The 106,474-nt window shown below is 40.8% G+C and carries 101 protein-coding genes and 1 tRNA gene; 66 read left to right on the top strand and 36 right to left on the bottom strand.

The features are described from left to right. Window positions 1-132: 132 nt before the first annotated feature. From RM553_RS12885 to RM553_RS12835, 11 genes are all read right to left on the bottom strand, one after another. Window positions 133-843: a M48 family metallopeptidase gene (locus tag RM553_RS12885; RefSeq protein ID WP_311535349.1), complete on the bottom strand. Its 711-nt coding sequence runs from the start codon at window positions 841-843 to the stop codon at window positions 133-135. 60 nt (window positions 844-903) lie between these two features. Then, complete coding sequence (locus RM553_RS12880) at window positions 904-1,314, bottom strand: hypothetical protein (RefSeq protein WP_311535348.1); 411 nt, start codon at window positions 1,312-1,314, stop codon at window positions 904-906. 1 nt (window position 1,315) lies between these two features. Continuing rightward, entirely contained in the window at window positions 1,316-4,597 is a 3,282-nt protein-coding gene (locus RM553_RS12875; protein WP_311535347.1) for a type I restriction endonuclease subunit R, read from the bottom strand. A 146-nt stretch (window positions 4,598-4,743) separates the two neighbouring features. Next, a complete protein-coding gene (locus tag RM553_RS12870) occupies window positions 4,744-6,483 on the bottom strand; it encodes an RNA/DNA-binding domain-containing protein (RefSeq protein WP_311535346.1) in 1,740 nt (579 codons plus the stop codon). A 19-nt stretch (window positions 6,484-6,502) separates the two neighbouring features. Further along, complete coding sequence (locus RM553_RS12865) at window positions 6,503-7,666, bottom strand: restriction endonuclease subunit S (protein WP_311535345.1); 1,164 nt, start codon at window positions 7,664-7,666, stop codon at window positions 6,503-6,505. Window position 7,667: 1 nt separating this feature from the next. Continuing rightward, entirely contained in the window at window positions 7,668-9,296 is a 1,629-nt protein-coding gene (locus RM553_RS12860; RefSeq protein WP_311535344.1) for a type I restriction-modification system subunit M, read from the bottom strand. Then, a complete protein-coding gene (locus tag RM553_RS12855) occupies window positions 9,214-9,438 on the bottom strand; it encodes a DUF2188 domain-containing protein (RefSeq protein WP_311535343.1) in 225 nt (74 codons plus the stop codon). Before RM553_RS12855 ends, RM553_RS12860 begins: the two co-directional genes overlap by 83 nt. Window positions 9,439-9,645: 207 nt before the next feature. Next, window positions 9,646-10,221 carry a restriction endonuclease subunit S gene (locus RM553_RS12850; RefSeq protein ID WP_311535342.1) on the bottom strand — a complete coding sequence of 192 codons (576 nt, stop codon included), beginning with the start codon at window positions 10,219-10,221 and terminating at the stop codon, window positions 9,646-9,648. A gap of 210 nt (window positions 10,222-10,431) precedes the next feature. Further along, window positions 10,432-11,004, bottom strand: a complete 573-nt coding sequence (locus tag RM553_RS12845) for a hypothetical protein (RefSeq protein WP_311535341.1) — start codon at window positions 11,002-11,004, stop codon at window positions 10,432-10,434. A gap of 1,114 nt (window positions 11,005-12,118) precedes the next feature. Next, window positions 12,119-12,727, bottom strand: coding sequence for a hypothetical protein (locus RM553_RS12840; protein WP_311535340.1), 609 nt, complete (start codon window positions 12,725-12,727; stop codon window positions 12,119-12,121). A gap of 152 nt (window positions 12,728-12,879) precedes the next feature. Further along, window positions 12,880-13,266, bottom strand: a complete 387-nt coding sequence (locus RM553_RS12835) for a helix-turn-helix domain-containing protein (RefSeq protein WP_311535339.1) — start codon at window positions 13,264-13,266, stop codon at window positions 12,880-12,882. A 153-nt stretch (window positions 13,267-13,419) separates the two neighbouring features. On the opposite strand from RM553_RS12835, the gene RM553_RS12830 reads away from it, so the two are divergent. From RM553_RS12830 to RM553_RS12740, 19 genes are all read left to right on the top strand, one after another. Then, window positions 13,420-13,710, top strand: coding sequence for a hypothetical protein (locus RM553_RS12830; RefSeq protein WP_311535338.1), 291 nt, complete (start codon window positions 13,420-13,422; stop codon window positions 13,708-13,710). Then, window positions 13,710-13,898 (top strand): hypothetical protein, encoded by a 189-nt coding sequence (locus RM553_RS12825; protein ID WP_311535337.1) that lies wholly within the window; start codon window positions 13,710-13,712, stop codon window positions 13,896-13,898. Before RM553_RS12830 ends, RM553_RS12825 begins: the two co-directional genes overlap by 1 nt. 9 nt (window positions 13,899-13,907) lie before the next feature. Next, on the top strand, window positions 13,908-14,114 hold the full coding sequence (locus RM553_RS12820) for a hypothetical protein (RefSeq protein WP_311535336.1): 207 nt from the start codon (window positions 13,908-13,910) through the stop codon (window positions 14,112-14,114). Continuing rightward, the gene (locus tag RM553_RS12815) at window positions 14,111-14,314 is read left to right on the top strand and encodes a hypothetical protein (protein WP_311535335.1); all 204 of its coding nucleotides are present in this window, start codon (window positions 14,111-14,113) and stop codon (window positions 14,312-14,314) included. Before RM553_RS12820 ends, RM553_RS12815 begins: the two co-directional genes overlap by 4 nt. A gap of 78 nt (window positions 14,315-14,392) precedes the next feature. Beyond that, window positions 14,393-14,698, top strand: a complete 306-nt coding sequence (locus tag RM553_RS12810; protein ID WP_311535334.1) for a hypothetical protein — start codon at window positions 14,393-14,395, stop codon at window positions 14,696-14,698. A 9-nt stretch (window positions 14,699-14,707) separates the two neighbouring features. Further along, window positions 14,708-15,034, top strand: a complete 327-nt coding sequence (locus RM553_RS12805) for a hypothetical protein (protein WP_311535333.1) — start codon at window positions 14,708-14,710, stop codon at window positions 15,032-15,034. Beyond that, on the top strand, window positions 15,034-15,222 hold the full coding sequence (locus RM553_RS12800) for a hypothetical protein (protein ID WP_311535332.1): 189 nt from the start codon (window positions 15,034-15,036) through the stop codon (window positions 15,220-15,222). Before RM553_RS12805 ends, RM553_RS12800 begins: the two co-directional genes overlap by 1 nt. A gap of 8 nt (window positions 15,223-15,230) precedes the next feature. Further along, window positions 15,231-15,620 (top strand): hypothetical protein, encoded by a 390-nt coding sequence (locus tag RM553_RS12795; RefSeq protein WP_311535331.1) that lies wholly within the window; start codon window positions 15,231-15,233, stop codon window positions 15,618-15,620. 88 nt (window positions 15,621-15,708) lie between these two features. Further along, entirely contained in the window at window positions 15,709-17,457 is a 1,749-nt protein-coding gene (locus RM553_RS12790) for a hypothetical protein (protein WP_311535330.1), read from the top strand. Continuing rightward, window positions 17,447-17,752, top strand: a complete 306-nt coding sequence (locus RM553_RS12785) for a hypothetical protein (protein ID WP_311535329.1) — start codon at window positions 17,447-17,449, stop codon at window positions 17,750-17,752. Before RM553_RS12790 ends, RM553_RS12785 begins: the two co-directional genes overlap by 11 nt. Then, complete coding sequence (locus RM553_RS12780; protein ID WP_311535328.1) at window positions 17,749-18,123, top strand: hypothetical protein; 375 nt, start codon at window positions 17,749-17,751, stop codon at window positions 18,121-18,123. Before RM553_RS12785 ends, RM553_RS12780 begins: the two co-directional genes overlap by 4 nt. Window positions 18,124-18,140: 17 nt before the next feature. Beyond that, window positions 18,141-18,557 (top strand): hypothetical protein, encoded by a 417-nt coding sequence (locus tag RM553_RS12775; RefSeq protein ID WP_311535327.1) that lies wholly within the window; start codon window positions 18,141-18,143, stop codon window positions 18,555-18,557. A gap of 32 nt (window positions 18,558-18,589) precedes the next feature. Then, complete coding sequence (locus RM553_RS12770; RefSeq protein ID WP_311535326.1) at window positions 18,590-18,862, top strand: hypothetical protein; 273 nt, start codon at window positions 18,590-18,592, stop codon at window positions 18,860-18,862. After that, a complete protein-coding gene (locus RM553_RS12765; protein WP_311535325.1) occupies window positions 18,843-19,124 on the top strand; it encodes a hypothetical protein in 282 nt (93 codons plus the stop codon). Before RM553_RS12770 ends, RM553_RS12765 begins: the two co-directional genes overlap by 20 nt. 45 nt (window positions 19,125-19,169) lie before the next feature. After that, window positions 19,170-20,159, top strand: coding sequence for a phosphoadenosine phosphosulfate reductase domain-containing protein (locus tag RM553_RS12760; protein ID WP_311535324.1), 990 nt, complete (start codon window positions 19,170-19,172; stop codon window positions 20,157-20,159). 28 nt (window positions 20,160-20,187) lie between these two features. Then, the gene (locus RM553_RS12755; protein WP_311535323.1) at window positions 20,188-20,439 is read left to right on the top strand and encodes a hypothetical protein; all 252 of its coding nucleotides are present in this window, start codon (window positions 20,188-20,190) and stop codon (window positions 20,437-20,439) included. A gap of 48 nt (window positions 20,440-20,487) precedes the next feature. Then, window positions 20,488-20,661 (top strand): hypothetical protein, encoded by a 174-nt coding sequence (locus tag RM553_RS12750; RefSeq protein WP_311535322.1) that lies wholly within the window; start codon window positions 20,488-20,490, stop codon window positions 20,659-20,661. Window positions 20,662-20,699: 38 nt separating this feature from the next. Next, window positions 20,700-21,071 (top strand): hypothetical protein, encoded by a 372-nt coding sequence (locus tag RM553_RS12745; protein ID WP_311535321.1) that lies wholly within the window; start codon window positions 20,700-20,702, stop codon window positions 21,069-21,071. A gap of 49 nt (window positions 21,072-21,120) precedes the next feature. Next, window positions 21,121-21,852, top strand: a complete 732-nt coding sequence (locus tag RM553_RS12740; protein WP_311535320.1) for a DNA adenine methylase — start codon at window positions 21,121-21,123, stop codon at window positions 21,850-21,852. Between the two features lie 107 nt (window positions 21,853-21,959). Here RM553_RS12740 and RM553_RS12735 read toward each other — a convergent pair whose 3' ends face one another. Beyond that, window positions 21,960-22,238 carry a type II toxin-antitoxin system YafQ family toxin gene (locus RM553_RS12735; protein ID WP_311535319.1) on the bottom strand — a complete coding sequence of 93 codons (279 nt, stop codon included), beginning with the start codon at window positions 22,236-22,238 and terminating at the stop codon, window positions 21,960-21,962. Next, window positions 22,235-22,492 (bottom strand): type II toxin-antitoxin system RelB/DinJ family antitoxin, encoded by a 258-nt coding sequence (locus RM553_RS12730; RefSeq protein WP_311535318.1) that lies wholly within the window; start codon window positions 22,490-22,492, stop codon window positions 22,235-22,237. The genes RM553_RS12735 and RM553_RS12730 overlap by 4 nt, the downstream gene beginning before the upstream one ends. Window positions 22,493-22,841: 349 nt before the next feature. On the opposite strand from RM553_RS12730, the gene RM553_RS12725 reads away from it, so the two are divergent. From RM553_RS12725 to RM553_RS12640, 18 genes are all read left to right on the top strand, one after another. Continuing rightward, window positions 22,842-24,674 carry a hypothetical protein gene (locus RM553_RS12725; protein WP_311535317.1) on the top strand — a complete coding sequence of 611 codons (1,833 nt, stop codon included), beginning with the start codon at window positions 22,842-22,844 and terminating at the stop codon, window positions 24,672-24,674. Beyond that, window positions 24,674-25,345: a hypothetical protein gene (locus RM553_RS12720; protein WP_311535316.1), complete on the top strand. Its 672-nt coding sequence runs from the start codon at window positions 24,674-24,676 to the stop codon at window positions 25,343-25,345. Before RM553_RS12725 ends, RM553_RS12720 begins: the two co-directional genes overlap by 1 nt. Before the next feature lie 62 nt (window positions 25,346-25,407). Continuing rightward, the gene (locus RM553_RS12715) at window positions 25,408-25,881 is read left to right on the top strand and encodes a hypothetical protein (RefSeq protein ID WP_311535315.1); all 474 of its coding nucleotides are present in this window, start codon (window positions 25,408-25,410) and stop codon (window positions 25,879-25,881) included. A 68-nt stretch (window positions 25,882-25,949) separates the two neighbouring features. Next, window positions 25,950-26,549: a hypothetical protein gene (locus RM553_RS12710; protein WP_311535314.1), complete on the top strand. Its 600-nt coding sequence runs from the start codon at window positions 25,950-25,952 to the stop codon at window positions 26,547-26,549. Window positions 26,550-26,638: 89 nt separating this feature from the next. Further along, entirely contained in the window at window positions 26,639-26,995 is a 357-nt protein-coding gene (locus RM553_RS12705) for a hypothetical protein (RefSeq protein ID WP_311535313.1), read from the top strand. After that, the gene (locus RM553_RS12700; RefSeq protein WP_311535312.1) at window positions 26,992-27,264 is read left to right on the top strand and encodes a hypothetical protein; all 273 of its coding nucleotides are present in this window, start codon (window positions 26,992-26,994) and stop codon (window positions 27,262-27,264) included. Before RM553_RS12705 ends, RM553_RS12700 begins: the two co-directional genes overlap by 4 nt. Before the next feature lie 8 nt (window positions 27,265-27,272). Beyond that, window positions 27,273-28,118: a hypothetical protein gene (locus tag RM553_RS12695; RefSeq protein ID WP_311535311.1), complete on the top strand. Its 846-nt coding sequence runs from the start codon at window positions 27,273-27,275 to the stop codon at window positions 28,116-28,118. Next, on the top strand, window positions 28,090-28,275 hold the full coding sequence (locus RM553_RS12690; protein ID WP_311535310.1) for a hypothetical protein: 186 nt from the start codon (window positions 28,090-28,092) through the stop codon (window positions 28,273-28,275). The genes RM553_RS12695 and RM553_RS12690 overlap by 29 nt, the downstream gene beginning before the upstream one ends. 30 nt (window positions 28,276-28,305) lie before the next feature. Further along, a complete protein-coding gene (locus tag RM553_RS12685; protein ID WP_311535309.1) occupies window positions 28,306-28,803 on the top strand; it encodes a hypothetical protein in 498 nt (165 codons plus the stop codon). Between the two features lie 3 nt (window positions 28,804-28,806). After that, a complete protein-coding gene (locus tag RM553_RS12680) occupies window positions 28,807-29,166 on the top strand; it encodes a hypothetical protein (RefSeq protein WP_311535308.1) in 360 nt (119 codons plus the stop codon). Then, a complete protein-coding gene (locus RM553_RS12675) occupies window positions 29,166-29,699 on the top strand; it encodes a transglycosylase SLT domain-containing protein (RefSeq protein ID WP_311535307.1) in 534 nt (177 codons plus the stop codon). The genes RM553_RS12680 and RM553_RS12675 overlap by 1 nt, the downstream gene beginning before the upstream one ends. 87 nt (window positions 29,700-29,786) lie before the next feature. After that, window positions 29,787-33,122 (top strand): LamG-like jellyroll fold domain-containing protein, encoded by a 3,336-nt coding sequence (locus RM553_RS12670; RefSeq protein ID WP_311535306.1) that lies wholly within the window; start codon window positions 29,787-29,789, stop codon window positions 33,120-33,122. 53 nt (window positions 33,123-33,175) lie between these two features. After that, window positions 33,176-33,445 (top strand): hypothetical protein, encoded by a 270-nt coding sequence (locus RM553_RS12665; RefSeq protein WP_311535305.1) that lies wholly within the window; start codon window positions 33,176-33,178, stop codon window positions 33,443-33,445. Between the two features lie 133 nt (window positions 33,446-33,578). Further along, the gene (locus RM553_RS12660) at window positions 33,579-34,073 is read left to right on the top strand and encodes a hypothetical protein (protein ID WP_311535304.1); all 495 of its coding nucleotides are present in this window, start codon (window positions 33,579-33,581) and stop codon (window positions 34,071-34,073) included. Between the two features lie 22 nt (window positions 34,074-34,095). Continuing rightward, window positions 34,096-34,383 (top strand): hypothetical protein, encoded by a 288-nt coding sequence (locus RM553_RS12655; RefSeq protein ID WP_311535303.1) that lies wholly within the window; start codon window positions 34,096-34,098, stop codon window positions 34,381-34,383. Window positions 34,384-34,509: 126 nt separating this feature from the next. Beyond that, on the top strand, window positions 34,510-35,118 hold the full coding sequence (locus RM553_RS12650; protein ID WP_311535302.1) for a hypothetical protein: 609 nt from the start codon (window positions 34,510-34,512) through the stop codon (window positions 35,116-35,118). After that, entirely contained in the window at window positions 35,118-35,582 is a 465-nt protein-coding gene (locus tag RM553_RS12645; protein WP_311535301.1) for a hypothetical protein, read from the top strand. Before RM553_RS12650 ends, RM553_RS12645 begins: the two co-directional genes overlap by 1 nt. 3 nt (window positions 35,583-35,585) lie before the next feature. Continuing rightward, window positions 35,586-39,098 carry a zincin-like metallopeptidase domain-containing protein gene (locus RM553_RS12640; RefSeq protein ID WP_311535300.1) on the top strand — a complete coding sequence of 1,171 codons (3,513 nt, stop codon included), beginning with the start codon at window positions 35,586-35,588 and terminating at the stop codon, window positions 39,096-39,098. Here the strand turns inward: RM553_RS12640 and RM553_RS12635 are convergent. The 3 genes from RM553_RS12635 to RM553_RS12625 form a co-directional block, all read right to left on the bottom strand. Continuing rightward, window positions 39,082-39,267: a hypothetical protein gene (locus RM553_RS12635; protein WP_311535299.1), complete on the bottom strand. Its 186-nt coding sequence runs from the start codon at window positions 39,265-39,267 to the stop codon at window positions 39,082-39,084. The genes RM553_RS12640 and RM553_RS12635 overlap by 17 nt on opposite strands. A gap of 75 nt (window positions 39,268-39,342) precedes the next feature. Continuing rightward, window positions 39,343-40,638 (bottom strand): tyrosine-type recombinase/integrase, encoded by a 1,296-nt coding sequence (locus tag RM553_RS12630; protein WP_311535298.1) that lies wholly within the window; start codon window positions 40,636-40,638, stop codon window positions 39,343-39,345. 67 nt (window positions 40,639-40,705) lie between these two features. Next, window positions 40,706-40,781, bottom strand: a tRNA-Phe gene (locus RM553_RS12625). A 104-nt stretch (window positions 40,782-40,885) separates the two neighbouring features. Between RM553_RS12625 and RM553_RS12620 the strand changes: the two genes are divergently transcribed. From RM553_RS12620 to RM553_RS12590, 7 genes are all read left to right on the top strand, one after another. After that, complete coding sequence (locus tag RM553_RS12620; RefSeq protein WP_311535297.1) at window positions 40,886-41,617, top strand: type III pantothenate kinase; 732 nt, start codon at window positions 40,886-40,888, stop codon at window positions 41,615-41,617. Next, a complete protein-coding gene (bamG, locus tag RM553_RS12615; protein WP_311535296.1) occupies window positions 41,614-42,852 on the top strand; it encodes a BamG family beta-barrel-assembly machinery protein in 1,239 nt (412 codons plus the stop codon). The genes RM553_RS12620 and bamG overlap by 4 nt, the downstream gene beginning before the upstream one ends. A gap of 19 nt (window positions 42,853-42,871) precedes the next feature. Continuing rightward, complete coding sequence (locus tag RM553_RS12610) at window positions 42,872-44,248, top strand: tetratricopeptide repeat protein (protein WP_311535295.1); 1,377 nt, start codon at window positions 42,872-42,874, stop codon at window positions 44,246-44,248. A 1-nt stretch (window position 44,249) separates the two neighbouring features. Next, on the top strand, window positions 44,250-44,825 hold the full coding sequence (lptC, locus tag RM553_RS12605; RefSeq protein ID WP_311535294.1) for an LPS export ABC transporter periplasmic protein LptC: 576 nt from the start codon (window positions 44,250-44,252) through the stop codon (window positions 44,823-44,825). Continuing rightward, on the top strand, window positions 44,818-45,012 hold the full coding sequence (locus tag RM553_RS12600) for a hypothetical protein (protein ID WP_311535293.1): 195 nt from the start codon (window positions 44,818-44,820) through the stop codon (window positions 45,010-45,012). The genes lptC and RM553_RS12600 overlap by 8 nt, the downstream gene beginning before the upstream one ends. 5 nt (window positions 45,013-45,017) lie before the next feature. Then, window positions 45,018-46,307, top strand: a complete 1,290-nt coding sequence (locus RM553_RS12595) for a hemolysin family protein (protein WP_311535292.1) — start codon at window positions 45,018-45,020, stop codon at window positions 46,305-46,307. A gap of 94 nt (window positions 46,308-46,401) precedes the next feature. Beyond that, on the top strand, window positions 46,402-48,522 hold the full coding sequence (locus RM553_RS12590; RefSeq protein WP_311535291.1) for a peptidylprolyl isomerase: 2,121 nt from the start codon (window positions 46,402-46,404) through the stop codon (window positions 48,520-48,522). A gap of 292 nt (window positions 48,523-48,814) precedes the next feature. Here RM553_RS12590 and RM553_RS12585 read toward each other — a convergent pair whose 3' ends face one another. Together RM553_RS12585 and RM553_RS12580 are read right to left on the bottom strand one after the other, a co-directional pair. Then, window positions 48,815-49,729, bottom strand: a complete 915-nt coding sequence (locus RM553_RS12585) for a GYDIA family GHMP kinase (protein ID WP_311535290.1) — start codon at window positions 49,727-49,729, stop codon at window positions 48,815-48,817. After that, window positions 49,726-51,045 (bottom strand): hydroxymethylglutaryl-CoA reductase, degradative, encoded by a 1,320-nt coding sequence (locus RM553_RS12580; protein WP_311535289.1) that lies wholly within the window; start codon window positions 51,043-51,045, stop codon window positions 49,726-49,728. The genes RM553_RS12585 and RM553_RS12580 overlap by 4 nt, the downstream gene beginning before the upstream one ends. A gap of 190 nt (window positions 51,046-51,235) precedes the next feature. Here RM553_RS12580 and RM553_RS12575 point away from each other — a divergent pair, with 190 nt between their 5' ends. The 4 genes from RM553_RS12575 (at window position 51,236) to RM553_RS12560 (ending at window position 57,767) form a co-directional block, all read left to right on the top strand. Next, entirely contained in the window at window positions 51,236-53,449 is a 2,214-nt protein-coding gene (locus tag RM553_RS12575) for a S9 family peptidase (RefSeq protein ID WP_311535288.1), read from the top strand. 13 nt (window positions 53,450-53,462) lie between these two features. Continuing rightward, window positions 53,463-55,397, top strand: a complete 1,935-nt coding sequence (locus tag RM553_RS12570; protein ID WP_311535287.1) for a peptide MFS transporter — start codon at window positions 53,463-53,465, stop codon at window positions 55,395-55,397. Beyond that, entirely contained in the window at window positions 55,375-57,156 is a 1,782-nt protein-coding gene (locus tag RM553_RS12565) for a peptide MFS transporter (RefSeq protein ID WP_432271464.1), read from the top strand. The genes RM553_RS12570 and RM553_RS12565 overlap by 23 nt, the downstream gene beginning before the upstream one ends. Before the next feature lie 68 nt (window positions 57,157-57,224). Then, window positions 57,225-57,767: a thioredoxin family protein gene (locus RM553_RS12560; RefSeq protein ID WP_311535285.1), complete on the top strand. Its 543-nt coding sequence runs from the start codon at window positions 57,225-57,227 to the stop codon at window positions 57,765-57,767. Window positions 57,768-57,788: 21 nt separating this feature from the next. Here RM553_RS12560 and RM553_RS12555 read toward each other — a convergent pair whose 3' ends face one another. The 5 genes from RM553_RS12555 to surE all read right to left on the bottom strand — a co-directional run bounded on the left by RM553_RS12555 (window position 57,789) and on the right by surE (window position 62,663). Continuing rightward, complete coding sequence (locus tag RM553_RS12555; protein WP_311535284.1) at window positions 57,789-59,798, bottom strand: ComEC/Rec2 family competence protein; 2,010 nt, start codon at window positions 59,796-59,798, stop codon at window positions 57,789-57,791. Window positions 59,799-59,880: 82 nt separating this feature from the next. Continuing rightward, a complete protein-coding gene (locus tag RM553_RS12550) occupies window positions 59,881-60,489 on the bottom strand; it encodes a C40 family peptidase (RefSeq protein WP_311535283.1) in 609 nt (202 codons plus the stop codon). Further along, entirely contained in the window at window positions 60,461-61,585 is a 1,125-nt protein-coding gene (lpxB, locus tag RM553_RS12545) for a lipid-A-disaccharide synthase (RefSeq protein ID WP_311535282.1), read from the bottom strand. The genes RM553_RS12550 and lpxB overlap by 29 nt, the downstream gene beginning before the upstream one ends. 18 nt (window positions 61,586-61,603) lie before the next feature. After that, entirely contained in the window at window positions 61,604-61,888 is a 285-nt protein-coding gene (locus RM553_RS12540) for a hypothetical protein (protein ID WP_311535281.1), read from the bottom strand. Then, a complete protein-coding gene (surE, locus tag RM553_RS12535; RefSeq protein ID WP_311535280.1) occupies window positions 61,881-62,663 on the bottom strand; it encodes a 5'/3'-nucleotidase SurE in 783 nt (260 codons plus the stop codon). The genes RM553_RS12540 and surE overlap by 8 nt, the downstream gene beginning before the upstream one ends. 145 nt (window positions 62,664-62,808) lie before the next feature. On the opposite strand from surE, the gene RM553_RS12530 reads away from it, so the two are divergent. Then, entirely contained in the window at window positions 62,809-64,950 is a 2,142-nt protein-coding gene (locus RM553_RS12530) for a carboxy terminal-processing peptidase (protein WP_311535279.1), read from the top strand. Window positions 64,951-65,429: 479 nt separating this feature from the next. Here the strand turns inward: RM553_RS12530 and rodA are convergent, their stop codons facing one another. Genes rodA through purH form a run of 6 tightly spaced genes read right to left on the bottom strand, consistent with a single transcriptional unit; the run spans window position 65,430 to window position 72,479 of the window. Next, a complete protein-coding gene (gene rodA / locus RM553_RS12525) occupies window positions 65,430-66,677 on the bottom strand; it encodes a rod shape-determining protein RodA (protein ID WP_311535351.1) in 1,248 nt (415 codons plus the stop codon). Further along, entirely contained in the window at window positions 66,652-68,541 is a 1,890-nt protein-coding gene (gene mrdA / locus RM553_RS12520) for a penicillin-binding protein 2 (RefSeq protein ID WP_311535278.1), read from the bottom strand. Before mrdA ends, rodA begins: the two co-directional genes overlap by 26 nt. Then, window positions 68,538-69,044, bottom strand: coding sequence for a rod shape-determining protein MreD (locus tag RM553_RS12515; RefSeq protein ID WP_311535277.1), 507 nt, complete (start codon window positions 69,042-69,044; stop codon window positions 68,538-68,540). The genes mrdA and RM553_RS12515 overlap by 4 nt, the downstream gene beginning before the upstream one ends. After that, window positions 69,037-69,864 carry a rod shape-determining protein MreC gene (gene mreC / locus RM553_RS12510; protein ID WP_311535276.1) on the bottom strand — a complete coding sequence of 276 codons (828 nt, stop codon included), beginning with the start codon at window positions 69,862-69,864 and terminating at the stop codon, window positions 69,037-69,039. The genes RM553_RS12515 and mreC overlap by 8 nt, the downstream gene beginning before the upstream one ends. A gap of 14 nt (window positions 69,865-69,878) precedes the next feature. Then, complete coding sequence (locus tag RM553_RS12505; RefSeq protein WP_311535275.1) at window positions 69,879-70,907, bottom strand: rod shape-determining protein; 1,029 nt, start codon at window positions 70,905-70,907, stop codon at window positions 69,879-69,881. A gap of 39 nt (window positions 70,908-70,946) precedes the next feature. Further along, on the bottom strand, window positions 70,947-72,479 hold the full coding sequence (purH, locus tag RM553_RS12500; protein ID WP_311535274.1) for a bifunctional phosphoribosylaminoimidazolecarboxamide formyltransferase/IMP cyclohydrolase: 1,533 nt from the start codon (window positions 72,477-72,479) through the stop codon (window positions 70,947-70,949). Between the two features lie 145 nt (window positions 72,480-72,624). Between purH and RM553_RS12495 the strand changes: the two genes are divergently transcribed. Continuing rightward, window positions 72,625-73,878 carry an ABC transporter permease gene (locus RM553_RS12495; RefSeq protein ID WP_311535273.1) on the top strand — a complete coding sequence of 418 codons (1,254 nt, stop codon included), beginning with the start codon at window positions 72,625-72,627 and terminating at the stop codon, window positions 73,876-73,878. A gap of 372 nt (window positions 73,879-74,250) precedes the next feature. Here the strand turns inward: RM553_RS12495 and RM553_RS12490 are convergent, their stop codons facing one another. Next, window positions 74,251-74,718, bottom strand: coding sequence for a GAF domain-containing protein (locus tag RM553_RS12490; RefSeq protein ID WP_311535272.1), 468 nt, complete (start codon window positions 74,716-74,718; stop codon window positions 74,251-74,253). 89 nt (window positions 74,719-74,807) lie between these two features. Here RM553_RS12490 and xrtF point away from each other — a divergent pair, with 89 nt between their 5' ends. The 11 genes from xrtF to RM553_RS12435 all read left to right on the top strand — a co-directional run bounded on the left by xrtF (window position 74,808) and on the right by RM553_RS12435 (window position 88,857). After that, window positions 74,808-75,353, top strand: a complete 546-nt coding sequence (gene xrtF, locus RM553_RS12485; RefSeq protein ID WP_311535271.1) for an exosortase family protein XrtF — start codon at window positions 74,808-74,810, stop codon at window positions 75,351-75,353. Continuing rightward, entirely contained in the window at window positions 75,350-75,817 is a 468-nt protein-coding gene (locus tag RM553_RS12480; protein WP_311535270.1) for an exosortase F system-associated membrane protein, read from the top strand. Before xrtF ends, RM553_RS12480 begins: the two co-directional genes overlap by 4 nt. 83 nt (window positions 75,818-75,900) lie before the next feature. Then, the gene (locus RM553_RS12475) at window positions 75,901-76,302 is read left to right on the top strand and encodes an HYC_CC_PP family protein (RefSeq protein ID WP_311535269.1); all 402 of its coding nucleotides are present in this window, start codon (window positions 75,901-75,903) and stop codon (window positions 76,300-76,302) included. Window positions 76,303-76,452: 150 nt separating this feature from the next. Then, window positions 76,453-80,157 (top strand): efflux RND transporter permease subunit, encoded by a 3,705-nt coding sequence (locus RM553_RS12470; RefSeq protein ID WP_432271462.1) that lies wholly within the window; start codon window positions 76,453-76,455, stop codon window positions 80,155-80,157. Between the two features lie 3 nt (window positions 80,158-80,160). Next, window positions 80,161-80,676 (top strand): four helix bundle protein, encoded by a 516-nt coding sequence (locus tag RM553_RS12465; protein ID WP_311535268.1) that lies wholly within the window; start codon window positions 80,161-80,163, stop codon window positions 80,674-80,676. Continuing rightward, complete coding sequence (locus tag RM553_RS12460) at window positions 80,666-82,063, top strand: TolC family protein (RefSeq protein WP_311535267.1); 1,398 nt, start codon at window positions 80,666-80,668, stop codon at window positions 82,061-82,063. Before RM553_RS12465 ends, RM553_RS12460 begins: the two co-directional genes overlap by 11 nt. 57 nt (window positions 82,064-82,120) lie before the next feature. Continuing rightward, a complete protein-coding gene (locus tag RM553_RS12455; RefSeq protein ID WP_311535266.1) occupies window positions 82,121-83,860 on the top strand; it encodes an efflux RND transporter periplasmic adaptor subunit in 1,740 nt (579 codons plus the stop codon). A 71-nt stretch (window positions 83,861-83,931) separates the two neighbouring features. After that, window positions 83,932-84,504: a DUF3347 domain-containing protein gene (locus RM553_RS12450; protein WP_311535265.1), complete on the top strand. Its 573-nt coding sequence runs from the start codon at window positions 83,932-83,934 to the stop codon at window positions 84,502-84,504. A 60-nt stretch (window positions 84,505-84,564) separates the two neighbouring features. After that, entirely contained in the window at window positions 84,565-85,131 is a 567-nt protein-coding gene (locus RM553_RS12445) for a helix-turn-helix domain-containing protein (protein WP_311535264.1), read from the top strand. A gap of 96 nt (window positions 85,132-85,227) precedes the next feature. Then, on the top strand, window positions 85,228-85,548 hold the full coding sequence (locus tag RM553_RS12440) for a four-helix bundle copper-binding protein (RefSeq protein WP_311535263.1): 321 nt from the start codon (window positions 85,228-85,230) through the stop codon (window positions 85,546-85,548). A 219-nt stretch (window positions 85,549-85,767) separates the two neighbouring features. Then, complete coding sequence (locus tag RM553_RS12435) at window positions 85,768-88,857, top strand: heavy metal translocating P-type ATPase (protein WP_311535262.1); 3,090 nt, start codon at window positions 85,768-85,770, stop codon at window positions 88,855-88,857. 74 nt (window positions 88,858-88,931) lie between these two features. On the opposite strand, the gene RM553_RS12430 is transcribed toward RM553_RS12435, so the two are convergent. The 4 genes from RM553_RS12430 to lysS all read right to left on the bottom strand — a co-directional run bounded on the left by RM553_RS12430 (window position 88,932) and on the right by lysS (window position 95,058). Beyond that, window positions 88,932-89,327 carry a DUF4890 domain-containing protein gene (locus RM553_RS12430; RefSeq protein WP_311535261.1) on the bottom strand — a complete coding sequence of 132 codons (396 nt, stop codon included), beginning with the start codon at window positions 89,325-89,327 and terminating at the stop codon, window positions 88,932-88,934. Window positions 89,328-89,484: 157 nt separating this feature from the next. Next, window positions 89,485-90,456, bottom strand: a complete 972-nt coding sequence (locus RM553_RS12425) for an EF-hand domain-containing protein (protein WP_311535260.1) — start codon at window positions 90,454-90,456, stop codon at window positions 89,485-89,487. A 266-nt stretch (window positions 90,457-90,722) separates the two neighbouring features. Beyond that, window positions 90,723-93,224 carry a zinc-dependent metalloprotease gene (locus RM553_RS12420; protein ID WP_311535259.1) on the bottom strand — a complete coding sequence of 834 codons (2,502 nt, stop codon included), beginning with the start codon at window positions 93,222-93,224 and terminating at the stop codon, window positions 90,723-90,725. A gap of 133 nt (window positions 93,225-93,357) precedes the next feature. Further along, the gene (gene lysS / locus RM553_RS12415; protein ID WP_311535258.1) at window positions 93,358-95,058 is read right to left on the bottom strand and encodes a lysine--tRNA ligase; all 1,701 of its coding nucleotides are present in this window, start codon (window positions 95,056-95,058) and stop codon (window positions 93,358-93,360) included. Window positions 95,059-95,190: 132 nt separating this feature from the next. Between lysS and RM553_RS12410 the strand changes: the two genes are divergently transcribed. After that, window positions 95,191-95,349, top strand: a complete 159-nt coding sequence (locus RM553_RS12410) for a YqaE/Pmp3 family membrane protein (RefSeq protein ID WP_311535257.1) — start codon at window positions 95,191-95,193, stop codon at window positions 95,347-95,349. 2 nt (window positions 95,350-95,351) lie between these two features. Beyond that, a complete protein-coding gene (gene lipB / locus RM553_RS12405) occupies window positions 95,352-96,056 on the top strand; it encodes a lipoyl(octanoyl) transferase LipB (protein WP_311535256.1) in 705 nt (234 codons plus the stop codon). Here lipB and RM553_RS12400 read toward each other — a convergent pair. Both RM553_RS12400 and rnhB read right to left on the bottom strand, forming a co-directional pair. Then, window positions 96,053-98,494 (bottom strand): DUF3352 domain-containing protein, encoded by a 2,442-nt coding sequence (locus RM553_RS12400; protein ID WP_311535255.1) that lies wholly within the window; start codon window positions 98,492-98,494, stop codon window positions 96,053-96,055. The two genes, lipB and RM553_RS12400, sit on opposite strands and share 4 nt — an antisense overlap. A 25-nt stretch (window positions 98,495-98,519) precedes the next feature. Continuing rightward, on the bottom strand, window positions 98,520-99,116 hold the full coding sequence (gene rnhB / locus RM553_RS12395; RefSeq protein ID WP_311535254.1) for a ribonuclease HII: 597 nt from the start codon (window positions 99,114-99,116) through the stop codon (window positions 98,520-98,522). A 240-nt stretch (window positions 99,117-99,356) separates the two neighbouring features. Between rnhB and RM553_RS12390 the strand changes: the two genes are divergently transcribed. From RM553_RS12390 to RM553_RS12380, 3 genes are all read left to right on the top strand, one after another. Beyond that, a complete protein-coding gene (locus RM553_RS12390; protein ID WP_311535253.1) occupies window positions 99,357-102,332 on the top strand; it encodes a SusC/RagA family TonB-linked outer membrane protein in 2,976 nt (991 codons plus the stop codon). Between the two features lie 5 nt (window positions 102,333-102,337). Then, complete coding sequence (locus RM553_RS12385) at window positions 102,338-103,705, top strand: RagB/SusD family nutrient uptake outer membrane protein (RefSeq protein ID WP_311535252.1); 1,368 nt, start codon at window positions 102,338-102,340, stop codon at window positions 103,703-103,705. Between the two features lie 109 nt (window positions 103,706-103,814). After that, complete coding sequence (locus RM553_RS12380) at window positions 103,815-105,746, top strand: putative porin (protein WP_311535251.1); 1,932 nt, start codon at window positions 103,815-103,817, stop codon at window positions 105,744-105,746. Window positions 105,747-106,474 lie beyond the last annotated feature (728 nt).

Here is a 106,474-nt window from a genome sequence, read left to right as displayed (position 1 = left end):
AAATATCTTAAGAATTATCCTATCTCTTTTCCCAACCTGTTGATTTTCCATTTCCACAATTTTTATTATTATCCTAAAATATTGCCACCAGTAGTATGGGGGTTCTGAATATCTTTGTCCGTATCAATTATTTTAAACCATCAACCTCTCCAACCTATCCTTAGTTTCCCGCCAATTGGGATACAATTTCCCCAACAACTCATAAAAGGCTGAACTATGGTTAAGATGAGCCAGGTGACACATTTCATGTATGATAACGTACTCTATACACACCTTTGGTGCTTTGATTAGCTCCAGGTTCAGATGGATAGTTCCATTGCGGTCACAACTTCCCCAGCGTTTCTCCATCCAACGGTACTTTAAACCTGGCTCTCCCTTATAAAGATTGCTGGACAGTTGAATGTTATCATCAAATAACTTTTTAAAGTGAATATCAGCTTTAGATTTGTACCAGGCCCTCAGTAAACGTTTTATCTTAGGTTTATCTCCTTTCTCCTTAACAATAACTACAAGCCAACCACTATTCAATTTAACCGATTCCTTATTACCTTCAATAACTTTTAAACGATACTGCTTGCCCAAATACAGATGGGTTTCCCCGCTTACATATTTTCTTGGTGGTGTTATTGGGTGAAAGGACAAGAAGAAATCTTGTTGTCTTATAATCCAGGCTGCTTTGGACCGTACCTTTTCTTTAACTTCTAATTGGTCGGTATGGGTAGGGGCAATCACCTGTACGCTTTCATCGGGGTGTACCTTTATCCCTAAAGTTTTTCGATTAGAATAACTTAGTTCGTAGTCAATGGTTGACTTACCGTATTGTATTCTATCTTTCACCATCATAGTTCTCGAAAAATTCATCACCATTATCTATATAATAACTTAGTTTACCATTTTTGGTTTTTACCTCTTCATGCCACATTTGAGCAACAATGTCATAACTATACCAATAGTCCATTCCTGCTTTCCAGCTTTTCCAAATTTTATCATCGATTCTATTCCTTTTATACCAAAATATTCTTCGGCACACAGGTTAAAGTAATCAATAAGAGTTTTCTTTTGGTCAGCAGTAAGGTCTGATTTATTAGCTACCGCTTGATTATCCTTAGAAGCTTTAACTATATCATAGATTTTATTATTAAGAAGGTCATATCGCTGATTAAATCCTTCAAACAAATCTTTAAGCATTTTATCACTTTCTCGTTTACGTGTTAATTTTGAAAAATGATAGGTGATGAAAAGCCCTACCACACCTATAAAAAAAGCTTGATTATTTCTTACTATATCAAGAGTTTCACTAACAATTTCTTTCATATTATTTGTACTTCAAAATAGCCACCTTAATATTCTCTTCAACCAGGTTATCAATATTATCCCAATTTGTATCCATATTGTATTTCTGAAGTAATTCATATACCCCATCCCCCAGGGCAATATTTATTTTACCCACCACATCATCATCCTTGTGCCATTCTACCATCTTTTTATCGTTGATGAAAATATTTTCTTTAACCGTCTTGTCTGTTGCTAGGCTTACTTCTATATGAAAGTCCTCAGAGGCATTCTTCCCATTATCAAAAATGGATTTGCTAAAGTTGTAAAAGGCCATAGCTGCATCATTTCCTGCTATAGCTTCGGGGGCATCATCTGAACGGCCATTGAAGAACTTATCTTCATAGTCTTTAGTCCGTTTTAAAAATTCAGCTTCAGTGATTCGCTTTTGATAATATTCTGTAATTGTGTCCTTGATTAACTCTGCCAGCTTTTTGTAATATACAGGGTCTTCCTGCATCTTAACATTAATAGCCTTAATAGTTCTACTGGCAATATGGTCAGCCTGGGCTGCTTTACCCGTTATTTTTTCAATCTCGGCCTGGCGTTCATCCTTATCAAAAATATTAACCAGCTCGGTAACTTTTAAAATATCACCTTCAGTAGATATGTGTTTATTAATGAGCTTCTGAATCTGAGGCTCGAATTCTCGATAGGATAGCTCATCATTATACCTACGCTTTACATCTACCCGTAGCTTAAGGAAAAAGTTTGCATCGGCCTTATACTTTTTAATCTTTGATTCATCTGTTTTTGTTACAAAGTCATAAGAGGAAAGTGCCATTTTTAATATCCTGGAAAAGTTACTAAGTCTTTCATAGAACTTGTTACGAATATCTTCGGGTTGAAGCAATTCCTCATAGGCAGTAGCTTCAACATTTTTATCCTTTAGACTTCGGAAGATGTCCCATAAATCTGAGTGGGCCTGGGGTAACTTCTTTATCTCATCACTAATCTTGGTTAAAGTACCTTCTAAATCCTCCTCATTGAAATCAGATAATCCAGAATAGGCTGTTAATGCATTATCCAGGTTCTCTAAGTTCCCATAATAATCAATGATATACCCATAATCTTTACCTGGGAAGACTCTATTGACTCTGGCTACAGCTTGAAGTAAAGTATGCTCTTTAAGTGACCTACACAGATATAAAACCGTGTTGTTGGGTGCATCAAATCCCGTGAGTAATTTCATTACCACAATAAGGATTTCAGGGTGTTCCCTTTTTTTGAATTGGTTAATTACACTCTTTTCGAATGTATCTAAATCCCCAAACTTATCAATCATAGCATCAAAGTACTTGTCTTCACGTTCCTTATCATCATTGGTATTGTGGAACCCATCCTCCACGCCTTCCCGCTGGTCGGTTCTGGTAACAATCACTTCACTGCTTACCTTGCCGATGTCATCCAGGTATTCTTTATAAAGTAAAGCCGACTTAACCGATGGAGCTACTAATTGTGCTTTAGGTTTGTACTTATCTGAGTTAGTTTGAAAGAATTCAGTATAATGCTCACTTATATCCCAGGCTCTGGCATATATCACCTGGTCTGCTTTATTTAGTTGATTTATCGAATTAAACTTCCGCTTCAGAGATGCTTTACCATAATCACTCAAAGGTTCAGATACCTTCTCAAAGTATCGGTTAATGGGGTCTTCATTCAATTTGATGAGGTTGTGTCTTCCTTCATAAAGCAATGGGACAACGGCACCATCATCAACAGCATCTTTAACAGTGTAAGGCTTGCCTATATAGCCCCCAAACTTGTTTGCGGTACTCTTTTCCTTCTTCATTAGTGGAGTGCCCGTAAAAGCCAGGAAACAAGCGTTAGGGAAGATGCGTTGGATACTTACATTAAAGGTCCCGTACTGAGTTCTATGGCCCTCATCTATTAAGATGAAGATATTAGAAGATTCAAAGGGCTTTCTACTTAGTTTAACCGCAGCCTCAAATTTGTTAATGATAGTGGTAATGATTGCATCATCATTTTCGTGAATAAGCTCAGTAAGATGGGTACCCGTTTTGGCTTGGTTTACCTCCTTTTGACACTTTTTAAAAGTTTTAGTGATTTGGTCATCTAAATCAATACGGTCCGTTACTAATAATATCTTAGGATTGGTGACATTTTTACTTGATGCTATTAATTGCGCTAACATCACCATCGTTAGTGATTTACCAGAACCTTGGGTATGCCAAATAACCCCACCACGTCTTTTACCCGTGTTATCGAAACCAGTAATTCTTTTTAGAGTTTGTTTCACCGCAAAAAATTGCTGATAACGAGCTATCTTCTTTACACCGTCATCATACAAGGTGTAATTTCTAATAAGGTCTAAAAACCGCTCTGGACGGTAAATACTGTAAAGCAGTTCATCCTGTTTGGTTACGGAACGGGGTTCAGATTCCACGGAATCAAAATATCGCCTCATTTTCCGAAACTTATCAGTTTCCGTCTTTTCGAACTTGAGCTTTTCTGAAAATAGAATATCCCTTTGTTCTATAGAGAGTGGTTGGTTCTTTAATTTTTTTAAGGTATCCCAGTATTTATTCTCGGCTTCCCTCGAAGGTAATTGTTCCTTCCATTTAGCCCAGAACTCCTTACTGGTTCCTGTGGTGGCATAACTTCCATCGTTAACCGCAAGGCTCATCAATAAATTGGAATATACATATAACGACCGTATACCCGTTTTACTGTAGTTTCTAATGTGCTGTTCAACCCCCAATTCTGTAGGTAATTTGGTGCTGTTTACCGATGGGCTTTTACACTCAATTATCCCCATAGGAATCCCGTTTATAAAGAGTACGATATCAGGACTGTAATGGTCTGTTCTCGCCTCACGAACTACAGAATATTCTTCGGTAACGTGGTAACTATTATTCTCAGGAGTTTCCCAATCAATGTAATGTAGGGTATGGCTTTTTTTATCACCATCAATACTTTGCTCAAATGCTTTCCCCAGGGTAATCAAATCATAATAGGCCGCATTAGCAATAAGAAACCCATCCTGAATCGGTAAGTCCTTCAAAGCTAAGATTGCCGAACTAATATTAGAATCTGAAAACTGGTATTCCTGACCTTTACGCTGAATAGTATTAATCTTATTTAGACGGTCCTTCAACACATCTTCAAATAAGACGTGTGAGGTTTTACCACCTCGCCACTTCATAGCCTCTTTAGGTGGGACATAGGTATAACCGAGGTTAATCAACATCTGTAACGCTGGGATTTGAGATATGTAGTCTTCTAAAAATGATGGTATTTTCATAACTTTTGGCCCTTTTTAAATTAATTGGCGGTCGCTGTTTATCAACATTATACTGGACTTTTCAACATAATTCATTTTGAAAATTGTGAATAACTGGCCCCTTTTTGGCCCATTTCTGGGCCTTTTCTGGCCCTTAGAGTAATCTGCTATTCTAATTTCCCTTCATCTCTAAGTTTTTTGAGACCAATTTTTAAAGCCTCATTAACCATATCCATACTCTTTTTGTAGTTTTCACCTACCACATAATAAGTCCCTTTTCCTGAACCCCTCTTAGATAGTTCTTTCTTTTTCACCAATTTACCTACGACATTTCTCACTTGTTTTCTTGTCATTCGACCTTGAAACAAGTCAACAAAATCACTCATTTTAGCTTCATCAAATTTGTTTAGATGCTGAAGAATAATGTAAAATGCTTGATTTTGGTCCCAATCAGTTTTACTGTATTTACCTTTTTCATCTGCGAACTCATAAAATTCTTTGGATAGAACGTAGTAAGTCCCACTTGTTTTTCCTCTTTTTTCAATCAAATCTCTAGCTAATAATTTTGAAAGAACGGATTTATCATAAGCAAAAATTCTGTTATTTTTTCTTATTTGATTCAAATGAATAACCTCATGAACACTTAATTTTTCATCGTTCTTTAAGTCTGACTGAACAGATTCAATGAACACGGCAAAAGCCTGGTCTTCGATAGTGGCAGAAAGATTTAACTCAACTTGAAAGTCATCTGAATTATCATAATTAGGTGCACTTTTACCCTCCTTTAAAGTTTGGTAATAAATTTTATCTACTCCCTGTCCTGAACGCTCCACGATACCTGTTTTTTGCAATATATCGGTTAAAAGTCTATTTCTCGGAGTACTCGATATGCCAATCAAATTATGTATTGAGACTCCCAAAGGAAAGCCGCCAGGACTAATAATATCCAACCTGGTGTTTGACTGCTTTATAACAATTTCACTGGAAATACGATAATTTCTATGTGCTACAGCATTATTAATTGCCTCTCGAATTACCTCCTGATTAAAATAAGGTATATCAAATATGAACGGTCCTTCTTGAATGGGTATAGAGCCATTCCGTAGATTAATAGCTTCCCACAACCTCTCGGTTTCCAAGAAAAATGGACCGCTAAATTCATATCGATTATCAAATACAATGTTATCAGAATTTCTCCTGTATTCTAATCTGATTGATGCTTGAGGAATAATTCTTCTTATAATTTCCTTCTTCCCTAAAAGAATCAAAGCCGCATATGTGACTTTTGAACCTGAAATCAAATCAAGGTCAGTAAGAACTTGTTCTTTTGATTGAGTAAGGAATTGGGCATTATTTTGTTTTTTAGAATATGCCTGCTTAAGTTCCTCGACAGCCTGGTCATCAATATCATCGATTGTAACTTTAGAACATATTTTTTGAGAAAAATCAGGTTCCTGTTCCTGGATGATTTTCAGATACATTTGGTCCGACATCGGCTTCAATTCTTCTCCCACTCGCATCAAAGGCACATCTTCAAACTTATATAGCTTTCCTATTGGCCTTGATGGAACTGAAATAATCAAAACTCTTTTCCCCTGTTCGTCATACTGCTCATCAATGTCGACCCGAATCCCAGTGTCACGATAAATATTACTTTCTAAAACACCAACTGTACCCAGATTTTGCTGCGTACCAACAACTTCATGCGGACTGCTTTCTTTAATTCCAAAAACTAAAAAACCACCTTCCTCATTAGCTAGAGCGGTAACATATCCTAAAATACATCTTCTCCTCTTCGAAACTTCAGGCTTATTTCCTCCATTATAAGATATATTACCTCCATTAGCTTGTTTGAATTCTACACGGTCTTCAGATTCTTTAAGTTTGATTAATTCTGATATAGTCATAAAAGTCTACTTTTAATTTTTAATGGGATACCCGTTTTTTCCCAGTTAATAACTGCTGCATCAAACCTTTTTTCTGAGCCTTCAACGATTTCAGATGTTCTATCTGTAGGTTAAATTCTTTATCCGCTTCGGTAAAAACAGAAGCGATGGCCTTCTGTTCTTCAAATGGAGGATACCATAATTTTAGAGATGAAAATTCCTTATAACTAATCTGTTTTCCATCACGGATTCCATATATAATAGAGTTGAGTCGATTAATGAAATTACCTGATTTCAGATATTCTAAATAGAACTTCTTGGCAATAGGTAATTTCTCCTTTAACACGGTGTAAGCGGGGCTAACCAGGCCAGTATATGAGGAATATTCAATACCACCTTGGAAGGACCTTAAACTAATAACAAAGTCTCCAGCATCTACCTTTTTATAGCTTTTAAGGGAACTCTTGTCGTATTTAATATCAATACCTACTTCACTACGTGGAATTACACCTTTGTCTTGGGTAGCCGAAAGAACCTCGAACTCACCATTATGATTTTTGTTACTATTATTCTCAAATAATTTACCCGCTTTCAGCTCTTTCCACTCCCCATCAAACCCAGGCAATCTTTTCTTTCCCGTAAGCAGTTCCTGCATCAATCCCTTTTTGCGCAGCTCTAATTGCTCAATAAGTTGCTGGGTCTTTTCGATTGATTGGTCCCAAGTGGATAAAATAGCGGATATTTTCTTTTGTTCTGATATTGGTGGTAACGGGATTTTCATCTTTGAAATCATTTCCATCCTTACCGAATCAACAGAATTTTTTGCGCTGAGGCGATAAACTCTTTTATAAAAATGCTGACTGAAAAAGTGGTAAAAATAGATTCCCAAGGCTTTTTCGCTGAAACCGTAAATACTATATACTCTTTGATGAAAATCAAACTTGCCATTGATATAATGATAGACCTTACCTACACCAACTCCATCACCAGCCGTAAGAATTGCTTCACCATCGTAGGAATAGGTGTTAATAGATTCAATAGTATTTGAGCGTACAAAAAATGGGTATTTACCTCCTTCAATTTTTTCTTGAGTATCCTTTGACCCAGTCTGGACCTTAGCAAATTCTCTTACTTCACTTATTTCCCAATCTTTAGGGAATTCTTCTGAAGATTTTACTTCTATATTTTTTAATTCTACCTCCATACTAATATCCTAGTTCAGTCAAATAATCAGACATCTGACTCTCAACTTGAGCAAGTTCTTTCTTCAAACGGAAAATTTCCTGCTGGGTCGATTTAATATCCACAGGCTCTTCTTCCTCAAAAGTATCAACATAGCGGGGTATATTCAGGTTGAAATCGTTATCCTTGATTTCTTCAAAACTGGCTACGTAGCTATATTTATCTATAGTCTCCCAGTTGTGGTAGGTTTTGTAAACTTTTTTAATATCCTTATCCCGTAACCTATTCTGGTTCTTACCGTTTTCATACTCATTGCTGGCATCTATAAATAAAACATCTGTGTTTTTTCCTTTGTTCTTATCAAAGATTAGAATAGTTGCAGGGATGCTAGTACCAAAAAATAAGTTAGCTGGTAATCCAACTACGGCCTTAAGCAAGTTTTCCTCAATTAACTTTTGGCGAATTTTACCTTCAGAGCTACCCCTAAACAACACCCCGTGAGGTAATATAATTCCTCCACGCCCGTGTTCGTTCAGTGTTTCAATCATATTGGTGATAAAAGCATAATCACCTTTACTTTTAGGTGGTATACCCCTATGGAAGCGATTATACCTATCGGCTGTGGCATCTTCAGCTCCCCATTTATCCAACGAAAATGGCGGATTCATAACGATTGTATCAAACTTCATCAGGTTATCTCCCTCACGCAGTTTTGGGTTATTTATTGAGTCTCCCCATTCAATAGTCGCATTATCCATCTCGTGAAGAAACATATTCATCCTGGCAAGAGCCCAGGTGCTTCCATTCACTTCCTGTCCATAAAGGGATACATTTTTAGTACCTATTTCATTAGCAACTTTCAGAAGTAGTGAGCTTGAGCCACACGTCCAATCAGCTACACGGTCTCCTTCTTTGGGTTCAACAAGCTTTGCTAATAGAACCGATACCTGCGATGCTGTATAAAATTCCCCCGCCTTCTTCCCAGCGTCTGAAGCGAAGTTCGCAATAAGGTATTCGTAAGCATCACCAATCACATCGTTACCCACCAAATTAGATGGTCTAAGGTCGAGTTCAGAGAAATCATTCAAAAGATGTTTTAAACGCCTGTTACGGTCCTTAGTTTGGCCCAGGTTAGCTTCAGAGTTATAATCTATATTACGGAAAACCTTTTCTAATTTAGAGCGGTTAGCGTCCTCTAAATCCTCCAGACCAATGTTGATGAGTTCCCCCAGATTCGATTCATTACGGTGCTCGAACAAATAATCGAATGAACTGTTTTCAGGTACTTTAAACCTTTCGTGTTTCAAAGCACGTTCGACCCGAACCTCATCACCATTGTATTTCTTTAGATACTCTTCTTTCTTCTCTCTGTGAACATCTGTGATATACTTGATAAAGAGCATCGTTAGGATATAATCTTTATATTGGCCCGCATCTATAGTTCCTCGAAAGGTGTCACAGGCGTTCCATACTTTTTTGTTGATTGTTTCCTGAGTTAATTTTTCACTCATAATTATATTTTTAAAAGAGGGGATGGATAACATCCCCTCAGGGTTAGTTAAATCAATTTTATCCTTTGGGGGGATGTTTATCACCACCGTGGGAGTCCTTACGCTGAATCTTACCATCCTTACCGTGAATGAATAGCTCACCTTTTTCCTTTCGGGAAAGGTCTCTGCTGTACTTCTCAGCCTCTCTCTTAGTTTCAAAATGTTTAGAAGCTTTTTCAGCTCCTCCTTTTTTTGAGTCCCAACCACCATTTTTATTTGGAACTACGTGTCTGGTCTTAGCCATAATTATACAAATTAAAATCTAACCCAATCTTTTTACGGGGTAGGGTGTGTTTACCGAGTTTAAGTACCAAAATTTGGTTGGTAACTTAAGTTGGTATACTTTTGTTTTTCCGAAACAGTGAGTATCAGTTCGGTGACAAGCCGCTGATGACTCTGATACCAATAAAGCCTCTCGATTGACTAAATCCTGAGGCTTGATTATTTGTGGTCAGCTTTTGGTTTTATTGGTTAGCAAATCATTTACAACACCACGTTTAAGATTTCTTTTTTCCTGTAATAGCTTATCGGTAAGCTCTATATCTTTCTCAAACAACCTATAAATTTTTAAAAAGCTACGCTGCTCCTCAATTGATGGGATATTAATTTCCAGTTCGTTCAATTCTTTTTTGGGTATTGAAGTTACCGTAGCCCCAGCCCCTATAAGATTTAGTTTGTGCTGCACCTTATCAGAGTTAAGTACGGCAGCAAGATACTCCCCCAAAATAATGTCGTCAAGAGCTCTAAGAAGATAAAACAAAGAAGAAGGAACCATTGGCCCCATATCTTCATTATAAGCCCAGGCAAAAGTCCTCTGGCCTTTACCAGCCAGTATAACATCGTTGGACTGAAGAAGGAATTTATTAATCTTTGGGCTGGGTAACACATAACTGTCTTGAAAATTGGTAAGTTTAAGGTTCTCATCAAAATGTCCTGCTAGGAGGTATTTTATAGCACCTTGAGCATTGCTTTTCAAATGAGGTCCAAATTGTACCTGGACAATATCACCAATTTTTAAAACCTTCATAAATTATTTTTGTATTGCGTTTCGAATTCAAAGCTATAGAAAATGTTTCATACAAGCAAATATTTTTGTAGAAGGTTTCTAATTTTACAAATGCTGTTTATGCACCATGCTGTAATATTCACCTATTTTAGTACAATTAAACCCTATTTAATACATTTTCACGGGGTCTTTGACTTGTCGCATACAAGCGAAAAGGTACAGGTAAAGTAGCTACTTTCGAAGATATTTTTCAGCGCAGTGTCTATTTTCTACTTCCCCTACTAACACATCATATTCAGATTCAGGTATTCCAGCATCTTTAATTACCCGATGTACGTGGCCGAACAACTCTTCGTGGTGAAGCATAGATAAGCCATGAACATGATTAACCCCTCGTTTGGTCTTTTCAATCACAAAGCACCAATCTTTTATCATATCTTGGTCTGGTAATTTTTCTTTAACTGCTTGGATTAGGTAATTGTGAGCATCATCATCATAGCTATCACGCATAACCCAAGTGATGAATGACTCCCAGGCTTGGTTATACCTGGTTGCTTTACGGGGTTTATATTTTGAGTAGAACTCATCTACAATTAGTTTACTAATAAACCACTGGTCATTTTCCTTATACATGTAACGGGATAACCCATTATATTTTACTTTTAACTTTGAAATTCTATACCTAATAGTTCTTTCGCTTACTCCTGTTATCTTTATTAATTGTCTAGTAGTATAATAGTCTTCTAATCTATGTTTACTTCTAAAGAATTCTAAATGTTCATGGTAATATTGGAATGGTATCATATCTATTCTCTTCTTATCATATTATATATTATCCTCTCTATTTAATAGAGGGTCGAGATGCGCAAAAGCATTACTCTGATAATAAATATGCACCTGCAAGAGGAAAAGACTAAAAATTTTATTTTTTCTTAAACCCTTATAAAAACTGGGGTTCTGCTGAGAATATTAAATTTTGCTCAAAGGTTTGGTCCATGTAAAAAGGCAGATTTTACTTTGTAGAAGATTTGCAGGGTGGTTTTGAGAAACCTATAAAATTTATATCCAGCCCCCGAAAAATTTAAGGACATAGTCGGTTGCACGATTTTTATAGTTCATAGGGGGGGTATGTAAGAGCGGATACGGTAGGGGGGGTGTTGAAGTTAGGAGCCCAGGGGGTGTAGTGCTGTTTAAATTTTATTTGACCTCAGAGAGATTGAAAGTATACAAATATTTCAGGCGATGCTACGGGGCTGTTTATAAATAATGTAATGGTTAGGCGGTTGGGTCTGGGATTATGTTTTGGTACTATGAACATAGGGCCTTGTTTATCTTTTAGATAAATGGTATTTTTGTTAGGTCTAATAAATCTCAATTTTAAGCAACTCGGATTGGGAGTAAATTTATTGACGAGTGGGACCAACACCACAGAAAATGTCAAAGTGGCGGAAGTTGGGATAAAGAGTGCACCTGGTAAAAGTTATTACTATGGTTGGTTTACTAAATAGCAATCAGGTAATGGAGCTACTGAATATTAAATCGCAAACAACTTTACTAAAATATGAGGCAGAGGGGGTTGTACCCGTGCACAAAAGGTTTGGTAATAGAAAGCGGTATAGGAAAAGTGACATTCAAAAATTGCTGTAATGAATTAAAGGGAGGCTTAGGTCTCCTTTTTTTAATGCGAATAAAAAAACACAGTAAAAAACACAGTGCAATAAAAAACCCCTGAATATCATATTGATTTTCAAGGGTTTTCGTTTTTAAAGGTGGTGCCTCCAGGAATCGAACCAGGGACACAAGGATTTTCAGTTTTCATGCTTTTATTATAATTTTCTAAGTGCTTCATAATCAACATTAATAATTTTAAAAAATCCTTGTTTTTGCTAAAATCATGGCTCGTTTTATGGTTCGCGGTTTAGCTCCTGAATTTGATCCCATCTGCCTCTTTTCCATCGGCATACATAATGGCATCAATTTTCTCGCGCTTAAACTTTCCGTCCAGTTTTTTCACGTATTTCTTTACGTCTTCTTCTATGCTGTTATTAATAAGGCCGGCAGTTGCTAAAGATTTCCACTTGATCCCGCCGCCTTTATCATATTCAACGGTATAGTCTAAAACCGGTTCACTTAGAATGAATAATGGGATGCCATCCATTTTTTGAACTTCAGCCATTCTTTCATTTTCATCGGTTTTTTCTTCGGTAAATTTGATGGCAGAAACATTTTTGCCGTCAGAATAAACAATAGCATCAAACTCCACATTTTCTTCTTCGCTCTTTTCCTGAACAGATTTCACAAATTTTGAAACTTTAGATTCAATACTGGCATTAACAAGCCCCCCGGTAAGCGCACTGGTCCATTGGATTTTGTTGTCACCTCCAAAAACCACATCATAATCCCTCAGGGGTTCAGACAAGATGTAAACTTCTATTCCATTTACTTTGTGGACTTTTGCCAGGGTTTTATCCTGAGCGTAGAAATTGGCAACAAATAACAATGCAAGCAGTAAGGTAATTTTCCTCATGGTAAATAATAGGTTAAGGTTAAAAATTGATTATTAAAATTGGCAGGGTAGGGCATGCCGGGTTTACATAATGGTGAGGGGAATTTTCCCCTTTTTGGTTTTGTTCTTAATTTTTACTTTCGCGCGTTCGCTTTCAGACTTCCAAACTATACTTAGGCGGTTTTACTTCTGTTATCTTTATCTCTACCTGATAACGTTTTGATATATTGTTGCAGCATTTCTTTATCGCTTCTAAGCTCTGCCTTATCTTCTTTTAATTCATTTATCCGTTGTAACAGTTTTTTATTTTCTTCTTTCAAGGTCATAACCTCCTCCATGTGATCTAAGTTTACCTGCTGGGCAGCATCCACCGGTTTAATCTCAAACCGTTCGTTTGACGGAAGATAATCCCAAAATACATATCGAATTAATTTTTGAATAGATACGGGAACATTCGCTCCCCCTTCCCATTTTGCAACGGCTTGGGAAGTAACCCCTAGTTCCTCGCCGAAAGCGGTTTGAGAAAGACCTGCTTTTTCTCTTATTTCTTTGATTTTCATTATGTTAAAATATTTAACACATAAAATGTTTCATTTACCTATAGAATTTACAAGTATATTTTATATGTTTGTGTTGTAATTAATTTCAATAACCTATAATTAGTTGCAATTATATGTGATTATATGTTTTTAACTGACTAAGATATACTAAAAATGATTAGTGCAAAGGATAGAGAGGAATTATTATCTGTACTGCCAAAGGAATATGGTAAAAGTGTGGCCATCCGATTAAACGGAAAAGGTTTGCTCTCTCAAAGGGGTAAAAAGTATGATAGTCCTTTAGTAAGAAAGGTATTAGGAGGGAATCAGGAGGATATTAATGTAGAGTTAGAACTATTTCTATTTAAAGATGAAATTCTTACAAAGCGGGAAGAGCTTAAGAAGTTAAGGAAAAAGAAATATGAACCCGAACCTTTAAAAGGTTCAATTCCAAAAACCCAATAATGATGGAACAACAACAATTAGTAGAAAAAATCACCCACCTGGAAGCCCAACTTAAAAAACTTGAAACATTGCCCTTTGGGATTAGAAATACCCTTGCCCTGGCAAGCTATTTCTCCGGGAAACTTACGCGTTACCGCGAACAAATGAGAAAAGAAGAAACTGTTTTTGATTATCCGTTTTCAGCTTAAAAATTCAATATGACCAAAAAGGAAAAAATACTATTTGATCTGCTACAGGAAAAAGAATTTCCTGTTGATCAGGTGTGGTATGAGAGCAATTTTTCCTGGCACCCTAATAGAGGATGGTATGCTACGGATATTGAGGGATATGAATATCACTTAGGAAGCGATTTTGCAAAAGCTGAAGGCCGGATTAAGAACAATGAAATTAAGGCTTATAAATGAGCAAGTTATCTGCACATATCGTTTTTGCAACCTACCAGGCTATGGAAGAAGAGCAAAAGGATGTTTTTGTGCAGTTGATGGAAGAAGAAAAAAAGAAGCGGCTCAAAAAGCCCAAAAAGAAAAAATCAATTTTTCCTGAAGATTCAAAATGGCACCCGGACAATATTGAAATTCTGGTGGCCGAAATGATGAACGAATGAAACCCGGGCGCATAATGCCCAAAAATGGGCGCTTAAGAACCTTTGCATAGGCTGCGCCCATTTTTTAACCTACTGAATATGAGTATGGAAATACTATTGAAACTTATTCTTATAGCCGTTGCAACGGTTGCCCTACCGGCCGTTGCATTGCGGTTATATAAAAGAATGCTGAAGGTAGAAATTTTGCGCTACCGCTGCGATTTTGCCTTTAACCGTTCCGTCCTTTCCAATGAAAAGCTGCCCGAGATCCACCGGCAATTGCTTCAGCAAAAATATTTACAGCAACGCCCCTCTTACCTGGCGATGTTTTTTTCCAGGAAACCGCTGGAAATGCAGCACTGGTTTAACGGGGAGCAATTAGACGCTTTTTTCTTAACCCACTAAAACCCAATAATGATGATAAAAAAAATAACAGTAGTAGAATCCCATTATAAAGGAGATAAATTAATTAAGGAAGAAAGAGAATACACCAGGGAAGATTACAGCGGTGGCTTTGATGATTTGATACTAGGGGAAATGAGTAGTTGGGATATTAAAAATTATGCTGAAGAAAACTGCGATATGATTAATGAGGATGATGTACCAAAGCCAGATATATCAGATTTTACTGATTTTGAAATAGAAGAAGAAGCGGAAGAACGCGGTTTCTTCCTGTTTAAAACTCAGTCTATCACAGAGGCTGCTATGGTTAAGGATATTAAAGAAGAATTGAATTTCTAATGACCAACCTTCTCCAGATCATAGCAGAGAATTCCAACGCCAAAAGCGGGATCACCATAGTAAGCCTGGCGGTAAAAGCGGGAATGAGTATCACCAATCTCAAAAACACGCTTAACGAACTGCACCGGGCCGGGAAGATCCGCGTTCGCGAGGGCATTAATGCAAAGCTTGTATTCCTAAAAAACTAATAGGTAGCATGAAAAAGATAACCCAAAAATCAGCATTTATTGTTTCCTACGCGTGTCAGGAATTTAAGATAGGAAAAGGAATTATTAAAAGGCACGAATTTCCTCTTTTGGTTATTCAAAACGTGGATGAAATGATAAAATTCCTTTGCCGATATACAAAGTATGCTCAATGGCAAAATGATGATCATTTGGCAATGCGGCAAGACTTAAAAGCTGCTTGCTGGTCAGTAGAAATAAGTGAAATGGATCTACTCCAGGAAGAAATAATGACTGCCGATATTATGGGGCTTCACAAGTTTTACCGGGAAGAATATCCTGAACATTTAATTCATGTTCACCGGGTTCCAATGGGAATCCAGAAGAGAAGACTTACAAATAATGTTGATTTTATCCCATAAAAAAAGCAGGACCCCCGCCCTGCTTTTTCATAATGCTGTATAACAACAATATAGTAGAAACGAATTAAATCCGATAAAATAATCCGTAATGCGAAAATACAAAAATAATCCAAATCCCCCTATGCTTAACCGAGCAATTTTAGAATTAAACGGAATATTCAACGTAAATCCCAACGGCCGGCAACGACAAAACAACGGCAAACCTACAGAGCCGTTGCAACGGGAAAACCAAGAGCCAAAAGAACAGTTGTTTGTACACCCCGGACTGTTTAAGGAAGAGATCTACCGTACGATGGAGAATTACCGGCAGTATATTCCCAGGTACAACCAGAAGGTTAAAGCGGCCAATATCGATATTAAGAAGTACAATAAGCGCATAGATGCCCAGCGTAAAAAGGAACCGCTAACAGGGCCGCAGCTCCAGGCCGTTTCGCGATTGTACAAAACCCTTTCCCCGTTAACCGTATGGGAGCGCAACGAGCGCATTGCAGAATATAACCGTTGCAACGGCAAGCCAATTGCCAGGAAGGAAAAGATCCAGACGGTAAAATATCACAGCGAAGAAATTTTTAACGCTATTCTCCTTCATTACTCCATGCAGCTGCAAAAACGCTACAGGAATTACCAGAAGCTTAACCTTCATATTAAGGCGAAAGTTCCCTTCGTACAGCTTCATAGCGGCTGGATCACGAACCTTGAAGTAAATGGAGTAAAGAACCTCGATATTTGCAATAAGACCTTTAGGCGGCAGCGCAGGCGCTTAGAAGAAGCGGGAGTTCTCCAGGAATACACTTTTGAAGGATCTGCCCGGCCTGTTAAAATGCGTGTTAATCCCGAAATTCTTTGCCTGCGGGAGCTGCACCAGGACAAAAAAACCGCCGCTGAAAATCAGCAAGTTACTCCTGGCGGGCGGACAGAGTTACCTCATAAGAATGCTTCTAATAGATCTTTCACACACAAAGAAGAAATAAAAGCGAATGTTGAAAAACATTCTAGGGAAAGGAGTTCGGCCAAGGGCCTCACGTCACCTTATTTTTCTTCTATTGGAAACACCCGGGAGCATTATGCGAAAAAAAATGATGCCGCGCCAGAAAAAAATTACACCGGCGGCCAAAAAAATACGCTCAGCCACTTTTTGCGCCAAAAACTTGAAGAAAAAAACGACTTCGCTGATCAGCTGGCCGCCCATCAGCACGACACCTATAACCCCATCCGCAAAGAAATTTTAGAAAAGGAAGCTTATTCCGGATCTCTTTCCCGCGAAGAATTTAAAGAATTGGTATTGCAGGATTTTTTCAAAACTGCGGCCAAACTTTGGAAAAATGTTAACCCTTACAAGGCCAGTTGGTTAAAGGCCTATAACCACTGGATGCAGGAAAAATTCATCACCAATGCCGGCCATTGCCTTAGCAAACAAAATATTGTTACCAGGGTTCCGGAACTGCGCTACGGCCTTGCCGCCGTTGGCCGGTACCTGAAGCGGCATGAAAGTTATAACCTGCTGTTTCCTTCGGAATATTTTGACCTTACCAGGACCACTGCCAAAGAAGGCGGTTTTAAATATTACGCCCGCGAAGCCTGGAGAAAACACCAGGATTATTTGAAAACGAAAAACACCAATACCAAAGCAGCTGCCACAAAGCGAAAAAGAAGACTTTCCGACCTGCAAAAGACTGAAAAACAGGTAAAAGCTTACCTAAAAAACAAGTTTGGCCTTCAGGAGTTATTCGAGAAAGTAGAGCAGATAGGCAACCCAGCCGTTACACAGGACCTGCCGGAAATTATCCGAAAGCTCAATGAAAAGCACGCTATAAAATATTCCCGCCATGAGTTATAATTCCAAAATATGCCGTTGCGGGGCTTCCAGGGATATTTATTGCTCAAACTGTAGCAAAATTTCTATGGCTATCCTGCTAAAAAACGGGAACGATGATTTGAAATACACCAATGCCCGGGGCCAGAAGGTTTGCCCGGTATGGTACAGCCCGCTAAAGCATAACAGCAAGCCAGACAGGGATGTAATTGAAAAGATGCTTACCAGGTTCTATGATTCGCCATTCAAGCAGGTTACCCAACAGGTGAATTTCTATTATAACAATACTTCCAACTTAATTTTTTCACACACGCTATGAGTACAATAATCATTGAAGTGAAGGCAGTTAAGCCCGCAGATTTTCATTTGCTGAAGGATGTGCTTAACAATTATGTTTCTGTACAAAAAACGCTATCGGAAATTATGACCAATCCGCGCAGATATATGAAGGATCTAAGCATTGCCACAGAGTTGTGGTACGATTTCAATACCAAAACCGCCAGGCAAAGCATACCGGCAAAGTCAAACCTTAAATTGTCCCTTCATAAAGCGCTCATTCTGCTGGATGCCCTTAACGAATTTCGCCGCCAGGCCTCTACTATAGATGGGGAAATTAGCCGTTGCAACCGTTTTGCAACCGCTATAGACGAACAAATACCAACAGCCACACAATTAATTTCCTATAAATAACCTCTAAACTTGAAATTTTGAAAAAACTACTACTCTTAATTTTTGCGGCTGCATTGCTTACCGGCTGCTATCCAGATTCCCTAAACCCGGAAGGTTACGAAATGGAATTCGTGTTCTTTAATCCGGAAATTCCTGGTGAAATTATTGTTTCTCCGGACTACCAGTTAAAAAACGGTACCACTATAACCAACGAACCGGGCGGGATCTATTATGTAGAATGGGAAGAAACCGGGAACCTGTTTTCTTTCCGGTTTGTAGCCAGCCACAAATTTGATTTTCTGTGGATAGAGCAATGGAAGTATGAACACATGCAGGATGCCATTCCTTTTGAAGTTATTTCGCCAGGCCTTGAGTATAGGTTGCATGAAGATCTTTCCTATCTCCGGGAAGCTTCCAACGGCTACTATAGAATTGATATACAACGCGAAAAATAAATCCTTAAACTTAAAAATTACACCCCTCGATTATGACAATTACTACTATCACAGCCTACATCTTAGCAGCAATTTTCCTTGTGCTATGTGCAATTGCCATGTACCGCGCCGTACCCAAGGTGCTGCATAACCTGAAGGTTAAAAAACAGATAAGATACTATGAAAAAAACCGTGCCGAAATGAGAAAAAAAGGCCTGAAGGAATACTCCTTTAACAAGGGGAAAACTAAAGTTTGGGCCACAAATTTCAAGGAGGCAAACCTACACTATCAAACCAGCCGCAGAAATGGAAAGTCTAACATTTAATCCCGAAATCACCATGTCTACGACTAACACCAACAGCCTGAAACCAATCCCGGGCAAATTAAGCAAAGGACAAGCCTACGTGCTTTTTAATCATCATAGCCGCGAAGATGTAAGGCAAACAATACATTATTTGCAAATGACTTATAAGATCCGGCCTAACCTTTCTGATGAAGAAGCCGTAAAAAGGCATAACCTCACAAAAGAGCAGATCAGGGAACTATTCCGCTCTTACGGATCACCCGAAGGTTACGAAGAAATCTAAATCTAACCCGCCGTTGCACCCGTTGCAACGGCTTAAAACTTATTTATGAAATTATTAGTGCCACTCTCTGGCGGAAAAGACAGCCAGGCAACCTTACTTTGGGCAATAGCAAAATACGGTGTAGGAAATATAATCGCTGTTTTTTGTGATGTAAAGTGGGAACATGACTGGACCTACGCCCATATTCAGTATTTAGTTGAAAAAACCGGTGTTGAATTTATTGTGCTTAGCTCCGAGAAATACGATGGTTTTATAGATATGGTTAAGAAGAAAAAAAGGTTTCCTTCTTCCAAGGCCCGTTTTTGTACAGTGGAATTAAAAACCAAACCAATGATTGATTATATCCTAAGCCTGGAAGATCATGTGACCATCTTTCAGGGAATTAGGAATGATGAAAGCGAAGAGAGAGCGGATATGACCGAAGAATGCAGGTATTTTAAGTATTATTTTGAGCCATACAAGAGCAATTCGATTTTGATCGAAAAGTATCAGAATAAACCGCCTAAAACTCCCGCACAAAAAAAAGAATTTTTTGAGGCAAAGGTTCGCTTTTTTATTGATGGTAAAAATGATGAAAAATATCATACCTACAGAAAAAAGGAGGTTTTTGCTTGGTGTGAAAAATACGCTGATGATGTACGCCGCCCATTCATAAAGGCTACAGCTAATGATGTTATTCTTTATAGTCTGAAAAGGGATTTTGTAATTAATCCATTGTATTACAAAGGTTTTTCCCGTGTAGGCTGTTTCCCCTGTATGTATGTAAACCTGGACGAATTAGCGGTTATTCTTGATCATTTTCCTGAAACTTTTGATGATATAGAAAAATATGAGAAAGAATTAAAGAGTACTTTCTTCAGACCCGATAAGGTTCCGGAAAGGTATAGGTCAGGTTATGATCCAAAAACACATAAAAAATTAACAATTATTCGGGATGTAGAACGATATATAAAAGATAAGAATGCGCAGACAGATCTATTTACAGAGCCTCAGTATTCTAAATCCTGTAGTTCCGGATATGTTGTGTGCGAATAATCAAGTAACTAATTAAACTCAAATAATAATGTCAAAAACAAAGAAAACTAAAGAACCAATTGTTTTAAACCTAGCAGATGAAGGCTGGTACCAGGAAGATAAAGAGCGGGGATATTATGCAATTTCCAGCCTTAAATCTGAGTATTTGCCGGCCAAAGATCGCAAACAAGGCTATGAAATTTACAAAGGAAAAAAGTTGCTGGCTACCAAAAAGTACTTGAAAGATGCCAAGGCTGTAATTACCAAGCGCAGTGGACGAAAAGTAACAATTAAATATTAAACCCAAGGCCATTGCAATACCCGTTGCAACGGCTAAATAACTTAACCTATGACCAAAAATGTAGATTATGTAGTGGTTTCAGAATTACCAATACTACACCAGGCACCTTTCAGCAACTTCTTAAAAAACAAAACCTTACCGGTGATAGAGAATGAAAAACCGGGTGCAACTTGCGCTCCCATGAGAATATACAGGCAGTGGCTTAATTTAAGAATAAGATAAATTTTAACCATGCCGTTGCAACGGCTTAAAAACAATTTATGAAAAAAAGAAAACCAGTAATCCAAATAGTTACACCACAATTTGACCGGGATAAAAAAATAAAAAATCAGTTTATTCCTAAAACCAAAAAAGAATTTTTATCAGCAATTGAAAGTGCAAAAAAATCGGATTTAAAAATGTGGGGTTTTGGCGAGTGGTGTTCGTATAAAAGCGATATGCGTGACGAAGGGGAAAGCTATTTAAAACCAGGAGAAGTACATTATTTACTTCCTGCTGAATGGTACAATTGTATTCCAAATGGTTTTGAAGTGCTAGATATTTTTGGAAAAATTGAAAAATTCAAAAAAGGCATAACAGATGATGACAGGCGTTTTGGGTGTCTTTGCTATGGAATTAAAAGAAAATTTTAAATCTAACCGCCGTTGCACCCGTTGCAACGGCTTTTACTAATCCAACTCTATGAAACCCGAAAAAGGCATAGCAAAAAGATACTTTGGCGGCAAAGGTGCCAGTGGTGCGGTACAAAAGATTATTAACTGCATTCGGCCTCACGATACTTTTATTGAGCCGTTTTTAGGCAACGGTTATGTTTCCAGGACCATAAAAAAGCCTGCCAGGATGATAGGCAACGACCTGAGCAAAGAGGTGTACAGGAAATGGAAAAAGCTAAACCATGACTGGCTGGAACTGTACAACCTGGATGCCGTTGAATTGTTGCAACGGCTAAAATTTGAAGAACTGGGCAAAACGGTAATTTACTTAGATCCTCCTTACCCTTTGGATAGCCGCAAAAATTCTCAATTGGTTTATGATCACGAAATGACTGATTCAGACCATAGAATTTTACTTCATTTAATAAAGAGCCCAAGGTTTAGGAATATCGATATTTTAATTTCTACCTATCCTAATTCTATCTATGAAGATTACCTAAAAAACTGGTCAAAAATTGAATTCCAGGTTAAGACTTCCCAGGGCATGGCAACTGAAGTCTTGTATTACAATTACTCAGATCTTAGCCTTTTGCACGATTACCGTTTTGCCGGCGATAACTACCGCGAAAGGCTACGCATTAAGCGGAAGGCTAAACGCTGGGTCAACCGTCTGGAACAAATGCCCGATTATGAAAAACAGGCCATTTTCGAGGAAATTCTTAAGCTTCCGGATTTTTCCGGGATAGTAACAAAAGTTTGAGATCCTGCAACGCCATTTCCAACGCTACTCGAGCAACGTCATTTTTGACGTTTCTGGCCAAGGATCCTAACGCCGTTTTTAACGCTGCCAGCTGCTGAAAAAAAATCTTATTTAAAAAGGTCGCTATGGGTGCCGGTACGTACAAGGGTAATTTCTTTTTCTTTATCGTCCTGTAGCCAGATTAGAAGCCAGTCAGGTTTAATATGGCATTCCCAATGCCCTTTATAGTTCCCTTTTAGAAGATGCGGATTATGTTTTGCAGGAATATTTCCCTTTTCGCTTAACCTTAATATAATTGTCCGAATAAGGTTTAAATTATAGTTCCTTTTTTGGCAACGTTTCAAATCTTTTTTAAAGGTGTTCTTCCTGTGTACTTTATAAATCATATCCCTAAATCTTCAAAAAGGGCGTCCACACTATCAAACCTTTTAACTCCTATCCCTTTTTCAGCTTCTTCCATTGCCTTCAGGGTTTCGGCATTAGGAACGTTTTTAGAAACCGGATAGCTTTTAGATTTAGCTTTTTTTACCAAAGCTGGTTTCACAATCTCAACTCCTTTTTTCTCCCTTGAAAATATCTTGGCAATTTCTAAAAAAGCTTTCCCGGCTTTAGTGCGCTCATCAATCTTAATCGTAACCATTCTGAGTTGTTTTTGAACTAATTATAACCAAACTAGCACAAAGTTACGAACAAAAACCGAAACAAAATCCAAAACAAAATCAAGGATAAAAAAGCCGTTGCAACGAGGTCTACAACGGATCTTTAACAATTCCTTGCATTTTTACGACAGTTTACAACGTTTTAAAAGGATTTACAACGGAATTCTACAATAAAAAACTGAATTACCTTAAATTATTCCGAAAAAAGTTAAATAAAACCAAATAAAACTTTTTAAGCGAAAGTTCTACCGAATAGAACCGAATTCTCTGCCTTCTCTTTTTTCCCTCCCCATCTTAGCAGCCTAAACGAAATGTTTCTTCATTTTAAGAATGGCTGGAAAACAAGACATATCAACGGCATTAAAGCGCCAATTGCGCAGCGGCAAAGAGTACGAGAAACTTATGCCCGCGGTTAAATGCGAGAGCACCCCGCTTGGCGAGGGTGACACTTTTTTTACCGTTGATCAAATGCGTGCCTGGGTTGAAAAATACCGCTGGCAAACGGCAAAATTAGCCCTTGTTCTGGAAGGCCAATCACTACAGGGAACAATTGCTAACATCTATCAGTTCCTGTATGACCATGTACAATATACAGCCGATGGCGCGCTGCAACAGCTGCGCTCTCCGGCTTGTACATGGTTACAACGAAAAACGGGAACCGACTGCAAAAGTTTTTCGGTTTTCGCTTCTTCCATTCTTTCCAACCTTGGTATTAAGCACGCCATACGCCAGGTAAGGCAGCCGTATTTTTTTCCGGACGAATTCACCCACGTGTATGTAGTGGTTTACCAGGATCAAACTAAAGAAACATATTCAGAAAATGCGCCAACGTTTGTGATCGATGCCACTCGGCATCAAAACACTGAAGTAGAATACTTAGAAAAAGCAGATATTTTTATGCCTAAACTTATGCACGTTGGTTTAAATGCGCCTCAGGATGAACGCACCCAACGAATTATTGAGAATTTCGACAGTTTTTGTCATTTCCTTCTTAAAAAAGGTGCGCCAGAAGATCAGGTGATAGATCTGAGGAAGGCGGTAAATTATTACACTTCCAAGGGGTTTGATCCTCGTATTAACCTGGTATATGACGGGGTACAGGTAGAAGGTATTGTCTATCCTGTTAGTCTTACAGAATATGTGCCTTATTTGGCAATTAAACAGGCATTTAATAGCAACAGGGTTGTTGGGCTTACTGGTCTTGGTTTTAGCTTCAGCGATGCCTTCTCTTCCTTCTCAGGCAGTACTGCTTCCAATTCAACAGCAGTTAGAACAACCAGTTCTTCTTCCGGTTCCGGCAATGCCAATGGTGGAATAGTAGATGCCGGTTTGGATCTTGCAGCCGGGGCAATTCCATTTGGCGGAATCATAAAGGGGATTTTAGATAAACTGGAATTAAGTAAAAATATTTCCAATGTACTGAAATATGGCCTTTCAAGCTGGGGAGCTTCATTAACACCGGAAGAAATTAAAAAGCGTTTTGCTGAGAATTGTTATCCGTGGCTTCAAAAAATGCTTTCTGAAACCACAATGGAAAATGTGGACCGTCAGCTAACAGCTATAGATGCTAACCTTAGAGGTAACAATCACTTATTTAGAACCAGTCAGCACGAAAAGGCGAAATCTACAAAGCTGGCCAATGACTGGGCCGAAGCAGAAACAGAAAAGCTTCTGAAAGAGGTTATAGACGGATTTAACGCTCAATTTGAAGCTAATAACATTCGGGTTACAAAAAGAGCAGTGAAAGCGACTTCTTCGGAATTAAGAAACTACCCAATTCAAGGTTTTTCGTCCGGGAAAGATCTTAAAAAAGCCGCTCCCGACCGCCTAAACGAAATTGATTTTTACGTTTATACCGTAGATAAATCTTCTTTGAAAAGTTGGAACAATCAACAATTGTTGCAACAGCAAAATCAAAACAACAATACACCTACAACCACTCCAACAACTGGTAATACTTACCAGCCGGTAAACAGCAACGGCGGTGCAACGGCTGGCAACGGTAATGGCAACGGCCCCGTTGTAACCGGGCAGGGTGAGACAAAAAGCGGTAACGGCGGCATTATAGCCGCAGGGGTAGGCCTGGCATTATTACCATTTCTATTACCAATGCTGAAAGGCGGGGCAAAAACGGTTTCAAAACCTGCAAAAAAAGCTAAATAATGAGTTCTATAACTGCCATATTAAAAAGACTGGAAGTTAAGGCCATTGGCCCTGTAGCTGAAAACCTGAAGAACCTTCTTGCCGCCGCGGAAATTAAAACCACTTATGATGCCCAGGCGAATATTTTAGATACCGGGTTAAGCAGTGATGTGGCAGAATGGGTTAAAATCTTCCGCCCGTGGTTTTCAGGCTTAACAGAAAACTTATCTGTGGCAGATGATTTTGAAAGGCTTTCTGCTAACGAGTACACGGAAAAACTTAACCAGGTAATTGAAGCCCTGGAAGTGGCCCGTGCATATTACGCCCAGCAGGCCAATTTTGAAATAATCTCCAGCCTGGCAAAAGTGGCATTGCAAAAAGCGGCCATTTGCGAAATAGCGGCCCTGGCAGTTATTAAGGCATTTGAAGCTTCGCTTAGTCTGTACGGCTCCGGATTTTCCGGGAAAGAATTTGTTTCGGTTGAAGCGAATTTTTACGAGGGATCAAGGCCGGAACCTTACCAATGGCAGAAAAAAAATATCATTGTTAACCTTATAAATTTTAACAACGTGGCAGTAGATAATTCAGAAAACCAGGAACAAAAATTAGAAAGCAGGGTACCGCAATATTTGCCCTGGGTATTTACGGCAACTTTCGCCCTCATAGCGTGGAGCGCAGCCGCAAAAAAGTAATGTAAAAGCAGCAGTAACGGACAAGTAAATCAATTATTAATTAATTCTAAAAACAGAAATCTATGAAGTTCGGAAAAATAACTTCGAAAACAGCCAGCAGCAGTGCATTAACCTTGGGAGGTGCAGTAGCTGGCGGTGCTGTGTCCGGTGGTATTGTTGCAATGGTACCGGCTGAGCAAAAAACCTATGCCCGTGCAGGGATTGTAGCCGCGGGAACCCTTGGCGCTGCCGCTGTAAAAGGCACCACTACGGGAGACCAGGTAGCAAAATTCCTTCTTTTGGGGATGGCATTCTCTCAGGGGGCCGCTCTTATCAAAGAAGCCGCTGCAAAGCAAATGGAACCGGTAACCGAAAGCACCACCACTGCCAACAAATTTGTGGCCGGTATGGTAGGCCTTGCCTGCCCATGTGACGAACAGCGCCCAATGCTTGCCGCGCCAGTAATCAATTTTGATAAGCTGCCGGCACAAAGGCCAACGCCTCAAATTCAGGAAGTTTATAAAGAAGCAGCCGGAGGCGAAGCTTCTATGTTTTAACAACCAATTTTTATCAGTTTATAATTATTCATCACATCATCATTTATTAATCAAAAACGAACATTAAAATGAAAAATAGAGAAAAACTTTTAGCAGCAGCGGCTTTCCTTATTGCCATTGCAAACGCTTTTTCAAGCGAACTATCCGGCCTTATCGGATTGGAACAGGTAAGGCTTACCCGTCACACTGTTTTCGTAAGAAAAGAAGTGACTAACGCCGGTGGTCAGATCAGGATCATTGACGAAAACACGAAGAAAGTGGACGGCGTTTCTTCTATTTCTGAAACAAAGCTTCCAAAAAACCAGGCGCAGATCTTTGATAAGATTGCCATAGGGTTTGGCGAAGCTGATGCGCAAGGGGAAGAAGGTTCTGTAGATTATACAGCTTCCAAGGCTCCTGCCATTGCACGAAACGCAAGTATTGTTATTACTCAAAATGGGCGTGAAGTTCTGGATCTTCCTCTGGCAGATGTGGTAAAAGCAATTTCTCCAGGTTCTCCTGAAGATTATTACCATGACCTTGAAGGCTTCAATTATTTAGTTGACGATCAGCCTATGGAGTGGTACCTGAGACTTCCTAACGGAAAAGTATTGGCTCCATCTGCTGCCGGTAAATTCATTTACATGGAAGTAAGGCTGCAAGGTTTCAAAACTTCCAGAAAAGCCTAAAAAATAAAAATTTGGTTGGTTAATAGTGAAAAGCCCTGGCCGCTTATGGGTTCAGGGCTTTTTTAATTCTCACCTCAAAAAAATCACAAATGAAAAAAGTGGACTGGAAAACGCTGAATGTTACCCTTCCGGCAGGGCAAACCTTAGCTGAAAAAGAAATATCCCTTGATAAGGGAACGCGCATAGTTGCCGCGGCTACCTTCAGCGGCACAAAGGACAAAATCGTAAACCTGGAGCTTAAAGAAAACGGCAATACCGTTTCGGCGGCAATGGACCTGGATTTTTGGAAAAAAAGCAATGCCGGTTTGTATCTGGATGGTTTCAAACCTATCGAGTACAAGGGCGGATCTACTGTTAAGGCGGTTCTTTTCGCAGATACGGCTTTAGCAGCAGATATACCCGTGCAAATAGCCTTCGGAATAATCAAAGAAGATACCACGGCATGAACGGACTGAAAAAAGCTCACCTGGGATTTAAGAAGATCACTGAAGATACAACCTTCAGCATTAATGATATGGTAGAACCTACCTTCTACAATTTCGGAGCTGAAAACGTACGCGTATATCATACTGTAGTGAAACCGGGAGAAGCTTTTTCAGCCGGTTGTCACAACATGGTGATGCAAGGCGAATTCCCAATAGTATTCGAGGGCCAGGACAAAAGCAGCAGGAATTTGCTGTGCTATTACGGCTCTCCAATTGAAAACTGCGATTAATTACAATTATGGCAAAGCGAGATATAGCAGAAATTATAGAATGGCTAAGTAGAAATGAGCTTAACCGTCTGGAAGTGTATAATGTTGACACTGAAAAGCAAATTGAAAAAGCCCTGGGCTACCAGGACCTGAAAAAGTTTGATACGCCGTTAGGTTATTTTCTTGCCCTGGCAGAAAAAGGCATCAAAACCATTCAGGTACAGCGGAAGATCAAAAACGGCTCCAGCTGGAGAAAAGAAGGCTGCGGGTTGAACTTTGCCATAGACACAAGAAACGTTGCTGCAAGTGGTGGCCAGGCCTCGCCGGCTGCCACGCCGCAACAATTCAACAGCCCTTCACAGGGGCTTAACGGCGCGGCTAATTTTGGTTTAGGCTTACCGGAAATTATGAGCATGCGAAGCCAGGCAGACCGTTTTACGGACGTTAAGGAACTGGCAGAAGAACTGAAGAAAAGAAATGCCGAACTGGAGGCCGATAACAAGCGGCTGGAAAGGGAAAATATGAGGCTGGAAAATGATATAGAAAAGCAGTCCAAACCTTCCGCAGTCGATAAATTATTAGAAGCTTTTGCCGCAAATCCTGAAGCCATAATAGGCGGTATAGCCTCTTTAAAAGCTGGCCAGCAACCGGGATTAAACAGCCCTCAGCCACAAACGCCGCAGTTATCGGACACTAAAAGCCAGGTAGTCGATACCATTTCTAACCCTGGTATTCCTGATGAATGGGTAGCCGCTGCATACTATGTAATTGTTCAACATGCCAGCGGAAACAAGGAATTTCAAAAAGACTACGAAAAATTATTAATCAAATACAATCTCATTCAAAATGCCAGCAACGCTAATAGTAACGGGTAATAGCCCGGAAGAAGAAATCAAGAAAACCAAGGAATTAAGCTTCATTGCCAATAACTGTTCAGCACTTGAAATTGAAAGGCTGGGGAAAATGGCAAGAAGCCAAAAAGCCCGGGAAATGCTCAATAAAAAGTGGGCATTCCTGAAAACCTTCATTTAAACAATGTTTCCCTTATTAACAATAGCAAGCATGGCAGTATCTACAATGTCCTTAGCAAAGGAAAAGAATTTTATTCAGGAAAACTGGAAACCAATTTTAGGAATTGGAGCTACTATAGGCGTAACCTATGTGGTCTGGAATATTTACAAAGATTTTAAAAGCCCTAACGAGGATAAGTCCAATACTAAAGACAATACTCTGGTAGAAGATAAAAAACTTCCTCCTTCCAGTATTTCAGATGCACAGGCATTAAACATAGCGAATCAGTTGCAGGATGCTATGGGTACTATATGGTCAGCAAATGACGAAGAACGTAAAAGGATTAAGAGCTTGTTGTCTGGACTTACCTATAACGATTATATAAAAGTTTCAGATGCATTTGGAAAGCGAGGATATATCACAGCTACTGGTATTTCAAAAGATTCTGACTGGTTTGCACCAAAGAAAAACCTGAACTACTGGTTAAGTAAGGAATTACAACCTGAAGATTTTGCTCAACTGAAAAAGATAATTCCACAGGCATTTTAAATTATGATCACCAGGCAATTCAAAATAGTAGATGAATTCGGAAGTCCGCTGTACAAGGCGCACGCTTCCTTTTCCAATAGCAACGGTGCTGTTGCAAATTCCAGCGGCTATGTAATGTTGAACGGAAATCCTACCGACCAGGTAAGGATCAGTTTTGTTGGGAGAAAACCCAAAGTATTTTCCCTGGAGAGCATTCCTCCAGTGGTAACCTTAGAACTTAATATAGAAGAAATGCCAGAAGTAGTAGTACAATCCAACCCGAAGAAAGAAACGCCGAAATATTTGTGGCCGGCGATAGGTGCCACTGTTGGCCTGCTTATCCTTATGAGTGTAGGTTCAGAACCCAAAAAAGTAACATTGTAATGCTTATATACGAAGAAAATGTACCGGCCAGCTATAGAACTGCCTTTGTCGCAAAAGTGCGGGAAATCAGTACAAGATTAGGAATTAACCCTAACTGGCTTATGGCAATTATCAACTGGGAAAGCGCACGAAGCTTTTCTTCTTCTATCCGGAACCCGTACACCAATGCTACCGGGCTTATCCAGTTTATGCCAGATACGGCGATTGATCTAGGCACTACAATAGACCGTTTAGCCCGTATGACCGCAGTAGAACAATTGGATTGGGTGTACAAATATTACGTGAGGTACCGCTCAAAGCTGAAAAGCTATACGGATCTATACCTGACTACTTTTTATCCTGCCGCTGTTGGCAAAGCTGCCAGTTATGTACTTGGATCTACCGCATACCGTGTAAGAAGAATTGCAGAGCAAAATTCTTCTTTCGACAACAACGGCGATATGAAGATTACCAAAGGCGAAATTGAATCGGACATGCTGGAGAAGATCCCGGCTAACTGGATGGCCGAGTTTAAAAAAAAAGTAGTCTCATAAATTATTTACTGGTGGCCGGGATAGTGGCCGCCGGTTATGCGCTTGTACAGAGTGAAAAGGAAAACGACAATCTAAGAAAAAAGTAAAATGCCAGGATTAATAGTAGATAAAGTAGGTAAGGGAAGTGTAATTAACAACACTGAAATTCAATATGCTGCCCCGGTAACGAATATTGAAGATCTAAATGCACTTCCTGCCGATGCCAAAAAGGATAAGCAACGGCGATTTGTTCGCATTATAAATTCCTACTACTCCTATAATGCCGGAAACAATACCTGGAATATTGTTAATGAAGCCATAGAAAGCTCTAATTCCCCAAAGGTTTACGGCCCCGGAGTTAATGATCTACAGGAATTACAGTCAATCCCCCAAAAGGACCTAAAAGACCAGGAACATAGGTTTGTTACTCTTGAAAACGCTTATTTCTTCTATAATGGAGATTTAAACAAGTGGGAAAAAGTAGAACCGGAAACTGAAATTCCATTTGCTCCAAAAAATAAAGAACTTCCACGAGGTAAGAAGGATCAGCAGTATTTTATTACTGAGCATGGAACCAACAAAGTTATTCCAGATTATCTGCTAAAGCGGGGAATTATAGTTCAAACCCCGCGGGAATTTGATGTTGCGAGTAGTGCTGGGATTAATTTAGAGGAAGTTTATAAAAGGTGGGAGATGTTTTCTCATTACAACAATACCGTGCAGGGTGGTCTTACTGCTATTGGTGAAACCTCTCCGCCTAATTTTCCTGCATTAAACGAATTAGAGCCAAATGCAGAATATCGGCTTACCGCAGAAGAATTTTATAAAAAAACGGCTTGGGGTTATGATGCTATTAACGACAGGATCTTTCTGAAGAAGAACTATCATTGTTATACAGGTTTTATTTCTCCCCGAGAATTTGCTTATTACACATTTGAAGCTACTCTTTCCTCTTCAGATCCTGATGATGATTTTATGACTTTAGTGATAGCTTTCTGGGTAGATCCGAAAACAGGCTATGAACATACTCTTTCAGTGATCAGAAGTATGACAGGAAATTCCGGGCAAGGCAATTCTTCTTATCGACTGGTATATAACTTTTCCCAAACCACTGAAGAAACAATCATTGATGGAACCGCTTTGGCTCCTTATCCTATTGATGGTGTCGGCGGATGGAATACAACGGGACCTTCCAGGTTATCAGTCGTAAGAAATGGTAATACTTTTTATATCAAAACTTCTCAGTTTGGATCTACTAAAATTGATGATGCTACTTTAATGTCACTCAATTTAGAGGATTTTCCTCAACTAGAGGGGTTCACAGTTGCTAGTAAAGTAGGATTTGCTGCCAGGTCTCAAAAAAATGCCTTTTTTTCTAATGTGTATTTCACGGGGTTAACAGATTATATTTTCTGGTCTAAAGGAGATTTTTACGATACTTACGAATGGAACCTGGATTTAGAAGAGTTTATTTTACAAGATCCTCAAACAGTATTTTGTAAGGATTACTTCGGAATGAACCGGTTTGTAAATTCCTATATGTTCAATAAGCAATATTACATCACTGAAAGAGATGAAATTATTTGTTTTAAGGGGGATGAGGGTATATCATGGGATGCAAACAACGCACTTTCAATAGGTTCCGATAATAAGCCTTTTTTGAACCTTGCCGATTTAAATTCTGGTGCCAGTAATGATGTCCCATCTGCCTTGAAATTTAAAGCTTATCAATTAAGAAAAGAAATTACTTCATCGGTCATCACTAAAAGATATATATATGCTGGTATTGGGGAATCATTTGTACGGTGGAGCTACGATGAAAAAGAAGAAATTCTTTTGACGTTAGCAGGAACGACTGAATGGAGATGTGCATTTGAAGGTAGTGATGGAAGTATTTATTTCTCTCCATTAAACAGCACTTCTTCTTCCATAGCTGTTGGGGACCATGCATTGTACAGGTATAAAAATGGCATTGTGGAAAAGGTTCTTCAATTAGCCGATAGAGAATGTATTTGGGGTATAGATGAAGATGGATTAGGAAACATTTTTGCCGGAGTTTATTCCTTAGGCGCACCCAATGCAAAAGTTTATAAAACTTCTGACGGGGATTCTTGGGAAGTGTCATTTAGTGGATTATCGTTCAGGCACATTCACGATGTCCATGTAGACCAAACTACTAATAATGTTTATGTATGTGCTGGTGATGATTATGGAGCTAATTTAAATTATCGCAGTACCGATAATGGAGGAACCTGGGAAGCAATAATAACAGAAAAAGAGATCTCACAATTTACCGCTGTTTTGTCAACTCCTACTTCTAGATTGTTTGGTACAGACCAATCTCCAGTAGGACAAATATATAGAACTACAAATGATCAGGATTTAACTTTAGTTCTCGATACTCACTATCAAAATTGTTTCTTTTTAAGACAGTCTGATCTCACTGGTTATATATACGCAGGATTCAAACTGGATCCTTCAGGAACATCTGAAAACACAAATAATTTTTCTGCGGATATATGGGTTTCAAAAAATGACGGTGTTACTTGGGAACTCTTGTTGAGGGAAGAAAATTTATTAGCGGGAGAAGGTTTTTGGTTTGCTTCGGAATTTCACGAAGGCAATCTCATTATTGGTTTTCAAAAGCATTTCAGTTTCATTAAAGGAATAGCTATTACTGAAGACATTGAATTTTCCTATGGTGCATTTGGAATTGAAGGTACAAAAGTGAAACCTATGTTATTGCAAGCTAAAGAAGAAACAGTTTATCCTAATTTTCCTTCTACAAACTTGATTTTTGCCAATAACGGAGAAGACGGGGAGAATGGAATCATTACCGATTTGATAAATGGTGTTAATCCCATCACTTATCATATAAGAAAGAATTTAATTGGATTAATTGATAATGCGTTTGGTTTTGTTGGAAATTCATACGCAATTTTCCCTAAAACCAGCAATACTTCTTTTACTGACGGCACTACAGATTTACCTTTTGGAATAGCTATGAGAGTGAAGTTTGCTGAAGCTGATGGGGACTGCATGCTAATTTCCAGAATAAAGAGCTTAAGAGAATGGTACATCTATTCCATGCCGGATAAAATAGTTTTTAGGCTTTATTCTCAAAACAATTCATCTGTATTTATATCTAAGGAATACATCTTTGAGAAGAAGGTGGGTGTATGGTACGATTTGTTTTTTACCTATAATGGATCTCATGATTTTAGCGGTTTAAAAATTTACGTCAATGGAGTATCAGTCGGAGAAGGATCTATGACTGGAGCTTACGCAGGAATGAAAGAGTATACTTCAGGAACAACTGGAATAGGTACTTACCCAGGTGTTGGATTATTTTTTAAGGGAGCCCTAGACGGACTGTACATATGGAAAGATTATGAGCCAACATTGGCTGATGTAGAAGCGGCGAAAGGTAATTATTACAGATGATTTGCTGTAACAACCATAAAACAAGTATTAATTAAATCAAAAACCCATCAATCATGTCAACATCAACAAAACCAAAATTTCAGCAACTAATCGAAAAAGAAAGCTGGAAAAGCCAATTGCTTCAGGGGGCAATACTTGCCTTATTTCTTCTTCTTTTATGCTGGTGGGGAGATACCACTTCATTCTTAGCCGTTATGGCCGTGGCCCTTGTTGCTACTTTTAAAGAATATTATATGGAAGATCTTACCGGCGAAATCAATTACAGGAACTTTATGCTGTTTGTGCTGCCGGTGCTGTTAATTCACATCATCCTGCACTGGTAATCTATCTGCAGTAGCGCCATTTTTGGCGTTGCTCGAGTAACGTCAATTATAACGTTGCTGGCCAAGGAACAAATTTTAATCATCAATCATTCACCTGCCTACCGTCAGGCAGGTCAATTATCATCACATCATCATGAAAAAACTTTTCACACTATTATTCGTATTCATTTCCTTTTCTTCTTTTTCCCAGGAAGAAAACCGTTTTGCACAAGCCGCAAAAGAAGCCGCAGAAATTGCAGAGCAGCAACCGGAAGTAATTGCATTTGAAAAAAGGCTTCAGGAAGATCTTGCTGAAATACGGGAAATTTCCGAAGATCCGGAATATATAGAAATCAAAGTTACCGCTTCAGTTCTGGAAATATTTAACGGTTCCGCGCTTGTGGTAAGTTCAGATTATGCCAAGCATTTCAAAGTCAATACAGCGGCCCTTCAAAAAGGTTGGGAATACTTCTTTCGCCTCAGGGTTAATGCTTCAGATAAAAAGCTGAAACACTGTAGCGGCTGCACCGGTATTCTGGATGCCGAAATTATTGGCTATTCCATAAGCCCCGGGCAGGCAAAGAGAAATATCCTTCAAATTTCAGAAGATCAGGGGGAAGGTTATAGCCGCAGCCCTCGATACAATTAGTAGAACACAAAGCCCCCGCCTTATGTTAATTCTCCAAACCCCGCCTATAAGCGAAGCTACGGGAATACTCAGTATCGAAAAAATAACAGTGCTGGGTATTCTTACGGCTATTATTATCTATTTAATCTGGCAAACCTGGCAGCTGAAAAAAGAGCTAAAGGATGAACGCCAAAAAATAGGTCAATTAGTAGATGAACACAAACAGGATCTTAAAGAAGATAAAAAAGATACTGTAGAAATGGTAAACCGGTACCATAGCCTTGTTTTACAATTATCAGCTGTCAATAATGGAAGGCAAAGACAAAAATAGTCATCGGGAATATGTGGAGAAATACCGCAGACAGCGAGAAAAAATAAGGGCATTCTTGGCAATTATTGACCTGCAAAAAAATGCTCTTTTTCCACCTGAAGAAATCACAGAAAAAAGCCTCACCTAATGTTTGTAAGCAAAATCAAAATAGGAATAAAGGACGTAATTATTGTTGTCCTGGCGGTTCTGCTGTTTCTTTCCCGGTGTGGCCGGGAATCGGATGATCCGGAAACTTCTACGGAAACCACTATTACAGAAAAAGTGCTTACTGAAGTCGATAGCTCCAGTGTTCCGGGAATTAAAGACCGGGAACCTGAAGAAGTTTCAGTTTTGGAAACTCCGCAGCATGTGGAAGTGGTACCGGAACCGGAAAAGCTTTCCCCGGAAGAAAAGAAACTGGTTAAACCGGCTTTTCGTTACCGGGACACTACAAGTTTTGGAAATGCGACCGTGTATAGCGATATTTTATCGGAAGGCCGAATTCTGAAGCTGGATCTTAAAACTTCCATTGATCACCTGGAAAGGACAATTGAAACCACAAAAAAGACCACCAGCAATGCAGGCGGTCTTTTTCTTTCTCCATCAGTTAGCTATGCTCCCGTAATAGGTTTAGAAGCGCTGGAGGTGAATTTGAATTTCATCAAAGGCAATATCGGTTTTGGTTTTGGCGGGTTCTATAATATTAGGTCAAATACTCCTGGCATCAAAATAATATTTCACAAAAAACTATTCTAATGAACATTAAAACAATCCTTAGCCTCGGGGCCTTAGCAGCTACCGGGGCAATATATTTCGGAAAAGGAAAATATGACGAATACAGTGCAGTTGCAAAGCAAATGCAATTCAACCTTAAAAACGTTAAAATTCATAATCCCCTCCAGGGTACGCTTAGGGTAGATGTAGAAATTGTGAATCCTACGCCTACCGCGGTTAATGTTCCGGGAAAATTAATTACCATTAGGAACATTCATTTTTACACTCTTTCCGGACAACTGCTTGGAACGGCCAATGCCAATATTAACGATATATCATTGCCGGCAAATGCTTCCAGGTTAATTCAGAATATTCCCGTACAGCTTAGTATGAAAAATATAGGGAACAGCTTTTCAGAAGTGCTGGATATAGCCCAGGATAAAAACAAGCTACAGATAGCCGCAGATATTGAAGCCTTTGGAAAATCATTCACCGTTAACGCCTAAGCTATGGAAAACGCAGTACAAGAATTCAACGGCCTTAACGGTACCGTTGCAGACCGGACAAAACTTAAGAGAATAGCCGTTGCAGCCGAATTGCAGGGCCAAACGATGATTGCAGCCAAAATTGAAAAGCTGCTTCGCGAAAATCCCGAAGATAGCGAGTTTGATATTACCCTTTCCCAAAAGGAAATCGAGCGGCTTCCGGAAGAATGTTTGGGCGGTTTAGAATGTCTTCTTCCGGACGAAGATTTTGAAGGCCTGGAAAAAGCGGTTTCTCCTGATGAGATCTACCAGTATATCACAGATTTGATCATTAACACCATCAAGAAAGTAGGGGATCTACCCTGGCAGCGCGAATGGAAAAAAACTTCGCTTTTTAACGGCTACCAGGCACTTAATTTTGACAGCAAAAAAGGCTACCGCGGCATCAATTTTTTTCTTCTGAATTTTGAAGTTAAGGAGATTGACGGTGAAGATACTTTAGTTCCCATCCAATTTACCAATCCTTTCTTTCTGACCTTTAAGCAAATTGAAAAGCACGGCGGGAAACTTAAAAAAGGTTCCACAGGTAAGAGAGTAATTTATTTTACCCAACTCTACCATTATGAAGAAAAGCAGCCTGATGGGCAAATTCTGAGCTTTGGATCTTATAACCAAAAGAAGTTCTTAGCCTGGATAAAGAAAAACCAGCACAAACTTCAGATCCTGAAACGCCAGGGATGGACCATTGAACGGCTTGCACAAGCTTATATTCCTATCCTGAAATATTATAATGTTTTTCATGCTGAAGATGTAACCGGGATAGACTGGGGCCTTATTCCGAAAAATGAAAATGCCGAAAAACCGGAAAAGGAAAGAATTACAATTGCAGAAAAAGTAATTGAAAAATTCCCGAACCCGCCAAAGATCATGTACAAGGGAGATCAGCCGGCTTATTATCCTAAGCTCGACCAAATCCTAATGACACCCATTGAAGCCTTTAAAGATGAACAAAGCTATTATTGTACATTTTTTCACGAATGTGTTCATTCTACCGGGCATAAAAGCAGGCTTGGAAGGAGCGCCATTACATTAGGAAACTTAGCAACCAAACGAGATAATGCTTTTGAAGAATTAATTGCCGAAATGGGAGCTGTTTTTCTTAGTGCTGAAACCGGGATCTTATTCAGCACCTTGGATAATTCCGCTAAATATTTAAAAGGCTGGAATAAGCGACTTGTGGCACAGATGGAAGAAGATAACCGTTTCTTTTTCCGTGCTGCCAGTGCAGCGCAGGCCGCTTCAGATTTTATTCTGGATCGCGACAAAGAAGGCGTACCGGCTTATCAAAATTCACTTATAAGTGAATCGAAGCCTGAGAAAGGGCCAAAAGAAGGATCTAAAAAAGGGCCAGAAGATAATAATTACCCGTTCAGCCCTTCAGATATTCCTTATGATACCGCTTACAATGCTCACCGCGGCACTTCTTTTTCTCCGGAAAAAAGAGCCAAATCTGAGCAGAACAGTTATTTCCAGTTTCTTAAAGACACCTATGATCAGCTGAAAGCTAAGGCTGAAAAAACCGGAAGACTGGAGGAATTTGAAAATAATTTTCCAAGGTTCCAGGATGGCTATAAAAAGCGATTCCTAAAGCATTTGGAAAGTAAAAATGGTTTGATGTCTACAATGATTACCGGTCCCGCAAATTTCCCGGTGAGGCGAATGGAAAAGAAAAACCAGACCATTTATAAACGACTTACGGAATTAGTGGAGTATGGAGATAAAGCCGAAAAATATATCCTGCCGTTCAAAAGTACGGCTATTAAGAGCGGGAAAGAAGATACTGTTACCAGGCTAAAAGCCAAGCTGGAGAAATTAGAGGCCGAACATCAAAAAATGAAGGATATTAATAAGATCCTTCGCAAATACCAGGCAAAGAAGTACAGCCAGGAAAAACGCGACAAAGGAGTAATTGAAGAACTACAGAAGTTCGGTTATTCTGAAGCAACGATTAAAAAAACCTTCCTGGGAGAAAAGAAGCTTCCCGGCTTTATGCTATCCAACAGCAATGCAAATATCAAAAGGATAAAAGAGCGCATTGCCCAGGAAGAAAGGCTAAAGAGCCAGGAGAGTAAAACAGTAAAATTTCCGGGCGGTAAAATTGAATTTAATCCTGGAATTAATAAAATTCAGATCCATTTTGATGATAAACCTGAAAAGGAAGTCAGAAGCTTTCTAAAAAAAGCCGGACAGGCCTATAAATGGTCACCAAAAAACAAAGTTTGGCAACGCCAGCTAAGCACTTATTATCGATATAACCGGCAGGATCTATTTGATTTTTTGGGAGTGAAGAAGGAAACTGAGAAAGCTCCGGAAAAAGAAAAGGTTTCCCCTGGCAAATCCCGCTTAAATGAGCATCAAAAAAAAGATGATGCTATAAGTAACAAACTGACAGCAAGTCAAAGGAGTAAAGCCCGCGAAGAATGGAATAAACTTGAAAAGCCGGTAGAGTGGGAAGCTTTTTTAGAAGGTTATGCTGCTAAAAATTCACAATTGGAAAAAAATCCCAAGCCTAAAGCTGGAGATCAATTAGGCTTATTTGGTGCAAAGAAAAAAAAAGGCCTAAACGCCCCGGCAGAACCTGAAGCTGTTCCTTCTACCCCTCAAATAATGACTAAATCTGAATTTCTTGAGGAAGTAGAAAAAATGAAGGAGAATAAACCAGTAATCCAGGAGCCAAAACCTTTACCGGCACAACCAAAACCGGTAAAGAATTCCAAAATTAAAAACATGGCCGCCGCGCCAGACGATAAGCCTGCTGAATTTTATAACGTTCCCGGCGAGTTTGGAAAGTTTCTCCAGGCAGTAGAAAAAAAGCCAAAGGAAAGTGTAGTTATTACCTTAGACGGAATGCAGGGAGCCGGTAAAACTACCACGCTGTACAAAGCAATGAATGATTTTGCCTCCGGGCGGTTAAGATCCCTTTTCGCCAGTTTGGAAGAACACCCGGAAAGTTCCCTGGCTTCAGATAAGCGCGACAAATATATTTCTCCGGAAAATCAGCCTTACATCGATATGATAGGGGATTTAGATTCGCAACAGGAATTCTATTCCTTAATCAAGGACTATGATATAATTTTCATCGACAGCTGGCAAAAGCTTCTCCGCATGATCGGGAACATTCGTCTGGATGAAGATCTACGGAAAAAGTTTGACGGGAAAGTATTTGTGATCATTTTCCAGCAAACCACGGACGGAAGAACCAAAGGCGGTGCTGAAGTAGTATTTGACGGTGATATTATCATTAAGATGGTGAAGGAGGCAAAGTTTGCAGACAATTACGCCTACTTTGATAAGAACCGGTACACCAAAGTGCCTATAGAGCAGATCCGCTATAACATAGCCTCCGGGACCGTTTACAATCCTGAAGCCACTACAGATGTTTCAGATGTGGAATTTGAAGAAGTAGAAGAGCCATCAACAAATAGTAGAACGCCGGAATTTGATCCCGGCGGGTTGATAATTACCCCGATTGATTAAAAAGAAAAGCCCTGGTATTCCGGGGCTTTTTTGTTGTAGATCCTGTAACGCCAAAACCGGCGTTGCTGCCTGGTACCGCATTGTCAAAAATGGCGTTAGGATATTGTGAGGTGGCCAGGAGCGTCAAAACCGGCGTTGCGATATCAGCTTTATCCGGACACAACGCCAAATTTGGCGTTACCTTCCGGTAAAATAACGCCAGAAATGACGTTACTGGAGTAGCGTTGGAAATGGCGCTGGATGATCAGATTTCCAAAGTTGTAAGTTCGCTGTGATCCTGTGGAGTGTATTTTTTCAGGTTCCGTAGATAAGTACGGACTGCTTTTTCTGTTTTATGCCGGGTGATGGGCATAATTTTATGAACGATTTCGGTTTCAGAATAGCCCATCTTTTGAAGGTTCTCCTGGATATTCCCAATACTGGAATGCCTGAAGCTGTAGAGGCCGTATTCTTCACCAAAGCCCAAAGCTTCTTTTACCTTGGCAAAGCGTTTTCCCATATAACCTACTTTGCTGTTTAATTTGCTGTTCCATTCCCCCGGCCGGCCTTCAGGAGTGAAAACATAATAATCCAGGGGGAATTTCTCCAGTTGCATACTTTCAATTACCGGCTTAATTTTTTCCGTAATTTTTACCGTTGCCAGGATCTCTGTTTTTGTTTCTACTTTCAGCACAAAATCAATTACATTAAGATCCTTTATTTGTAGTCGCAATATTTCCCGCGGCCTCAAAAGGCATGATGTTATAAATGGAATGAATTTCAGCAGGTAAGGATCATTCTCCTGTAAATATTCTCTAATACGTTTAATTTCCTTATTGGTGAAAGGAGTGTTTTGCTGCGGATCTATTTCCAGTTTGGGAATATCCTTCACAAAATTGTGTTCAATAATCCGCTTATTTTTCAGCTGGGTAAATAAAGAAGAAAGTAACCGCTTATGATTTTCTATGGAAGCATTGCTAAGAGGCTTATTTTTGTCGGTTTTATATTCCAGGAGCAAATAATCATAATATTCATAGAATTTTTCCAGGTCGAATTTTGGTACCGGCAAACCCAAATATCCTTTTTTCTTTGCCCAGGATTTAAAAAATTCCAAGCGTACGGTATAATCGGCAACCGTACTTTCTTTTTTATTGACAGATCGCAGCTGGAGGGCGTAGTCCATAGCTTTCTCCAAAGTCATAACTTTAGATTTCGCCTTTTTCTCTACTTTTTTGTTGAGAGGGTTCCAGCCTCTTTCCAGCATTATTTCGGTAGCTCTTATAAGTGCTGCACCTATAGCCTTCCTTTCCTTTACGGTTTTTGCCCGGTTAATTTCCTTATACCGTTTAATTTTTATGTCCAGGTTGTCCGTTTCCGGGTTTCTCCACAAAAACCATACATACCACCTATTACCCGGCTTTACAGTCGGGACCTTTTTCCCGTTTTTTTCTTCCGTGGGAATGTAAAGTTTAGGCTGTGAATACTGAGGTTTGTCCAAAGTTATCTTAATGTAAGTTGGCTCGCTTGTTGGCTCGATTTTGAAATACCGTTCTTTTTTCATCGCAAAACAGTATTAGCCAAAAACAAAGAAACCCCTTTGTTTAAAGGGGTTTCAAGCTTTCTTTTTATGGTGGTGCCTCCAGGAATCGAACCAGGGACACAAGGATTTTCAGTCCTTTGCTCTACCAACTGAGCTAAGGCACCAGTTGCTTTTGTAAGCGGTGGCAAATATAATTTCATTTTTAGTAACTGGCAAAATAAATTTTAAAAAAATGCTTTTGTATTTTAGCGGCTTCAGTTTCTAAAGCATGAATTTAGTAGTAGATATTGGGAATACTTCAGTGAAAGTAGCTGTTTTCCAGGATGCTGAACTCCTGGAGAAAACTTCTTTTTCGCTGAAGGATTTTTCAGAAAAAATTTCAGAAATAAAGAAAAAATATCCTCAAACAGGGGCTGCCATACTTTCCAGTGTGGTTAAAGATGTGAAAAATGAAGTAAATCTGCTTCAGAAGGGCCTTTATTTTCTTCAGCTTTCGCCAGATCTTGCCCTTCCTTTTAGAAATTGTTATGCCACGCCGCTCACCCTGGGAAAGGATAGGATTGCTTTAGCGGCAGCTGCTGTTGCCGCTTTTCCGCAGAAAAACGTCCTGGTGATCGATGCCGGAACATGCATTACCTATGATTTTAAAAATGCAAAGGAAGAATATCTTGGCGGCTCCATTTCACCCGGTTTGGAAATGAGATTTAAGGCACTGCACAAGTTTACCGCCAATTTGCCGTTATTAACTACAGAGGAAGATGTAAAATTGATTGGAGATTCTACAAAAAGCAGCATTCTCTCCGGCGTGGTGAACGGAATGCTTGATGAGATTGACGGCACCATAAATGCCTACAGATCAAAATATGAAGATTTAACAGTTATTTTTACGGGTGGGGATGAGCAATTTTTGTCTATGCGGTTAAAAAATGGCATATTTGCGAACTCAAATTTTCTCTTGGAAGGACTAAACTACATTTTAGAATTTAATAGAACTCAATGATCAAACGATTTATAGTAATCGTCGCTATTCTTTCTTCCGCCTTGGCGGCTGCACAGGAAAACATCTCTTCTCCATATTCATACTACGGCATAGGACTTACCAATTTTAAGGGGACTGTGGAAAACAGGTCTATGGGGGGATTGAGTATTTTTTCAGACAGTATCCATTTGAACCTTCGAAATCCGGCTTCTTACGGCAGGTTGCGGCTTACTACATATTCCCTTGGAGCGAGCCATCAGCGAACAAAACTACAGACAGATGATGAGCAGGATAACGCCAAAATATCCTCCCTGGATTATTTAGGTTTGGGTATTCCAGTGAGTAACAAGCTCGGTTTTGGGCTTGGGCTGGTGCCTTACACCGCGGTGGGTTATCGCATTCTTGATATTAATGAAGATGTTGCCAGCAGGCTAAATGGGCGTGGCGGGATGAATAAGGTTTTTCTTTCCGCAGGTTACGAAATTAATAAGAACTTCAGCATTGGGGTGGATGCCAATTATAACTTCGGAAATTTCCAGAACCGAAGAACGGTAAGTCGTGAAGGAATTCAATTTGGAACTAGGGACATAAGCCGTTCGGATATTCTGGGATTTAGCTTTAACTTTGGTCTGGATTACCAGGCGATGCTATCTGATGATTTACAGCTTCATGTAGCGGGAACTTATGCTCCTGAAGTGGAGCTGACCTCTGAGAATTTCAGGGAGCTTTCCTCTGTTGCTTTTATTTCCAGTGGGGAGGCAATTGTGGAGTCCCGGGAACTTGATGTTGAAGATACCAACTTTTCTCTTCCTGAACAATATACTATTGGAGCGGGAATAGGAAAGCCAAGAAAGTGGTTTGTTGGTGCAGAATATAATGGGATTGGCAGAAGTTCTTTCCTGTTCAATTCGGTTACAGACGATGCAGTATATACCGATGCGGCTCAATATAGGTTAGGAGGTTATTTTATTCCGCGGTATAATTCTTTTACGAGTTATTTTAGCAGGATAGTTTACCGTGGCGGTTTAAGATATGAGGAAACAGGCTTAAACCTCAACGGGGAAGGCATAGATGAGTTTGGCATATCTTTTGGAGTGGGCATACCTGTAGGAGCACAATTCTCCAATTTAAACCTAGGAGTTGAGTATGGACAGCGCGGTACAACATCTTCGGGATTAATACAGGAGGATTATTTTAAGATTTCGATAGGGTTGTCTTTAAATGATAAGTGGTTCGAAAGAAGAAGATTTAATTAACCAATATAAACAAGTAAAAATGAAAGCGAGATTTATAGCATTAATAACCGGTGCATTATTGGGGTCGGGTGCTTTAAGTGCACAATCTAACGATTGTCCTACTATGGCAGCTTTGGCTTATGACGATGCAAAAGCAAAGAATTACGATGCGGCATATGAGCCTCTTAAAAATGTTATGGAGCAATGCCCGGAGTATAGCCTTGCAACATACCAGTACCTGGAGAGAGTGCTTGAAGATAAAATCAAAAAAGCGTCTGCAGACGCGCAAAAGAATCAATATATAAATGAACTGGTTTCTGTTTGGGAAAAGCGCCTGGAACTTTACCCTGAAAAGACCAGTAAAGGTAAAGTCTATGGTGATATAGCCCAGCTTAAATACGATAATAAACTGGGTTCAAAAGAAGAACTTTATAATGCTTTTGACAAAGCTTTTACTGAAGATCGCGAAAACTTTACCAGTGCAAAAGGCCTTTATGCTTATTTTGACCTGATGGTGGAAATGCAGGACGCCGGGGAGAGAGAACTTCAGGATGTGTTTGACATTTACGACAGGGTAATGGCTAAAATTGAAGAGGAAGAAAATGACGCGGCAGAAGAGCTTGCTCCTCTTTTAGAGAAGCAGGAAGCAGGGGAGGACCTTACTTCAAAAGAAGAAACAAAAATCAAGTATGCCGAGATTAACCTTGGGAACTATAATGCCGTGAAAAATGCATTGAACGCCAAATTAGGTGCAAGGGCAGATTGTGATAATTTGATTCCTCTTTACAAGAAAGATTTTGAAGAGAAGAAAACCGATGTAGACTGGTTACAGAACGCGAACGCAAGGCTTTCAGCTAAAGATTGTACTGAAGACCCGTTGTTCTTCCAGGTTTCTGAAGCATTGCACCAGTTGCAGCCTTCTGCAAGTTCTGCTTACTCTTTGGGTCAGTTAGCTGAAGCTGATGGTGACAGGGCAAAAGCTTTGGATTACTACAATGAAGCTGCTGAGCTTGAAGAAAACCCAAGTGATAAAGCTAAGATCTACTATAGAATAGCAAGTAACTATAAAGAAAGAGGCAGCTTTGGCCAGGCAAGAAATTTCTACAGAAAAGCTTTAGATGCCAAGCCTTCTATGGGTACAGCTTACCTTCAGATAGCTAATATGATCGCTCAGAGCGCGAACAACTGTGGGGACGATGCGTTTACTAAGAGAGCTGTTTACTGGCTGGCTGCAGACTATGCATCCAGGGCAGCACGGGTAGATCCTTCTATCGCCAGCAATGCTAACCAGGCTGCTGCAAGTTACCGTGGCAGGGCTCCACAAAAATCTGATGTATTCCAATCAGGTAGAAGTGCAGGGGAAGCCATCTCTATAGGATGTTGGATTGGTGAGACTGTTCGTATCCCTCAAATGTAATATGAGATTAAAATATAACCACATAATTTCTGGCATTGTCACGCTTATAGGCGTGACAATGCTTTTTTCATGCCAGGGTAATTTAAACGAGGTAAGGGAAATGGACCTGCAGGGAGATTCTCCCCAGGCTGTTGCCGAAGGGCTAAACCTTAAATTCACCGATTCCGGCAGGCTGGTGGCAATCCTGCGTAGTCCCCAAATGTATGACTATACCAATAAGAATTTTCCGTTCAGGGAATTTCCTGATGGTTTGGAGGTGGAGTTCTTTGATGAGAATAATGAAAAAAACACCATCACTTCAGATTACGGGATTATCTACGACGAAACAGGCTTGATAGATTTAAGGGGAAATGTGGTAATTGTAACCAGTGACAGCACCCAGCTGGAAGCCAGTCAGCTTTACTGGGACCAGAATAAAAGCTGGGTTTTTACCGACAGGCCCAATACAATAAAATTTCCTGACGGCGGGGTGAACCAGGGACAGGGTTTTGATTCTAACCAGAATTTCGGTAATTTCCGGTCAAGGACAAATATTGGGGTGCAAATTTTAGATGAAACAGAAGAAGAGGATGAGTAAATATTTCAAGTTTTTTGAATATGCCTATCTGGTATTCGCGGCTTTCTTTATTTTTGAAGCTATAAGAATCTGGAATACCGAGCGCAGCCGCGCCTATGTATTTCTCTTTTTTGTAGGTATCTCAATTTTCATGTTCTTTTTTAAAAGACGTTTCCGGCAGAAGTATAAGGACCGCAACGAAGAATAATTCCTATGGATGTAGAAATCTTGATTATTGTTCTTTCTCTGTTGCTTTCTGCTTTTTTCTCGGGAATGGAAATCGCCTATGTTTCTTCCAACAAGATTTTTATTGAAATTGAGAAGCGGCAGAATGATTTTTTGGCAAAAGTCTTAAAGCGCCTTACAAAAAAACCGTCCAAGTTTATCGCCACCATGCTGGTGGGCAATAACATTGCGCTGGTGATTTACAGTTTTTTTATGGGGGATTTGCTCATGGAATGGCTAAGCGGGATACAAACGGCAGACGACAGTTTCCTTAATTATCTTATCGTAGATCTAAGCCTTCTCACCCAAACCATAATTTCTACCTTAATAATTTTGGTTACGGCAGAATTTCTTCCCAAAGTATTTTTTCAGATTTACGCCAATAATATGCTGAAGTTTTTTGCAGTGCCGGCTTATTTCTTCTATGTGTTGTTCAGCTTTATTTCTTCATTTGTGATCTGGGTTTCGGATCTTGTGCTGAAAAGGTTTTTTAAGACTGAAGGGGATGAGGTGCAGCTTGCTTTCAGTAAAGTGGAACTGGGAAATTTTATAAGTGAACAGATGGAAACCGTGGAGGAAGATGAAGAAGTAGATTCCGAAATTCAGATTTTTCAGAATGCGCTCGAATTTTCAGATATAAAAGCCCGGGAAGTCATGATTCCGCGTACAGAAATCATTGGTGTGGACCAGAAAGAAGATCCGCGGGATTTAATTAACAAATTTACCGAAACGGGACTTTCCAAAATTCTGGTTTATAACGAGACCATAGACGATATTATTGGTTATGTACACTCTTTTGAACTTTTTAAAAAGCCATCCTCTATAAAATCAATTTTATTGCCGGTAATATTCGTGCCCGAAACCATGTGGGTTAAAGATGTGCTGAATATCCTTATTAAAAAGCGGAAAAGTATCGCTGTGGTTATAGATGAATATGGGGGCACCAGCGGTATGATGACGGTGGAGGATATTGTGGAAGAGCTATTTGGCGAAATTGAAGATGAACACGATTCTGCCATTCTTATTGAAGAAAAACTTGGGGAGAATCATTATAAATTTTCAGCTCGCACTGAAGTAGACTATGTAAATGAAACCTATAAACTCGAAATTCCAGAAGGGGAAAACTACGAAACCCTGGGAGGTTTTATTGTGCATCATACCGAAGAAATTCCGCAGCAGGGCGAGGTCCTGCAAATAGAGAATTTTGAATTCCGCATCCTGGAAGTTTCCAATACGAAAATTGAACTGGTGGAGGTGAAAATTAAACCGGCCGACTAGGAATATTGAGTTAATATTTTGCTAATTATTAGTTTTATTATTAGGCTAAAAACACTATTTTCGCCCACTATATTTTGATAAATAACAATTAAAAATGGCAGTATTAAATAAAATCAGGCAGCGTTCTGTTTTTCTGATTGTGATCATCGCATTGGCATTATTTTCATTCGTGTTGGCCGACGTGATCCGTAACGGGGGCTTATCTTCCCAAAAGTCACAAAACGTAATCGCATCTGTAAATGGTGAGGAGTTAAGCAGAGAGGAATTTGCAAGACAGGTAGAGGCGCTTCAGCGTAACAGTGGCGGGAGTATTAGTACTACGCAGGCCGCCAATCGTGTTTGGGACCAGCAGCTAAGGCAGCTCATTATTGAGGACCAGCTGGAGGAAATTGGCCTTAGGGCAGAAGAAGACCAGATCACGCAAATGATCCGGGCGCAAATGTCCAATAATCCTAATTTTGTTAATGAAGCCGGGATTTTTGATGAAAACAGGCTAAGGGAGTATGTTGCCAATTTAAGAGCTACTTCTCCGCAGGCTTATGCGCAATGGGAGCAGTACACTCAAAATATGGCAGAAACTGCCCGCCAGAGTTTGTATCTTAATATGATTAGTGCAGGTGTTGGCGCGACGCTGACTGAAGCTGAGCAGGCCTACAGGATGCAAAATGACAATATAGACCTTCAGTTTGTGCAAATCCCTTATTCTTCAGTGCCAGATGACGAAGTAGAGGTGAGCAAATCTGAAATTAAAGAGTATATCAATAATCATTCTGCGCAGTTTGAAACAGAGAAATCTGTAAACCTGCAATATGTGTTTTTTGAAGAAAAGGCTTCTTCTGAAGACAGGGCAGAAGCGAAACAGGCAGTTACAGAATCACTGGAAAGCAGGGTGGAATTTAATTCCGCTTCAAAAAGCAACGATACCATAGCCGGTTTCAGGAATACTGATAATATTGAAGATTTTGTTAACCAGTATTCAGATTTGCCTTATGCAGATCGTTTTGTATTCAAAAGTGATCTTCCAAAGGGAATTGCAGACGAGATTTATAATCTTTCAGAAGGTGAAGTTTTTGGCCCGTATGAAGAAAACGGATACTGGAAGGCTACAAAATTATTGGAGACAAAGCAAATGCCCGATTCTGTAAAGGCAAGCCATATCCTTATCACCTACCAGGGAACACAGATAGATCCTGATGTAACCAGGACAAAGGAAGAAGCGCAGGCTTTGGCTGATAGTCTTGCCGGGGTGGTAAGAAGGGACGAATCCAAATTCGCTGAACTTGCTTCCCAGTTTTCTTCAGACCGTTCTAATAAGGAAGAAGGCGGTGATCTTGGATATTTCTCTCCGGGAATGATGATCCCTGCTTTTGAGAATTACGTTTTCGAAAATGAAGAAGGTGATATTGGCGTTGTGGAAACCGAAGTGGGATATCATGTGATTTCCATAGATGAGCAGACAGATGAGGAGAAAGCGGTAAAAATCGCCACAATCGCTAAAGAAATTGAGCCTTCAGAAAGGTCCAGGAACGATCTTTTCAACGAGGTGACAAAATTCCAGATAGCTGCGGGAGACAATAATTTTGCTGAACAGGCAAAAAGCAGCAATTATGAGGTAAGAACAGCGAGAAGCGTGAAAGCTCTTGACGAAACCCTTCCCGGGGTGGGCGCTCAGCGTAACGTGATCCAGTGGGCTTTCCAGGAAGATGTAAATTCCGGGGATGTGAAGCGCTTTGATACTCCAAACGGCTATGTGGTTGCCCAGGTAACCGCTAAAAATGATGCCGGCGTAACCAGTGTTGAAGAAGCTTCTTCAAGGGTTATTCCTATTATCACAAAACGTAAGAAAGCTGAAATTATAAAAGAAAGAATCAGCGCAGGATCTTTGCAGGAAATTGCTGAAAATCAGAATGTGGTTGTTCAGAACGCGAGTGCAGTAAATCTTGCGAGCCCAACTTTGGCTGGTGCCGGAAGAGAGCCGGAAGTGGTTGGTGCTGCGTTTGGACTTGAAGCTGGGGAAATGAGCAAACCTGTTGCAGGTGAAAAAGGAGTATATGTATTTAAAGTAACCAACAGGACTGAGGCTCCTGCCCTTAACTCTTATAATGCTGTTGCACAGCAGGAAACTGCGCGCCGCAGGCAAACTGCAGGTTCAAGGGTCTTTGAAGCCTTAAAGAAGAAAGCTGATATTGAAGATAACAGGGCTAAGTTTTATTAGTCGGTAAAGTTTTAAAATGTAAAAAGCCTCCCACCTGGAGGCTTTTTTGTTGCTGATATTTAAGGTCGAGATCAAAATGAAAAACTACCAGCAAAAGCTCCTCTCTCTTTTCAAGGGAAGGTGGCATTCCGTTAGAATGAAAGGCGGAGTCAGGTTAATGCGATTAAAAAGCTCCTTCCCTTTTTTAAGGGAAGGTGGCATTCCGTAGGAATGACGGAAGGGTAAAATTAATATCTGTACTTTTTTAAAAGTTTATACTCTTTCTCTTACTTCATTGCTGAAGTTTTGGCTGCTAAAGAACCATATCTTCATAACTGATAATAATCTCATAACCTTTTTTTCTGAAGTACGCCTTTTCTTCTGCCCCGCCGGTAGCCATTATAAAATCACCTCCCCAGCCGCCCAGGCTTTTAATTTTCCTGGAATAATCCTTAAATAAGTCGGTTTTCACCTTTGGAAGCTGAATGACCTTTGAAATCAATGTCTCATGTATTTCCATAAGCATTTCAAATTCTGAAATTTCTGTGCAATCTATAAATTGTAAAGTAAGATTGGAGATTTTTTCGATAAGAACATCCATATTTTCCTGCGGCTGATTCCTGAAATGGGCGATTGCCTGGCGGCTGTTCTGTTTCCGGTTAAGGTAAACAAAAAATATTTCGTCTTTAAAGTCAGGGTCAAAATGGGCTTTTAGAACCTGACGTTCATTTTGCCCAATTTGGTACGTTAAAGGTGAATTATGTTGTGCGGCCGCGATATCAAATCCGCTGCCCCCAAAGGTTTTTTCCAAAAGTTTGTACGCATCTATCTCAAACCACTGCGCAATATTATTAATTAAAGTTGAAGAAGTACCAAGGCCCCAGTTTCTGTCAAAATTTAACCTTGTTTCTACATGATATCCTGAAGCCTGGAGGATTGCCGGGTTCATTTTATTTGCAGCTCTTAATATCTGCAACAGGCGTTCAGTCACTTCCGAATTTAAATTTTCAGAAGTGCATTTTATTTCTTCCCTTTTAATACCAAAGGTTCCGCTGTACCAGATTTCACCTTTGTCATTAAAGCTTTGCCATTCGATTTTCCCTGAAGGTGCTTCCTCAATATCTGACTCCTGGCCATATTTAGTGGGCACAGTCAAGGCTTTTGCCCCGTTTAATACGGCATATTCGCCTGTGATGAGCAATTTTCCGTTACTGTAGAAGTTCTTCATTGCTGCCTTATTTTTTCCAGTTGATTAATCACGCTGCTGTGGGAAACCGTATGCCTTTTAAAATATTCAATGATAGCTTTTTTTTCTTCTGGAGTGGCCTGCTGTTGGTTGAGGATATTCATAAGGTGCATTTTCATGTGTCCCTGCTGGATTCCTGTGGTAATTAAAGATTGTACCGCCCCAAAATTCTGGGCCAGTCCGGCCACGGCCACGACTTCCATCAATTCTCCGGCAGATGGTTTCTGCAGCATTTCAAGCGCCAGTTTAACGAGCGGGTGCAGGCTGGTAAGTCCTCCCACAGTGCCCAGGGCCAGCGGGACCTCCAGCCAAAACTTGAAAACGCCGTTTTCGACCGTGGCGTGTGTAAGGCTGTTGTAATTTCCATCTTTTGCTGCATAGGCATGTATTCCCGCTTCCACAGCCCTAAAATCATTTCCGGTAGCCAGCACCACGGCGTCTATTCCATTCATAATACCCTTGTTGTGGGTAACTGCCCTATATTTTTCAATTTCGGCAATGCGGATGGCCCTGATAAATTTACTGGCAAATTTTGCTCCGCTCATGCCTCCTTCTTCAGAAAGTTCTTCTACAGGACAGCTTACTTCAGCTCTAACAATACATTCCGGCACATAGTTGGAAAGTATGCTCATCAGGATCTCAATTTCCTTTTCTTCGGAATTAAATTCCGGCCAGTTGTGGGCTTCATCTTTGAGAACCTGGGCGAACTTTTCCAGGCAGGAATTAATAAAATTCGCGCCCATGGAATCTTTTGTTTCAAAATTGCAGTGCAGCTGATAATAATTGGCCAGAGAATCGGTTTTCTCCCTAAGTTCAATGTCTAAAACGCCACCACCGCGTTTTTCCATATTTCGGGTAATTTCTTTTACCGAACTGAATAACTGCGGCTTTAGCTTGTTGAAAAACCGCTCTAACTTTTGCTTTTCTCCTGAATAGATAAAATGAACCTGCCCTATTTTTTTTGTGCCAAGCACTTCAGCTTTAAAGCCACCGCGGCTGCCCCAGAATTTTGCGGCCTTACTTGCCGCGGCAATAACAGAACTTTCTTCAATTACCATTGGAATAGCAAGTAATTTCCCATTGATAAGGAAATTTGGGGCTATCCCGAAAGGCAGGTAAAAGTTGGAAATGGTATTCTCGGTAAATTCATCATGAAGTTGCTGCAGCTTGGGGTCTTCATTCCAATACTGTTTGAGAATTTTTACGGCTTCCGGATTATCCTGAAGGTATTGGCTGCTTAACCATTCAATTTTTTCCTCTTTGTCCAGCTTTGAAAAACCTGCTACAGGTTGGCTCATTTTTGATAGTTTTTGGTAGGGGCAAATATACAATTGTTATTTCTGGATGCATAAAGAAGATAAAACAGGAGGAAAGCCAGGTCTGGCGTGATTTTTTCTTTAACAAATCATTAGTATTTAACACCTCTCCGCTACTTTTTTTGCTGAAAATTTAGTAAACTTGGCGGTCAATAAATATTTTTGAAAAAATATGAAGTTCTCTAAAATGGTTGTTGCCTTTCTAGTGTTTACAACCTCAATGATTTACGCTCAGGAAAAACAAATTACTCTTGAAGAAATTTGGAATGGTACCTTCCGGCAGGAGCGTTTACAGTCTCTTCAATCCCTGCAAAACGGCATAGAATACCTTGTTTTAAACCGAGACCGCAACAGTGGCCTTACGAATCTTGATGTTTATAAATACGCAACGGGTGAAAAAGTACGGACCATGCTTAGCAGTAGTGATCTTGAAGGTATTTCTTCTTTCCAGGGATTCGAGTTAAGCCCGAAAGAAGATAAGCTCTTGCTTTCTACCAATCTTGAAAGTATATATCGTCGCTCCAGCAAAGGCATTTATTATATCTACGATTTTAAAGATAAAAGCCTCACGCAACTTACCAATAAAAAAGTGCAGGAGCCAACTTTTTCTCCAGATGCTTCCAAAGTAGCTTATGTCTTTGAAAACAATATTTATGTGTACGATATCCCTTCAGGAAATGAGACCCAGGTGACGTTTGACGGGAAGAAAAATGAAACCATAAATGGTATTACCGATTGGGTTTATGAAGAGGAGTTCGCTTTTGTAAAAGCTTTCCATTGGGATCCTACCGGAGAAAAGATCGCATACCTGAAATTTGACGAATCCAACGTTCCTGAATTTTCTATGGACATTTTCGGGCAGAGTTTATATCCTTCAGAATACACCTTTAAATATCCCAAGGCGGGCGAGGAAAATTCTAAAGTTTCCCTGCACATGTATGATGTGGCTTCCGCCGAAAGCGAAAAAATTGAACTGGGAGATTATAAAGATTTTTACATTCCGCGTATAAAATGGACGGCGAAGCCAATGCTGCTTAGCGTACAGGTAATTAACCGCCACCAGAATGACCTCGACCTTATTTTTGTTGATGCCACTAATAATTCCAAAGAAGTGGTGCTGAACGAACAGGATGAAGCTTATATAGATATTACCGACAATCTTACCTTCCTGGAAGACAACAGCTTTATCTGGACCAGTGAAAAAGATGGTTATAACCATATTTATCTTTATGATGAAAGTGGCGACCTAATCAACCAGGTGACTTCTGGTAACTGGGAAGTGACCGATTATTACGGCTTTGATAAAAAGAACAACCGTATTTATTATCAGAGTACAGAAGATGGCAGTGTGAACCGTACAGTTTATTCCATTAAACCCAATGGAAAGGGCAAAAGAAAATTAACCGAAAAAACAGGGACGAACAGCGCAGATTTTAGTGCAGATTATACCTATTTCATCAATTCCTTTACCAACACTTCGACGCCTTATGTTTTCACGCTGCACCGTTCTAAAGACGGAAAACTGCTTAGGGAAATAAAAGATAATTCTGAATTGCTTAAAAAAGAAGCCGCTTATAATTTTTCTCCAAAAGAAATTTCCACCATTGAGGTGAATGGAAAAGATCTGAACATGTGGATGATCAGGCCGCAGGATTTTGATGAAAACAAGGAATATCCGTTGCTGATGTTCCAGTATTCCGGTCCCGGCTCGCAATCGGTTTCCAATACCTACTTCAATACTAACGATTATTGGTACCAGCTTTTGGCAGATGAAGGTTTTATAATTGCCTGTGTAGATGGCCATGGAACCGGTTTTAGAGGCGCCGACTTTAAAAAGGTGACCCAGCTGGAACTGGGGAAATATGAAGTGGAAGACCAAATTGCCGCTGCGCAAAAATTTGGAGAGAGAAGTTACATAGATAAGAACAGGATTGGTATCTGGGGCTGGAGTTATGGTGGTTTTATGTCTTCCAACTGCATCCTGCAGGGGAATGATACTTTTGCGATGGCTATTGCCGTGGCGCCTGTGACGAGCTGGAGGTTTTATGACAGTATTTATACTGAAAGATATATGACTACTCCACAGGAAAACCCTTCTGGTTACGATAATAATTCTCCTATTAATCATGTTGAAAAACTTAAGGGGGACTTTTTGCTGGTACACGGGGGAGGAGACGATAATGTGCACCTTCAGAATACCATGCGCATGGTGGAAGCCCTAGTTCAGGCAAACAAGCAGTTTCAATGGGCCATTTACCCAGATAAGGACCACGGGATTTATGGGGGCAATACAAGGCTTCACCTTTACACTAAGATGACCAATTTTTTAAGGGAAAATCTTAAGGAAGAAGGCATGCAGGAAGAGAACTCAAATACTATAAATTAAAGACACAAAATAAATGGCAAATTCAACAACTCCGGCACCACAAAAGGAATTATTTGGACACCCGGTTGGCTTATACATCCTGTTTTTTACCGAAATGTGGGAACGTTTCTCCTACTACGGGATGCGGGCTATTCTTGTTCTTTACCTGGTAAGTGCCACTACCGGTGGTAATGCCGGTTTAGGCTGGACAGGCGGGGAAGCAATCGCTCTTTACGGCTGGTACACCATGCTGGTATATGTAGCTTCAATTCCCGGTGGAATAATAGCAGATAAGATTTTAGGGCAAAAGAAAACCGTGCTTATTGGCGGGATTGTGCTGGTGGCCGGCCACGGGATACTTGCTGTTGAAGAAATGTGGGCCTTTTATCTGGGGTTGGCCCTTATTATTGCCGGAGTAGGAATGCTGAAGCCTAATATTTCCACAATGGTGGGCGGCCTCTACAAAGAAGGAGATATTCGCCGGGATAAGGGATTCACAATATTTTATATAGGGATTAACCTTGGAGCCTTCCTTTCCAGTCTGATTGTAGGATACGTGGGGGAGGAAGTAGGCTGGCACTGGGGCTTTGGCCTTGCGGGAATAGCCATGGCACTTGGGCTGGTGGTTTACCTGTGGGGGCAAAAATACCTGCGGAATGTTGGTAACCTGCTTTCCAGGGCTGAACGTGATGAAGGCGCCTCACTTGGCGGAATGTTTAAAGAACTGTTGAAGTCACCCCTGCAACTGGTAATTACCTCTATTTTGATGCTCGGGTCGCTTTATTACCTTTTCTTTGAATCCCTTCCATATGGGCTGCTTTATGTTTTTCTTACGCTGGTAACCGCTTTAATGTTGATGGTTTACAAAGATCTTACTTCCCAGGTAATGAAGGACCGCTATGTGGTAATGATCCTTTCCTTTTTACTCGTTGTAGTCTTCTGGGGAGCATTTGAACAGGCCGGTGGTTTAATGAACATATACGCTCTGGATAAGACAGACAGGACCATTCCTTTCAACCTGCCTTTAATAGGAAACGAAGTGCCGGCAACCTGGTTCCAGTCATTAAATGCGCTTTTCATCATTATTTTTGGAGTGATTGTAGCTAATTTCTGGGCAAGGAGAAAACTTAAAAGCAAAGAAGCCTCTTCCATTTTTAAAATGGCAACAGGAGTGATTATTATGGGGCTTGGCTTTATTTTTATGGCCATGGCGGCAAGTAATTATATTCCTTACGAACATAAGTCGGCTATGTATTGGCTGGTTTTGGCTTATTTGCTTCATACTATTGGGGAACTTTGTTCTTCTCCTGTGGCACTTTCTTTTATTACTAAACTTGCGCCGGTAAAATATGCTTCCCTTATGATGGGGGTATACTTTGCTGCCACGGGATTGGGGAATAAAGTGGCCGGTGTGATTGGTGAATTTTCCCAGGGAGAGCCTATGGTGGTGAATCTTGTGGCTACCGATTCGGAAATGGCTCAAAACCTTCAGGTAAATGATTCGGTGGTTTCAAATCACCAAGATTTCAGATTAACCGGGAGAGTGTATGAAGAAAACGGAGAATTGCATGTTTTGGAGATGCAGTCTGATGAACCGGTTCTGGAATATATTCAGTTTAAAAATGAAGAAAGGACAAACGAGGTGGTGGAAACCCTTCAGGAGGAAAATGTAACCGCGCAAGATCCTTATCACGTGCTTATTGACTTCAAGTTAGCCGAAGACAGGAGTGGTTATAGTGGGAACTTTGTGGTAGAAGAGGTACAAACCGATATGGAATATAAAACTTTCTGGGGAATTACCATTTTCACCTCAATATTTGGTCTTTTAGTAATACTACTGCTGAAGCCACTGAAAAGGCTTACCCACGGAGTGGAAGACCATGAGTCGGATTTGCCTCAGCAGGAAAAATTTGAACTTGGTGATGAAGAAATAACCAAAGATGGAGATGACAAACACCGTAAACGCTAACGAAGATTTTTTTAAGAGCAAGGTCCTGGGACATCCCGCAGGGCTTTTTGTTCTCTTTTTTACTGAAATGTGGGAGCGTTTCTCTTTCTACGGAATGCGGGTGCTGCTGGTGAATTTTCTCACTATGGCCATTGTGGGAGTTGATAACCCCGGCTGGGGCTGGTCTGCCGAGAATGCCGGCGCTTTATTTGGAACTTACGCCGGCCTCCTTTATCTCACACCCATTTTAGGTGGCCTTATTGCCGATAAATTTACAGGTTATCGCCGTGCCGTGATTATCGGGGCGGGGGTTATGACTTTGGGGCATGCCTTTATGGCGGTGGAAACGGAATTCTCACTTTACTTCGGCCTTGCACTGCTGGTTATTGGTACAGGTTTTTTTAAGCCGAACATCACCTCTATTATTTCTGAAATGTATGAAGGAAAGCCCGATAAAAAGGATGGTGCATATACCATTTTCTACATGGGTGTTAATGCCGGTGCTTTCTTTGGAATGATGTTGTGCGGATATTTAGCCGAAAAAATAGGCTGGAGCTGGGGTTTTGGTCTGGCCGGAATTTTCATGTTATTGGGTACCCTTCAGTTTTGGCTTGCAAAGCCGCTTTTTGGAAAAGTAGGGGGTGTGCCAGACAAGGAACTGGAAGAAAAACACAAACAAGAGGAGGAAAGCAAGGGAGTTTCCCATAAAACAAATCCCTTTACGCTTTTTGATAAAATTTTGGTGGTGGCTTCGGCGGCGATTGGTTTTATTTATCTTATAAATGATCCGCTTTCCAGGATTGCCGATATTAACCTTTTTCCGGTGGTTATGCCGTTCGATTTTCGGGGAGAACCTTTTTCCGGCCCAATTGGAATGGCATTAATAGGACTTGCTCTTTTTCTTGTCCTTGTAATTTCCCGGATCTCGAGGTATACTAAAATCGTACGGGACCGTTTAATAGCGGTAATTATATTCGCATTCTTTACGGTCTTCTTTTTTATGGCTTTTGAACAGGGAGCTTCTTCCCTTATTATTTTTGCGAGGGATAATGTAGACAGGGTGTTAGAAGGCAGTGCTGCCAGTATTTTTAATGTGGTGAATGCTATATTAACAGTAGTGCCGCTGGCAATAATTACATGGGTATTATCCCTGCTGTGGAAGCAGACTTTTGGCAGGATACCTGGTTCAAATCTGGTTCTGGGATTATGTTTCGCCGGAATCTGGGGACTGGTAATCTGGATGCTTGTAAGGGAGTTTACGGCAGAAACCACAGAAATAACCGTTTCCTGGTTTAGTATTCTCAACTCTTTTTTCATCATAGTTTTTGCTTCGTTCTTTTCAAAATGGTGGGAAAGTAAATACAATCCTTCGGCGGCTTTTAAGTATTGCTTTGGTCTGGTATTACTAGGACTTGGCTTCGGACTTCTTGCATGGGGGTCCAGCGGAATCGCCGAAGGCGCCAAAGTAAGTATGATTTGGCTTATCCTGGCTTATCTTTTACATACCCTTGGAGAACTTTGTCTTTCGCCGCTGGGGCTTTCTTATGTAAGTAAGCTGGTGCCGGCACGTATGATCGCCTTTATGTTTGGGATGTGGTACCTGGCCATTGCCATAGGTAATAAACTTGCCGGCTCTCTTGGAGGGATGATTGAAGAGGTTACACAGGAATATGATCTTTCCACCTTCTTTTTGATATTTACCATTGTGCCTGTTGCTGGTGGTATTTTAGTGGCTGTGTTGAATCCGGTTTTAAAGAGGCTAATGCATGGCATTAAATAAATAATAAATCGCCTGTGGCTACGTTATTATTTTAGGAATACTTTTTGATTTTAGAGAGGAAAAAATTTATGAAGTTTAGGATAATTGCTTTTTTGATGCTGCTCTCTGCAGGGATGGTGCAGGCGCAGGAAATCAAATGGATGACCATGAATGAAGCCCTTAAAGCTCAAAAGAAGCACCCGAAAAAAATCTTCATGGATGCCTATACCACATGGTGTGGCCCATGTAAGTTACTGGACAGGAATACCTTTGCTAATAAGGACGTAGTAAAATATGTAAATGAGCATTATTACGCGGTAAAATTTAATGCGGAAGGGCCTGAAAAAATTGAATATAAGGATATGACCTTTACTAATCCTAATTACGATGCCTCGCGCACAGGGAGAAATGGCACACATCAGTTTGCAAGTGCCATGAGGATTTCGGGATATCCGACTATCGTGTTTTTTGCTGAAGATGGGGATTTAATTGCTCCTATTGTAGGATACAGAACCCCGGAACAACTGGAGATATTCCTGAAAATGTTCGCTAATGACGATCATAAGAAGCTTACGAGCCAGGCGGCTTTTTCTGAATACCGCGAAAACTTCGTCGGGAAATTTAAAAATTAAGTGTTAATGAAGAAAGGTTTCCTAATCGGAATCTTTTAATTGAAAAGCTCCCTTTTCACCGGTATAGTGGAAAGGGATTTTTTTGTCTTCGGCACTTCTTTTCCACCTTTGCACATAAGTTTTAAAGTTGCTGCCGTCTGCAATAATAATTTCTGGGTTCAATTTATTCAAAAGTCTGTCTAAATTTATTCGCGGGGAATGGCTTAGCAATACAATATTGGGGTGGAGATCCGGTAAATCGTAAATTCCTGTGCTGTCAATAATCAGCAATCGCTTTCCCTGTACAGCGTAAATGTTTTTCAGGTTAGTATATTCCAACTCTTCGATACTTTCGTTCCGCAGGTATTCCTTTAAAAAAAGATCCTGAGCAGGGGTAAGGGAATCTGTACTCAGGACCTGAAGATGGTTTGCATCTTTTAACCCAAGCATCGTAGTCCTGTTTTTATGAAAAATAATAATTTCTGAAGTTTGATTTCCCAGGTTTTCATGTATAAGCAGAAGCTGAATAATTATAATTCCTGAGAGCAACAGGTAAACATTTCTCGGCCTTTGGTTGTAAATAAGCAGAATGCCTGTAACAATGATCAGATATGCCACTATGGCCATGGGTTTGGTGAAATAAATGTCGCTAAACAGGAAGCTCTCTTTCCCCGCAATATAATCGACCAAATTGTTCATTAATGAAATACAGGAACCATAGAATTTAGCGAAGACTTCAGGCAAAATATCAAGGAGCGCCAGCAAAACTATAAGAATTCCGCCGGCTAATATGATACTTAAAAAAGGGAGTATTACCAGGTTGGTTATAAAGAATAATCCAGGGAACTGGTGAAAGTAAAACAGGCTTAAAGGCAGCACTCCAATTTGGGCCGCTATACTCACGCTAAGGATCTTCCAAAAATAATCTGCCAGTCCGCTTTTAGGCTGAAATAGAGCGTATAATTTAGGCTGGATGGCAATAATGGCAAAAACCGCCAGGTAACTTAGCTGAAAGCCTACCTGCAAAATATAAAAAGGATTTATTAGTAGTAATACCAGCAGGGACATAAATAGAGTATTCATGGTGCTGGTCCTCCTGTTAATCTGCATTCCAATCGCTAAAAAAGAGAACATGCTTACCGCTCTTATTACCGATGGGGATAAACCGGCAACAAGAGCATAGCTCCAAAGGCCAAGCAGGCTAATCAGCAATTTTAAAAATTTTCCCCTGGGCAACATTTCCAATGGTTTCAAGAGCCAGTTTAGAAGTAACAGGATGATGCCTACGTGTAATCCCGAAACGGCGAGTATATGAACTGCTCCTGAAGCGGCATAACTCTTATAGGTTTCGGCGGAAATATTCCTGCGGTTTCCCAGGATGAGCGCCTGTATAACTGCTATTTCTTCTGCTGAAAAGGAATAATTTCTCAGGCGTTTTATACTTTTTTCTCTTAGCCTCGCCGCAAACGTTTTTATACCGGTTTTTCCCCTTTTTAAGATAATAAATTCCTCTGCGGAAAGATTTAGCTGTTTCTCTACACCTAACTGCTTCATGTAATTCCCGTAGTCAAATAGGTAAGGATTTAGAGGTTTCGAGAATGGAGAGAGCCGGTAGGGCACTAGAATATGGTCACCAATGTGCAAATGAGATACAGAATCCTTCTGAATATTCAAGAGCAGTTTTCCACTTATGTTCCGGGGTAACTGCTTGTTAAGCGAATCATAGCCGGCCAATACCTTTCCAATATATTTTTCTGCATATAATCCTGGTTTTAACTCTTCATCTATTTTTATTTCAAGTAATTCCGGTGTGTCTTCGGCTTCAGCAGTATTTAAATAATGATTGGCTTGAGTTTCAGAGGAATGAAGAAAAACCGTGCCCATTCCTATTATGAAGAATAATCCGCAGGCCACTATTCCGAAGAAGGCATCCTGAAAAAGATTCTTTTGAGCCCGGAAGAATGCAGTTAGAAAAACCAGGAATCCCGCTCCCGCCGTAAAAGTCAAAAATTCTTTGCCCGGGGAAAGGTAAAAAGCTGTAATTATTCCCACTGTAAAAAACAGGCACAGCTTGATTAAAGTGAAATTAAGAAGTTTTATAGCAGTAGAATTTACTGCTGAATATAAGTAAAAATCATATTATCCGCCTCGCCATCACGAAATTATTATGCCAGTAAGTTTCTGAAAGCGAAGAAATTATTACACCCCTGGAAGTGGTAGAATGGATAAAAATAACTTCATCTGGCAATACTTCAATTACCAGTCCCACGTGGTTAATCACTTTTTTGTTTTTATTGGTTTCAAAAAAGAGCAGGTCCCCCGCGGTAACTTCTTCAAGATAAAGTCTTTTTCCCTGCAGGGACATCGCACGGGAAGTACGCGGCAACGGAATATCCTCCTCCAGGTAGGCTACATAAATAAGCCCGGAGCAGTCCATTCCTCTTTTTGTGGTGCCACCGTATTTGTAACGGGTGCCTTTAAATTTCTTCGCGTTGGAAATTACCTTATAAACCCTTTTATCTTCAGGTTTAAGCTCTGGATTGGTTTTAAACTTTTTTTCTGAAGAAACTGTTTTTCTCTGGCTTGATACCCTGGACTTTGAAGAGCCGCAGGAAGAAATCAGCATCGCAAAAAGAATAAAGGCGCATATATTTAGCAGCTTTGGGCTAAAAAAAGGCCTGGGAAAGAAATTATGGATTAGAAAAAAATGGTGTTCAATCCTTGGGTTTGTGGATGCTTTCATAAATAAGTTCAGCTGTTTTCTTGCTGGCACCGGTGCCGCCTAATTTCTGCTCCAAAAGATAATAATCCTCAAACATTTTTTCCCGGTGCTTATCATCAAGAATTTTATCCAGCTCAATAATTAGTTTCTTTTTGTTAAAGTCGTTCTGGATTAATTCTGTCACTACCTCGCGTTTCATGATGAGGTTTACCAGCGAAATATAATCTAAATTGATGATGCGTTTAGCGATATGATAGGAAATAAAGCTGCCTTTGTAGCACACCACTTCAGGAACTTTAAAAAGTGCGGTTTCTAAAGTTGCCGTTCCGGAGGTTACCAGCGCGGCGGTGGCATGGCTCAACAAATCGTAAGTGCGGTTCATCACCAGGTGTACATTGCTTTTTTTAATGAACTGCTGGTAGAATTCCCTTTCCTGGCTTGGAGCGCCGGCAATTATAAATTGATAGTCTTTATAATTTTCAACAATGCTCAACATTATTTCCAGCATTTTTGAAATTTCCTGTTTTCGGGATCCGGGTAAAAGCGCAATTATGGGCCTTTGGTCCAGGCTGAATTCTTTTTTAAAATCTTCAGTGGGAATTTGTCTCTTTTCTGCGATGGCATCAATAAGCGGATGCCCTACAAAATGGACCGGAAACTGGTGTTTATCTTGATAAAATTCTTTCTCAAAAGGCAGAATAACATACATTTTATCAATATTCCGCTTTATATCTTTAATCCTGTTTTCTTTCCAGGCCCAAATTTGAGGCGAGATATAAAAATGCGTGGGAATACCTTCCTTTTTCGCCCATTTGGCGATACGAAGGTTAAAGCCGGGATAGTCTACAAAAATAAGAATGTCTGGCCGGAAGGAAAGGATGTCTTTTTTACAAAATGAAATATTATTGAGGATGGTACGCAGGTTAAGCAGGACTTCCACAAAGCCCATAAAGGCCAGGTTGCGGTAATGTTTTACCAGCTCGCCTCCCTGTTGCTGCATAAGGTCGCCGCCCCAGTAGCGAAATTGGGCATTTTCGTCCGTCTTCTTCAAGGCCTTCATAAGGTTGGAGGCGTGAAGGTCTCCCGAAGCTTCTCCTGCAATAATATAATATTTCAAACTGTAGAAGTTTTGTTTTTAACCCAGGACTTTATAGATGCCAACGGCTACTGCCGCTACAATTGTGGCCATTAAAACTCCCCTGGCATGTGAGTTTTCTTTTTTCTTCAGAAAAACAAAAAATGGTATAAAATTCAAAATCCCGCCCAACGCTATAAGTTTACCCAGGTAGCCATTCTTCACCGCATCCTGCAGGGTGTCATCTATATTTAACTCTGAAAATATGGAAATGTAGAGGAAGATGCCAGAAATATTGGCTGCAATTCCTACTAAAAATCCTATAAAAACATCCTGCTTATTCATTTAGGCCCCTACTGTTTAACTCCCTGATAAACTGATGGGCGGTAAGGTCAAATTGTACCGGTACTACCGAAACATAGCCGTTTTTCAAAGCCCATTCGTCGGTATCCTCACCTTCATCTTTATTTACAAATTTACCGGTAAGCCAAAAATAGTCCCGTCCCTGGGGATTTGTTCTTTTGTCGAACTCTTCTTCCCAGTGGGCATTTGCCTGCCGGCAAACTTTTATGCCCTTAATTTTAGATGCCGGTAACTTTGGTAAATTTACATTAAGAACCACGCCTTTTGGAAGCCCGTTTTTCAGTACATCCTGGGTGATTTTCTTGACGTATTTTTTAGAAGGCTCAAAGTCGGCAGTAAGGGAATAGTCCAGCAGTGAAAAACCTATAGCCGGTATTCCTTCTATTCCCGCTTCTACTGCGGCACTCATAGTCCCGGAATAAATTACATTTATAGAAGAATTGGAGCCGTGGTTTATCCCGCTAACACAAAGATCTGGCTTGCGGTGCAGAATTTCCTGGGTGGCAATTTTTACACAATCGGCCGGGGTGCCAGAACAACTGTATTCTTTGTGTTTATAATTCTTTTTGATGGTTACCGGCTCACAGAAAAGAGTGTCGCTAATGGTAATGGCATGTCCCATTCCGCTTTGCGGGCTGTCGGGGGCCACAATTACCACCTCGCCCAACTCTTTCATTACTTCCAGCAGTGCCCTGATTCCGGGTGCTGTGATGCCATCATCATTGGTTACCAGGATCAGGGGTTTTTCTTTCGGCATATCAAATTATTTTACACGGGCTAAAATAGTAATTTCCGAAGGAAAGCTTATCTTAGTGCTTTAACAAAAAATGCAGTGCCTCTCCAAGGTTGGCATAATTTTTAATGTATTTGGGAGAAGAATAATGATGAAACTTATGAAGTTTATGAAAAGAAATTTTAAAATACTAATAATGCTGATGGTGATGGCGGCATCGGCATGTAGTTTTACGACCAAAAAGTTTGAAGATCCAAATAAAGATAAGCTTTTAATAGATCTAATTACTTATGTCCTTAACCAGGGGCATTATGATGCAAAAGAAATTAACGACGAATTTTCTGCCAATGTTTATGGAGATTTTTTGGAAGCCCTGGATCCGTCCAAGCGGTTTCTTTATGCCAGCGATGTAGAAAAATTCAGTAAATACAAGGATAAGATCGATGACCAGATCCAGAACAAGGAGATAGAATTTTTTGACCTTGCTTATTCTACCCTAAACAAACGAATGGAAGAGACCAGGGCGATGTACAAGGATTTGCTTGCAGAGCCTTTTGATTTCAGCAAAAAAGAAAGTATTAATACAGATTATGACGACCTGGATTATGTGTCTTCCAAAGAAGAAATGAAGGAGCGTTGGAGAAAGCAGCTCAAGTTCTCTACTTTGGTAACATACCGTGACCTGAAAGACCAGGAAGAAGCTAAAAAAGATAATGATCCTGATTACGAGATCAAATCTGATACAGAACTTGAAAAACAAGCCAGAGAAACAACTTTGGGAACATTGGATGAATATTACGATTTTACCGATGATCTGGAAAGAGAAGATTATTTTTCGGTTTACATCAATTCTATTGTGGAAGAATTTGATCCACATACCTTCTATTTTGCGCCACAGGACAAGGATCGTTTCGATATTGCCATGTCTGGTAAGCTGGAAGGGATTGGAGCGAGGCTTCAGAAAAAAAGCGATAACATCACCATTACTGAAGTAATTTCCGGCGGTCCGGCCTGGAGAAGTGAAGAACTGGATGAAGGAGATGAAATTCTGAAGGTAAAACAGGAAGATGAAGATGATGCCGTGAGCATTGTGGGCATGAGGCTTAACGATGCGGTTGATTTAATTAAAGGCCCAAAAGGAACGCAGGTTACTCTTACTGTCCGTAAGAAACTGATGGGAAATATTGAAGAGGTAACCATAACCCGGGATGTGGTGGAAATTGAAGAAACGTACGCTAAAACCTCTATGGTGGAAAAAGACGGTAAGAAATATGGAATAATTAATCTGCCAAAATTTTACTTTAATATGGAAGATTATGAAGAGCGTAATGCGGCTTCAGATATCAAAAAAGACATTATCCGCCTGAAAGAACAAAACATGCAGGGCCTTGTACTGGACCTTAGGAACAATGGTGGTGGATCCCTTAAGACCGTTGTGGATATTGCAGGATTGTTTATTGAAGAAGGGCCGGTGGTTCAGGTGAAATCTAACGGACAAAGAAAAGAAGTGCTTAAAGATGAAGATCCTGAAGTGCTTTGGGATGGCCCGCTGGTAATCCTGGTAAATGAACTTTCAGCTTCCGCTTCAGAAATTCTTGCTGCTGCAATGCAGGATTATAAAAGGGCGATTATTATTGGTAGTAAGCAAACCTATGGTAAAGGTACCGTTCAGAATGTGATCGACCTTAACCGGTGGCTTAGAAATAACGAATATGGTGATCTCGGAGCACTTAAATTAACCACCCAAAAGTTTTATAGAGTAAATGGTGGTTCAACACAACTTGAAGGAGTGAAGAGTGATGTGGTGGTGCCAGACCGTTATAGCTTTGTGGATATAGGTGAAAAAGACCAGGAAAACCCGCTGCCATGGGATAAAATAGATCCTGCCAAATATGATGTTTGGGACGGTTATGTAGATTTTGATGAGGCCATAGCCAGCAGTAAAGAGCGTATGAGCCAAAATGCACAACTAAAACTGATAGAGGAAAACGCGCAGTGGATCAAAAATCAGAGTGAAGACAATGATTATTCATTAAATTATGATGAATATTCCGCCAATGTGGAAGAACAAACCGAGCGCGCCAAGCGTTTTGATTCTCTTAAAGATTATGATACTCACCTTTCTTTCACTTCCCTTCCTTATGAAGAGAAAGAATTTGAGACCGACTCTACTTTGAAAGAAAAAAGGGATAGGTGGCATAAGAGCCTTAGCAGTGACGTGTATATGGAAGAAGCCATAAATGTACTTGCAGACATGAAGATGAATAACATCAACAAGTCAAAGTCTAAATACGCAAACATAAAAGATTAAATAATATTCTATACTTATTATATAAAGCGCCCTGAGTAATCGGGGCGCTAATTTTTTAACTGAATTCTTTATGAAAAGGAAATTTATTTATCCGGTAATAATTTTGCTGGTTGCGGCATTGCTTTTAGTTGTGGAGCAGTGCGGATAAGTGAAGATTGAAGTATGACTATCCTTCTTATCCAGGGAGCTACAGGATCTTAAAAATTATGGATAATGAGTTAGACATAGAGTTTTTATTAATATCACACATTAACAAAAATACCTGCGCGAGGGATAGGAGCGGCTACCATGTAGCGCGTATAGCCCGGCCCGGAGGGCGCGCCCTAATCAGGAAAATGCTTTATGTTCAACAACACGAAAGAATTACAGGCAGAAATCTCAGGATAATTACTAACGCGAACTGGTTCTAAGAAATAGTATGAGGAAGTAAATTTGGAGAAGAATGCCCTCTCCACAGTTACATCTGATTGTTTAAAAATTTAAAACGACATTCTTTCGGAGTCCAGCTTAATGAAGATAAAGAGCAGGACGGTAAAACCCCATAAGCCCGAGCCTCCGTAACTAAAAAACGGCAACGGAATCCCCACGGTGGGAAATACTCCAATTACCATCCCAATATTTACCAGAAAGTGGATAAACATAATGCCAATCACGCTGTATCCGTAAATACGGTTAAACTGTGTTTTTTGTCTTTCCGCGAGAACAATTAGGCGCAGGAGGAGCATCACAAAAAGGATCACCACCAGTGCGCTGCCTACAAAGCCCCATTCTTCCCCCACCGTACTAAAGATATAGTCTGTATGCTGTTCAGGAACAAAATGGCCTTTAGTCTGCGTACCTTCGGTCCAGCCTTTGCCAAGCCAGCCGCCGCTGCCAATGGCAATTTCGCTTTGGTTGGTGTTATAGCCAATTCCGCGGGAATCCACTTCCTTTCCCAGTACAATATTAAAGCGGTCCCGGTGGCGCTGTTCAAAAATGTTTTCAAATATATAATTTACAGAAAAGGATAAGCCAATGGCAAGTGCCATAAGGCTTGTGATAATAAAGCGGTTTGGCCGGCGCCTTTTTTTCATAAATATAAGGGCGAGTCCTAGAATCACAGCTCCTATACTTACCCAAACAGGCCCTGCCAGCAATGTGAGGATAAATACTGCTACTCCGGAAAATCCTATGATGAGGTACAGTGCGGAAAGGCCTTCGCGGTATAATGGAAAAAAGAAGGCTGCATAAACCAGGGCGCTTCCGGGATCAGGCTGGGGTACAATAAGAAGGGCCGGAAGGGCAATAATGATAAAAGCTTTAAACTGATGGCTTAGCTTCCCGATATTGGTTTGGATATCACTCAGGTATTTTGCAAGGGCAAGGGCAGTGGCCATTTTGGCAAATTCAGAGGGCTGAATGCTCAGGCCGCCAAAAGAGTACCAGGAGGTTGCCCCCGAAATGGTTTTTCCGAATACATAAAGCCCTGCTAAAGAGAGCAGGGAGATAATATAAATTACGCTGGAAAAGCGCTGGTAGAACTTAGCTTCTATGGAGAGCACAATAATGATAAGCAAAAAGCTAAGGACAATCCACAGGCCCTGTTTTCCATAGACCTGGTCCAGGTCAAAATAAGAACTTGCGGCATCACCCAGGGAAGCCGAGTAAATATTGGCCCAGCCAAAAAAAACCAGTATTACGTAAATAAAAATCGTTAGCCAATCAAAGCCAGCCGTACTTCTTGCCATCATTTATTAAAAAAGGTTCGTCCTGCAGCGGTTTTTTGTACTCTTCTTCAAGGCTGTGGTTTAGCACCCACTCCTCTAAATCGGTCCTTGTAATGGTGCCCTTCAGGTATTTTTCAATCATAAGGCTGGCAATCCTGCCTGCATAACGGCTTCCCCAGTAACCGTTCTCCACAAAAACGGCAATGGCGATTTTTGGATTGTCTACAGGAGCGAAGGCCACAAAAATGGAATGGTCTGTAAGCTGAGCCCTTTTACCGTTCACTTTGGTAAAGTTTTCTGCTGTTCCCGTTTTTCCTGCAATTTCTATCCCCGGGATTTGAAGGCTGGAGGCTGTACCATTTTTATACACCTGGTGCATTCCTTCTACAACAGGTTCAAAATTTTGGGCATCTATCGAGGTGATGTTTTTTGTAGTATATTTTTCATCTTCAATATCTTTACCTTCTACTTTTTTAAGGATGTGGGGAGTATAATACCAGCCCCGGTTTCCAATGGTAGCAGCCATATTTGCCAGTTGTACGGGGGTCATTAGCACTTCCCCCTGGCCAATCGCATTAGAAAGCGTTGCAGTGGCATACCATTTATAAGTGGGATAATCGTAAATCTGGTTATAGTAGTTGGAATTGGGGATTTTCCCGGGCCGGCCTGTGCTTAAATCAGATCCAAGGTAATCGCCGAGGCCAAAGCTTTTAAGGTGCGCATTCCAGGCGTCTATACCTTCCTGTGGTGTAGGATATTTTTCGATGATCTTGCGGTAAACCTGAGCGAAGTAAGAGTTGCAGGATTGCGCAATGCCGGGAATCATCGCCAGCGGACTCGAATGAGAGTGACAGCCAAGCTTCCTTCCGCGGCCATAGCTGTAGCCGTGGTGGCAGCTAAAGGCATCATCGGTATCTACCACCCCTTCCTGGAGGCCAATAAGCGCGTTAAGTGTTTTAAATGGCGATCCCGGAGGGTATTCTGCCAGGAGCCCGCGGTCATAAAGCGGCTTTGCGATGGTGTCGTAGTAAAGTTCGGTAAAATTTGCAGAACGTTTGCGGCCCACAAGTTTTGCAGGGTCATAAGTGGGGGCGGTTATCAAAGATAAAATTTCACCACTTCCGGGTTCTATAGCCACAATCCCGCCTCTTTTGCCCTGCATGAGTTTTGTGCCGTAGGCCTGTAAGGCGACATCTATAGTTATGGTGATATCTTTGCCTTTTTCGGGGAGCGTGTCGTAAATGCCGTCCTTATAAGGGCCAATATCCCTATTAAAACGGTCCTTCTGAATATATTTTACCCCTTTAACTCCGCGCAGAGTATCTTCATAATAACTCTCCACCCCAGCACGGCCTATTAAATCTCCGGAAATGTAGTAGGGGTTGGAGTTCACGATATGCTGGTTCACTTCAGCTATATACCCCAGTACATTTGAGCTGTGGTTTACCTGATAGTCACGTAAAGACCTCTTCTGAATATAAAAGCCTTCGTATTTCCTCATTTTCTCCTGAAGAATGGCATATTCGCTTTTGGTGAGCTGCGGAATAACCACTGAAGGCAACATGGGCGAATATATTTTTGCTTTATCCAGCTTTTTGCCCAGTTCTTTAGGTGTTAAACTCAGGATTTTACAAAATTCAAGAGTATCGAAAGGCTTCAGGTTACGTGGAATAACCATTACGTCGTACGAAGGCTGATTGGAGACCATCAGCTCCCCATTGCGGTCGTATATATAACCCCGCTGCGGATAATCGTAAACCACCTTAATGGCATTGTTCTGCGATCTTACGGCAAATGAAGTGTCTATAACCTGCAAATAAAAAAGGCGTCCAAGAAATGCAATTCCCGTAGTAAGAATTAAAATGTAAAGGAGTATTCTTCTCATCTGTATTTTTTACTGAATAACGCAAGGCTTAAAAAGACCAGTATTATGGTGAAAATGCCTGAAAACAATGTCTTTTTCAGAATTAAAAGTATATGGCTAAAGCTAAACATTTCCAAAGAAAAAAGGATAAAATGATGCACCATTACCATTAAAAAAATATAGCTCAGCCGTGCCCCAAATGGAGTTGCTGCAAGCCGTAAGGTTTGATGATCGTAACTAATTCCAAAGGAAAATCTTAAAAAATGCGGCCTTACAAAAGCGGCCACCAAACAGGCCGCGGCATGAATGCCGCCACTGTCTTCAAAAAGATCAATACTTATGCCAAGCAGGAAGGCCAGGAACAAAAACAGGCTCCTGTTAGAGTTAAACGGGTACAGCAATACAAATAGAAAATATAAATAAGGATTGATATAACCCAGGAAATTGATGTTGTTCAATACCAGCACCTGGAGGAAAACCAGTCCTATAAAACGGGCGATATTTGAAAAAATACTGCTATTCATCTAGGTCTTCAAGAGATTCAATCTCCTCGCGATTTACATTTTCAATAATATAAACGTAGCCAATATTAGTCATATCATTAAAGAGGTTGATGTTTATGGTATAATAGCTTTGTGTAGGGTCCAGGCTAAAATCTTTAATACTTCCAATGGGCAAACCTTTTGGGAAAATAAGTGAGCGCCCTCCGGTAATAATAGTATCCCCCTGTTGCAGCGGTGCCTGCCTTGGCACATCAATAAGCTGCACCACGTTGGGATCTTTGCCATTCCATACCAGGCTCCCAAAATGATTGGTTTTACTCAGCTGGGCATTTATTTTGGAGCGGCTGTTTAATATGGAGATCACCCTGGAAAAATGGTCATTTACCCGGTCTACAATCCCGATAATTCCCTTGCTGGTCACCACGCCAAATTCGGGTTCTATGCCATCGTTTTCCCCTTTGTTGATGGTGAGGTAGTTGTCTACTTTGGAATAATTGTTATTAATTACCGTTGCCGACCTAAAATAATAATCTCCACTAAAGGAGGTGGTATCTAAATGATCCCCGGCAACTGCGGTATCTTTCACATTCAGGTTGGTGATGATATTGCGAAGTTCTTTATTTTCTTCTAGCAACCTCGCGTTATATTCGTCCAGATGAAGGTAAGTCTGAAAATTATTCGCCCAGTTATAAACCCCGCCGGTTACAAAATTGGCTGAGCTTATAAACCTGCTTTTATGAAAAGAGTGGGTTTGAATGGTAAGAAATATAGACAGCGCCAGCAGTAATAAGAATAGAATATTATTCTTATTCCGGATAAGAAAATTAAATATTTGCTGCATAACACGCTCTTTCCCTACTTAATCAAAACTCCCTTGTAGCGGTTTAATGTCTTTAAAGTTATTCCGGTACCTCTCACAACCGCTCTTAACGGATCTTCAGCGATGTAAACTGGTAAATCTGTTTTTTGAGATAATCTTTTATCCAGGCCTCTTAACATAGAACCACCGCCGGCAAGGTAAATCCCGGTATTGTAAATATCGGCTGCAAGTTCCGGCGGAGTTTGGGAAAGGGTTTCCATAACCGCGTCTTCAATACGAAGAATAGATTTATCCAGCGCTTTTGCCACTTCGCGGTAAGAGATATTTACCTGTTTTGGCTTTCCGGTTAAAAGGTCCCGTCCCTGCACGCTCATTTCTTCCGGCGGAACTTCTAAATCTTCAGTGGCAGCACCTATCTGGATTTTAATTTTTTCCGCAGTACGTTCACCTACATAAAGGTTATGCTGGGTACGCATGTAATACACGATATCGTTGGTAAAAACGTCTCCCGCAACTTTTATGGATTTATCGCAAACTATACCGCCCAGGGCAATCACTGCAATTTCTGTAGTACCGCCACCTATATCCACGATCATGTTCCCTTTAGGCTGCATGATATCAACACCAATACCAATTGCGGCAGCCATAGGCTCATGAATAAGATATACCTCTTTCCCGTTTACGCGTTCAGCGCTTTCCTTTACCGCCCGCATTTCCACCTCGGTAATACCGGAAGGGATGCAAATCACCATTCTGAGGGCGGGAGTGAACATTTTTTTCTTCAGGGCCGGAATTTCCTTGATGAACATGGTGAGCATTTTCTCACTCGCGTCAAAATCGGCAATAACCCCGTCTTTAAGGGGGCGGATTGTTTTTATATTTTCATGGGTTTTACCCTGCATCATCGCAGCTTCTTTCCCTACCGCGGTAATCTTTCCGGAAGTCCTGTCCCTGGCCACAATGGAAGGACTGTCTACCACCACCTTATCGTTATGGATAATAAGGGTGTTCGCGGTTCCTAAATCTATTGCTATTTCTTCAATGAGAAAGTCGAAAAATCCCATATAATAATTCTGTGTTGAGGTTTGGTAAATGTACTAAAATTAATGTTTAAAATGGCGCGTTCCGGTAAGCACCATGGCAATATTATTTTTGCTGCAATAGTCAATACTGTCCTGGTCTTTTATAGAGCCGCCCGGCTGTATTACTGCAGTTATCCCTGCATTTCCCGCTATTTCCACACAGTCTGGGAAAGGGAAAAACGCGTCGCTTGCCATTACCGCGCCTTTAAGGTCAAAATTAAAGGAACCGGCTTTTTCTATACTCTGCCTCAGGGCATCTACACGGGAAGTTTGCCCGGTGCCGCTGGCGCATAGTTGCTTGTTTTTGGCTAAAACGATAGTGTTCGATTTTGTATGCTTGCAGATTTTGGAAGCAAATATCATGTCAGATAACTCCTCATCTGTAGGTTTATTATCTGTAACGTACTTTAAATCTTCAACAGCATCGGTTTTCAGGTCTTTATCCTGGACTAAAACGCCGTTAAGGCAGGTTCTAACCTGAGATTCCGGCAATTCTGTCTCCTTCTGAACAAGTAAAATCCTGTTTTTCTTTCCTTTCAGGATTTCTTCAGCTTCCGCAGAAAAGGAAGGGGCAATTACCACTTCACAGAATAATTTGTGGATTTCTTCAGCAGTGGCTTTATCAATTTCCACGTTGCTGATAAGAATTCCGCCGAATGCTGAAACCGGATCTCCTGCAAGGGCATCGATATAAGCCTGATGAATGTTGTCCCTTTGGGCGAGACCGCAGGCGTTATTATGTTTCAAAATCGCAAAAGTAGGCGCGTCGTTTTTAAATTCGCCCATCAGGTTCACCGCCGCGTCTACATCAAGCAGGTTGTTGTACGAAAGTTCCTTGCCGTGCAACTTGTCAAAAACCGCGTCAAAATCACCAAAAAAAGTTCCTTTCTGGTGCGGGTTCTCGCCGTAACGCAGGGGCTTGCCTGTGCCGATGCTTTCTTTATAGGCGGGAATTTCGGTTTCCTGGTTAAAATAATTAAAAATCGCGGTGTCGTAATGGGAAGAAACATTAAAGGCTTTGGCCGCAAATCTTTTTCTGTCGGCAATGCTGGTTTCGCCATTTTTCTCCTTCAGCAGATTTTCGAATTCCTGGTAATCTTCTACAGAAGAAACACATACCACATCTTTAAAATTCTTGGCTGCGGCACGAATTAAAGAAATCCCGCCAATATCTATTTTTTCAATAATATCCTGTTCCGAAGCGCCCGAAACCACGGTCTTTTCAAAAGGATATAAATCCACAATCACAATGTCTATCTGGGGAATTTCATATTTTTCAAGCTCGCTTACATCACCTTCATTTTCCTGTCGATTAAGTATGCCGCCAAAAACCTTGGGGTGGAGTGTTTTTACCCTTCCGCCCAAAATTGAAGGATAAGAGGTGACATCTTCAACGGGAATCACATCAATACCCAGGTCTTTGATAAATTTTTCGGTTCCGCCAGTGGAATAGATGGTAACCCCCAGTTCGTCAAGTTTTTTTGCGATAGGTGCCAAACCGTCTTTGCTGAAAACGGAAATTAAAGCAGATTTAGCTTGTTTTAAGTTGCTCATTGCGTTGTGTTTGTTGAGGTGGCAAAAGTAAGTAAAACGCCTAAAAAAATTAAAAGCTGCTGTTCTTATTTATCAATTAATTTTGTAACGAATAATTGCCGCCGGCGTCTTATCTTTAAATCCTGTAAAACCGGCTATTTTCACTATGCTGATTTATCTACGAATTCTTAAAGAAAGTTTCATTTTCGCATGGAATGCGCTGCGCAACAACAAGCTTCGTACATTTTTGTCGTTGCTGGGGGTTACCATAGGTATTTTTTCCATAATTGCAGTGCTTGCGGCGGTAGATTCGCTGGAGCGCGAGGTTAAGGGAAGCCTTAACGCTTTAGACAACAGCACGGTGATTATCATGAAGTATTCTTTTGGCCCTAGTGAGATCCCGCAGTGGAAGCGGCAGCAATTTCCCCATGTGTCCTACGATGAATACCAGTATTTAATGAGGAGCCTGCCCAATGTGGCGGCGGGCACTTTTGCCCAGGGCGTGCCGCAGGCTTCCATCAAATACCAGGATATTACCAGTACCGGCGTTGGTGTGGTGGCGGTAACTAATGGTTTTTATGATATTGAACAATTTGAAATTGCTGAAGGCAGGTTTTATTCTGATGCCGAATCTGCCAGTGGCGCGGCCGTATTAGTGCTTGGATATGAGATAGCCCAAAATCTCTTTGGGAATTCCAATCCGCTGGGGAAACAGGTGCGTATGTACGGGCACCGGCTCACGGTAATTGGGGTGCTGGAAAAACAGGGCGCGGGGCTTATGGGAAATTCCCGGGATGGCCAGGTAATGGTGCCGGTTAATTTTACCCGGCGTATTTTTGGGGATAATAATGAAAACATTTTCGGGCAGATTATCTTAAAACCTGAAGAAGGGACCGATGACGATGAATTTGTAGCTATGGCAGAGCAGCAGCTTCGCAACTACCGCGGCCTGAAACCGGAAGAAGTAAACAGCTTTTTTGTGAACCAGGTGCAGGGCTTTGCCGATTTTATAGATACCATAACCGGGCAGCTGAATATGATTGGCCTTATCATCAGCGGATTTTCACTGCTGGTTGGGGGCTTTGGAATTGCCAATATCATGTTTGTAAGCGTAAAGGAAAGGACCAACCTTATCGGGATTCAGAAATCCCTTGGAGCAAAGAATAAATTTATCTTATCTCAGTTTTTATTCGAAGCGATCATCCTCTCGGTTATTGGAGGCCTTATTGGCTTGTTCCTGGTATGGCTTGTTTCTTTGATTGCCTCACAATTTACCGGTGATTTTGAATTTGTCCTCTCCCCGCTTAACATCTTAATTGGAACGGCGGTTTCGGCGATCATTGGGCTGATTTCAGGGATTATACCGGCGATTTCCGCTTCAAAACTGGATCCTGTGGAAGCCATTAGAACGGGAATGTAATTTCGAAGTAAGAAATATGAGGGGGGAAGTACGAATTTGTGAAAAGTGGGGAGTGGAAATTTTTCTCCCGATTCTTGAAATTGAATAAACAATTTTGTTATTGATCTACAAACTCGAAAATTAAATCTAATCTTCTGTCTCGCTCAAATTCAGGATGAAAGTATTCTCGCTACAATTGAAGCCATTCTTTTAAAAGGGACAACAGAGAGTGATAAAGCTGAATTCAAGCCTTTTACAATTGAAGAGTTAACGAGTCGGATTAAAAAATCTGAAAAAGATTTTAAAGATGGAAATTTTAAGACTCAAGCTGAATTAGAAAAAATAGTGGAGAAGTGGTAAGTAGATAAAAATGAAAACTTATATTTCCAACTTCTAACTTCCGACTTCCAAAACTTCAGCTACCTTTTTATTCACCCATTCTAAGAAGACTTCATCTTCATGGGAAAATGGATCTTCTGTGTGGGAATCGATATCAATCTGTCCAATATTTTCGCCGTTCAGGAATAAAGGCACCACAATTTCAGCCTTCACATAAATGCTGCAGGCAATATAATTGTTTTGCGCCTTTACATCTGGTACCACAAAATTCTTGTTGGAAACCGCAACCTGCCCGCAAATGCCTTTTCCAAAGGGAATAATGGTATGGTCGGTAGGTTCGCCGGCAAAAGAGTGCAATTTCAGCTCGTCCCTGTCGCCATTTTTAAAATAGAACCCCACCCAGTCGTAATAGGGAACATTTTCCTGTAAAAGTTCACAAACCTGGGTAAGGCGGTGCTCAACAGAAAGTTTTTTATTTTCTAAAATGGCTTCTACCTGTGGTTTTAACTTTTGAAATGGCATAAGATTGATATTTTCTGCAAAAGTATTTCATTTTTTATAGTCGGCAAGCTTTTCTATTTGTATAAATTTGTTAAAAACAGGAGGGATTTTTGCTTCACTTATTTAGGAAATACAGCGCGGTGCTTCGGTTCATGTTTATGTTTCTGGGGAGTTACTTTGTTTTTTCGATGTTTTACAACGCTTACCTCAAATTCTTTCGTTCAGAAGAATATCCGCCAGATTTTATTACCCATCTGGTAGGAGAACAAAGCGAGGCGCTTATTGACGCTTCCGGGTATGATGGCGCAGTGCTGCCGCATAAGACAGAGCTTTCCATGAAGCTTTTTGTAAACGATTATTACCTGGCCAGGATCGTGGAAGGTTGCAATTCCATCAGCATAATCATTCTTTTTGCTGCTTTTATTCTTTCTTTTTTTGCCAAGACAAAACCAACTTTGCTGTACATCCTGGCGGGAAGCGTGATAATTTATGCGATGAATGTGGTAAGAATTGCCCTTTTGGCTATTGCCCTTTACGAATTGCCGCAGTACACGGATTTTTTACATAGTATTATGTTTCCGCTTGTTATTTATGGTACTGTTTTTATTCTGTGGCTTATTTGGGTGCGCATCTATTCTAAAGCAGCAGGATCATGAGGTATTTTAAAAAAATATTGGGAATTGGTGTGCTGGTAATTTTGCTCATTTTGATACGCATGTTTGAAAATGAGCTTTTCTACGATCCGCTTATAGCATTTTATCAAAGAGATTATTTACACCACCAGGTTCCTGAATACGATTTCTGGCTGTTGCTGCTAAATGTTTTTCTTAGGTTTTTGCTGAATACTCTTATATCGCTGGGCATTTTATACGTTGCTTTTGAAGACAGGAGCATTATTAAATTTTCTTTTTTGTTGTATGTAATTCTCCTGCTGGTTGCAGGTTTTGCTTTTGTTTTTCTTCTGCTGAATATTGAATATGAGCATTATCTGGCCCTGTTTTACGTTCGGCGATTTTTAATACATCCAATCTTTATCCTCATCTTACTCCCTGCATTTCATTATTATCGCCTGCGAAAGGCATATTCCGGTAAAAATGAAAACTTTTCCGAAGAAAACTAAAGAAGATAATGGTTCATTAGCCTAATTTTGGCTCCTAATCAGGTAACCTGCTAATATTTAAAAAAATTGTATTTTTGTAGCTGATGAAAAAAGCTTTGCAAAATAGTATTTCTGTAGTCATGGCCTTACTGGTTATGTTCTCCACCCTCTCTTTTACCGTAGATAAGCATTTCTGCGGAAGCGTGCTTGTGGATAGTGCCGTTTTGTCTAAAGCAAAAACCTGCGGGATGGAGATGTCTTCTTCAAAAGATGAAATGAAGGATTCCTGTTGCAGCAATGAAAAAGTCGCCGTACACGGCCAGGATGAATTGAAGAATTCCTTCCAGACTTTCGATTTAAACCAGCAGCTTTTCTTTACCGCCTTCACCTTTTCATACCTAAACCTTTTTGAGAGCCTGCCAAAACAGGTAGTGCCGTTTAAAGATTATATTCCTCCTTTGCTGGTGAAGGACATCCCGGTGTTCCACGAGACTTTCCTTATTTGATATTTAAGTTTTTTAGAAGCTACAGGCGAAAACTAATGTTTCCGGCCTGCAACTGTTGTTTGTCAACTTTTTGATTCTAATTACTTAAATATCCTCTTCTATGCTGAAAAAGGCATAAAATTTCTAATTGAAAATAAACTCGTAGCCGTATTGCTGCTGGTGCTTTTTGTTGGCTGGGGCATTGTTAACGCTCCCTTTAACTGGGATGTTGGTTTTTTACCCTCCAATCCCGTGGCCGTAGATGCCATACCCGATATTGGGGAAAACCAGCAGATCATTTTTACCAGGTGGCCCGGCCGTTCTCCACAGGATATTGAAGACCAGGTAAGTTACCCGCTTACAACATCCCTGCTCGGAATTCCCGGGGTTAAAACCATAAGGAGCTCTTCTATGTTTGGTTTTTCCAGTATCTACATCATTTTTGAGGAAGATGTGGATTTCTACTGGAGCCGTAGCCGTATTTTGGAAAAACTGAATTCTCTTCCCGCAAATTTACTGCCCGATGGTGTAAATCCCACCCTGGGCCCCGATGCTACGGGTTTAGGCCAAATTTTCTGGTACACATTAGAAGGCCGTGATAAAGAAGGAAATGTTACCGGAGGCTGGGACTTGCAGGAATTGCGCAGCATACAGGATTATTATGTGAAATACGCGCTTTCAGGAGCCAGCGGTGTGTCTGAAGTAGCCTCCATAGGCGGTTATGTTCAGGAGTATCAAATAGACGTAAATCCTGAACTGATGCGGCAGTACAATATTGGCCTGCCCGAAGTGGTGAAAGCGGTAAAGCAAAGCAACCGAGACATTGGGGCGCAAACCCTGGAAATTAACCGGGCCGAGTACCTAGTACGCGGCCTGGGTTATGTAGAATCTATAGAAGATATTGAAAATACCGTAATTACTTCTGAAGATTTCACTTCGTTACGCATTGGCGATATTGCCAATGTGAGCTTAGGTCCTGCACAGCGTCGTGGCATCCTCGATAAGGAAGGCGCCGAGGTTGTTGGGGGAGTGGTCGTGGCCCGTTATGGGGCGAATCCGCTGGAAGTTATCAATAATGTAAAAGAACAGATTGATGAGATTAGCGGCGGCCTTCCTTCTAAAACCCTGGAAGATGGACGAACTTCACAGGTGACCATTGTTCCGTTTTATGACCGTACAGAACTTATCCAGGAAACCCTGGGCACGCTTAATGAAGCGCTCACCATGGAAATTCTTATTACCATTTTGGTAATTGTCGTGATGGTCTATAACCTTCGCGCTTCCATTTTGATTTCAGGTTTGCTACCGGTGGCGGTGCTTATGGTTTTTATCGCCATGAAGGTATTTAATGTTCCCGCCAATATTGTGGCTTTATCGGGGATTGCCATCGCCATAGGAACCATGGTGGATGTGGGCGTAATCCTTTCTGAAAATATCCTGCGGCACCTGGATGAGCTAAGTTTAGATGAAAATGGGAACAAGCTGCCCATCAATACGGTGGTGTACAATGCGACTTCTGAAGTTTCCGGGGCCATACTCACCGCGGTACTCACCACCATTATCAGCTTTATCCCGGTTTTCACCATGATTGGTGCCGAAGGTAAATTGTTCCGCCCGCTGGCATTTACCAAAACCATGGCGCTAAGCGCTTCTTTAATCGTGGCGTTGTTCCTTATCCCGCCTTTTGCGGCCGCTTTCTTTAGGAAAAGGACGGCAAAAACAAGCATTGGGTTTATTGCAAATATTATCCTGATCATTTCAGGAATAACAGCCATCATCTTTGGATACTTCATTGGGCTGGTACTCGTTGCTTTCGGCCTTACCGGAATTTTACTGCTGAAGAAAAAGATAAGCCCGAAAAGGGCAAATCTCATCAACGTGGTGATTTCCGCAGTAGCTATCATTTTTCTTTTAGCCGAATACTGGCGCCCGCTGGGTTTTGACCGCAGCATTTTTATGAATTTGATTTTTGTTAGTCTTATCACCTTCGGAATACTGGGCGGCTTTATGATCTTCAGAAATTATTATACGAGGATTCTGGGCTGGGCACTTCGGAATAAAATCCTCTTTTTATCCATTCCCACGGTAATTATTATTCTTGGGTTTATAATAATGAAAAATACCGGGAAAGAATTTATGCCTTCCCTAAATGAAGGTTCATTCCTGTTAATGCCAACTTCCCTGCCACACGCGGGGATTGAGGAAAATAAGCGCGTCCTGCAGCAGCTGGACATGGCCGTGGCCAGTATTCCCGAAATTGAAACGGTGGTGGGAAAAGCCGGCCGTACAGAATCTGCGCTGGATCCCGCCCCGCTTTCCATGTATGAGAATATTATTCAGTTTAAATCTGAGTACATGCGCAATTCGAATGGGGAACGGCAACGCTATAAAATAAATGAAGACGGGTTATTTATGCTGAAAAACGGTAGCCTGCTGCTAAATCCCAATTCCGATGTGGATCCGGAAATTTTGGAAAAAGCTGAAGATAAAAACATTTCCACTTCGCCCGATGTAAAAAGGGAGCAACTTATAGAAGATGAAGACGGGGAATATTTCAGGAACTGGAGGCCGGGAATTGAATCGCCGGATGATATCTGGAACGAAATTGTAAGGGTAACAAAATTGCCGGGAATTACTTCTGCTCCAAAACTGCAGCCTATAGAAACCCGTCTGGTAATGCTGCAAACGGGAATGCGGGCGCCAATGGGGATTAAAGTGCAGGGGCCGGATCTAAAAACCATCGAAGATTTTGGTCTGAAACTGGAAGAAATATTAAAAGAAGTAGATGGTGTAAAAGATGAAGCTGTTTTTGCCGACAGGATTGTGGGGAAACCTTATCTGCTTATTGATATACAGCGTGACAGGCTGGCAAGGTATGGTGTGAGCATAGAAGAAGTACAGCAGATTCTTGAAGTAGCCGTGGGCGGGATGCAGCTTTCCCAAACCGTTGAAGGGCGGGAGCGCTATGGAATACGGGTGCGTTACCCCCGGGAATTACGGGCTAATCCGGAAGATATAAAAAATATTTACGTGCCTGTGGAAAACGGAAGCCCGGTACCGCTAAGCGAGCTTGTGGAAATACGATATGAGCAGGGCCCGCAGGTAATTAAAAGCGAAGATACCTTCCTGATTGGATATGTACTTTTTGATAAACTCGATGGCTATGCTGAAGTAAATGTAGTGAAAAATGCACAGGGCGTTATTCAGCAGAAAATTGATGAAGGCGAACTAAGGGTTCCTGAAGGGATCACGTACCGTTTTACGGGAACCTATGAAAATCAGTTACGGGCAGAAAAAACTTTATCTGTTGTAGTGCCATTGTCGCTTATTATCATCTTTTTGATCCTGTATTTTCAGTTTAAGTCGGTTTCTACTTCTCTGATGGTTTTTACAGGTATCGCGGTGGCTTTTGCCGGTGGCTTTTTACTCATCTGGTTTTACGGGCAAGACTGGTTCTTAAATTTCAATTTTATGGGAGAAAATTTGAGGGAACTTTTCCAGATGCACCCAATTAACCTTAGTGTGGCGGTATGGGTTGGTTTTATTGCCCTCTTTGGAATCGCGACTGATGATGGCGTGGTAATGGCCACTTACCTCACCCAGACCTTTGAGAAAAATGTAACAGAAACCAAATCACAAATCCGCGCTTCGGTGGTGGAAGCGGGGGAGAAAAGGATACGGCCCTGTTTAATGACCACGGCAACTACCATTCTCGCGCTACTGCCGGTATTAACTTCCACGGGAAGGGGAAGCGATATCATGATCCCTATGGCCATCCCCGGTTTCGGCGGAATGCTCATCGCTCTCATCACCTTGTTCGTGGTGCCGGTATTGTTTAGCTGGAGGAAGGAAATGAAGGTGAAAGTGAAAAGTTGAAAGTTGGAAGTTGGAAGTTGGAAGTTGGAAGTTGGAAGTTGGAAGTTGGAAGTTGGAAGTTGGAAGTTGGAAGTTGGAAGTTGGAAGTTGGAAGTTGGAAGTTGGAAGTTGGAAGTTGGAAGTTGGAAAATTCATTTAAGATACGAAAATATGATACAGTCTTTTAAGGATTTAATGGTTTATAAGGAATCTTATGAATTGGCTATGGATGTTTTTTTGCATACAAGAAGGTTTCCGAAGGAGGAGATTTACAGTTTGACTTCGCAGCTAATTAGGGCCAGCAGATCTGTTCCTGCCAACATTAGTGAAGGCTGGTGTAAAAGAAATTACGAGAATATATTTAAGCAACATTTAATTCATGCGCTTGGCTCGAACGGAGAGGTGGAAACCTGGTTGAATTTCTCAAAGGACTGTAGTTATATTGATAAAGAAAATTTTGAAAAACTCATTGACAGGAATGCCATAATAGGTAGAAAGATTACGAAGCTTCATCAAAATTGGAAAAGCTATGAAAAATAAAATTTGGAAGTTAAAAGTTAGAGGCCTGAAGTTTGAACTTAAATTTATTCAACTTCAAATTTTCAGTATCCAAAGTCTAATGGCGTACCTTCAGCCTAAAGCTTCTCGGCCCCAGTGTCTGGTTTCCAGCTTCCAGTTTCCAGTATTTGTTCTCCAGTTTCCAGCTTCCAATTTCCTGTTCTCGACTCTTTTTTTCTTCTCACTTTTTGTTTCTCACTCCGCAAACGCGCAGCAATTGCAATCTTACATTAAGGAGGCTGAAGAAAATAGTCCCGAGATTCAGGCGCTGCAATATCGTTATGAGCTTACGGCAGAAAAAGCAGAAGAAGCGGGCGGCTTGCCGGATACTGAACTGAGTGCGGGCTATTTCGCAAGTGAACCTGAAACCAGAACCGGGCCCCAGAAAGCACGATTTTCGGTGAGGCAGATGCTGCCCTGGTTCGGCACCATTACCGCCAGGAAAAATTACGCGGCTTCCATGGCAGATGCTGAATATGTTGAAATTTCCATTGCCAAACGAAAACTGGCATTAGCTGTAGCGCAGTCTTATTACCGGCTTTATGCCCTGCAGGCGAAACAGGCCATCCTTTTAGAAAATGTGGAACTGCTGGATACCTATCATGAACTGGCCCTCACTTTTCTTGAAGTGGGAAGCGCTTCTGCGGTAGATGTGCTCCGGCTTCAAATGCGGCAGAATGACCTTGTGCAACAGGCCCAAACCCTGGAGCAGGATGCCGGGGCGGAGAAGCTTCAGTTTGAAAAGCTGCTGAACAGCAAAGAAAGTCGGCCGCTACTAATTCCCGAGTCCCTGGCGGTGCCCGATAAGGATTTTTCCGAAGAAAAAATTTCAGAAGTGCACCCGGAATTATTAAAATTTGAACAATTGTACACCTCTGTTGCCGAGGCAGAAAGTTTAAACAGGAAAGAAGCGCTGCCAAAAATTGGTGTAGGGCTGGATTATGTAAGCGTGGCAGAAAGGGCAGATATGGATTTTACCGATAATGGCAAAGACATCCTGATGCCAATGCTTTCGGTGGCTATTCCAATATTCAGCAATAAGTATAGATCTGTAAGCAGGCAAAATGAACTAAGGCAGAAAGAAATAAGGGCGCAACAGCAAAACAGGCTGCTTAAGCTGCAAACCATGTTGAAGGAGGCTGTTAGCGAAAGGGCTTCTGCAAGGATAACCGCCGCTACTTACCTGAAGAACCTTGAACAGGCCAAGGATGCCGAAGAAATCCTGCTGAAAAATTATGAAACCGGGACTATAGATTTTAACGATGTGCTGGAAATCCAGGAAATGCAGTTGAAGTTTCAGCTTGGTCATATAGAAGCGGTGAAGAATTTTTACATGCAGGCCACAATGGTGAATTATTTAAGCAATTAATTATAGCAGAATACCAGGTGGAGCTTAGCTTAAACCTATTTTTAAAATCTAAAAGAGATGAAAAAATATATCATTTACATTGGAATTTTGCTTGCAGGATTGCTGCTGGGCTATCTTTTCTTCGGAATCAATTCTGAAGAGGCGGCCGCAGAAAGCACTGCCAGGCAGGAGCATGAAAGTGAAGCTTCCGAACAGATGTGGACGTGTAGCATGCATCCGCAAATTATGAAATCTGAACCGGGAGATTGTCCAATTTGCGGGATGTACCTTATTCCCGCTGAAGCCGACGCCGCGGGATTATCTCCAGAGCAATTCAGCCTTACCGAAAATGCCATGGCACTGGCCACTATACAAACGGCGAAGGTAGGCATGACGGGGGAAGCAGCCAGCGGGTTCGTACTATCGGGCAAAATTGAGGTGAATGAAGAGGCCAATGCCGTGCAAACTTCCTATTTCGGCGGGCGTATAGAAAACCTGAACATCAATACCACCGGCGAGCAGGTAAAGCGTGGGCAGTTGCTGGCCACAATTTACTCGCCGGAACTGGTTTCTGCCCAGCAGGAGCTTTTAACCGCGGCCAGATTAAAGGAAAATCAGCCTGCGCTTTACAGGGCGGTGAGGAATAAGCTGAAGCTTTGGAAACTTAGCGATACTCAAATAGATGCCATTGAAAATTCGGGAAGTGTAAAAGAGAATTTTCCCGTATACGCCACTGTAGGCGGAACGGTGACCCAAAAAATGGTGCAGGAAGGAGATTACGTAGAGCAGGGGCAGCCATTGTATGAAATCGCCGATTTAAACAATGTATGGGCGGTTTTTGATGTTTATGAAAACCAACTTTCAGGTTTGGAAGAAGGCCAGAAAATTACAATTACCACCAATGCTTTTCCAGACCGGCAATTTGAATCGGAAATTTCATTTGTAAATCCGCTTTTAAATACTTCAACGCGAACCGTCAAGATAAGGGCAGAACTGGAAAACGAGAAGGGAAAGCTCAAACCGGGCATGTTTGTTAAAGGCAGGCTGGAGGTGGAGCAGGCGGCAAATTCAGCAAATATAACTATTCCAAAATCGGCAGTATTATGGACAGGAGAGCGTTCTTTGGTTTACGTAAAAACAAATCCTAAAAAACCTGTTTTTGAGATGCGGGAAGTACAGCTGGGCAGGCAGTTGGGGAACAATTATGAAGTCCTGCAGGGCCTTAATGCCGAAGAGGAGATTGTGGTAAACGGAACTTTTACCGTAGATGCGGCCGCACAATTACAGGGCAAACCTTCTATGATGAACGGCGAGGCCACAGAAGCAGTTTCCGAAGAAAAACCTATGCAGATGGAAATGCGGCTGCCGGAAATTTTTCAGAAAGATTTCACCAGCGTACTGGACAGTTACCTGGATTTAAAAAATGCTTTGGTAAATTCTAATATGGAGGAAGCAAAGGCTGAGGCCTATAAAATGCTGCGGCAGGTAAATGGGCTTAGAACAAAAAACCTGGGGAATATGGAAGTCACACATCTGGATAAAATTAAAACCATGCTGGAAGGTATTTCAGAAAACACCCAACTGGAGAACCAGCGGGATCATTTTGTGGCCCTTTCCGAAAATGTGCTTGCTTTTGTTTCCAATATGGATAACCTTAATAACACCCTTTATTTACAGAGGTGTCCAATGGCCAATAATAACAAAGGTGCTTACTGGATAAGCGAGATACGGGAAATACGAAATCCTTATTTTGGAGAGGCAATGTTAACTTGCGGGGAAACAAAAAAGATTTTTGGTGCCAGGCAAACGGAACGGTAATAAAATACTAAAAGCATTTTTCAGGTATAATAAAAAAGAATCACTAATTTAAATAACCAAAAAGAGTAGATATGAAACGAGTAATGAGAAACGCGGTTTTCTTTGCTGCAATAGCAGCCAGCGTTAGTCTTTCTTCCTGTAGGGACAGTAAGGAGAACGAAGAAGAGGGAATGCCAATGCAAAATGAGCACCACCAGGAAACTGAAACCAGCATGAAGGAAATGCAGGATTCTGTGGCGGCTCCACAGTTTAATGAAAAAGCTACTGGCCGTATTTATGAAGCCTACATTGGTATTAAGGAAGCCCTTGTGGCCAGCAATGCTATGGATGCTCAAAAGTCGGCGCAGAAACTGGTTAATGAGATAAAGAAAGATACTGATAGGGCAGAACTTGTAAACGCAGCCAATAAAATCCTGGCAACAGAAGATATTAATGTTCAGCGCGAGGCTTTCTCTGATTTGGCTTCGGCTATGCAGCCGGTTCTACAAGGAGCAATTACTTCAGGAGAAATTTATAGGCAGTATTGCCCCATGGCTTTTGAAGGCAAAGGAGCTTACTGGTACTCGAATAGCAAGCAGATAAGAAATCCATATTTTGGAGAAAAAATGCTTAACTGCGGCAGGACTGAAGAAACCTTGAATTAATCAAAAAGCCGGTTTCCAGCGCTTAATTTTCAGCAGGAACCGGCTTTCAATTTCAAAAATTTGAAAAACGAAAGCCTTCAGATTAAAAACGTGGTATGTAACCGCTGCATTGCAACCGTAAAGGAAATTTTGCAGCGGCATAATATTCCGTTTGTACGTATTTCCCTTGGAGAAGCGGTTTTAAACAGGGAATTAAAAGATTTGGAGCTTCATAACCTTCAGCGGGATTTCCGGGCAGTGGGATTTGAAATTCTTCAGGAGAAAAATGAAAGGATCATAAACAACATCAAATCTATTATTATATCACAGGTTTATGAAAACGAGCTACGTGATGAAAAACTTTCCCGCGTGCTGAGTGACCGCCTACATTATGACTACAGCCATCTCACTAATCTTTTTACTAAATATGAAGGGCGCAGTATTTCGAGTTTTCAAAACAGCATTCGTGTACAGCGTGTAAAGGAGTTACTGGAATACGATGAGCTGAATATTTCTGAAATCGCAGACCAAACGGGATATTCGAGTGCCGCTTACCTTTCCAGTTCTTTCAGGAAGAGCACTGGATTGAGTCCGTCTGAATACCGGCTAAAGCGCGTAAAAAGGCAGAATACCCTGGATTCTTTATAAATTTTCCTTAAAAGCAATATTCTTTACCATAATTTTAAAAGTCATTTTTCTTAATGCTTTTTATATTGAATTTATAACCAATTAAAAGAGAATATTATGAGAAATGAAAAATTTATTCACGCGCTTGGAAACTGTATTAACCATTGCAACTATTGCGCAGACGCCTGCCTTGATGAAGATGATCTAAAGAAAATGGTGCCGTGCATACGTACAGATAAAGTTTGTTCTGAAGCCTGCGCGGCACTTGCCCAAATACTTGCTATAGATGGGGCAAATGTTACGGGCCTTGTGGAGTATTGTAAGCAGGTTTGCGGAGAATGTGCAGACGAATGCGAAAAACACGATTCCCAACATTGCCAGGATTGCGCGAAAGCCTGCAGGGAATGTGAAAAGGCATGCGAGGAATTTTTGGCATAAATCAAAAGCCCTAATTAAAGATAAAGAGCCCGGACCCTTACCGGGCTTTTATTATTTAAAAACGTTCTGAAATTTTAAAAATTCGTCTGGATCCCATATTCATTACAAATGAAGTGCGGATTGAGCTCTAAAACCAGAAAGAATTCAAAAGGAAATCCGACAATTTTAATATCGAATTGGATATTGAAAATTTAACTTGCCGGAAAATTGCGAGCAATTATGAAACATATCTATACAGTCACTGGAATGACCTGTAATGGTTGTCGCAGTCATGTGGAAGAAGCACTGAATAAGGTTAAAGGCGTGACAAAAGCTTCTGTTGATCTTGAAAAAGCTGAAGCGGAGATAGAAATGCGGGAGCATATTAAAATTGACAAATTTCAGCAGGCGTTAAAAGAAGCGGGTGGAAATTACCAGATTCATCTTCCATCTGAAGCGAAAGAAAAACATAAGCATTCTTCTGAAGTTTCCAATTCAGAAAAGACAGGGAAAATGAATGATTCCGGGATGAAGCATAAATATGCTGTTACGGGAATGACGTGTAATGGTTGTCGCAGTCATGTGGAAGAAGCACTGAATAAGGTTGAAGGCGTGACCAAAGCTATTGTGGATCTTGAAAAAGCTGAAGCGGAGATAGAAATGCGGGAGCATATTAAAATTGGCAAATTTCAGCAGGCGTTAAAAGAAGCGGGCGGGAATTACCAGATTCATCTTCCATCTGAAGCGGAAGAAAAACATAAGCATTCTTCTGAAGTTTCCAATTCTGAAAAGACAGGGAAAATGAATGATTCCGGGATGAAGCATAAATATGCTGTTACGGGAATGACCTGCAACGGCTGTCGCGCCCATGTTGAAGAAGCTTTGAACAAGTTGGAAGGCGTGACCAAAGCTACTGTTAATCTGGAAAATGCTGAAGCGGAGATAGCAATGCAGGAGCATATCAAAATTGACAAATTTCAGCAGGCGTTGAGAGAAGCGGGTGGGAATTACCAGATTCATTTGCCTGGAGAGGAACACCAATATCATCAGCATGGGAAAAACCAGGAGGCAAAAGGCGAAGGTACCGGTGTTTTTTACTGCCCGATGCATTGCGAAGGGGATAAAACCTATAGTAAGCCCGGAGATTGTCCCGTGTGCGGGATGGACCTGGTGGAAGAAATGAGCCTTAACTCCCCCTCCTTTGGAGGGGGCGGGGGGGGAGGCTATACGTGCCCCATGCACCCGGAAATAGAAGAAGACGGGCCGGGGAGCTGCCCTATTTGCGGGATGGACCTGGTGCCAAAAGAAGTAGATTCTTCAGCAGAAGATAAAACTTATAAAAAGCTGCTGAAAAAGTTTAAAATAGCGGTGGCCTTTACCCTCCCGGTATTCCTTATCGCCATGTCTGAGATGTTGGCGGATAATCCGCTTTACGATTGGATGGATTTAAAATACTGGAACTGGATCCAGTTTGGCCTTTCGCTGCCGGTGGTTTTTTACGCTACCTGGATGTTCTTTGAACGCGCATGGAAGTCTGTAGTTTCCTGGAACCTCAATATGTTCACTTTAATTGGAATAGGTGCCGGGGTGGCCTGGCTTTTCAGCGTATTCGGGATGCTGGTCCCAGATTTTTTCCCGCAGCAGTTTAAAACCGAAGCGGGCACCGTGCATGTTTATTTTGAAGCAGCCACGGTAATCCTCACCCTTGTGTTGCTGGGGCAGGTAATGGAAGCCCGTGCCCACAGCAGGACAAATTCAGCCATTAAGGAATTGCTGAAGCTGGCGCCAAATACCGCCATTCGTGTAGTTGATGGGGAAGAAGAAGTGATCTCGACCAATAAAATTCAAGAAGGAGATATTCTAAGGGTAAAACCCGGGGATAAAATCGCCGTAGATGGAAGTATAGAAAAAGGCCAGACCAGCATAGATGAATCCATGATCACCGGGGAACCGGTTCCCGTGGAAAAAGCTGAAGGTGATAAAGTGACTTCGGGAACTATAAACGGGAACCAAAGCTTTACCATGAAGGCCGAAAAAGTGGGGAACGAAACCCTGCTGGCCCAAATCGTAAAAATGGTTAACGATGCCAGTCGTTCCCAGGCGCCAATCCAGAAACTGGCAGATAAAATTTCAGCATACTTTGTGCCGGTGGTGGTGATCATTTCCATTATAACCTTTGTTATCTGGGCCATTTACGGGCCGGAGCCCTCTTATGTTTATGCCCTGATCAATGCCATTGCGGTTTTAATTATTGCCTGTCCCTGCGCTTTAGGGCTGGCCACGCCAATGTCGGTTATGGTAGGAGTGGGCAAAGGAGCGCAAAACGGGGTGCTGATTAAAAATGCCCGTGCCCTGGAACAAATGGATGATATTGATACGCTGATAATTGATAAAACCGGGACCATAACAGAGGGCAAACCTTCAGTAGAAAAAGTGGTGGCTGCGAATAGTTTTACTGAAGATGAGGTATTGCAAAAGATAGCTTCCGTAAATGCTTTAAGTGAACATCCGCTGGCTGAAGCAACTGTAAACTATGCCCGGGGCAAAAATGTGAAATTTACAGAGGCCTCAAATTTTAATGCGGTTACGGGAAAAGGCGTTACTGCAGAAATAAATGCTGAAAAAATAGCAATTGGTAACGCGGCCCTTCTGCAGGAGCTGAATATTCCTGTTTCCGCAGCATTGGAAGAGCAGGTCTTAAAAGAGCAAAAATCGGGAAAAACGGTTTCTTATCTTTCTGTGAATACTGAAGTGGCCGGCTATATCACCATTACCGATGCTATTAAGAAAACCAGTCGCCAGGCTATTTCAGCATTAATGGAACAAGGCGTTGAGGTAGTTATGCTTACCGGGGATAACGAAAATACGGCTGCGGCAGTGGCCGGCGAAATGCGGCTTAGCGGATTTAAAGCGGGAATGCTGCCACAGGATAAGCAGGAAGAAGTAAAGCGCCTGCAGGAAAATGGCAAAAAAGTAGCGATGGCTGGTGATGGCATAAACGATGCGCCTGCACTTGCCCAGGCCGAAATTGGGATTGCCATGGGCACCGGAACCGATGTGGCCATTGAAAGCGCTGAAATTACCCTGGTGAAAGGAGACCTTCAGGGTGTGGTAAAGGCGAAGCAGCTAAGCGCCAAAGTGATGAGGAATATAAGGGAGAATTTATTTTTTGCACTTATTTATAATTCGGTAGGAGTGCCAATCGCTGCGGGAGTGTTATATCCTTTCTTCGGGATTTTACTTTCTCCAATGATCGCTGCCTTAGCGATGAGTTTTAGCTCGGTTTCGGTAATTACGAACGCGCTGCGGCTGCGCTCTGCAAAACTCTGATCATAAAAAAGCCTGGAAAAAACGAATTTTATTGAAATCGCTATTTTCCAGGCCAATTATTTATGAGGAATGATTTAATTTCTGCGGCGGTTGCCATCCTGCCAGTTGCGCCTGCGCTCTTCGCGGGATTTTTGCCATTTTTGGTACTGTTCTTCAGTAAGTATTTTTTGCATTTCCTCATCTTCAGCCAATGCTGCTTCCTGCATTATTTTCCTCCGGTCTTCCCTGCTTAAATTTCCGGAGTTTTCTTTACGCATTTTCTGCATTTCTTCAGCTCTTTCCAGATAAAAAGATTTTACCTGTTCCTGCTGGGTTTCATTTAAATCCAGCATCTTCGTCATTCTGTCTGAGGCGAAATTTGCCATTTCTTCAGGGCTGCGATTTGCGCGGTTACCCATTCTGCGGCCTTCGTCCTGTGAAAATGCCGATACTGAGATCAGCATTATCAGTAATAAAATTAATTTTTTCATATTTATAAGTAATTAAATCTTAGACATATAAAAGAGGAGTAAGTTTAATATATAAGAAGTGTTTTTTCAGTTTTCAGAGTTAATTTAACTTATAGATAAAAGAAAAGGCCGTAGGATAAAACTCCCCGACCTTTTCCCCAACAATCGCCAACCAATATTACATAGTAGTACCAGTAGTGGTAGACCAGCTACCGGTATAACCGCTATAGTTGTTATACTCGTCTTCATTAATCATTCCATCGGCATCGGTATCCCAGTCATTATAAAGACCCGTATTCCATTCGTCTTCAGTTACGCTGCCGCTGGTATCGGCATCATAAGTACCATACCAGTTAGAATCAGCATAACCAGTACTCCATTCGTCACTGTCTATAGTGCCATTGGCGTCAGTATCATAATCGGCAAAAGTATTATCTCCTGAATAATTACCATACATGCTGGTATTACCGGCATTCCATTCATCTTCGTCTATCATGTCATCCCCATTCGCATCAGTGTTGCCAAATGTGGTATTTGAAAATTCTTCATCGCTTAAAGAACCGTCAGCATCGGTATCCCAGTTACTAAAGTCGTTCTGGTAAGTTCCCGCAACTTCATCAGCATCCAGATATCCGTCACCATTTGTATCATAATCATTAAAGGCACTGGTTTCCATTGCTTCCATAGTTACAGTTATGGTTTCACTTGCCAGGAGTCCGCTGGTATCTGTTATAGGTTCATCGTCTATATCCCATTCTCCAAGAATACCATCGTCACTTTCAGCATAAAGTTTCAGAACAATTTCATTATCGCCCTCCATTAGGTTGGCATCCTCATTAAAAGTTAACATGATATCAGACTCCGTTCCTTCTTCAATCATTACCGGGTCAACTATAAAATTGTCGGTATTTTCATCTCCGGAATTTACGGCCACAAGCCAGCTATTCTGTCCCACGGTTACACTTTGTACCATGATTGTATTATCGGTTTGAGAAATGGTCTGGTCCATTGCGGTAATAGATCCTGTATAATCCTCATCATCGTCGATAACATCGTCGTCGTCATCGCAACTCACTATTCCAAGGCTAAGGAAAAGGATTAAAAAGTACTTTGTGTAGGTTTCTACATTCATCATTGCTTTCATAGTCATATTTTTAAGTTTAGATTGTGACTCAATTTGTGAAACTTTCGCGTCAAAGTGAAATTTACAACGGGGTTTAGTTTGAGTTTAACTCCTTTCTTAAAGAGGACGAAAAGGAATTTGATAAACGGCTTAAATATGTGAAAAACAGTTAATTATAAAATGTGCTAATTATTTTATAAAAGTTGGAAAACAGGAATATCTGTGTGGAAAAAAGGCAAAAAAAAGCCTGCCAAGATTATACTGGCAGGCTCAAATTTTTAAGGATCAAATCACTAGCTTTTCGCTATGGGATTCAGGATTAAATCAATTCGTTCCAGGGCATCCTGTAAGTGATACCTGGTAAGGGTATCCCCGGCCCTGTAAGAAGCATTTCTTATCTGCCTTTGCAGGGTTTTAAGTTCGCCGCGAACCACCGGCCGGATGTCGCTTTGCGCAACATCAATATTGCTCTGGTTTATCCATTGCCTGTACCGGGCCGGCACCTGCTCCTGTTCCTGCGTCATCAGGTATTCCATGCGATCTATATAAACGCGCTGCAGGTTCCTGCGGTAGCGGTCTATTTTTCCTCCGGAAGATAACTCGCTCCACACGCCTTTTCTTAAGTCCCTCATCATATCCAGTAACGAATAGGCTTCATTCCCATTTATTTCTTCATTTTCCATTAGCCTGGCCAATCTCCCAAAATCCAGGATATTGCTCAAAGCCCTCTCCTGCATGGTCCTGATACGTTCTATACTGCCATCATACTGGATTTTGTTGAAGATGGAGTCGTTAAGCAGCCATTCAGGAGTTGTAAATAATTCCTTCTGAAGGAACTCCATGGCGCGTTTTTGTTTTTCCTTAGGCACATGGCTGTAAACAGCGCCTTCCTGGTCGTAGGTTTTGAAGTTTTCATAAACCCCGCCAATATTAGCGGCCACGTGGCCCATGTAGCGATTGTACTGCCCCACCAGCTGGCCATAAAGGTCGCTAAGGTCGTCATAGTTCTTTCCTTCTTCCGAAGTCCAGTCTATAAGTTTAGGCATAATACGCTTCAGGTTTAAAATTCCGTAGTGGCTGGCCAGCATGGCGTCATCACCCAGATCTTCGGTTTGCGAGCTTGGGTCTATCACATTTCCCTGTTGCTGCCCAAACCTGTACATTGGGTCGCCGGCATGTTTTAGAATCCACTGGTCGAGAACTTTCTTTTCTTCTATTGGATCTTTATCCGGAATTGGCCGGTAACCCCATTCGATGGCATATTTATCGTAAGGCCCAATATTGGGCATTAGGGCCACATCGCCATCTCCCGGCTGCGCCACATAATTAAAGCGGGCGTAATCCATAATTGAAGGTGCTGTGCCGTAAAGTTTGGTAAACTCCGGATCTCTCAGGCTTTCTACCGGGTAAGCCACGCTGCTTCCCATATTATGGGGTAATCCCAGAGTGTGGCCAACTTCATGGGAAGAAACAAAGCGTATAAGCCTTCCCATAACTTCATCTTTAAACTGTACGCCCTGCGCATCCTCATTTATGGCCGCGGTTTGGACAAAGAACCAGTTTCTAAGCAGGGTCATTACATTATGGTACCAGTTAATGTCTGATTCCAAAATCTCTCCTGAACGCGGATCGCTAACGTGCGGCCCGTTGGCATTAGGAATGGGGGAAGCAAGATAACGCACCACCGAATATCTTACATCTTCAGGGCTCCAGTCCGGGTCTTCTTCTACGCTAGGGGCGTCTTTGGCGATAATCGCGTTTTTAAAGCCGGCAGCTTCAAAGGCTTTTTGCCAGTCTTCTATCCCCTGTTTTATAAATGGCCTCCATTTTTCAGGAGTCGCCCTGTCTATATAATAAACTATAGGCTCTTTTGGTTCTACCAGTTCCCCGTTTTTGAATTTCTCCATGTCTTCCTCTTTCACTTCCAGTCTCCAGCGGTCAAGATAACGTACGGTTTCGCTTTTTTGGGCATCCAGCCCGTAATCTGTCTGGCCGGTGGCGAACCATCCCACGCGCTGGTCGTAATAACGTCGCTCCATGGGAACTTCAGGTAAAAGAATCATGGAATTGCTGAATTCCAGCGAAATGGAACCAAGGCTGGAATTAGATGGCGGATCGCCGGCATTGTAGGTTTTTACATGCCGTACTTCTATATTTTCTGGATAACTCCTAATAGTGTCTATATACGAACGATTATCGTCCAGGCGAGAAACCTTGTATCGCTTCCTTTCTGAATCGCCAAGCCCCAGGGCCATCACGTCTTTTTCATAAAGGTCTGTAACATCGATCAATACATTATTGCTAAGCGAATCTTTTTTAATGGCTTTTATCGGGAATTTCTGAAGGATGGGCTCAAAATTGGAATTTACCACCGCTTCATGAACAGGAAGCGAATCTGCCGCGTAAATACCGTAAGAGACTACCCGTAACAACACATCGTTCCCTTTTCTTTGCCACCGGTGCACCTGGGTATTTTGTTTGCCCCCGCCAAAACCAATTCCGCTGGCGGTTTTTGCGATTCGGGTTACCGTGAGCATTTCCCTGTTAAAAAGGCTGTCGGGGATTTCATAGTAATATTTACTTCCTACACTATGTACCGTAAAAAGCCCTTCATCTGATTTTGCCTCTTTAGTAATTACTTTATTATAGGGTTTGATACCGTCCTTTTCTTTTGTATCTGTCTTTTCTGAAGCCTGCGCTGTGGATTTGGCATTTTCAGCATCAAATACGGCACAACTGGAAACAGAAATAGACAAGGCCAAAAGCATTGCCTTGTAAGATAAATTTTTGGTCATAAATTTAAGTTTTAGTTTAAATATAATGTAGCGGAAGTCCGTCTTCAGAATGTTCAGGAAAAGAAAAAGACTGCCTTCCGGCAGTCTTTGGACTTGTAACCTTTCAAAAGGTTTAAAAATAAGTTAAAAATATTTATTTAAACCAGTTCTCCACTTCGTCAAGCTGCAGGGCGGCAACAGGTAATTTATTCTTTTTCCGCAGGCCGTTTAGTTTCTGGTGCACCTGGGTTGGCTTATGTTCCTTGAGCTTGGAGACACTGGCAAATTCATGCATTACGGTGTCTATCCATTCCTGCGGAACACCAATTTTAAGGAAGTCTTCCGGTTTTGGGGTTGGGGCCTTTTTTTCAGGTTTCATTTGCGGGAAGAACAGAACTTCCTGTATAGACTGCTTGTTGGTAAGGAACATGATTAACCTGTCCATCCCAATACCAAGACCTGAAGTTGGAGGCATCCCGTATTCAAGCGCTCTCAAGAAGTCATTGTCTATAAACATGGCTTCGTCGTCCCCTTTTTCTGAAAGTTTTAATTGTTCTTCAAAACGCTCCCTCTGGTCTATAGGGTCGTTAAGTTCAGAATAAGCGTTGGCAATTTCCTTTCCGCAAACCATCAGCTCAAAACGTTCGGTTAATTCAGGGTTATCGCGGTGCTCCTTACAAAGCGGGCTCATTTCCTTCGGATAATCGGTAATAAAAGTAGGCTGGATAAAATTGCCTTCGCATTTTTCGCCAAAAATTTCATCAATCAGCTTTCCTTTGCCCATGGTATCGTCAACCTCAATGCCCATTCCTTTGGCGGCCTCGTATAACTCCTTTTCAGATTTACCGGTAATATCAAACCCGGTAAATTCTTTAATGGCATCGGTCATGGTGACCCTTTTATAAGGCGCTTTAAAATCTACCTGATGTTTTCCGAAGGTAGCTTCCGTAGTGCCATTAACCTGTAAGGCACAATATTCCAGCAATTCCTCCACAAATTCCATCATCCAGTTATAATCCTTATAGGCCACATAGATTTCCATGGCGGTAAACTCGGGGTTATGGGTCCTGTCCATTCCTTCGTTCCTGAAGTTTTTGGAGAACTCGTAAACCCCGTCAAAACCACCTACAATAAGCCTTTTAAGGTACAATTCGTTGGCGATCCTGAGGTAAAGCGGGATATCCAGCGCATTGTGGTGCGTGATAAAAGGCCGGGCAGCGGCACCGCCGGGAATAGACTGGAGGATTGGGGTTTCCACTTCAAAATACCCCTTGTCATTAAAGAAATTACGCATGGCGTTGAACAACTTTGTGCGCTTTACGAAAATTTCCTTTACATGCGGGTTTACCGCGAGATCGGCATACCGCTGGCGGTAGCGGTGCTCGGGGTCTTTAAACCCGTCGTATGTGTTGCCTTCTTTATCTGTTTTGGGGAGCGGGAGCGGGCGCAAAGATTTGCTCAACAGGCTGTAATCTTTCACCATCACCGTCATTTCTCCAACTTTGGTCTTAAAAAGTTCTCCTTCAATCCCAATAAAATCGCCAATATCAAGCAGCTTCTTGTACACATCGTTGTATTTGCCCTTGTCTTCTCCGGGGCAAATCTCATCACGGTTAAAATATACCTGAATTTTACCTTTGGAATCCTGTAATTCGGCAAAAGAAGCTTTTCCCTGGATTCGTCTGGACATAAGCCGGCCCGCGATAACTACTTTTTTGCCTTCTTCAAAATTGGATTTGATATCGGCCGTAGTTTGGTTTACCGGATAAAGATCGGCTGGGTAAGGATTGATTCCGGCTTCTCTAAGGGCTGATAATTTTTCCCTTCTGATAATTTCCTGTTCAGATAACTGCATGATATTTAATTGAATTTTCACGGGCTTATGCCTTGCGCGGATGCAAATATAATGACAATCAGGCTATCCACCAATGCAAGGGAAACCCGAAATTTTAATTCTATCTTTGTAGCTGTAATTCAATTTTTGAAAATGAGCGTCTGGCGTGTTATTCTTTCGGTTTTGTTCCCGCCGCTGGCGGTTGTTGATAAAGGCTGCGGTTCCATTATCATTGTTTTTATCCTTACTTTGCTGGGGTGGATTCCCGGCGTGATCGCGGCGCTTATTATTCTGAACAACCCAAACAGGTAGGCATGAACAAGAAGGTAAAGGTTCAAAATCTCGGTTTAAAGGATTATAAGGAGGTGTGGGATTATCAGGAGCAATTATTTAAAGAAACGCTGGACCTTAAGATAAAGAACCGCAGGGAAAACAGCAATCTGGAAACCGGTAACCACCTGTTGCTGGTGGAACATCCGCATGTATATACGTTGGGGAAAAGCGGGGATGCCGAAAATTTACTTATTTCAGAAGAAGAACTGGAACAGAAAAATGCCAGTTTTTACAAAATTAACCGCGGCGGGGATATTACCTATCACGGCCCCGGCCAGCTTGTTGCCTATCCCATTTTAGACCTGGACAATTTCTTTACCGATATCCATAAGTACCTTCGCCTGCTTGAAGAAACCGTGATCCTTACCTTAAGGGGTTATGGGGTTAAGGCAGAAAGGAGCAAAGGCGAAACCGGTGTGTGGCTGGATGTGGGGACTCCTTTTGCCCGAAAAATATGTGCGATGGGAGTTAGAGCCAGCCGCTGGGTAACCATGCATGGCCTGGCCCTGAATGTAAATGCCGACCTGGGATATTTTGACAATATCATCCCCTGCGGAATCCAGGACAAAGCCGTTACTTCTTTAAATGTGGAATTGGGCAAAAAGGAGGTTCCTTTAGATGAAGTTCAGGAAAAACTTCTGAAACATTTTGCTGCCCTTTTTGAGGCAGAAATTCTTGCGGATTAAAACTGGTACACCAGGATTTCATTTTCTTCTCCCTGTACGGTAAATTCAGGTTTTTTGTCAAGGTTGATGTTGCTCAAATCTATTTGTGAAGTTCCAAAAACAGGAAATCCCTGTAGTAACTCACCAGCTCTATTGAAAATATAAACTTTTTTTGCCTGCTTATCAGTAATAGCAATCAAGGTTTCATTATTTATCTTGAAAATCTGGGGAGAAGTGTACACTCCATAGTCCATTTCAATTAAAGTATCTTCAATTTTGAGCAGATTGCCATAAAAACTTATCAGGATTTCTGGCGTTGCAACAATTTTAGTTTCTTCCGTTGTATTTAAGACTTGCTTTTTTACACCTCCCTTTTCGTCAATTTTAACCAGTTCTTCCGGAGTGGCAGAGATAAAATTTTGCTGATATTCCCACCATTCATTGCCAGAAGGCTTAAAGTTTTCCTTTACCGGGACGCGGGTGTGTCCCTGTCGGTTTAAAACATTTACTTTGCCCGAAGCTTCCGGAACAAGAATATAATCTTTTGTTCCAATTCTAATATGCTTTGGAGGATTTGTGATTTCAGCTCCTGCTTTTTTGAAGTCAAAGCCTTTTACAATCTTTCCTTTCTTATTGTACATATAAACCCTGGAATTCTGTGTGATTATAAACCTGTATTTCCTGTTATTGTCATAATCAAAAACAGCGAGCGGCTGGGTGATCTCATCTTTGAACTCCAGAGGAAAAGGCGCAACAGGATTGCCATTTCTGTCAATTACATGTAGGGCGTGCAATGTGCTGAAGGCTAGTTGAAATTTCCCGTTTTTGAATAAATCCACCTGATGAATTTCTCCTGTTACCCTGTTCTCTAATTGCTTTTTCCAGTAAACCTGACCTTCATTGGAAATAAGATAAAGCGTGTTATTGATATCATGTACGGCAATGTCTTCCTGGTTGGTAAGATGGTTTTTAATGAAAAATGGGCGTGTAGATAACTGGTCTTCCAGGGTGATATTTAAAATCTCCGCTGGGGCGGAGGTTTCTTCAGGAGTTTTTTCTGAAGTGTTTATAATGCCATGAACGTGGAAAAAATCATCTTCCCTTACCAGCTGCAGTGCCGCAATTTTACTATGAAACGGCATATTCAAAATTTTTTCCTTCAAATCTGCATCGGCTTCTTCAGCTAAAAGTGGGAGGAAATTTTTACCGTTGGCCACAAATAGTAATGAAGACTGGGAAGAAAGTTGCTGTAATGTTTCCTGATAAGATTCCTGTACGCTTAAAGTGTGGTTGTTTTGGGAAGCCGAAATGATTTCCTCCAGCGCTGCAGGTTGCTCAGCGAAAATTATGAAGTTGTTGATTTGTGCCCAGTATTTTGCATTAGGAAGAGTAATAAGAGGATGAAAAATTTCCAGCGTTTCCGGGTTTTCCTGAAGCTGAAAAATAGAGAGGCCTCGAAAATCACCAATTTCAGCACTGGATTGCTTCAGAAGAATATTGCTGCTTTCCGCTTCATTACTTCTAATAGCAAAAACAGGAGCATTTTTAAGATAAATCATCCCAAATTCCGAAGAATTTGAAAATAAATGAGTTGTTAATGTATCGCCGCGCAATTGCTGAAGATTCTTCTGGACACCTTCAAAATTTTCATAACAAAAAGAAGAGAAAGCCTGCACGGAAGCAGGCACAATTTCTGCCATTTTTGAACTGCCGCGGCCGGCATTTTGAAAAACAGAATAAATGGAGGCGGGGTTAGCCGTGGTAGTAAGCAATCCGTTAAAATGGATGTTCTCAGCTTCAATTTCCAGTTCTGCCTCGCTCCAGGTGGAAGTTGCTCCCAGATTTTCAAACTCTTTCTGCGGAAAAATACTCCTTAATATGTATGGCAGCTTTTGATGGTTAAGAATAAGGGAAGTTTTATTTTTTTCTGTTGCTGAAATGATTTTCTGAAGTGCAGGTTTTGGCAAATTCTTCTGTTGAAGCGTCTCTTTGATAAAGCCTGAGGAGTTACTGGCCAGGAAAAGGTTCTTTTGGGAAAAAGTATAGGTGATACTGCCTTCAAAATTGTATTTTTTGAATTCGAAGTTATCTTCTTTTATCGTTTCTACAGATCTATTTTGAATAGAATCAAAACTTTTTAATTGGGGTGGCCGCCCGGAAATGAAAATATAATCAGGTTGCTGTTTTTCAAAATCTGAAAAACAGAGAAAAGATTCTTCAGCGGTTTCTATAACATCAAGGAAATTCAGCCTGTTACTGGACTGAAACTGATCAAAAAAGGGATTTTCGGTTAAAAAGGAATTTTCAGAATAATTATTTAAGAAGCCGTTGATGTCGGGAGATTTTACAATAATGGCAACATCTTCTGGAAGATAGTCAGCAGGGCGGATTTTTTTCTCCGCCGGGTTCTGGCAGCTTATTATACATAGGAGAAAAATAAAGAGTAAAACTCTTTTCATGAATTTTTAGGTCAAATCTAAAGTATTAGAGCGCCAGTTCCAACTGTTCAGGTAAAAGCCGAAAGCTTTTTCTATGGTATTTGGTAATCCCAAATTCACGGATAGCTTCGCGATGTTCCCGAGTGGGGTAACCTTTATTCTGTTTCCAGTTGTACATGGGAAATTCTTCATGAATTTTCTCCATATATTCATCCCGATATGTTTTTGCAAGGATAGAAGCTGCGGCTATACTAAAGTATTTACCGTCTCCTTTTATAATACATTCGTGGGGAACATCCTTATAAGTGTTAAATTTATTCCCGTCCACAATAATATATTCCGGACAGGAAGATAACTTTTCCAGGGCCTGGTGCATGCCTAAAATGGAAGCATTAAGAATGTTGATCTTGTCAATTTCTTCCATGGAAATATGGGAAACTCCAAAACAGACCGCTTTTTTTTCAATTTCGGTTCTTAAGAAATTGCGATTTTGAAGGCTGGTTTTTTTAGAATCATTTAACAACCGGTGCCGGAAATTATCGGGTAACAAAACGGCGGCCGCTGTAACGGGTCCGGCAAGGCAACCCCGCCCTGCTTCATCGGTTCCGGCGGTAAGCTTTTCTGACTTAAATCTTCTGAGCATAGGGAGTTATTTTTTTAGCAATTGAGGTTTCAAAATTAATAAAAATTCAAGGTCTCTTCTCCATGGGAATAGATGTAGAAGAAGTTAAATGTTGAAATATAGTTTGTATTATTAAGAATTTATTATGATTTTTGGCGCTGGCTAATTCAAATTAAATAAATAATGAAAAAAAGATTAAAAGGAATGCTAACGCTTTTAATGGTGTTAGTCGTGCAAATAAGTTTTGCACAAGAAAAAACTGTGACAGGTACTGTTACGGATGATCAGGGTTTACCTCTTCCAGGAGTGAATGTAGTAGTACAGGGTACAAGAAATGGTGTCCAAACCAACTTTGATGGAGTATATTCCATTTCTGTGGAGCCTGGTTCCATTTTAGTGTATAGTTACATCGGGTTTGAGCCACAGGAGGTGTTGGTCGGATCATCCAATACCTATAATATTAATTTGAAAGTTGACACTGGGGCGTTGGAAGAAGTAGTAGTGATGGGTTATGTTTCTAAGAGACGTGAGGATTTAACAGGTTCTGCTGTGCAAATCGGTTCTGATGAACTTCAGCAAACACCAATGGCTACTGTAGATCAGGCCTTACAGGGGAAAGTTGCAGGTCTTCAAATAGCAAGTTCTTCTGGTACACCGGGTGCTGTGCAGGATATCCGGATTAGAGGGATTAGTTCTATAACAGCTGGTAACGAACCTTTGTATGTCATAGATGGGGTGCCAATTATCAGTACCGATCTTGTTGGAACTGATGATAATGGAACTTCTTCTTTTTCAAGTTTGGCAAGTTTAAATTCGAGTGATATCGAAAGTATTACTGTTTTAAAAGATGCTTCCGCAACTGCAGCTTATGGTGCCAGAGGAGCAAATGGAGTGATTGTTATTACTACTAAAACGGGAAGAAGTGGTAAAACAGCTATAAATGTAAGTTCTTATTATGGATTTACTAATAATGCCATTGATGGTCCCGATCCTTTAACAGGTGCTCAAAGGGAGACTTTGTATTACGAAGGGATTATGAATAGTTACGAATTAAATTCTATGGAAGAAGCAAGGGCTTACGAACTTGAGAATTTTGGTGATGCCGCGGGATATATTGCCTGGAATGAAGCAGGGAGGCCAGAGACTGATTGGAAGGAACTTGTGACTAATCACGACGCTCCTATTCAGGAACATACAATCTCTGCAAATGGGGGTAGTGAAAAACATACTTTCTATGCTTCTCTGGGATACTATAAACAGGAAGCTACAGTTATAGGTTCAGATTTTGATCGAATTTCGGGGTCATTGAATCTAACCCAAGATATTTCTGATAGCTTTGAATTCAGTTCGTCAAATACAGCTTCTCATTCTTTTCAGGATGGCCTACTTGAAGGGAGTGCGTACTTTTCTTCCCCTCATACGGCAAAATATTTCACGTCGCCGTTGGATCAGGCTTTTAATGAAGATGGAACCTATAACTTAAATACTGGTTTGCCAAACCCTCTGTTCATTGCAGAAAATGATATTGACCAGTCAAGATTTACACGAATTTTGTCCAATAACTCTCTGAGGTGGATGACTCCTGTTGAAAATCTTTCCTTTACCTCAAGGGTATCTATAGATTATCAGGTTTTTAATTATAAATCTTATAATAACCGTGTTTCCGGAGATGGTGATGATACTGATGGATATGGTTATGAATTTGCTCGTAATACTGCTACTTATGTAATTCAGAATTCCGTAGATTATTTAATGAATTTAGGAGACCATAACTTTGATTTTAAATTGCTTCAGGAGTATCAGAAATATAACCGACGCTTCCTTGAGGCTGAAGGGGATAATTTTGTTACCGACGGCTTGACTAACCTGGCCTCTTCAGGTAATCCTACTGCGGTAGGGTCTGAATTTACAGATTGGGCGGTGGCTTCTTATTTGGGTACGGCCGCCTATAATTATGATAACCGATATGTTATTAACGGTACTTTCCGTCGCGAAGGGAATTCAAGATTTGCCAAAGAAAACCGCTGGGGAGATTTTTGGTCGGTTGGTGCTGCCTGGAATTTACATAGAGAAGAGTTTCTAGATGGAAATGATTTGGTAAATAATCTAAAATTGCGCGCCTCCTATGGTAAAACGGGGAACGCGAATATCGATATTAACCTGTATCAGGTATTGTTTAATTATGATGCAGATTATGCTGGTACTGGGGCTTCTTATCCTGCAGGATACGGAAATGAGGATTTAAGCTGGGAAACCAGTTATACCTTTGATGCGGGTATTGAGTTTGGTTTATTGCAAAATAGGCTGACGGGATCTTTTGGCTACTATAGAAGAGAAACAAAAGATGCATTGTTAGAAGTTCCATTGTCTTATACTACTGGTTTTAGCCAACAGGTACGAAATATAGGTCGCATGGAAAACAGTGGTTTTGAGGCAGAACTTAACGTGGATGTAATAAGATCCAGAGATTTTAATTTCAACATTGGAGGTAATTTAGGAACAGTGGATAACGAAGTATTAGAAGTTGCTGAAGATGCTAATGGAAATGAGATTCCGGTTATCAGTCCTAACACTTCCTACCAGCGTTCAGCTTCCGGAACAATGATTAATGAATGGTTTTTGCCAACCTGGGCTGGTGTAGATCCTGATACTGGTGTTGATACATATTATACCAATGGAGCGGGTAGTGAAGTTACTACAACATATACCCAAGCTAATCGAGTTTATCAGGGTAGTAGTGCCCTGCCAACTCTAACAGCAGGTTTAAACCTTCATGTTGATTTTAAAGGCTTTTTCCTTGACGCTTCAGGCTATTATGCAGGAGGGCATAAAGTATATGAATCATGGCATTTGTATTTAAATCAAACTAACTTATATGAAACGGCTACATATAATGGTTATTCTTCACTTATGGATAGATGGCAACAACCAGGAGACATTACCAGGGTTTCTAAAGTAGTTGATGCTTATCAACCATGGACTTACAGTACGAAGTTTTTACATGATGGCGATTATTTTCGTTTAAGAAATGTGACCTTTGGCTATGATGTAAACGCAGATGCGCTTGCCACAATTGGTGTAAGTAGTGCAAGGTTGTTCGTAAGAGGAACTAATTTATACACTTGGGTAAAAGATGATTACTTACTGCATGACCCAGAGGTGGATGCTGGTGGTTTTACCACTATTACCACTCCTCCTGTTAAATCAGTTGTATTTGGCATTAATTTAAAACTTTAAAAATTATGAAAAGATATATAAATAAATTCTACTACGTTGTCCTGTTAGTTGCCCTGGCAATCACAGGAGCGTGTTCAACAGATGATTTAGATCCGTCCTTAGAACAATCAAAAGAGTCAGAAAATGCCATTCTCGCTGTAGGAGATATGGAAGGGCTTATTAAAGGAGCCTATAACAGGATGTCTGCCGCTGGCTATTACGGCAGGGACTATTTGGTAACTAATGAAGTTCGCACCCCTAATGTATTTGCAAATGGTACATCTGGTAGGTTTACTACTGAAGCAGCATTTGCTTATCTGCCTAATTCAGTTTACATGTGGGATAACGCTTATTCAGTAATTGCTATTGCTAATATTTTAATTGGTACAGATGTATCAACTTTGGAAGGAGATCAGGCTTACGGAGAGCATATCAAAGGGCAGGCTTATGCTATAAGGGCACTTGCTCATTATGATTTATTGCTAACCTACGGGCAGCAATATGTTGGTGGAGATTTAGGAGTGCCATACGTGACTGAGTTTAAAGGAGGCAATGATTTCCCTTCTAGAGATTCTGTAGATTCCAATGTGGAAAATATTATGAGTGATTTAGAAACCGCTTTTGAAATGATGAACTCAGATTATTTTGATACTTCAAAGGAATTTATGTCAAAGTACACGGCAAAAGCTCTGGAGTCCAGAGTAGCGCTTCAGTTTGAAATGTGGGAAGAAGCAAGGGATGCGGCTAAAACTGTCATCGATTCAGGAATTTACTCTATAGTACCTGCAGAAGCTTATGTTTCTTCTTTTGATGATGACGGCGGCACTAATTCCATTTTTGAAATTGCCCAAAGCACAACCGATTATCCGGGAAGTGATAGGATTGACTTTATTTACAGGGGAAGTACTTATGGAGATATTGAAGTGATTCCTGAAGTTATGGATCTTTATGACGATGGTGATGTTAGAGCAGATATACTAGGTTATGAAGGAGAAAAATTAAGAAACATAGGGAAGTACCCTAATATAGGTGCAAACATTATTGTTATAAGATACGAAGAGGTAATCTTAAATTATGCCGAAGCTCTCTTCCAGTTAGGAGAAACGGCTGAAGCTTTAATCTGGTTAAACAAAATTCCTGAAGCCAGAAATGCAGAACTTTATTCTGAAGTTAATGTTGATAATATTTTAATGGAAAGAAGAAAAGAATTTGTGTTTGAAGGTCTGTACTATTGGGATCTTTTAAGGTATGAAATGGATGTAGAGAAACTTTCACCACTTCAGAATATTAGTGAGACCATTCCTTATGGTGATTACAGATTGGCTTTTCCAATTCCGTTAAATGAAATTGATGCCAACTCAAATATTACACAAAATCCCGGATACGGGAATTGATCGAAAAACGTGTATTCCAAACCACCCAAACCGGGTGGTTTTTTTGTTTCTAGCTATTTCTGGCTCATTTCATATAATATTATACTTTTGTTGCAGTTTAATAAAAACGATGAAAAACTATCTGTTTGTAATTTTCTTTAGCCTCTTTACTCTCCATACATTTGCTCAGCAAAGAGGAAGGGCCCTGGAGGGCAGCGGTACAGATTCTGAAGAAAATGCTGTACAGGACAGTGTTGCAAAACCACCCGTTCAGGATTATAAGATCATTTCCTATGAAAATGATACCACTTTTGTGGATACCTCGCTTACTATTCAAAAAGATTACAAGTTCAATTACCTCCGGAAAGACAACTTTGAACTTTTGCCATTTAACAATACCGGTCAACCTTATACTCATTTAAGTTATGAGGTGGAATTTGATGAAACCATGCCCGATTTTGGCGCACGGGCGAGGCATTTTAGGTTTTTTGAAGTAGAAGATATTTCCTATTACAGGGTGCCCACCCCTTTTACTGAATTATATTTTAAAACTGTGCCAGAGCAGGGGCAGCAGCTGGACGCATTTTTTACCGTAAATACCTCTCCTAATTTTAATTTTTCAGTTGCCTATAATGGGGTGCGTGCATTAGGGAAATATCAGCACTATTTAACCAGCACCGGGATTTTCCGGACTACTGCAAATTATCACACTTCAAATAAGAAGTACCAGTTGCGTACCCATTTTGTAACGCACGACTTGACTAATGAAGAAAATGGCGGTTTAACCGAGCAGGCCCTGGAGCAATACATTGGGGAAGAGGAAGAATTCGATGACCGCTCCCTTTTGGATGTACGTTTCGAAAATGCTGAAAATACCCTTAACGGGAAAAGATTTTACCTGGAACACGAATATTTCCTTACTAATCCTATAACTGATAGTCTTAACAGCCTTTCCTTTGGCCATGTTTTTAACTTTAATTACAAAAAATATACTTTTAATCAGACTCAGGCAGAGAAGGAGGTTTTTGGGGAATCCTTTGAGAGTTCCAATCTCAGGGACCAGGTGCGGCTTGAGGAGGTTTATAATGAAGCCAATGTCACCTTTAAAAATAATATCCTGGGAAGGTTAAAAGCCAGGGCCGCTTATAAACATTTTGATTATGGATATAATTCTGTTTATGTGTTGGAGGATGGAGAGGTGATTACCAATAAGCTGAATGGGGGAACGCTTTCCATAGGCGGGGAATATCAAAAAAACATAGGCGGATTTAACCTTGATGCCGAGGCTTCCCTAAATGTTGTCGGCGAATTTTCCGGAAATTACCTAATGGCAACTGCGTCTTATGCTTTAGACGAGGATAATCAGATTGCGTTTGGCCTTAACCAGAGTAGCATGGCACCCAACTATAATTTTCTGCTTTATCAAAGTGATTATATAAATTACAACTGGCAGAATGATTATGATAATATCAATTCTCAGAACCTTCATTTTAGATTAAATTCCAAAAAACTTTTTCAAGCGGAAGCCAATCTTACCCAAATTCAGAATTACACCTATTTTGGATTAAACGAGGGTGCAGCACAGGTAAAACCATTCCAGTATGCTGGCCAGGTGCGCTATTACAGGATAAAGGCTGAACGGGAATTCGATTTTGGTAGATTTGGGATGTACCACACGCTCATGTATCAAAATGTGGTTGATGGAACAGATGCCTTAAAACTGCCAGATTTTGTTACCCGAAATTCAATTTATTATAAAGATTTTTGGTTTGATAAAGCACTGTATCTTCAAACAGGCTTTACTTTTAAATACTTTTCACCTTACCAAATTAATGGTTATGACCCTGTATTGGCTGAATTTTATGTGCAGGACGAGCAGGAATTAGGGGGCTATCCCGTGCTTGATTTCTTTTTTAACGGAAAGGTAAGGCAAACCAGGATCTTCTTTAAGCTCGAAAATGTGAATTCCCTGCTTACCGGCAATAACAATTTCTCAGCTCCCGGTTATCCTTATACAGATTTCCTGGTGCGTTTTGGGCTGGTGTGGAACTTTTTTATATAACCACGCTAATTCGTTAACCGTTTCTGAACCTGTAAGGCATTACCATATTTAGGGTATCTGATTCATGCCTTTGCTTATATTATGTTTGTTTTGGGCGTTTCCGCTCCCAAAAGGTCGCGGCCGGGCTATCCGCTGTATCTTATAGCGGTTATTGGAGTAGGGGGAGATATGGGGTATATAAAGGAGTTTGAAAAACCATCAAATTCAGTACCCGAAATTCCGCTATAAGGATGCCGCTGCTATCCCTAACGCAAAAAAAAGTTGAAAAGTTAAAAGTCAAAAAGTTCAGAACTATGGCTCCTTTACCTTTTTTAAGGGAAGGTGGCTTTATCAGCGGGAGCTGATGAAGACGGATGGCAAACAAACTTGTTTTTAAATAACGAGTTCCTATAAAGGTGAATACTTGATCTGATCATAATAAGGAAACCGATAATTGTCAAATTTTGGTATCGCCATATTTCTGCGAAAATCCACGATATCTGCGGGGGATTTTTTTGAATCAGGAAACAGGAGCCAAGAACCAGGATAGCGTAAATGAGGAGGAAGGTGAAGATTTCAAACGCCTATATTGGCTATTTGAAAGGCTTCCTCTTATTTTCAGGTGTGGCTCCTTCCCTTTTTTAAGGGAAGGTGGCTTTATCAGCGGGAGCTGGTGAAGACGGAAGGGTGAAAAACATGATTTTAAGCAAAATCCAATGCTTAGCTTTCAGATTAATTCGTAGTTTATA

It is taken from the genome of Autumnicola tepida (genome assembly GCF_031846485.1).
GTDB classification, from domain to species: Bacteria; Bacteroidota; Bacteroidia; order Flavobacteriales; family Flavobacteriaceae; genus Autumnicola; species Autumnicola tepida.
The sequence above is the reverse complement of the archived record's forward strand: the minus strand, read 5'-3'. Positions and strand labels throughout refer to the sequence as shown.

Bases quoted from the DNA above. Each gene is read 5' to 3' on its own strand.
- RM553_RS12855 (WP_311535343.1), bottom strand. From the start codon at position 9,438: ATGGCTAAGACCAGACACGTAGTTCCAAATAAAAATGGTGGTTGGGAC.
- RM553_RS12800 (WP_311535332.1), top strand. From the start codon at position 15,034: ATGACCAACCTTCTCCAGATCATAGCAGAGAATTCCAACGCCAAAAGC.
- purH (WP_311535274.1), bottom strand. From the start codon at position 72,479: ATGAGCAACTTAAAACAAGCTAAATCTGCTTTAATTTCCGTTTTCAGC.
- RM553_RS12575 (WP_311535288.1), top strand. From the start codon at position 51,236: ATGAAGTTCTCTAAAATGGTTGTTGCCTTTCTAGTGTTTACAACCTCA.
- rodA (WP_311535351.1), bottom strand. From the start codon at position 66,677: ATGGCAAGAAGTACGGCTGGCTTTGATTGGCTAACGATTTTTATTTAC.
- RM553_RS12785 (WP_311535329.1), top strand. From the start codon at position 17,447: ATGAGTTATAATTCCAAAATATGCCGTTGCGGGGCTTCCAGGGATATT.
- rnhB (WP_311535254.1), bottom strand. From the start codon at position 99,116: ATGCTCAGAAGATTTAAGTCAGAAAAGCTTACCGCCGGAACCGATGAA.
- RM553_RS12480 (WP_311535270.1), top strand. From the start codon at position 75,350: ATGAGGTATTTTAAAAAAATATTGGGAATTGGTGTGCTGGTAATTTTG.
- RM553_RS12665 (WP_311535305.1), top strand. From the start codon at position 33,176: ATGTCAACATCAACAAAACCAAAATTTCAGCAACTAATCGAAAAAGAA.
- RM553_RS12680 (WP_311535308.1), top strand. From the start codon at position 28,807: ATGATCACCAGGCAATTCAAAATAGTAGATGAATTCGGAAGTCCGCTG.
- RM553_RS12660 (WP_311535304.1), top strand. From the start codon at position 33,579: ATGAAAAAACTTTTCACACTATTATTCGTATTCATTTCCTTTTCTTCT.
- RM553_RS12685 (WP_311535309.1), top strand. From the start codon at position 28,306: ATGGCAGTATCTACAATGTCCTTAGCAAAGGAAAAGAATTTTATTCAG.
- mrdA (WP_311535278.1), bottom strand. From the start codon at position 68,541: ATGAGAAGAATACTCCTTTACATTTTAATTCTTACTACGGGAATTGCA.
- RM553_RS12780 (WP_311535328.1), top strand. From the start codon at position 17,749: ATGAGTACAATAATCATTGAAGTGAAGGCAGTTAAGCCCGCAGATTTT.
- RM553_RS12825 (WP_311535337.1), top strand. From the start codon at position 13,710: ATGATGGAACAACAACAATTAGTAGAAAAAATCACCCACCTGGAAGCC.
- RM553_RS12380 (WP_311535251.1), top strand. From the start codon at position 103,815: ATGAAAAACTATCTGTTTGTAATTTTCTTTAGCCTCTTTACTCTCCAT.
- RM553_RS12880 (WP_311535348.1), bottom strand. From the start codon at position 1,314: ATGAAAGAAATTGTTAGTGAAACTCTTGATATAGTAAGAAATAATCAA.
- RM553_RS12430 (WP_311535261.1), bottom strand. From the start codon at position 89,327: ATGAAAAAATTAATTTTATTACTGATAATGCTGATCTCAGTATCGGCA.
- RM553_RS12885 (WP_311535349.1), bottom strand. From the start codon at position 843: ATGATGGTGAAAGATAGAATACAATACGGTAAGTCAACCATTGACTAC.
- RM553_RS12595 (WP_311535292.1), top strand. From the start codon at position 45,018: ATGGATGTAGAAATCTTGATTATTGTTCTTTCTCTGTTGCTTTCTGCT.
- RM553_RS12570 (WP_311535287.1), top strand. From the start codon at position 53,463: ATGGCAAATTCAACAACTCCGGCACCACAAAAGGAATTATTTGGACAC.
- RM553_RS12725 (WP_311535317.1), top strand. From the start codon at position 22,842: ATGGCTGGAAAACAAGACATATCAACGGCATTAAAGCGCCAATTGCGC.
- RM553_RS12560 (WP_311535285.1), top strand. From the start codon at position 57,225: ATGAAGTTTAGGATAATTGCTTTTTTGATGCTGCTCTCTGCAGGGATG.
- RM553_RS12760 (WP_311535324.1), top strand. From the start codon at position 19,170: ATGAAATTATTAGTGCCACTCTCTGGCGGAAAAGACAGCCAGGCAACC.
- RM553_RS12690 (WP_311535310.1), top strand. From the start codon at position 28,090: ATGCCAGCAACGCTAATAGTAACGGGTAATAGCCCGGAAGAAGAAATC.
- RM553_RS12750 (WP_311535322.1), top strand. From the start codon at position 20,488: ATGACCAAAAATGTAGATTATGTAGTGGTTTCAGAATTACCAATACTA.
- RM553_RS12700 (WP_311535312.1), top strand. From the start codon at position 26,992: ATGAACGGACTGAAAAAAGCTCACCTGGGATTTAAGAAGATCACTGAA.
- RM553_RS12630 (WP_311535298.1), bottom strand. From the start codon at position 40,638: ATGAAAAAAGAACGGTATTTCAAAATCGAGCCAACAAGCGAGCCAACT.
- RM553_RS12580 (WP_311535289.1), bottom strand. From the start codon at position 51,045: ATGAGCCAACCTGTAGCAGGTTTTTCAAAGCTGGACAAAGAGGAAAAA.
- RM553_RS12440 (WP_311535263.1), top strand. From the start codon at position 85,228: ATGAGAAATGAAAAATTTATTCACGCGCTTGGAAACTGTATTAACCAT.
- RM553_RS12770 (WP_311535326.1), top strand. From the start codon at position 18,590: ATGACAATTACTACTATCACAGCCTACATCTTAGCAGCAATTTTCCTT.
- RM553_RS12385 (WP_311535252.1), top strand. From the start codon at position 102,338: ATGAAAAGATATATAAATAAATTCTACTACGTTGTCCTGTTAGTTGCC.
- RM553_RS12540 (WP_311535281.1), bottom strand. From the start codon at position 61,888: ATGAATAAGCAGGATGTTTTTATAGGATTTTTAGTAGGAATTGCAGCC.
- RM553_RS12695 (WP_311535311.1), top strand. From the start codon at position 27,273: ATGGCAAAGCGAGATATAGCAGAAATTATAGAATGGCTAAGTAGAAAT.
- RM553_RS12765 (WP_311535325.1), top strand. From the start codon at position 18,843: ATGGAAAGTCTAACATTTAATCCCGAAATCACCATGTCTACGACTAAC.
- RM553_RS12820 (WP_311535336.1), top strand. From the start codon at position 13,908: ATGACCAAAAAGGAAAAAATACTATTTGATCTGCTACAGGAAAAAGAA.
- lptC (WP_311535294.1), top strand. From the start codon at position 44,250: ATGAGATTAAAATATAACCACATAATTTCTGGCATTGTCACGCTTATA.
- RM553_RS12645 (WP_311535301.1), top strand. From the start codon at position 35,118: ATGAACATTAAAACAATCCTTAGCCTCGGGGCCTTAGCAGCTACCGGG.
- RM553_RS12495 (WP_311535273.1), top strand. From the start codon at position 72,625: ATGCTGATTTATCTACGAATTCTTAAAGAAAGTTTCATTTTCGCATGG.
- RM553_RS12865 (WP_311535345.1), bottom strand. From the start codon at position 7,666: ATGGAGGTAGAATTAAAAAATATAGAAGTAAAATCTTCAGAAGAATTC.
- RM553_RS12875 (WP_311535347.1), bottom strand. From the start codon at position 4,597: ATGAAAATACCATCATTTTTAGAAGACTACATATCTCAAATCCCAGCG.
- RM553_RS12490 (WP_311535272.1), bottom strand. From the start codon at position 74,718: ATGCCATTTCAAAAGTTAAAACCACAGGTAGAAGCCATTTTAGAAAAT.
- RM553_RS12460 (WP_311535267.1), top strand. From the start codon at position 80,666: ATGAAAAATAAAATTTGGAAGTTAAAAGTTAGAGGCCTGAAGTTTGAA.
- RM553_RS12790 (WP_311535330.1), top strand. From the start codon at position 15,709: ATGCGAAAATACAAAAATAATCCAAATCCCCCTATGCTTAACCGAGCA.
- RM553_RS12810 (WP_311535334.1), top strand. From the start codon at position 14,393: ATGAGTATGGAAATACTATTGAAACTTATTCTTATAGCCGTTGCAACG.
- bamG (WP_311535296.1), top strand. From the start codon at position 41,614: ATGATCAAACGATTTATAGTAATCGTCGCTATTCTTTCTTCCGCCTTG.
- RM553_RS12565 (WP_432271464.1), top strand. From the start codon at position 55,375: ATGACAAACACCGTAAACGCTAACGAAGATTTTTTTAAGAGCAAGGTC.
- lipB (WP_311535256.1), top strand. From the start codon at position 95,352: ATGAACAAGAAGGTAAAGGTTCAAAATCTCGGTTTAAAGGATTATAAG.
- RM553_RS12620 (WP_311535297.1), top strand. From the start codon at position 40,886: ATGAATTTAGTAGTAGATATTGGGAATACTTCAGTGAAAGTAGCTGTT.
- RM553_RS12650 (WP_311535302.1), top strand. From the start codon at position 34,510: ATGTTTGTAAGCAAAATCAAAATAGGAATAAAGGACGTAATTATTGTT.
- RM553_RS12400 (WP_311535255.1), bottom strand. From the start codon at position 98,494: ATGAAAAGAGTTTTACTCTTTATTTTTCTCCTATGTATAATAAGCTGC.
- RM553_RS12720 (WP_311535316.1), top strand. From the start codon at position 24,674: ATGAGTTCTATAACTGCCATATTAAAAAGACTGGAAGTTAAGGCCATT.
- RM553_RS12845 (WP_311535341.1), bottom strand. From the start codon at position 11,004: ATGATACCATTCCAATATTACCATGAACATTTAGAATTCTTTAGAAGT.
- RM553_RS12805 (WP_311535333.1), top strand. From the start codon at position 14,708: ATGATGATAAAAAAAATAACAGTAGTAGAATCCCATTATAAAGGAGAT.
- RM553_RS12670 (WP_311535306.1), top strand. From the start codon at position 29,787: ATGCCAGGATTAATAGTAGATAAAGTAGGTAAGGGAAGTGTAATTAAC.
- RM553_RS12830 (WP_311535338.1), top strand. From the start codon at position 13,420: ATGATTAGTGCAAAGGATAGAGAGGAATTATTATCTGTACTGCCAAAG.
- RM553_RS12505 (WP_311535275.1), bottom strand. From the start codon at position 70,907: ATGGGATTTTTCGACTTTCTCATTGAAGAAATAGCAATAGATTTAGGA.
- RM553_RS12835 (WP_311535339.1), bottom strand. From the start codon at position 13,266: ATGAAAATCAAAGAAATAAGAGAAAAAGCAGGTCTTTCTCAAACCGCT.
- RM553_RS12740 (WP_311535320.1), top strand. From the start codon at position 21,121: ATGAAACCCGAAAAAGGCATAGCAAAAAGATACTTTGGCGGCAAAGGT.
- lysS (WP_311535258.1), bottom strand. From the start codon at position 95,058: ATGCAGTTATCTGAACAGGAAATTATCAGAAGGGAAAAATTATCAGCC.
- RM553_RS12840 (WP_311535340.1), bottom strand. From the start codon at position 12,727: ATGAGGAAAATTACCTTACTGCTTGCATTGTTATTTGTTGCCAATTTC.
- RM553_RS12640 (WP_311535300.1), top strand. From the start codon at position 35,586: ATGGAAAACGCAGTACAAGAATTCAACGGCCTTAACGGTACCGTTGCA.
- RM553_RS12420 (WP_311535259.1), bottom strand. From the start codon at position 93,224: ATGACCAAAAATTTATCTTACAAGGCAATGCTTTTGGCCTTGTCTATT.
- RM553_RS12715 (WP_311535315.1), top strand. From the start codon at position 25,408: ATGAAGTTCGGAAAAATAACTTCGAAAACAGCCAGCAGCAGTGCATTA.
- surE (WP_311535280.1), bottom strand. From the start codon at position 62,663: ATGCCGAAAGAAAAACCCCTGATCCTGGTAACCAATGATGATGGCATC.
- RM553_RS12515 (WP_311535277.1), bottom strand. From the start codon at position 69,044: ATGAATAGCAGTATTTTTTCAAATATCGCCCGTTTTATAGGACTGGTT.
- RM553_RS12410 (WP_311535257.1), top strand. From the start codon at position 95,191: ATGAGCGTCTGGCGTGTTATTCTTTCGGTTTTGTTCCCGCCGCTGGCG.
- RM553_RS12870 (WP_311535346.1), bottom strand. From the start codon at position 6,483: ATGACTATATCAGAATTAATCAAACTTAAAGAATCTGAAGACCGTGTA.
- RM553_RS12550 (WP_311535283.1), bottom strand. From the start codon at position 60,489: ATGAAAGCATCCACAAACCCAAGGATTGAACACCATTTTTTTCTAATC.
- RM553_RS12585 (WP_311535290.1), bottom strand. From the start codon at position 49,729: ATGAAGAACTTCTACAGTAACGGAAAATTGCTCATCACAGGCGAATAT.
- RM553_RS12675 (WP_311535307.1), top strand. From the start codon at position 29,166: ATGCTTATATACGAAGAAAATGTACCGGCCAGCTATAGAACTGCCTTT.
- RM553_RS12590 (WP_311535291.1), top strand. From the start codon at position 46,402: ATGGCAGTATTAAATAAAATCAGGCAGCGTTCTGTTTTTCTGATTGTG.
- RM553_RS12755 (WP_311535323.1), top strand. From the start codon at position 20,188: ATGTCAAAAACAAAGAAAACTAAAGAACCAATTGTTTTAAACCTAGCA.
- RM553_RS12425 (WP_311535260.1), bottom strand. From the start codon at position 90,456: ATGACTATGAAAGCAATGATGAATGTAGAAACCTACACAAAGTACTTT.
- RM553_RS12435 (WP_311535262.1), top strand. From the start codon at position 85,768: ATGAAACATATCTATACAGTCACTGGAATGACCTGTAATGGTTGTCGC.
- RM553_RS12450 (WP_311535265.1), top strand. From the start codon at position 83,932: ATGAAACGAGTAATGAGAAACGCGGTTTTCTTTGCTGCAATAGCAGCC.
- RM553_RS12745 (WP_311535321.1), top strand. From the start codon at position 20,700: ATGAAAAAAAGAAAACCAGTAATCCAAATAGTTACACCACAATTTGAC.
- RM553_RS12730 (WP_311535318.1), bottom strand. From the start codon at position 22,492: ATGGTTACGATTAAGATTGATGAGCGCACTAAAGCCGGGAAAGCTTTT.
- RM553_RS12655 (WP_311535303.1), top strand. From the start codon at position 34,096: ATGTTAATTCTCCAAACCCCGCCTATAAGCGAAGCTACGGGAATACTC.
- RM553_RS12530 (WP_311535279.1), top strand. From the start codon at position 62,809: ATGAAAAGAAATTTTAAAATACTAATAATGCTGATGGTGATGGCGGCA.
- RM553_RS12705 (WP_311535313.1), top strand. From the start codon at position 26,639: ATGAAAAAAGTGGACTGGAAAACGCTGAATGTTACCCTTCCGGCAGGG.
- mreC (WP_311535276.1), bottom strand. From the start codon at position 69,864: ATGCAGCAAATATTTAATTTTCTTATCCGGAATAAGAATAATATTCTA.
- RM553_RS12815 (WP_311535335.1), top strand. From the start codon at position 14,111: ATGAGCAAGTTATCTGCACATATCGTTTTTGCAACCTACCAGGCTATG.
- RM553_RS12850 (WP_311535342.1), bottom strand. From the start codon at position 10,221: ATGAAGGTTTTAAAAATTGGTGATATTGTCCAGGTACAATTTGGACCT.
- RM553_RS12475 (WP_311535269.1), top strand. From the start codon at position 75,901: ATGAAAAAAGCTTTGCAAAATAGTATTTCTGTAGTCATGGCCTTACTG.
- RM553_RS12610 (WP_311535295.1), top strand. From the start codon at position 42,872: ATGAAAGCGAGATTTATAGCATTAATAACCGGTGCATTATTGGGGTCG.
- RM553_RS12710 (WP_311535314.1), top strand. From the start codon at position 25,950: ATGAAAAATAGAGAAAAACTTTTAGCAGCAGCGGCTTTCCTTATTGCC.
- RM553_RS12455 (WP_311535266.1), top strand. From the start codon at position 82,121: ATGAAAAAATATATCATTTACATTGGAATTTTGCTTGCAGGATTGCTG.
- RM553_RS12735 (WP_311535319.1), bottom strand. From the start codon at position 22,238: ATGATTTATAAAGTACACAGGAAGAACACCTTTAAAAAAGATTTGAAA.
- RM553_RS12600 (WP_311535293.1), top strand. From the start codon at position 44,818: ATGAGTAAATATTTCAAGTTTTTTGAATATGCCTATCTGGTATTCGCG.
- RM553_RS12795 (WP_311535331.1), top strand. From the start codon at position 15,231: ATGAAAAAGATAACCCAAAAATCAGCATTTATTGTTTCCTACGCGTGT.